This window comes from Streptomyces sp. NPDC088725 (assembly GCF_044751305.1).
GTDB lineage: Bacteria > Actinomycetota > Actinomycetes > Streptomycetales > Streptomycetaceae > Streptomyces.
Window position 1 is genome coordinate 572,072 of the sequence record NZ_JBIVLO010000002.1, and the last position, 115,343, is coordinate 687,414.

Annotated in this window: 92 protein-coding genes and 3 tRNA genes (1 of these 95 cut by a window edge); 40 read left to right on the top strand and 55 right to left on the bottom strand. The window is 71.4% G+C overall.

Annotated elements, in window-relative coordinates; translation table 11 throughout:
- Positions 1-211 precede the first annotated feature (211 nt).
- Positions 212-1,426, top strand: coding sequence for an alpha/beta hydrolase (locus ACIP6N_RS06425; protein WP_401813338.1), 1,215 nt, complete (start codon positions 212-214; stop codon positions 1,424-1,426).
- A 60-nt stretch (positions 1,427-1,486) separates the two neighbouring features.
- Positions 1,487-2,413, top strand: coding sequence for a DUF4429 domain-containing protein (locus ACIP6N_RS06430; protein ID WP_401813520.1), 927 nt, complete (start codon positions 1,487-1,489; stop codon positions 2,411-2,413).
- Between the two features lie 171 nt (positions 2,414-2,584).
- Here ACIP6N_RS06430 and ACIP6N_RS06435 read toward each other — a convergent pair whose 3' ends face one another.
- Both ACIP6N_RS06435 and ACIP6N_RS06440 read right to left on the bottom strand, forming a co-directional pair.
- Positions 2,585-3,601, bottom strand: coding sequence for an aldo/keto reductase (locus ACIP6N_RS06435; protein ID WP_401813340.1), 1,017 nt, complete (start codon positions 3,599-3,601; stop codon positions 2,585-2,587).
- 5 nt (positions 3,602-3,606) lie between these two features.
- Positions 3,607-4,071: a MerR family transcriptional regulator gene (locus ACIP6N_RS06440; protein ID WP_401813342.1), complete on the bottom strand. Its 465-nt coding sequence runs from the start codon at positions 4,069-4,071 to the stop codon at positions 3,607-3,609.
- Between the two features lie 120 nt (positions 4,072-4,191).
- Between ACIP6N_RS06440 and ACIP6N_RS06445 the strand changes: the two genes are divergently transcribed.
- Both ACIP6N_RS06445 and ACIP6N_RS06450 read left to right on the top strand, forming a co-directional pair.
- On the top strand, positions 4,192-4,662 hold the full coding sequence (locus ACIP6N_RS06445; protein WP_401813343.1) for a GNAT family N-acetyltransferase: 471 nt from the start codon (positions 4,192-4,194) through the stop codon (positions 4,660-4,662).
- Between the two features lie 36 nt (positions 4,663-4,698).
- On the top strand, positions 4,699-5,511 hold the full coding sequence (locus ACIP6N_RS06450; RefSeq protein ID WP_401813344.1) for a serine hydrolase domain-containing protein: 813 nt from the start codon (positions 4,699-4,701) through the stop codon (positions 5,509-5,511).
- Between the two features lie 117 nt (positions 5,512-5,628).
- Here ACIP6N_RS06450 and ACIP6N_RS06455 read toward each other — a convergent pair whose 3' ends face one another.
- Entirely contained in the window at positions 5,629-6,285 is a 657-nt protein-coding gene (locus ACIP6N_RS06455) for a pirin family protein (protein ID WP_401813522.1), read from the bottom strand.
- A 128-nt stretch (positions 6,286-6,413) separates the two neighbouring features.
- Between ACIP6N_RS06455 and ACIP6N_RS06460 the strand changes: the two genes are divergently transcribed.
- From ACIP6N_RS06460 to fabF, 5 genes are all read left to right on the top strand, one after another.
- Complete coding sequence (locus ACIP6N_RS06460; RefSeq protein WP_401813346.1) at positions 6,414-7,595, top strand: PucR family transcriptional regulator; 1,182 nt, start codon at positions 6,414-6,416, stop codon at positions 7,593-7,595.
- An 89-nt stretch (positions 7,596-7,684) separates the two neighbouring features.
- Entirely contained in the window at positions 7,685-8,626 is a 942-nt protein-coding gene (locus tag ACIP6N_RS06465) for an ACP S-malonyltransferase (RefSeq protein WP_401813347.1), read from the top strand.
- A gap of 12 nt (positions 8,627-8,638) precedes the next feature.
- Positions 8,639-9,640, top strand: a complete 1,002-nt coding sequence (locus ACIP6N_RS06470; RefSeq protein ID WP_401813348.1) for a ketoacyl-ACP synthase III — start codon at positions 8,639-8,641, stop codon at positions 9,638-9,640.
- A 79-nt stretch (positions 9,641-9,719) separates the two neighbouring features.
- A complete protein-coding gene (locus ACIP6N_RS06475) occupies positions 9,720-9,968 on the top strand; it encodes an acyl carrier protein (RefSeq protein WP_401813349.1) in 249 nt (82 codons plus the stop codon).
- 102 nt (positions 9,969-10,070) lie between these two features.
- The gene (fabF, locus tag ACIP6N_RS06480; RefSeq protein WP_401813351.1) at positions 10,071-11,333 is read left to right on the top strand and encodes a beta-ketoacyl-ACP synthase II; all 1,263 of its coding nucleotides are present in this window, start codon (positions 10,071-10,073) and stop codon (positions 11,331-11,333) included.
- Between the two features lie 195 nt (positions 11,334-11,528).
- On the opposite strand, the gene ACIP6N_RS06485 is transcribed toward fabF, so the two are convergent.
- Together ACIP6N_RS06485 and ACIP6N_RS06490 are read right to left on the bottom strand one after the other, a co-directional pair.
- A complete protein-coding gene (locus ACIP6N_RS06485) occupies positions 11,529-12,404 on the bottom strand; it encodes an NAD(P)-dependent oxidoreductase (protein ID WP_401813353.1) in 876 nt (291 codons plus the stop codon).
- A gap of 154 nt (positions 12,405-12,558) precedes the next feature.
- On the bottom strand, positions 12,559-13,053 hold the full coding sequence (locus tag ACIP6N_RS06490; protein ID WP_401813355.1) for a DUF3145 domain-containing protein: 495 nt from the start codon (positions 13,051-13,053) through the stop codon (positions 12,559-12,561).
- Between the two features lie 286 nt (positions 13,054-13,339).
- Between ACIP6N_RS06490 and ACIP6N_RS06495 the strand changes: the two genes are divergently transcribed.
- Both ACIP6N_RS06495 and ACIP6N_RS06500 read left to right on the top strand, forming a co-directional pair.
- Positions 13,340-14,401: an SGNH/GDSL hydrolase family protein gene (locus tag ACIP6N_RS06495; RefSeq protein ID WP_401813356.1), complete on the top strand. Its 1,062-nt coding sequence runs from the start codon at positions 13,340-13,342 to the stop codon at positions 14,399-14,401.
- Between the two features lie 41 nt (positions 14,402-14,442).
- The gene (locus ACIP6N_RS06500; protein WP_401813357.1) at positions 14,443-15,411 is read left to right on the top strand and encodes an aldose epimerase family protein; all 969 of its coding nucleotides are present in this window, start codon (positions 14,443-14,445) and stop codon (positions 15,409-15,411) included.
- Between the two features lie 124 nt (positions 15,412-15,535).
- Here the strand turns inward: ACIP6N_RS06500 and ACIP6N_RS06505 are convergent, their stop codons facing one another.
- Entirely contained in the window at positions 15,536-18,031 is a 2,496-nt protein-coding gene (locus tag ACIP6N_RS06505) for a beta-glucosidase (protein WP_401813523.1), read from the bottom strand.
- Between the two features lie 189 nt (positions 18,032-18,220).
- Between ACIP6N_RS06505 and ACIP6N_RS06510 the strand changes: the two genes are divergently transcribed.
- Both ACIP6N_RS06510 and ACIP6N_RS06515 read left to right on the top strand, forming a co-directional pair.
- Positions 18,221-18,805, top strand: coding sequence for a TetR/AcrR family transcriptional regulator (locus ACIP6N_RS06510; RefSeq protein WP_401813359.1), 585 nt, complete (start codon positions 18,221-18,223; stop codon positions 18,803-18,805).
- A 218-nt stretch (positions 18,806-19,023) separates the two neighbouring features.
- Positions 19,024-19,776, top strand: a complete 753-nt coding sequence (locus tag ACIP6N_RS06515) for an alpha/beta fold hydrolase (RefSeq protein WP_401813361.1) — start codon at positions 19,024-19,026, stop codon at positions 19,774-19,776.
- Position 19,777: 1 nt separating this feature from the next.
- Here ACIP6N_RS06515 and ACIP6N_RS06520 read toward each other — a convergent pair whose 3' ends face one another.
- Positions 19,778-20,596: an EI24 domain-containing protein gene (locus ACIP6N_RS06520; protein ID WP_401813362.1), complete on the bottom strand. Its 819-nt coding sequence runs from the start codon at positions 20,594-20,596 to the stop codon at positions 19,778-19,780.
- A 54-nt stretch (positions 20,597-20,650) separates the two neighbouring features.
- Between ACIP6N_RS06520 and ACIP6N_RS06525 the strand changes: the two genes are divergently transcribed.
- Positions 20,651-20,905 (top strand): DUF397 domain-containing protein, encoded by a 255-nt coding sequence (locus tag ACIP6N_RS06525; protein WP_401813363.1) that lies wholly within the window; start codon positions 20,651-20,653, stop codon positions 20,903-20,905.
- Between the two features lie 74 nt (positions 20,906-20,979).
- On the opposite strand, the gene ACIP6N_RS06530 is transcribed toward ACIP6N_RS06525, so the two are convergent.
- Both ACIP6N_RS06530 and ACIP6N_RS06535 read right to left on the bottom strand, forming a co-directional pair.
- A complete protein-coding gene (locus tag ACIP6N_RS06530) occupies positions 20,980-21,408 on the bottom strand; it encodes an organic hydroperoxide resistance protein (RefSeq protein ID WP_401813365.1) in 429 nt (142 codons plus the stop codon).
- A 49-nt stretch (positions 21,409-21,457) separates the two neighbouring features.
- Positions 21,458-22,480 (bottom strand): NADP-dependent oxidoreductase, encoded by a 1,023-nt coding sequence (locus ACIP6N_RS06535; protein ID WP_401813366.1) that lies wholly within the window; start codon positions 22,478-22,480, stop codon positions 21,458-21,460.
- 116 nt (positions 22,481-22,596) lie between these two features.
- Between ACIP6N_RS06535 and ACIP6N_RS06540 the strand changes: the two genes are divergently transcribed.
- Positions 22,597-23,061 (top strand): MarR family winged helix-turn-helix transcriptional regulator, encoded by a 465-nt coding sequence (locus tag ACIP6N_RS06540; RefSeq protein ID WP_401813367.1) that lies wholly within the window; start codon positions 22,597-22,599, stop codon positions 23,059-23,061.
- A 35-nt stretch (positions 23,062-23,096) separates the two neighbouring features.
- Here the strand turns inward: ACIP6N_RS06540 and ACIP6N_RS06545 are convergent, their stop codons facing one another.
- Positions 23,097-23,966 carry a hypothetical protein gene (locus ACIP6N_RS06545; RefSeq protein WP_401813369.1) on the bottom strand — a complete coding sequence of 290 codons (870 nt, stop codon included), beginning with the start codon at positions 23,964-23,966 and terminating at the stop codon, positions 23,097-23,099.
- 184 nt (positions 23,967-24,150) lie between these two features.
- Here ACIP6N_RS06545 and ACIP6N_RS06550 point away from each other — a divergent pair, with 184 nt between their 5' ends.
- The 3 genes from ACIP6N_RS06550 to ACIP6N_RS06560 all read left to right on the top strand — a co-directional run bounded on the left by ACIP6N_RS06550 (position 24,151) and on the right by ACIP6N_RS06560 (position 27,644).
- Complete coding sequence (locus ACIP6N_RS06550; protein ID WP_401813371.1) at positions 24,151-24,720, top strand: hypothetical protein; 570 nt, start codon at positions 24,151-24,153, stop codon at positions 24,718-24,720.
- A gap of 203 nt (positions 24,721-24,923) precedes the next feature.
- Complete coding sequence (locus ACIP6N_RS06555) at positions 24,924-25,970, top strand: rod shape-determining protein (protein WP_401813372.1); 1,047 nt, start codon at positions 24,924-24,926, stop codon at positions 25,968-25,970.
- Positions 25,971-26,114: 144 nt separating this feature from the next.
- Positions 26,115-27,644, top strand: a complete 1,530-nt coding sequence (locus tag ACIP6N_RS06560) for a GAF domain-containing protein (RefSeq protein ID WP_401813524.1) — start codon at positions 26,115-26,117, stop codon at positions 27,642-27,644.
- 106 nt (positions 27,645-27,750) lie between these two features.
- Here ACIP6N_RS06560 and ACIP6N_RS06565 read toward each other — a convergent pair whose 3' ends face one another.
- The 3 genes from ACIP6N_RS06565 to ACIP6N_RS06575 all read right to left on the bottom strand — a co-directional run bounded on the left by ACIP6N_RS06565 (position 27,751) and on the right by ACIP6N_RS06575 (position 33,276).
- Positions 27,751-28,923 (bottom strand): ThuA domain-containing protein, encoded by a 1,173-nt coding sequence (locus ACIP6N_RS06565; protein ID WP_401813374.1) that lies wholly within the window; start codon positions 28,921-28,923, stop codon positions 27,751-27,753.
- Positions 28,924-28,955: 32 nt separating this feature from the next.
- Entirely contained in the window at positions 28,956-31,406 is a 2,451-nt protein-coding gene (locus ACIP6N_RS06570; RefSeq protein WP_401813376.1) for a PQQ-dependent sugar dehydrogenase, read from the bottom strand.
- Positions 31,407-32,361: 955 nt separating this feature from the next.
- Positions 32,362-33,276 (bottom strand): helix-turn-helix transcriptional regulator, encoded by a 915-nt coding sequence (locus ACIP6N_RS06575; RefSeq protein ID WP_401813377.1) that lies wholly within the window; start codon positions 33,274-33,276, stop codon positions 32,362-32,364.
- A 175-nt stretch (positions 33,277-33,451) separates the two neighbouring features.
- Between ACIP6N_RS06575 and ACIP6N_RS06580 the strand changes: the two genes are divergently transcribed.
- The 3 genes from ACIP6N_RS06580 to ACIP6N_RS06590 all read left to right on the top strand — a co-directional run bounded on the left by ACIP6N_RS06580 (position 33,452) and on the right by ACIP6N_RS06590 (position 36,998).
- Positions 33,452-34,927, top strand: coding sequence for an amidohydrolase family protein (locus ACIP6N_RS06580; protein WP_401813379.1), 1,476 nt, complete (start codon positions 33,452-33,454; stop codon positions 34,925-34,927).
- Positions 34,928-35,064: 137 nt separating this feature from the next.
- Positions 35,065-36,039, top strand: coding sequence for a DMT family transporter (locus ACIP6N_RS06585; RefSeq protein ID WP_401813380.1), 975 nt, complete (start codon positions 35,065-35,067; stop codon positions 36,037-36,039).
- Positions 36,040-36,110: 71 nt separating this feature from the next.
- Positions 36,111-36,998 carry an NAD-dependent epimerase/dehydratase family protein gene (locus tag ACIP6N_RS06590; RefSeq protein ID WP_401813381.1) on the top strand — a complete coding sequence of 296 codons (888 nt, stop codon included), beginning with the start codon at positions 36,111-36,113 and terminating at the stop codon, positions 36,996-36,998.
- A 52-nt stretch (positions 36,999-37,050) separates the two neighbouring features.
- On the opposite strand, the gene ACIP6N_RS06595 is transcribed toward ACIP6N_RS06590, so the two are convergent.
- From ACIP6N_RS06595 to ACIP6N_RS06615, 5 genes are all read right to left on the bottom strand, one after another.
- Entirely contained in the window at positions 37,051-37,713 is a 663-nt protein-coding gene (locus ACIP6N_RS06595; RefSeq protein ID WP_401813382.1) for a DedA family protein, read from the bottom strand.
- 254 nt (positions 37,714-37,967) lie between these two features.
- Complete coding sequence (locus tag ACIP6N_RS06600; RefSeq protein WP_401813384.1) at positions 37,968-38,639, bottom strand: hypothetical protein; 672 nt, start codon at positions 38,637-38,639, stop codon at positions 37,968-37,970.
- A gap of 129 nt (positions 38,640-38,768) precedes the next feature.
- Positions 38,769-39,173 carry a (2Fe-2S) ferredoxin domain-containing protein gene (locus tag ACIP6N_RS06605; protein WP_401813385.1) on the bottom strand — a complete coding sequence of 135 codons (405 nt, stop codon included), beginning with the start codon at positions 39,171-39,173 and terminating at the stop codon, positions 38,769-38,771.
- 156 nt (positions 39,174-39,329) lie between these two features.
- Positions 39,330-40,250 (bottom strand): M56 family metallopeptidase, encoded by a 921-nt coding sequence (locus tag ACIP6N_RS06610; protein WP_401813387.1) that lies wholly within the window; start codon positions 40,248-40,250, stop codon positions 39,330-39,332.
- Positions 40,247-40,618 (bottom strand): BlaI/MecI/CopY family transcriptional regulator, encoded by a 372-nt coding sequence (locus ACIP6N_RS06615; RefSeq protein ID WP_401813389.1) that lies wholly within the window; start codon positions 40,616-40,618, stop codon positions 40,247-40,249. Before ACIP6N_RS06615 ends, ACIP6N_RS06610 begins: the two co-directional genes overlap by 4 nt.
- Positions 40,619-40,828: 210 nt before the next feature.
- On the opposite strand from ACIP6N_RS06615, the gene ACIP6N_RS06620 reads away from it, so the two are divergent.
- Both ACIP6N_RS06620 and ACIP6N_RS06625 read left to right on the top strand, forming a co-directional pair.
- The gene (locus tag ACIP6N_RS06620) at positions 40,829-41,434 is read left to right on the top strand and encodes a phosphatase PAP2 family protein (RefSeq protein ID WP_401813390.1); all 606 of its coding nucleotides are present in this window, start codon (positions 40,829-40,831) and stop codon (positions 41,432-41,434) included.
- A gap of 11 nt (positions 41,435-41,445) precedes the next feature.
- Positions 41,446-42,105, top strand: a complete 660-nt coding sequence (locus tag ACIP6N_RS06625; protein WP_401813392.1) for a phosphatase PAP2 family protein — start codon at positions 41,446-41,448, stop codon at positions 42,103-42,105.
- 133 nt (positions 42,106-42,238) lie between these two features.
- Here the strand turns inward: ACIP6N_RS06625 and ACIP6N_RS06630 are convergent, their stop codons facing one another.
- From ACIP6N_RS06630 to ACIP6N_RS06640, 3 genes are all read right to left on the bottom strand, one after another.
- A complete protein-coding gene (locus tag ACIP6N_RS06630; RefSeq protein ID WP_401813393.1) occupies positions 42,239-42,751 on the bottom strand; it encodes a hypothetical protein in 513 nt (170 codons plus the stop codon).
- A gap of 206 nt (positions 42,752-42,957) precedes the next feature.
- Complete coding sequence (locus ACIP6N_RS06635) at positions 42,958-44,319, bottom strand: MFS transporter (protein WP_401813395.1); 1,362 nt, start codon at positions 44,317-44,319, stop codon at positions 42,958-42,960.
- Positions 44,320-44,398: 79 nt separating this feature from the next.
- Positions 44,399-45,631 (bottom strand): alpha/beta hydrolase family protein, encoded by a 1,233-nt coding sequence (locus ACIP6N_RS06640; protein WP_401813397.1) that lies wholly within the window; start codon positions 45,629-45,631, stop codon positions 44,399-44,401.
- Positions 45,632-45,753: 122 nt separating this feature from the next.
- Between ACIP6N_RS06640 and ACIP6N_RS06645 the strand changes: the two genes are divergently transcribed.
- From ACIP6N_RS06645 to ACIP6N_RS06655, 3 genes are all read left to right on the top strand, one after another.
- Complete coding sequence (locus ACIP6N_RS06645) at positions 45,754-46,374, top strand: TetR/AcrR family transcriptional regulator (protein WP_401813399.1); 621 nt, start codon at positions 45,754-45,756, stop codon at positions 46,372-46,374.
- 290 nt (positions 46,375-46,664) lie between these two features.
- Positions 46,665-47,360, top strand: a complete 696-nt coding sequence (locus ACIP6N_RS06650; protein ID WP_401813400.1) for a hypothetical protein — start codon at positions 46,665-46,667, stop codon at positions 47,358-47,360.
- A complete protein-coding gene (locus ACIP6N_RS06655) occupies positions 47,357-47,839 on the top strand; it encodes a hypothetical protein (protein WP_401813402.1) in 483 nt (160 codons plus the stop codon). The genes ACIP6N_RS06650 and ACIP6N_RS06655 overlap by 4 nt, the downstream gene beginning before the upstream one ends.
- A gap of 145 nt (positions 47,840-47,984) precedes the next feature.
- Here ACIP6N_RS06655 and ACIP6N_RS06660 read toward each other — a convergent pair whose 3' ends face one another.
- From ACIP6N_RS06660 to ACIP6N_RS06680, 5 genes are all read right to left on the bottom strand, one after another.
- Positions 47,985-49,601, bottom strand: a complete 1,617-nt coding sequence (locus tag ACIP6N_RS06660; protein WP_401813404.1) for a PstS family phosphate ABC transporter substrate-binding protein — start codon at positions 49,599-49,601, stop codon at positions 47,985-47,987.
- Positions 49,602-49,879: 278 nt separating this feature from the next.
- Entirely contained in the window at positions 49,880-50,317 is a 438-nt protein-coding gene (locus tag ACIP6N_RS06665) for a Clp protease N-terminal domain-containing protein (RefSeq protein ID WP_401813406.1), read from the bottom strand.
- Between the two features lie 490 nt (positions 50,318-50,807).
- Positions 50,808-50,881, bottom strand: a tRNA-Ile gene (locus ACIP6N_RS06670).
- Between the two features lie 166 nt (positions 50,882-51,047).
- Positions 51,048-51,120, bottom strand: a tRNA-Asn gene (locus ACIP6N_RS06675).
- Between the two features lie 5 nt (positions 51,121-51,125).
- Positions 51,126-51,198 (bottom strand) — tRNA-Asn (locus ACIP6N_RS06680).
- A gap of 207 nt (positions 51,199-51,405) precedes the next feature.
- Between ACIP6N_RS06680 and ACIP6N_RS06685 the strand changes: the two genes are divergently transcribed.
- From ACIP6N_RS06685 to ACIP6N_RS06700, 4 genes are all read left to right on the top strand, one after another.
- Positions 51,406-51,717 (top strand): YtxH domain-containing protein, encoded by a 312-nt coding sequence (locus tag ACIP6N_RS06685; protein ID WP_401813407.1) that lies wholly within the window; start codon positions 51,406-51,408, stop codon positions 51,715-51,717.
- 60 nt (positions 51,718-51,777) lie between these two features.
- A complete protein-coding gene (locus ACIP6N_RS06690; protein ID WP_401813408.1) occupies positions 51,778-53,262 on the top strand; it encodes an FGGY family carbohydrate kinase in 1,485 nt (494 codons plus the stop codon).
- Positions 53,263-53,413: 151 nt separating this feature from the next.
- Positions 53,414-55,147, top strand: coding sequence for an ABC transporter ATP-binding protein (locus ACIP6N_RS06695; protein ID WP_401813410.1), 1,734 nt, complete (start codon positions 53,414-53,416; stop codon positions 55,145-55,147).
- Positions 55,148-55,188: 41 nt separating this feature from the next.
- Positions 55,189-57,114: an ABC transporter ATP-binding protein gene (locus ACIP6N_RS06700; RefSeq protein ID WP_401813526.1), complete on the top strand. Its 1,926-nt coding sequence runs from the start codon at positions 55,189-55,191 to the stop codon at positions 57,112-57,114.
- A gap of 106 nt (positions 57,115-57,220) precedes the next feature.
- Here the strand turns inward: ACIP6N_RS06700 and ACIP6N_RS06705 are convergent, their stop codons facing one another.
- The 3 genes from ACIP6N_RS06705 to ACIP6N_RS06715 all read right to left on the bottom strand — a co-directional run bounded on the left by ACIP6N_RS06705 (position 57,221) and on the right by ACIP6N_RS06715 (position 59,796).
- Positions 57,221-58,261 carry an RNA polymerase sigma factor gene (locus ACIP6N_RS06705; RefSeq protein WP_401813527.1) on the bottom strand — a complete coding sequence of 347 codons (1,041 nt, stop codon included), beginning with the start codon at positions 58,259-58,261 and terminating at the stop codon, positions 57,221-57,223.
- A gap of 306 nt (positions 58,262-58,567) precedes the next feature.
- Positions 58,568-59,170, bottom strand: a complete 603-nt coding sequence (locus ACIP6N_RS06710) for a response regulator transcription factor (RefSeq protein WP_401813411.1) — start codon at positions 59,168-59,170, stop codon at positions 58,568-58,570.
- A 5-nt stretch (positions 59,171-59,175) separates the two neighbouring features.
- Positions 59,176-59,796: a LuxR C-terminal-related transcriptional regulator gene (locus ACIP6N_RS06715; RefSeq protein ID WP_401813412.1), complete on the bottom strand. Its 621-nt coding sequence runs from the start codon at positions 59,794-59,796 to the stop codon at positions 59,176-59,178.
- A gap of 401 nt (positions 59,797-60,197) precedes the next feature.
- Between ACIP6N_RS06715 and ACIP6N_RS06720 the strand changes: the two genes are divergently transcribed.
- The 3 genes from ACIP6N_RS06720 (at position 60,198) to ACIP6N_RS06730 (ending at position 66,726) form a co-directional block, all read left to right on the top strand.
- Positions 60,198-63,377 carry a type 2 lanthipeptide synthetase LanM family protein gene (locus ACIP6N_RS06720; RefSeq protein ID WP_401813414.1) on the top strand — a complete coding sequence of 1,060 codons (3,180 nt, stop codon included), beginning with the start codon at positions 60,198-60,200 and terminating at the stop codon, positions 63,375-63,377.
- A 66-nt stretch (positions 63,378-63,443) separates the two neighbouring features.
- The gene (locus tag ACIP6N_RS06725; protein ID WP_401813415.1) at positions 63,444-63,695 is read left to right on the top strand and encodes a hypothetical protein; all 252 of its coding nucleotides are present in this window, start codon (positions 63,444-63,446) and stop codon (positions 63,693-63,695) included.
- Positions 63,696-63,822: 127 nt separating this feature from the next.
- Complete coding sequence (locus ACIP6N_RS06730) at positions 63,823-66,726, top strand: AAA family ATPase (RefSeq protein WP_401813417.1); 2,904 nt, start codon at positions 63,823-63,825, stop codon at positions 66,724-66,726.
- A 93-nt stretch (positions 66,727-66,819) separates the two neighbouring features.
- On the opposite strand, the gene ACIP6N_RS06735 is transcribed toward ACIP6N_RS06730, so the two are convergent.
- The 9 genes from ACIP6N_RS06735 to ACIP6N_RS06775 all read right to left on the bottom strand — a co-directional run bounded on the left by ACIP6N_RS06735 (position 66,820) and on the right by ACIP6N_RS06775 (position 91,218).
- Complete coding sequence (locus ACIP6N_RS06735) at positions 66,820-68,076, bottom strand: MFS transporter (protein WP_401813418.1); 1,257 nt, start codon at positions 68,074-68,076, stop codon at positions 66,820-66,822.
- Between the two features lie 35 nt (positions 68,077-68,111).
- Positions 68,112-69,509 (bottom strand): cytochrome P450, encoded by a 1,398-nt coding sequence (locus ACIP6N_RS06740; protein WP_401813420.1) that lies wholly within the window; start codon positions 69,507-69,509, stop codon positions 68,112-68,114.
- The gene (locus ACIP6N_RS06745) at positions 69,506-76,864 is read right to left on the bottom strand and encodes an amino acid adenylation domain-containing protein (protein WP_401813421.1); all 7,359 of its coding nucleotides are present in this window, start codon (positions 76,862-76,864) and stop codon (positions 69,506-69,508) included. Before ACIP6N_RS06745 ends, ACIP6N_RS06740 begins: the two co-directional genes overlap by 4 nt.
- 18 nt (positions 76,865-76,882) lie before the next feature.
- On the bottom strand, positions 76,883-83,230 hold the full coding sequence (locus ACIP6N_RS06750) for an amino acid adenylation domain-containing protein (RefSeq protein WP_401813422.1): 6,348 nt from the start codon (positions 83,228-83,230) through the stop codon (positions 76,883-76,885).
- 263 nt (positions 83,231-83,493) lie between these two features.
- On the bottom strand, positions 83,494-85,875 hold the full coding sequence (locus tag ACIP6N_RS06755; RefSeq protein WP_401813423.1) for a lantibiotic dehydratase: 2,382 nt from the start codon (positions 85,873-85,875) through the stop codon (positions 83,494-83,496).
- A 10-nt stretch (positions 85,876-85,885) separates the two neighbouring features.
- On the bottom strand, positions 85,886-86,143 hold the full coding sequence (locus tag ACIP6N_RS06760) for an acyl carrier protein (protein WP_401813424.1): 258 nt from the start codon (positions 86,141-86,143) through the stop codon (positions 85,886-85,888).
- Between the two features lie 10 nt (positions 86,144-86,153).
- Positions 86,154-87,263: a threonine/serine dehydratase gene (locus tag ACIP6N_RS06765; RefSeq protein WP_401813425.1), complete on the bottom strand. Its 1,110-nt coding sequence runs from the start codon at positions 87,261-87,263 to the stop codon at positions 86,154-86,156.
- Positions 87,260-88,894 (bottom strand): amino acid adenylation domain-containing protein, encoded by a 1,635-nt coding sequence (locus tag ACIP6N_RS06770; RefSeq protein ID WP_401813426.1) that lies wholly within the window; start codon positions 88,892-88,894, stop codon positions 87,260-87,262. Before ACIP6N_RS06770 ends, ACIP6N_RS06765 begins: the two co-directional genes overlap by 4 nt.
- Positions 88,894-91,218 carry a lantibiotic dehydratase gene (locus ACIP6N_RS06775; RefSeq protein ID WP_401813427.1) on the bottom strand — a complete coding sequence of 775 codons (2,325 nt, stop codon included), beginning with the start codon at positions 91,216-91,218 and terminating at the stop codon, positions 88,894-88,896. Before ACIP6N_RS06775 ends, ACIP6N_RS06770 begins: the two co-directional genes overlap by 1 nt.
- Positions 91,219-91,530: 312 nt before the next feature.
- Here ACIP6N_RS06775 and ACIP6N_RS06780 point away from each other — a divergent pair, with 312 nt between their 5' ends.
- Entirely contained in the window at positions 91,531-91,740 is a 210-nt protein-coding gene (locus ACIP6N_RS06780) for an MbtH family protein (protein WP_401813429.1), read from the top strand.
- 136 nt (positions 91,741-91,876) lie between these two features.
- Here ACIP6N_RS06780 and ACIP6N_RS06785 read toward each other — a convergent pair whose 3' ends face one another.
- The 4 genes from ACIP6N_RS06785 to ACIP6N_RS06800 form a co-directional block, all read right to left on the bottom strand.
- The gene (locus tag ACIP6N_RS06785) at positions 91,877-92,377 is read right to left on the bottom strand and encodes a hypothetical protein (RefSeq protein WP_401813430.1); all 501 of its coding nucleotides are present in this window, start codon (positions 92,375-92,377) and stop codon (positions 91,877-91,879) included.
- A gap of 123 nt (positions 92,378-92,500) precedes the next feature.
- The gene (gene dnaG, locus ACIP6N_RS06790) at positions 92,501-94,423 is read right to left on the bottom strand and encodes a DNA primase (protein WP_401813431.1); all 1,923 of its coding nucleotides are present in this window, start codon (positions 94,421-94,423) and stop codon (positions 92,501-92,503) included.
- Positions 94,424-94,490: 67 nt separating this feature from the next.
- The gene (locus ACIP6N_RS06795) at positions 94,491-95,831 is read right to left on the bottom strand and encodes an NAD(P)/FAD-dependent oxidoreductase (RefSeq protein ID WP_401813432.1); all 1,341 of its coding nucleotides are present in this window, start codon (positions 95,829-95,831) and stop codon (positions 94,491-94,493) included.
- Positions 95,832-96,106: 275 nt separating this feature from the next.
- The gene (locus ACIP6N_RS06800; RefSeq protein ID WP_401813433.1) at positions 96,107-97,432 is read right to left on the bottom strand and encodes a deoxyguanosinetriphosphate triphosphohydrolase; all 1,326 of its coding nucleotides are present in this window, start codon (positions 97,430-97,432) and stop codon (positions 96,107-96,109) included.
- A gap of 135 nt (positions 97,433-97,567) precedes the next feature.
- Between ACIP6N_RS06800 and ACIP6N_RS06805 the strand changes: the two genes are divergently transcribed.
- The gene (locus ACIP6N_RS06805) at positions 97,568-98,296 is read left to right on the top strand and encodes a vancomycin high temperature exclusion protein (protein ID WP_401813434.1); all 729 of its coding nucleotides are present in this window, start codon (positions 97,568-97,570) and stop codon (positions 98,294-98,296) included.
- A 34-nt stretch (positions 98,297-98,330) separates the two neighbouring features.
- Here ACIP6N_RS06805 and ACIP6N_RS06810 read toward each other — a convergent pair whose 3' ends face one another.
- From ACIP6N_RS06810 to ACIP6N_RS06820, 3 genes are all read right to left on the bottom strand, one after another.
- The gene (locus ACIP6N_RS06810; RefSeq protein WP_401813436.1) at positions 98,331-98,840 is read right to left on the bottom strand and encodes a gamma-glutamylcyclotransferase family protein; all 510 of its coding nucleotides are present in this window, start codon (positions 98,838-98,840) and stop codon (positions 98,331-98,333) included.
- Positions 98,837-99,178, bottom strand: a complete 342-nt coding sequence (cutA, locus tag ACIP6N_RS06815) for a divalent-cation tolerance protein CutA (RefSeq protein ID WP_401813438.1) — start codon at positions 99,176-99,178, stop codon at positions 98,837-98,839. The genes ACIP6N_RS06810 and cutA overlap by 4 nt, the downstream gene beginning before the upstream one ends.
- Before the next feature lie 112 nt (positions 99,179-99,290).
- Positions 99,291-99,899, bottom strand: a complete 609-nt coding sequence (locus ACIP6N_RS06820) for an NADPH-dependent FMN reductase (protein WP_401813440.1) — start codon at positions 99,897-99,899, stop codon at positions 99,291-99,293.
- A gap of 65 nt (positions 99,900-99,964) precedes the next feature.
- On the opposite strand from ACIP6N_RS06820, the gene soxR reads away from it, so the two are divergent.
- Complete coding sequence (gene soxR / locus ACIP6N_RS06825; protein ID WP_401813442.1) at positions 99,965-100,417, top strand: redox-sensitive transcriptional activator SoxR; 453 nt, start codon at positions 99,965-99,967, stop codon at positions 100,415-100,417.
- 260 nt (positions 100,418-100,677) lie between these two features.
- Positions 100,678-100,839 (top strand): hypothetical protein, encoded by a 162-nt coding sequence (locus tag ACIP6N_RS06830; protein ID WP_401813443.1) that lies wholly within the window; start codon positions 100,678-100,680, stop codon positions 100,837-100,839.
- Positions 100,840-101,025: 186 nt separating this feature from the next.
- Here the strand turns inward: ACIP6N_RS06830 and ACIP6N_RS06835 are convergent, their stop codons facing one another.
- Positions 101,026-102,270: a PP2C family protein-serine/threonine phosphatase gene (locus ACIP6N_RS06835; protein ID WP_401813445.1), complete on the bottom strand. Its 1,245-nt coding sequence runs from the start codon at positions 102,268-102,270 to the stop codon at positions 101,026-101,028.
- A gap of 313 nt (positions 102,271-102,583) precedes the next feature.
- Complete coding sequence (locus ACIP6N_RS06840; protein ID WP_401813446.1) at positions 102,584-103,366, bottom strand: sulfite exporter TauE/SafE family protein; 783 nt, start codon at positions 103,364-103,366, stop codon at positions 102,584-102,586.
- 279 nt (positions 103,367-103,645) lie between these two features.
- Here ACIP6N_RS06840 and ACIP6N_RS06845 point away from each other — a divergent pair, with 279 nt between their 5' ends.
- On the top strand, positions 103,646-104,578 hold the full coding sequence (locus tag ACIP6N_RS06845) for an oxidoreductase (protein ID WP_401813529.1): 933 nt from the start codon (positions 103,646-103,648) through the stop codon (positions 104,576-104,578).
- A 63-nt stretch (positions 104,579-104,641) separates the two neighbouring features.
- Here the strand turns inward: ACIP6N_RS06845 and ACIP6N_RS06850 are convergent, their stop codons facing one another.
- The 8 genes from ACIP6N_RS06850 to ACIP6N_RS06885 form a co-directional block, all read right to left on the bottom strand.
- On the bottom strand, positions 104,642-105,043 hold the full coding sequence (locus ACIP6N_RS06850; RefSeq protein ID WP_401813447.1) for a PIN domain-containing protein: 402 nt from the start codon (positions 105,041-105,043) through the stop codon (positions 104,642-104,644).
- A complete protein-coding gene (locus ACIP6N_RS06855) occupies positions 105,040-105,288 on the bottom strand; it encodes a hypothetical protein (protein WP_401813448.1) in 249 nt (82 codons plus the stop codon). Before ACIP6N_RS06855 ends, ACIP6N_RS06850 begins: the two co-directional genes overlap by 4 nt.
- A gap of 206 nt (positions 105,289-105,494) precedes the next feature.
- Positions 105,495-108,227 carry a pyruvate, phosphate dikinase gene (gene ppdK, locus ACIP6N_RS06860; protein WP_401813450.1) on the bottom strand — a complete coding sequence of 911 codons (2,733 nt, stop codon included), beginning with the start codon at positions 108,225-108,227 and terminating at the stop codon, positions 105,495-105,497.
- 340 nt (positions 108,228-108,567) lie between these two features.
- On the bottom strand, positions 108,568-109,248 hold the full coding sequence (locus tag ACIP6N_RS06865; RefSeq protein WP_401813452.1) for an HAD family hydrolase: 681 nt from the start codon (positions 109,246-109,248) through the stop codon (positions 108,568-108,570).
- Entirely contained in the window at positions 109,245-110,393 is a 1,149-nt protein-coding gene (locus ACIP6N_RS06870) for an ABC transporter ATP-binding protein (RefSeq protein ID WP_401813453.1), read from the bottom strand. Before ACIP6N_RS06870 ends, ACIP6N_RS06865 begins: the two co-directional genes overlap by 4 nt.
- 6 nt (positions 110,394-110,399) lie before the next feature.
- Positions 110,400-111,344: an ABC transporter permease gene (locus tag ACIP6N_RS06875; RefSeq protein WP_401813455.1), complete on the bottom strand. Its 945-nt coding sequence runs from the start codon at positions 111,342-111,344 to the stop codon at positions 110,400-110,402.
- Positions 111,332-112,246 (bottom strand): ABC transporter permease, encoded by a 915-nt coding sequence (locus tag ACIP6N_RS06880; protein ID WP_401813456.1) that lies wholly within the window; start codon positions 112,244-112,246, stop codon positions 111,332-111,334. Before ACIP6N_RS06880 ends, ACIP6N_RS06875 begins: the two co-directional genes overlap by 13 nt.
- Positions 112,246-113,415 carry an ABC transporter substrate-binding protein gene (locus ACIP6N_RS06885; RefSeq protein WP_401813457.1) on the bottom strand — a complete coding sequence of 390 codons (1,170 nt, stop codon included), beginning with the start codon at positions 113,413-113,415 and terminating at the stop codon, positions 112,246-112,248. The genes ACIP6N_RS06880 and ACIP6N_RS06885 overlap by 1 nt, the downstream gene beginning before the upstream one ends.
- A 332-nt stretch (positions 113,416-113,747) precedes the next feature.
- On the opposite strand from ACIP6N_RS06885, the gene ACIP6N_RS06890 reads away from it, so the two are divergent.
- Positions 113,748-114,515, top strand: coding sequence for a GntR family transcriptional regulator (locus ACIP6N_RS06890; RefSeq protein ID WP_401813458.1), 768 nt, complete (start codon positions 113,748-113,750; stop codon positions 114,513-114,515).
- A 182-nt stretch (positions 114,516-114,697) separates the two neighbouring features.
- Positions 114,698-115,343 carry the 5' portion of a type 1 glutamine amidotransferase domain-containing protein gene (locus tag ACIP6N_RS06895; RefSeq protein WP_401813459.1) on the top strand. 56 nt of this gene lie beyond the right edge of the window, so only the first 646 of its 702 coding nucleotides appear in the window; the start codon lies at positions 114,698-114,700; its stop codon lies beyond the right edge, outside the window.

The window sequence follows — 115,343 nt, forward strand, 5'->3', positions numbered from 1 at the left end:
GGGCCGGTGTTGTGGGTCACGGGTGTGCCGTTCACTCGTATGTCTGATTATCCGACGACAATCCCTGGCGCGCCTGACAAAGGGGCGCTTCGTCACTCTCGTACGCTGGTCACACACCGTCAGCGAGGCATTTGTCGTCAATCCTTCTTAGCTGGCGATCCACCTCACGCTCCTCGCGAGTTACTCCTTGCTTCTCCTAGGCTGGCCCGTAGTGACTTCCTCAGATCTCCCTCCCGCCTCCCCCACCGTCACCGTATGGCGCACCGTCCTCGCGCTGGCCGTGGTGTTCGTGATGCTGGCCACCACCGGATGGACCGCGGTACAGCCCAGGCGCGCCCCCGGTGAGCCCCTGAAGGTGGCTCTCGCCGCCTGGGAGCACGGCAGGGCAGGAGGAGACAGGCTTCCGGATACCCGCGAGTCGCCCAAGCTTCTCGCCGCCTTCTTCCGCTCGCTCGGCTCGGCCGAACGGATGAAGCTGGCGGACCGGTATCCGCTGGTCGTCGGCAATCTCAACGGCGCTCCCCTCGCGCTGCGTTACCGCGCCAACCGCACCGCGATCCGCCAGGCGCGCGCGGTCGAGCAGGACCGTATGCGTGACGCCAGGCTCTCGGCCGACGGCCGCCACCAGGCGAGCCGCAGGATGGACCGCTTCACGTCGCTGCTCGGCGAGGGACGGCAACTGCTCGCCTTCGACCCCTCGGGCAAGGGCCGTGTCGCCGAGGTCTTCGGCGACCTGGAACGCGCCCAGCGCGTGTCCGTGGTGGTTCCCGGCGTCGACACGAACGTCGTGACGTTCGAGAGGCCGGAGCGCCCGTACTCCGCGCCGGTGGGCATGGCCAGTGCGCTGTACGCGGCGGAGCGCGTGACCGCGCCCCGGGTGCGTACCGCCGTCATCGCCTGGGCCGACTACACCTCACCGGTCGGTCTCGGCATGGACGCGGTGATCGGCAAGCTCGCGGCGGACGGTGCCGTGCGGCTCTCCGCGCTGACCGCCGCGCTGCCGGGCAAGAGCCCGGTCTCGCTGTTCTGCCACAGCTACGGCTCCGTGCTGTGCGGAGTCGCCGCCCGCACGCTGCCGGGAAGGGTCGACGACGTGGCGGTCGCGGGCAGCCCCGGCATGCGCGTCGGCAGCGCGGCCGGGCTGCACACCCGCGCCCGGGTGTGGGCCATGCGGGACAGCGACGACTGGATCCAGGACGTCCCGTACATGGCGGTCGGCGGCCTCGGGCACGGCGCTGATCCGGTGTCCGCGGACTTCGGCGCGCGGGTCGTCTCCTCGGCCGGCGCGGTCGGGCACGCCGGTTACTTCACGCCCGGCACCGAAAGCCTCGACAATTTCGCGCACATCGGGGTCGGCGCGTACCGGGGCGTGAGTTGCGCGAACGGCCACAGCGTCTGCCGGAGCGGCATCCCCGACGGAGGATGAGGAAGACGCGCGTAGATTTCCGTGCCCGAGCAGGCGACGGGCGGGCGCGTGCCGCCTACGATGACCCGCATGGGTGATGTGCTGACGGGGATTCATGCCACCTGGGAGTTCGAAACCGACTCTGTGCTCATCCGCTTCGAACGGGGGATACGCACGCCGAAACTTTTCCAGGCGCTGGGCGAACGGCGCATTCCGCACGAGGCGCTGGCCTCGGTGTCGCTCACGCCCGGAAGGCGCGGGACGGTCGTGCTGCACGCCGTACCCAGACCCGGCGCCGACCCCCTGATGGAGGCCGCGGCCGGCCAGCTCAGGCGGAGCGGTGACCCGTACCGGCTGGTACTGCCCGCCGCGCGCGAGACGCTTGCCGAGTACTACGCCGACGAACTGCGCGCCGCCCTGACGCGGGACAGCGCCCGGCATCCGCGGGACGAGTCCGAGCCGGCCGAGCGCTATCTGGTCGCCGCGCCCCAGGCGCCTCTCCAGTTCAAGGCGTACGACGCGAAGGCCATCTTCGACGGGAAGCAGGTCAGCTTCCGCTGGTTCTGGACGGGCGCGTCCTCGGCCAAGTGGAAGGCGGGCGACCAGAACTTCCCGGTCGCTGAGCTGCACGGGGTCGAGTGGCGCTCCCCCGAGGCCTTCGACGGCTACCTGCGCCTGCTCCGGCGCGACGGCCACGGCCCGGCCCAGGACGCACCGGCCCAGGCCGACCACGATCCCGCGGCCGTCGTCTTCGGGCTCGGGTACGGGCCCGTGCACGAGTCTCTGCCGTTCGCCGCGGCCGTCCTGGCAGCGGTACGCGGCGCCGGTACGGGCCCGTCCGCCGCCCGGACCCCGGTGCCGGTGGCCGTCCCCGCGATCCTCCCCGAGCGTCGCGCCCCGGCCGAAGTGGCGGAGCGGATACGGCACCTGGGCGAGCTGCACCGGGCGGGGCTGGTCACGGACGACGAGTTCAGCGCGAAGAAGGCGGAACTGCTCGCGGAGCTGTGACGCCCCCGTCGACACGGGGCCCCAGCCCTCCGCGAGATCGCGGACCAACTCGTCATCGCTGAAGAGACGCTGAAGCCCGGCGATCCTGCGTCCTGATGAGATCTCCCGTGCCGCCGAGCTCCCCCGGCGCGCGTGGCGCCGGAGGAGCCGGAGGCGTACCGCCGGGTCTGGCTACTCGCGGCCCGCCGAGGTGAACGCCATGTCGGCGTAGCGGCCGCCCGCGACCTGGTCCGCGATCGGGTCGAGCAGTTCCATCTCGCTCTCGGTGAGGATGAGCCGCGTCGCCGCGGTGTTCTCCTCGACGCGGCTGCGCTTGCGGGTTCCCGGGATCGAGGCGGCCGCGAGGCCGTGCGCCGCCGCCTGCTGCTGTACCCAGGCGAGCGCGACCTGTCCGAGCGTGGCCTCGCGGCCCTCGGCGATCTTGCGGACCGGGGCGAGCAGCGCGGCGTTCGCCGTGGCGTTGTCGCCGGTGAAGCGCGGCTGCTGGCGGCGGAAGTCACTCGCGTCCAGGTCCTGCGCGGCGTCGACGAACGCGCCGGTCAGGAAGCCGCGGCCGAGCGGGGAGTACGGCACGAGACCGACGCCCAGCTGGGCGGCGGCCGGTACGACGCGCCGTTCGATGTCGCGGCTGAACAGCGACCACTCCGACTGCACCGCGGTGATCGGGTGCACGGCGTGCGCCGCGCGCAGTTCCTCGCTGGTGACCTCGCTCAGCCCGAGGTACCTCACCTTGCCCTCGGCGACCAGTTCGGCCATGGCCCCGGCCGTCTCCTCGATGGGGACGGACACATCGCGCCGGTGCATGTAGTAGAGGTCGATCGTGTCGACGCCCAGGCGCTTCAGGCTGCCTTCGACGCACTGGCGCATGTAGGCGCGGTCGTTGCGGATGGCCCGCTTGCTGGGGTCGGCCGGGTCGATGCCCAGCGAGAACTTCGTGGCCAGCACGATCTCGTCGCGGTGTGCCTGGACGAACGGGGCGATGAACTTCTCGTTCTCCCCGTTCCCGTACACGTCCGCCGTGTCGTACAGCGTCACGCCCAGTTCGAGGGCGCGCTCCAGCGTCGCCCTCGCCTCGTCGTTGTCGGTCGGGCCGTACGCGAAGCTCATGCCCATGCAGCCGAGCCCCTGTATGCCGACCTCGGGTCCGTCGGTCCCGAGCCGTACTGTCTCGATCCTGCTGTCGCTCATCAGGGTCAGACCTTTTCCGACGCCCGCCGGGCGTCTGCGTAGAAGCTGATTTTGTGGTCGAGCACGGCGACGGTGTCCCGGAGTTCCGCGACTCTGCTGAGGACATCGCGCCGTGTCTGTTCGAGCAGTTCCTGCCGCTCCTCGAAGGTGTCCTCGCCCGCCCGGATCAGCTCGGCGTAGCGGACCATGTCCGCGACGGGCATGCCCGTCAGCCGCAGCTTGGCGACGAAGGCCAGCCAGTCGAGGTCGCGGTTGCTGAACCGGCGCTGCCCGGTGTGCGACCGGTCGACGTGCGGCATCAGACCGATCCGCTCGTACCAGCGCAGCGTGTGCGCGGACAGCCCGGTGAACGCGGCGACCTCGCTGATCGTGTAGCGGTCCTCCCCGTCGGGGCTGGGATGCGCGCGTGGCGCCGACGCACAGACATCTACGGGTTCCGTCCGCACGGGGCTGCTCTGGATCAGCGTCATGGCGTCAAACCTAGAACGTTGGAGTGCACTCGAAGCAAGGGGAAACAGGGTCGGATTCTGGACGGTTTCGTATGAACGTGCCCTGCCAGGACGCACGCCTTCGTCATAACATGCCCTGCCATGAGTGACGCACGCCCGGCGACATCTGAGGACGCCGTCGAGCTGGTCCGCCTGCGGAAGGTCATGTTCGACTCGATGGACGGCGCCACGGCCGCAGCCGACTGGCAGCCGGCTGTTGTCGCGACGCCGCGCGAGCGGCTGGCGGACCCGGAGGGTGACCTCGCGGCGTTCGTCGTGGAGCGTCCTGGCGGTACGGGATCGCTCGCGGCCTGCGCGGTCGGCGCCGTCGAGCACCGGCTCGGCGGACCGCGCGATCCGTCGGGCGTCTGCGGCCATGTCTTCAGCGTCGCCACGGACCCGGACATGCGGCGCCTCGGCCACTCCCGGGCCTGTGTGGAGGCGCTGCTCGGCTGGTTCAGGGCGCGCGGCGTACGCAGGATCGACCTGAACGCCTCGGACGAGGGCGCGCCGCTGTACGCCTCGCTCGGCTTCGTCCGCACCCCGTCCCCCGCCATGCGGCTCACCCTTTAGTTCCCGCGCCGAAGCTCACCCTTTAGGCTCGTTGTCATGCAGAGCTTGACGCAGATCGACAACTGGCCGGTGGAGAACGCGGCAGCGGCCGTCGTACGCGCGGACGGGACGGTCGTGGGGTCGCACGGGCCCACGGCGCGGCGCTTTCCGCTCGCCTCCGTGACGAAGCCGCTCGCCGCGTACGCCGTGCTCGTGGCGTACGAGGAGGGCGCGCTCGAACTGGACGAACCGGCGGGGCCCGAGGGTTCGACCGTCCGCCACCTGCTCTCGCACTCCAGCGGCCTCGCCACCGACGAGGACCGCGTGATGAGCGCGCCCGGCACCAAGCGCATCTACTCCAACGCGGGGTTCGAGGCGCTCGGTGATCATGTCGCCAAGGCCACCGGCATCCCGTTCCCCGAATATCTGCGGCAGGCGGTGTTCGAGCCGCTGGGCATGACGTCCACGTCACTGGACGGTTCGCCCGCCAGGGACGGCGTCTCGACCGTCGACGACCTGGTGCGCTTCGCCGCGGAGGTGCAGGCGCCGCGGCTGCTCGATCCCCGTACGGTGCTCGACGCGATGACGGTGGTGTCTCCGGGGCTGTCCGGCATCCTGCCCGGCTACGGCCGCCAGAAGAACAACACCTGGGGGCTCGGCTTCGAGATCCGCGACACCAAGTCCCCGCACTGGACAGGGGCTTCGTCCTCGCCGCGTACGTTCGGGCACTTCGGTCAGGCCGGTACGTTCCTGTGGATCGACCCGGACGCGCGCGCCGCGTGTGTGGCGCTGTCCGACCGGGACTTCGGACCGTGGGCGATCGAGGCGTGGCCGCCGCTCACCGACGCGGTGCTCTCCGAGCTGCGGTGAGCCGAGCGCCGGAGCCGAGCCGCGTTGAACCGGAGCCTGGCGCGTTGAGCCGTGGCGCGTTGAGTTGAGCTGATTCGGGCCGAACCCGGTTGTCTCCGGGCCGGGTTCGGCCCGGTGTCAGCCCGCCATCTCCCAGATCAGCACCTCGGCGTCGGCCTTGCCGCCGGTCAGCTCGATCCCCGTGCCGTCGGTGATCCGCACCGAGTCACCCGCCCCCAACTCCTCGCCGTCCAGAATCACTTCACCGCGCGCCACATGCACGTACGCGTACCGCGCGTCCGGCACCGCCGCACGCTCTCCGTCCCGCAGCCGCCGTACGTGCAGCATCGCGCCGGCCTGCGGGAGGGCGTACGGCGTGGCATCGGAGATCCCGCGCACGATGTCGTACGCCGGTTCCCCGCCCGGCTCCAGCGGGGCGAGCCACATCTGCACGAAGACCAACTCCCCTGCGCCGTCGTTGCGTTCGACGTGCCGCAGGCCACCGGCCGCGCTGAGCCGCTGGACATCGCCCGGGTGCACGACCGTGACGCGGCCGGTCGAGTCGCGGTGTGTCAGCTCACCTTCCACCACCCAGGTGACGATCTCGGTGTGGCTGTGCGGATGTTCACCGAACCCGGCGCCCGGGGCGAGCCATTCCTCGTTGCAGGCGAGGACCGCGCCGAAGCGCAGATTGTCCGGATCGTAGAAACGTCCGAAGGAGAAGGCGTGCAGGGACTCGATGCCGGCCTCGGCGTCACCGCCCAGGTAACGGTCCTCTGCGTACCGTACGGAAATCACCGTTCCACGGTAGGCGAAGGACGGACGGACTTTGACGGGTATGCGCGCGATACCCGGCTCCGACGACCTTCCCCTCCCGCCCCCGGCAGGACAGCCGGCCGCCCGGATAAGGCACTCTTGTCCCCGTGCCTGAACCCGCGAAGCCAGTCCATCCGCACACCGCGACGCTGCGCCGCCTGGAGCAGTCCTCCGGCCGGCTCGCCGCCCACGCCATCGCCCGTATGGACGAGACGCTGCCGTGGTACCGCGCGATGCCACCGGAGAACCGTTCGTGGATCGGGCTGGTGGCGCAGGCCGGCATCGCCGCGTTCACCGAGTGGTTCCGTCACCCGGAGACACCGCAGGCCATCTCCACCGATGTCTTCGGCACGGCGCCGCGCGAACTGACCCGGGCGATCACCCTTCGCCAGACCGTCGAGATGGTGCGCACCACCATCGAGGTCATGGAGTCGGCGATCGACGAGGTCGCCGCGCCCGGCGACTCGTCCGTACTCCGCGAGGCCCTGCTCGTCTACGCGCGCGAGATCGCCTTCGCGACCGCCCAGGTGTACGCGCAGGCCGCGGAGGCCCGTGGCGCGTGGGACGCGCGGCTCGAATCCCTGGTCGTCAACGCCGTGCTCTCCGGAGAGGCCGACGAAGGGGCGGTCTCGCGCGCGGCCGCTCTCGGCTGGAACTCCCCCGAGTACGTCTGTGTCCTGCTGGGTACCGCGCCGGAGGGCGACAGCGAGCTGACGGTGGAGGCGATCCGCAGGGCCGCCCGCCATGCCAAGCTCCAGGTGCTCACCGGTGTGCTCGGCAGCCGGCTCGTGGTGATCGCGGGCGGCAGCGACAACCCGCTCCAGGTCGCCAAGGCACTGATCGGCCCGTACGCGGCGGGGCCCGTCGTCGCCGGGCCCGTCGTACCCGATCTGCTGGCCGCGACGAAGTCGGCGCAGGCCGCCGCCGCCGGGCTCAAGGCCTGCGGCGCCTGGCAGGACGCGCCGCGCCCGGTGCTCGCGGACGATCTGCTGCCCGAGCGCGCGATCGCCTCCGACCCCGCCGCGCGTGACCAGTTGGTGGAGGAGATCTACAGACCGCTGGAAGAAGCGGGCTCCGCCCTGCTGGAAACTCTGAGTGTCTATCTGGAACAGGCGAGCAGTCTCGAAGGCGCTGCCAGAATGCTGTTCGTACACCCCAACACCGTGCGATACCGGCTACGACGTGTGACTGACGTCACCGGATGGTCACCCTCCGATGTCCGCTCCGCGTTCACGCTCCGAATCGCCCTGATCCTGGGGCGCCTGGCCCGAGGTGAGTCACACCCCTAAGCTTTTGTCGTACCTCAACAATTACCCTGCCGGTTCTTCGTCCTTGTCACCACGGGCGGCGAGTACGGTTCACAAGAGAGAGTGTGAGAGTGCTCGTACTCGTCGCTCCCGGCCAAGGCGCTCAGTCGCCCGGCTTCCTGACTCCCTGGCTCGACCTGCCCGGCGCCGAAGAACGGCTGCGGTCGTGGTCGGCCGCCATCGATCTGGACCTGATCCGCTACGGCACGAAGGCCGACGCGGACGAGATCCGTGACACGGCCGTCGCCCAGCCCCTGCTGGTGGCCGCCGCGCTGCTCTCGGCGCGTCAGCTGTTCCCGTCCACCGAGGACGCGGCACGCGCCCTCGGCGCCGTGGCGGGTCACAGCGTGGGCGAGCTGGCCGCGAGCGCGCTCGCGGGTGTGCTCACGGACGACGCAGCCATGCGGCTCGTACGCGCTCGCGGCCTGGCCATGGCCGAGGCTGCCACCGCCACGGAGACCGGCATGTCGGCGCTGCTCGGCGGCGACCCCGAGGTCTCCGTCGCGCACCTGGAGAAGCTGGGGCTGACGCCGGCGAACGTGAACGGCGCGGGCCAGATCGTCGCGGCGGGCACGCTGGAGCAGCTGGCCGCGCTGGCGGACGACAAGCCCGAGGGCGTACGGCGTGTCGTACCCCTCAAGGTCGCGGGCGCGTTCCACACCAGCCACATGGCGCCCGCGGTCGAGAAGCTGACGGCCGCCGCGGAATCGGTCTCACCGGCCGACCCGGCCCTGCCGTACATCTCGAACCGGGACGGACAGACCGTCACGAGCGGCACCGACGTGCTGGAGCGGCTGATCGGCCAGGTCGCCAACCCCGTGCGCTGGGACCAGTGCATGGAGACGTTCCAGGCGCTGGGCGTGACGACGATCATCGAACTCTGCCCCGGTGGCACACTGACGGGCCTCGCCAAGCGCGCGCTGCCCGGTGTACGGACGCTCGCCCTCAAGACCCCGGACGAACTCGACGCGGCCCGCGCCCTGATCGCCGAGCACTCCTCCACGGCCGAATAGGAGCCAGAGAGCATGTCGAAGATCAAGCCCAGCAAGGGCGCCCCGTACGCGCGCATCATGGGCGTCGGCGGTTACCGGCCGACCCGGGTGGTGCCCAACGAGGTGATCCTCGAGACGATCGACTCGTCCGACGAGTGGATCCGCTCCCGCTCCGGAATCGCCAGCCGGCACTGGGCCTCCCCCGAGGAGACCGTCGCCGCCATGTCGATCGAGGCGGCGGGCAAGGCCATCGCGGACGCCGGGGTGAACCCGGATCAGATCGGCGGTGTGATCGTCGCCACGGTCTCGCACTTCAAGCAGACCCCCGCCATCGCCACCGAGATCGCGGACAGGATCGGCGCGGGCAAGCCCGCCGCGTTCGACATCTCCGCGGGCTGCGCCGGCTTCGGGTACGGTCTGACGCTGGCCAAGGGCATGGTCGTCGAGGGCTCTGCGGAGTACGTCCTGGTCATCGGCGTGGAGCGGCTTTCCGACCTGACCGACCTGGAGGACCGCGCGACGGCCTTCCTCTTCGGTGACGGCGCGGGCGCGGTGATCGTGGGCCCGTCGAAGGAGCCGATGATCGGCCCGACCGTCTGGGGCTCCGAGGGCGACAAGTCCGAGACGATCAAGCAGACCGTGTCGTGGGAGGAATACCGCAACGGCACCGTGGAGAAGTTCCCCGCGATCACGCAGGAAGGCCAGGCCGTCTTCCGCTGGGCCGTCTTCGAGATGGCCAAGGTCGCCCAGCAGGCGCTGGACGCGGCCGGGATCAGCCCCGCCGAACTGGACGTCTTCATCCCGCACCAGGCCAACATGCGCATCATCGACTCCATGGTGAAGACGCTTAAACTGCCGGAGAACGTCACGGTCGCCCGGGACGTGGAAACCACCGGCAACACCTCGGCCGCCTCGATTCCGCTCGCGATGGAGCGGCTTCTGGCGACCGGACAGGCGAAGAGCGGCGACACCGCCCTCGTCATCGGCTTCGGGGCGGGTCTGGTCTACGCCGCGACGGTCGTTACCCTCCCCTAGGCACGCCGGACTCGTCCGGACCGTGCGTCGTTCGTCACATCCCCATGCTCAATCTGCTTAATATCGAAGGAGTGCCAACATGGCCGCCACTCAGGAAGAAATCGTTGAGGGTCTCGCCGAGATCGTGAACGAAATCGCCGGAATCCCGGTCGAGGACGTCCAGCTGGACAAGTCCTTCACCGACGACCTGGACGTCGACTCGCTGTCCATGGTCGAGGTCGTCGTCGCCGCCGAAGAGCGCTTCGACGTCAAGATCCCCGACGACGACGTCAAGAACCTCAAGACCGTCGGTGACGCCGCCTCGTACATCGGCAGCCACCAGAGCTGATCCGGCTCTTCCGGCTCTTCCGGCCCGGATCGCACGGCTGATGCCACCCGGTGGTGGCGCCGTAAAAATTCAGCACCCTCTACACGTGGAGAAAGAATTCCAGTGAACTCGACCAATCGCACCGTGGTCGTCACCGGTATCGGCGCAACCACACCGCTGGGTGGCGACAGCACGTCGTCCTGGGACGGCATGCTCGCCGGCCGCTCCGGTGTTCGCACCATCGAGGACGAACTCTTCGCCGACCTGCCGGTCCGTATCGCCGCCACCGCGGCGGTGGACCCGGGCGACATACTGCCCCGTCCGCTCGCCCGCAAGCTGGACCGCTCGGCGCAGTTCGCGCTGATCGCGGCCAGGGAAGCCTGGGCCGACGCCGGTTACACCGGCAAGGCCGGCGAGGACGCCGCCGTCGACCCCGACCGGCTCGGGACCGTGATCGCCTCCGGCATCGGCGGCATCACCACCCTGCTCGCCCAGTACGACGTACTGAAGGAGAAGGGCCCCCGCCGCGTCTCCCCGCACACCGTCCCGATGCTCATGCCGAACAGCCCTTCGGCCAACATCAGCATCGAAGTGGGCGCCCGCGCGGGCGCGCACACCCCCGTCTCGGCCTGCGCCTCGGGCGCGGAGGCCATCGGCTACGCCGTGGAGATGATCCGTACCGGCCGCGCCGACGTGGTCGTCGCCGGCGGTACGGAAGCGGCGATCCACCCGCTGCCCGTCGCCGCGTTCGCCAGCATGATGGCGATGTCCAAGAACAACGACAACCCCACCGTCGCCTCCCGCCCGTACGACACGGCGCGCGACGGCTTCGTCCTCGGTGAGGGCGCGGGTGTCGTCATCCTCGAATCCGCGGAGCACGCGGCCGCGCGTGGCGCGAAGGTCTACTGCGAGGTGCTGGGCCAGGGCGTGTCCTCCGACGCCCACCACATCGCGCAGCCCGAGCCGACGGGACGGGGCATCGCCAAGGCCCTGGAGAACCTGCTGGCCTCGACGGACCTCAAGCCCGCCGAGCTCGTCCACCTCAACGCGCACGCCACCTCGACCCCGCAGGGCGACCTCGCGGAGATCAAGGCGCTGCGGCTGGTCCTCGGCACGGAACTCGACCACGTGGCGGTCTCCGCGACGAAGTCGATGACCGGTCACCTGCTGGGTGGCGCCGGCGGCGTCGAGACCGTCGCCACGGTCCTCGCCCTGCACCACCGCACGGCCCCGCCGACCATCAACGTCGACGACCTGGACGCGGACGTCGACGCGGACGTCGTACGCGACAAGCCGCGCGCGCTGCCGGAGGGCACGATCGCGGCGATCAACAACTCGTTCGGCTTCGGCGGCCACAACGTGGTCCTGGCGTTCCGCACGGTCTGACCGGACGCACCGGCGCTTACGGCCCGAGGCCCGCTTTCCCCTCTCATGAAGGGGAAAGCGGGCCTCGGCCGTATGTGCCCCGGGTGTCAGCGGGGCCGCGCCGGTGACCGCCCCGCAGAAACATCACTCTTTCGGGGTCGGGCGATTTTCAGCGGACCGGACGAGGCGTGCGGGGCCGGACGGGGCGCCAGGTGGTCAGTTGTCGAAACTGGCGAAGTAGGACGCTGACATGTCCTCGTCGCCGTGGCCCTGTTCCGCCGCCCTGCGGAAACGTTCCGCGCCGGCCGCCGCGAGGTCCATCCGTACGCCTTCCGCCGCACCCGCCGCCACGATCAGGCGGGCGTCCTTGGCCGCTGTGTCGACCGCGAAGCTCGGGGCGAAGTCGCCGTTCAGGATCGCGGCCGCCTTCGTCTGGAGGTAGCCGCAGTCCAGCGGGCCGCCGCTCATGGCGTCCAGGAAGGTCTGCGGGTCGAGGCCGAGGCCCTTGGACAGGGCCATCGCTTCCGCCGTGCCGTGGGTGAGCGCGAGGACCCAGCTGTTGCAGACGAGCTTGAGCCGGGTGGCGGCGGCCGACGCGCCGTTGTCGTCCAGCCAGAGTGTGCGACTGCCCACGGCGTCAAGGACGGAGGCGAGCCGGTCGCGCACCTCCTGCGGCCCGGCGGCCAGGACCAGCAGCTGGCCGCTCTCGGCCGGGGCGCGGGTGCCCAGCACCGGGGCGTCCACGAAGTGCAGGCCGTGACGGGCCGCCAGGTCCGCGAGCGGCGCGAGGGCTTCGACGCCCACCGTGGTCGACTGGAGCCAGACCGCGCCCTCGCGCAGGCCGGGCGCGGCGGCCGTGATGGTCTCCTCGGTGGCGGGGCCGTCGTACAGCATCGTGAGGACGACGTCGGCACCGGTCACGGCCTCGGCCGGGGTGGCGGCGACGTACGCGCCTTCCGCGGCGAGGGGTTCGGCCTTGGCGGCGGTGCGGTTCCAGACGCGGACGTCGTGGCCGGTGCGGCGGAGGTTGCGGGCCATCGCGGCACCCATGATGCCGGTGCCGAGGACAGCTACGGTCGTTTGATCAGCCATACGCCTACCGTACGACCGGTCGCCGGCGGCCTGTTCGCCGCCGTACCCGACAGGGCCGTCGTGTCTGTCCGCGGCCCGTCCTCGCGCCGGCCGTGACATCCGTCCGTGGACTGTCCTCGCGCCGGACACCACGGACCGTCCTCGTGCCGGCCGCTCAGACGACTTGGTGCAGCCAGCGGACCGGGGCGCCCTCACCCGCGTAGCGGAAGGGTTCCAGCTCGTCGTCCCAGGGCTTGCCGAGCAGCTTGGCGACCTCCGCCTCCAGCTCGCTCTCGCCCTGTTCCGCTCGCGCGAGCGCGGCGCGCAGCCGGTCCTCCGGGATCAGGATGTCTCCGTGCATTCCGGTGACGGCGCGGAAGATACCCAGTTCGGGCGTGGCGCTGTAGCGCTCGCCCTCGGCCGTCGGGCAGGGTTCAGCCGTCACCTCGAAGCGCAGCGTCTGCCAGCCGCGCAGCGCGGAGGCGATCTTGGAGGCGGTGCCGGGGCGGCCCCGCCAGGAGACCTCGGCTCTCCAGGTGCCCGGCGAGGCCGGCTGTCTGATCCAGTCGAGCTGGACCCGCACGCCGAGCACGCCCGCCACCGCCCACTCGACGTGGGAGCACATCGCGCGCGGGGCGGAGTGAACGTACAGAACTCCACGTGTCGTCACCGGGACCTCCAGTGTGGGACGAGGTTCGCCTTTCCCAGCGGCCTCAGTTAACAGCATCAGGAGTGAAACTCCACAAAAGGGACAGCATGTGACGAAAGGTAATTTACCGGAGTCGAGAGCCGGGGCACCTCTGGTTCGACGTGGGAAAAGCTACCGTGCGGCGGGACGGACGGGGTGTCGTACCGTCGGTCCGGGGACCGATATGCGCGAAGCTTTCACTCACCGGGGCTCCGCCGGATGCATGAAAGCGCGCGCGAGGAGTCAAGCGGATGTTGATGGGGTCGAGATGGTGACCGGGCAGACAGGACGGCGCCGCGAGTGCGTCGAGCGTGTCGAGGACGGCGGGACGCTGACGGGAGGACGGACCGGCCCGAAGGGACGGCGCGCCTCGCGCGGGAGGCGGCGCGAGGGCGCCATCGGTCTCGCGCTCGCCGTGGCGCTGCTCGCCGGCTGCGGATCCGCAGGGATCCCTTCCCCCGACGCCAAGCGCAGCACCCCCGCCCCGCGCCCCGCGCCCGTCTGGGACACCAGCCCTGATTCGGTGGCGGCGGTGGGCGATTCGATCACGCGCGGTTTCGACGCGTGCGGGGTGCTCGCCGACTGCCCGGCGGTGTCCTGGGCGACCGGCACGGACAGCGCGGTACGCAGCCTCGCCTCGCGGCTGCTCGACGAGCGGGACGGGTCGGGCGAGCGGGACGGGAGCGACGAGAGCGACGAGAGCGAAGACGACGAGCAGGACGGGAGCGACGGCCGGGGCGAGACGGAGCGCAGCTGGAACCTGGCGCGGTCCGGGGCGCGGGTGGCGGATCTGCCGGACCAGATGACGCGGGCCGCGAGCCACCAGCCCGCCCTGGTCGCCGTCATGGTGGGGGCCAACGACGCCTGCCGTGATTCGCCCGCCCAGATGACGCCGGTGGACGACTTCAGGACATCGTTCGAGACCGCGATGCGCCGGCTGCGCAAGGACGCGCCCAAGGCGCAGGTGTACGTGTCGAGCGTGCCGGATCTCAAGCGGCTCTGGTCCACCGGGCGCGGCAATCCGCTCGGCCGGCAGATCTGGAAGCTCGGCCTCTGCGCCTCGATGCTCGGGGACGCTCAGGACGACAGCGCGCGCGCCCGGGCCCGCCGCGAGACGGTGTACGAGCGGGTCGTGGCGTACAACGGCGTACTGAGGGACGTGTGCGCGAAGGATGCGCGGTGCCGGTACGACGGCGGCGCGGTCTTCGAATTCCGTTTCACCGGGACGCAGTTGAGCCGTTGGGACTGGTTCCATCCCAGCAAGAGCGGGCAGCGCAGCCTCGCGGAGATCGCGTACCGCAATGTCGTGGCGGCGAAGCCTCCCCAGTAGGGTGGTGCACCGTGACTGCCTTGATTCCGGAACGTGTTGGAGTGACGGCCGACGGTACGCCCGTCCACCGCTGGACGCTTGAGCGGGCCGGGACGCGTGTGCGTCTGCTGACGTACGGCGGGATCCTCCAGTCGGTCGAGGTGCCCGACCGGGACGGGACCACGGCCGATGTGGTGCTCGGCTTCGCCGATCCTCTCGAATATCTCGGCTCGCGCGGCCCGTATTTCGGCGCGCTGATCGGCCGTTACGCGAACCGGATCGCGGGCGGTGCCTTCGCCCTGGACGGCCGGACGTACCGTCTCGCGCGCAATGACGGGCCCAACTCGCTGCACGGCGGCGAGGAGGGGTTCGACCGGCGGGTCTGGGAGGCGGAGCCGGACGGCGACCACGCGGTGCGGCTTTCGCTGGTCAGTGCGGACGGGGAGGAGGGCTTCCCCGGCCGCCTGGCGGTCTCCGTGACGTACGCGCTGGACGCGGACGGCTCGTTGCGGCTCGGCTACCGCGCGGAGACGGACGCGCCGACGCCGGTCAATCTGACGAATCACACGTACTGGAATCTGGGCGGCGAGGGCAGCGGCACGGCCGCCGGGCATGCGCTGCGGCTGGCGGCGAGCCGGATCACCACGCTGGACGGTGTCGCGATACCGACCGGCGAGCTGGCGCCCGTCGGGGGCACACGCTTCGACTTCCGCGAGCCGCGCGCGGTGGACAGCGGCTACGACATCAACTACGTCCTGGACGCGCCGGGTTCGCTTGACTCCGGTCAGCCGGCCGCCGAGCTGCACGACCCGGTGTCCGGGCGGACGTTGACCGTCACGACGACGGAGCCGGGCGTCCAGCTGTACACCGGCACGCACTTCGACGGAAAGCCGTACGGCCCCGGCGAGGGGATCGCGCTGGAGACGCAGCACTTCCCCGACTCGCCGAACCGGCCGGATTTCCCGGACACGGTGCTGCGGCCGGGTGAGGTGTTCGCCTCGACGACGGTGTACGGATTCTCCGTACGGTAGAACCTCCTGCGCGAGTACGGGGCGCCGTCCCCACGCCCCGGCGTCGCGCATACGGCCCCGGGGCGGCGTCAGGTTCCGCCCCGGGGCCGTACGTTTCCCCATTCCTCCCCTTCCGCCGCCGCGCTTACTCTTCCGCGTCGACCGTGGCGCTCAGCCTGCGGTCGGCGAGTGAGTGCGCGGCCTGGACCTCGTACCTGCCGGGTACGTACGCCCAGGAGTTGGCTTCTTCGTCCCAGATCTCGAAGGCGCGGCGGCGCAGCGGGATCCGCACCTCGGCGCTCTCGCCGGGGCCCGCCGCCACCGAGGCGAAGCCGGCCAGCCAGCGGACCGGGCGTTCCGCCGTGCCGTCGAGCGGCGCCAGGTAGATCTGGACGACCTCGCGGCCCGTCCGTACACCCGTGTTGCGCAGGCGCACCCGGACCTCGGTCGTGGTGGCCGTCATCGTCTCGTACGTCCACTCGGTGTAGCCGAGTCCGTGGCCGAAGGGGTACGCGGGGGTCGTGCCCGCGCGCTCCCAGGCCCGGTAGCCGATGAACACGCCTTCCTCGTAGCGCAGTTCGCCGTCAGTCGGGGTGGTGTCCGTGACCGGGGCGTCCGCCAGGGCGACCGGCCAGGTGGTGGGCAGCCGGCCGCCGGGCTCCTCGGCGCCGAGGAGGACGTCGGCGAGGGCCGCGCCGCCCTCCTGCCCCGGGAACCAGGTGAGCAGCACGGCTGCCACGTCCTCGCGCCAGGGTAGTTCGACCGGGGAACCGGTGTTGACGACCACCACGGTGTTCGGGTTGACGGCGGCGACGGCCCGTACGAGATCGTCCTGACGTCCGGGCAGCTTCAGGTCCTTGCGGTCGAAGCCCTCGGACTCGACGCTCGCGGTGGTGGCCACCACGACCACCGCCGTGTCGGCACCGCGCGCGGCCTCGACGGCCTCGGCGATCAACTCGTCGGGATCGCGCCGCGGGCCGAGGTGGAGGAGGGAGAAGCCGATGGCCTTCATCGGCACGTCCTCCCCCTTGTAGACGGTGGTGCGGAGCGAGATCTCCACCGGCTCCCCCGCCACCAGATCGACGCGGGCGCGCTCGGCCTGCACCCCGAAGAAAGCCTCGAACGGGTCGGACGAAGCGCCGGGCAACTGCGCCCCCTGGTACCGCACTTCGCCACCGACCCTGAGCGAGAATTCGCCGAGCCCGGTTGTGCCGAAGATGTGTTCGCCGCTCTCGCGCGGGGTGAAGCGGCCGGTGATCTCGACGCTGTGCAGCTTCTCGTACGTCACGTCCTCGGGCAGGTCGCTGCCGACCCACTGCACCCGGGCGTTCGGCAGCCGGGTCGTGCAGAGGACCCGGCCGTCGGCCGCGCGGCAGACCGCCTTCAGCTCGAAACCCTGCTCGGCGAGGCCCAGTTCACCGCTGGGGTCGGCGCCGACCGCGTACGTCAGTGCGCCGTCGGGAAGGGCGGCGGAGAGTCCGTCGAGCGGGGCGACGATGTGGTCGGGGAAGACGGTGGCGGAGCCGCCGCCGAGCACCCTGGCGTCGCGGGCCGCCGCGCCGATGAGCGCGACCGTGCCGGCCGGGCGGAGCGGGAGGACCGGGCGGTCTCCCCGTACCTTGTTGCGCACGAGGACGAAGGAGCGGCGGGCGATCTCGCGGACCAGGGCCTCCCCGTCGACGGTCGCGGGGAGTTCGGTGACGACGGCGGGCGCGCCGTCGAGGAGGCCGAGCCGGGCGGCGAGCCGCAGTACGTTCCGTACGGCCGCGTCGACGGCCGGCTCATCGACCTCACCGGCCCGCACGGCCGCCGCGAGCTGGTCGCCGAACACGGTGTCGGGGCCCGGCATGGCGACGTCCAGGCCGCCGAGGATGGTGCGGGTGGTGGAGCGCGCGGCGAGCCAGTCGGAGACGACGAATCCGTCGAAGCCCCACTCGCCGCGCAGGACGTTGTCGATGAGGTAGCGGTGCTCGGTCATACGGGAGCCGTTGACCGTGTTGTAGGCGGCCATGATGCCCCAGGGATGGGCGTTGGCGACGATGGCCTCGAAGGGCGCGAGGTACAACTCCCTGAGCGGGCGCGGCGCGACGATGTTGTCGACGGTGAAGCGGTCGGTCTCCGCGTCGTTGGCGACGAAGTGCTTGACCGTCGTGCCGACCCCGCCGTCCTGCACACCGAGGACGTAGCCGGTGCCGATCTCGCCGGTGAGGTACGGGTCTTCGCTGTACGTCTCGAAGTGGCGCCCGCCGAGCGGCGAGCGGTGCAGATTGACGGTCGGCGCGAGCAGTACGTGCACACCCTTGCGGCGCGCCTCCTGCGCGAGCAGCCGGCCGGCCCTGCGGGCGAGGTCCTGGTCCCAGGCGGCGGCGAGCGCGGTGGGAGACGGCAGGAGGACGGAGGGATCGTCCGGGGTCCAGCGGACGCCACGGACACCGACGGGCCCGTCGGACATGACCAGCGACGCGAGCCCGATCTCGGGCAGTCCGGTCAGCGACCACTGGTCCTGCCCGCCCAGCAGCCGGGCCCTGGCGGCGAGATCGAGCTTGCCGAGGGCGGCTTCGACGGCTTGGTGGCGCGCCTGAGCCCCTTGATCCGCCTGAGCCGTCTCGCCTGACTGACCGGACTTCCCAGCCCGGGACATGGGTGCGCCTGCCACAGCCGTACCTCCTCGTCGACGTACCTGCGGTTGATTACATGGTGACTCGGATACCTGTAGGAAGGTAGGCGTCGTTATCATTTCGTAATGTGGGGTGATACGGTCCAGCCGGGAAGCGGCCCATCCGGCGGCAGGACCGGACGGCCGTCCGAGCGGGGAAGGAAGAAGTACGCAATGGTGCGAGCCAGGAGCGAGGAGCGGCGGGCGGAGATCCTGCGCGCCTCGCTCGAAGTCATCGCCGAGCGCGGCTACCGCGGCACGACCCTGAGCGCGGTGGCCGAACGCGTCGGCCTCACCCAGCAAGGGCTTCTCCACCACTTCCCCACCAAGGAAGCACTGCTGGTCGCCGTCCTCGAAGACCGTGACCAGTGGGACACGGGCGGCGGAAGCCGGGACAGAAAGGGCTGGCGGCTGGAGCTGCTGACCTCGCTGGTGGAGTACAACGCGATGCGCCCGGGGATCGTCCAGACCTTCTCCGCGCTGCTCGGCGAAAGCGTCACGGAGGACCACCCGGCGAGGGAGTTCTTCGCCCACCGCTACGACCAGGTGCGCGGCAACATGGCCGCGGTGCTGCGCGACGAGTTCGGCGACCGCCTCCCGAGCGGGCTCAGCCCCGAGCAGGTGGCGCCCCTGCTGACGGCGGTGATGGACGGCCTGCAGTACCAATGGCTGCTCGACCCGGAGTCGACGGACATGCCGACGGCGTTCCGCGCCTTCCTGACCCTGCTCAGGGCGGGCGGCGACCACGAGGACGCGTGAGCGGGGCCCTGTTGGGGCCGGGCGGCTCGGACGGCTCGCGCTCGGGCGGCGTTCAGGCGGCTCGGGCACAGGACGACATGCGGGCGGCATCACCGCACAACCGCATGACCGGGCCATAAGGTCACGAGGGGGATGACGAGGAGGACGGCGCGCCCGGCCCGGCGCAGAGCCGTGTCCGCCGGCCCCCGGCCGATGCCGCGACCACCGAAGGAGCAACCGTGACCGCCGTATTCCTCCATGGAGTACCGGAGACGAGCGCGATCTGGGACCAGGTGCGCGCCCATCTCGACGTGGACTCGGTGGCGTTGCCGCTGCCCGGCTTCGGCGTCCCCCGCCCTGCTGGGTTCACGGCCACGAAAGACGCCTACGCCGACTGGCTCGCCGGATCACTCGAAAGCGTGCGGGGACCGGTCGACCTGGTCGGCCACGACTGGGGTGCGTTGCTGACCCTGCGGGTGGCCACCGCCTACGACCTGCCGCTGCGCAGCTGGACGGCGGACCTCGCCAACTGCTTCGCCCCGCAGTACCGCTGGCACCCGAGGGGGCAGACGTGGCAGACGCCCGGCACCGGCGAGGAGGCGGTCCGCACGTGGCTGGACACACCTGCTGACTCGCCGGTCAGCATCGCGGGGGCGCTGCGCGGCCACGGCTCGTCCCCGCGGCTGGCCGCCGCCATGGCCGAACAGCTCACCGCGGACACCATGGACGCGATCCTGCGGCTCTACCGCTCCGCCGCCCCCAACGTCCACCGCGACTGGGGCTCGGCCCTCTCCCGGGGCACCCGTGCGCCCGGCCTCGTGGTGATCCCCACCGAGGACCCGTTCAACGACCTCACGGCCTCACGGCGCGTCGCCGAGCAGCTCCATGCCCAGGTGGTCGAACTTCCGGGACTCAGCCACGCCTGGATGGCGCAGGACCCGTCCGGTGCCGTGGCAGTACTGGAGAACTTCTGGCGCGGTCTGCCCGCTTGAGCTAAACGGTTTCCGAGCCCGACCCCACCGCGTCCGTCTCCGACTCCGCCGCGTCCGCCTCCACCGCGTCCTCGTCGGCCGTGTCCGGCGGCGTCAACTCGCGCGCCATCAGCGTCGCTCCCGCCACCGCACCGGGCATCAGGAAGATCGCGACCACCGGGATCAGGAAGGCGAGCGTCAGCGGCACGCCGAAGCCGAGAGACATCATCCGGTGGCCGTGCAGCAGGGCGAGGCGTTCCTTCAGCCGCATCTCGCGGCGCTGAAGCGCCACCGCGGTGAGTTCTTCGGTGAGGAAGAAGCCCGAGACGCAGAAGCCGATCACGGGGACGACGGTCTGTCCCACGACGGGAATGAACCCGAGGGCGAACAGCACCACGCTGTAGAACGTGACCCGGACGAGAATGCGCAGACTGTCCCGCGCGGAGACGAACAGGTCCCGCCAGAAGGGGACTCCGGACTCGGGAACCTCGCCGCCCTCCTCACGGTCGACCGCCTCGGACAGCGACTCGTAGAACGGCTGCCCGATCAGGAGGGTGACCGCGGTGAAGGTGATCACGGCGAGGAACAGGGCGAGGGCGAAGAGCAGTACGACGAGAGCGCCACGGAAGAGGCCGAGCCAGGGAGAGGCCCAGGTGTCGGCGAACGGCGTGGCCCAGTCGACCACGTCGTCGGCGCCGTACGCGAGACCGATGACGGCGGCCACGTACAGCACCAGCGTTATCAGTCCGGGCAACAGCCCGATCCTCAACCAGCGGCCGCGACCGGCGACCCAGCGCTGGCCCTTCATCAAGTACCCGAAGCCCACCACAAGATCACGCATGGACGTCAGCCTACCGGCGGGGGTCGCTGCCTTTCGAGGGCACCGGCACGGGTCGTGTGCTGCCAGGAGTGGCCGCCGGAGCACAAGACACGTCTCCCGCCCGGATGTACGCCTCCGTCCGCCGCCTTCCTGGATTCCCTGCGCTGGTCCAAGGCGACCGCCTCCAGCGAGAACAACGGGTGCGTCGAGGTCGCCGATGCCAGCCCGTGGGCCGGTGTCCGCGACTCCAAGAACCCCGGACCCCGACTCGTCGTCCCAGCAACCGCCTTCGCCGCACTCATCGACTCCGTCCGGGCCGGAACCGTCTGACCGGGACCGCCACGCACAGCACTGTGCCCCGCCGGATCAGCCGGCGGGGCACAGGAGTTCGTTCGTGCGTGCGGTCAGGCGACGGAGAGGTCCACCGTGATGTTGCCACGCGTCGCGTTGGAGTACGGGCACACCTCGTGCGCCTTCTCCAGGAGCTGCCTGGCCGTCGCCTCGTCCACGTTCGGGATGGACGCCTGAAGCTCGACCTCAAGGCCGAAGCCGCCGTTCTCCAGCTTGCCGATGCCGACCTTGGCGGTCACCGTCGAGCCCGTGACGTCGGCCTTCGCCTGGCGGGCCACCAGGGACAGCGCGCTCTGGAAGCAGGCGCTGTAACCGGCGGCGAACAGCTGCTCCGGGTTCGTGCCCGTACCGCTGCCGCCCATCGCCTTGGGCGGGTTGACCACCACGTCGAGGTTCCCGTCGTCGCTGGCGACGCGGCCGTCGCGGCCGTTCTCGGCGGTCGCTACGGCGGTGTACAGGACGTCGACCTTCTGGATGCTCACGAAATGCCTTCCTTCTGCGGGCCCTTGATGGGGCGTGCGGGTGTCGCTGTTACTTGCCGGCGAGGCCGACGAGCATCTTCCCGGTGTTCTCGCCGCGGAGCACGCCGAGGAACGCGTCGAAGCCGTTCTCGATGCCTTCGACCACAGTCTCCTGGTACTTCAGCTCACCGGAGGCGAGCCAGCCCGCGACGTCCTCGACGAACTGCGGCTGGAGCGCGGCGTGGTCGCCGACGAGCATGCCCTGGAGGCGCAGCCGCTTGCCGATGACCAGCGCGAGGTTGCGCGGCGCGGGTGTCGGCTCCGTCGCGTTGTACTGCGCGATCATGCCGCAGATGGTGGCGCGGCCGTGCACGTTGAGCGAGGAGATCGCCGCTTCGAGGTGTTCGCCGCCGACATTGTCGAAGTAGACGTCGATGCCGTCGGGCGCGGCCTCTTTGAGCTGGTCCCTGACCGGGCCGTTCTTGTAGTTGAAGGCCGCGTCGAAGCCGTACTCCTCGACCAGGAGCTTGACCTTCTCGTCGGATCCCGCCGAGCCGATGACCCGCGAGGCGCCCTTGATCCTGGCCATCTGGCCGACCTGGCTGCCGACGGCCCCGGCCGCGCCGGAGACGAAGACCGCGTCGCCCTCCTTGAAGGAGGCGACGTCGAAAAGACCGGCGTAGGCGGTGAGACCCGTCATGCCCAGCACACCGATGTACGAGGACAGCGGGGCCTTCGAGCCGTCGATCTTCGCGGCGTGCTGGGCGGGGAACTCCGCGTACTCGCGCCAGCCGAGCCCGTGCAGGACGTGGTCGCCGACGGCGAAGCCCTCGGCGCGGGAGGCGATGACCTCGCCGACCGCGGCGCCGTCCATCGGCTTGTCCAGCTGGAACGGGGGCGTGTACGACTTCACGTCGTTCATCCGGCCGCGCATGTACGGGTCGACGGAGAAGTACAGGTTACGGACCAGGATCCGGCCCTCGCCCGGCTCGTTCACGGGAACCTCGCGCAGTGCGACGTCTCCCGGCTCGGGCCAGCCGTTGGGGCGGGCGACGAGGTGCCATTCGCGGCCGGACGTGGGAAGTTCGGTCATGGTGCGGGGCCTCCTGAAGTGAGTTCACCGGTGGCGGGCCAAGAATGTTTCACCACCTGAAACAACCATGCTCTTGAATATTTCATGTTGTCAAGTACATGAGTATCCTGGTGTCCATGGCCACTTCACGCACAGATCCACTGACCCGAGAGGTCGTCGAACTCATCGGCACCGTCGTGGCCCGCTACTACGAGGAGTACGAGCAGGCCGCGGCCAAGCATTCACTGACCGGCGCCCAGGCGCGCGTGCTGGGGCTCCTCTCCCTGGAGCCCATGCCCATGCGCAGGATCGCGCAGAAGCTCAAGTGCGAGCCGTCCAACGTGACCGGCATCGTGGACCGGCTGGAAACGCGCGAACTGGTCGAACGGCGCCTCGACCCCTCCGACCGCCGGGTGAAGCTCGCGGCCCCGACCGAGAAGGGCCGCACGACCGCCGCACTGCTGCGTGACTCACTGGGCTTCGCGCGCGAGCCGCTGGCCGGGCTGTCCGACGAGGAACGCACGGTGCTGCGCGATCTGCTGAAGCGGATGCTGGGCGAAGGCGAAGGCACGGGCGGGGGTGCGGGCGGGGGCGCTGTGTAGCGGCGGGGCGAACGGGGGCAGAGGGGCGAACGGGGTCAGAGGCAGAAGACGATGAGGATCGGTATGCAGTGCTCTTCCTCGGAGGGCTCCGGTTCCGGCTGCGGCGTCGGCCCCTCCGGCGCCGGATCCGTGGCCGTGGGCTCCCCCGTCGGCCCTGGCGAGCCGGAAGGCCCTGTCTCGCCGGGCGTGGGACCGCCGGGGCCGGGCGAAGCGGGCTGAGGCTGCCCCGGGTCCCCGGGGCCGGGTGGTGCGACGGACGCCGACGGTACGGGCTCCCCGGGAACCGCCGGTACGCCCGCGTCGCCGCTGCCGTTGCCGCCGCCGCTGCCCTCGCCGCTGCCGCTGCCGCTGCCGTCACCGGGCCCGGTGCCGCTCGCGTTCGCATCCGGGCTCGGCGGTCCGCTCGTACCACCGGGGACCGGGTCGGCGGTCGGCGAGCCGGGGGCGCTGGGGTCCGCCGGGCCGTCGAGGGCGTCCGGGCCGCCCTGGTACTCGACGGCTCTGTCCTCCTGTACGGAGGTGGCGCCGTGCGGGCCCGAGCCCTCGATGGCCAGCTGGGCCAGGCTCAGCGCGGCCACGGCCAGGACGGCGCCGATCATGCCGATGACGATTCTGCGACCGCGCCTACGGCGGGCCCTGCGCGGTCCACCGCGCCGGCGGGAGGCAGTGCGCGCACGGCGATGCCCCAGGACCTCGGCTCCGGCGGCGGCCTCGTCCGCCCTCTCGCCGTGACCGGCCGGGGTGACCACGAACTCGCCATGGTCGATGCCGGGGCCGACGCCGTCGTCAAAGCCGTGGCCGTACCCGTCATTGGGCGTCGCGTCGCGCCCGTAGCGCGCCCCGGACGGGGTGACGTCCGGCTGCCACGGCTCCTGGGCGGTGGCGCCGCAGCCGCCGCACGTCAATGCGCCGTTGAGAGGGAGTCGGCATTGGTAGCAGTAATCCATGGCGCCCGCAGGCTATGCGGCGGCCGGACAAGGCCGATAGGCACCTCTGTAGAGATCCTGTGAGGGATCCGGCGCGATCCCGGCTTTCGCGCGGCCCCGCTCAGGACGGACCGATCCGCGGGCGGCGGGCAGGATGGTCGGCATGACGTCCGCGGGGCCGTTCGGGCCACTCCAATTCCAGCTGGTGCTGCTGCGCCGGATGGCCGACCATCACCCGGAGCTCGTCGATGACGCCCGCCGTGAGCTGGGCGCATCCCTCGCCGAGATGCGGGAGGCCAACCGCCGCTGGCAGGCGATGGCACGCTCACCCCGCGCCCGTTCCGCGCTCGCGCGCTACCGCTCCGTGCTCGGCGAGCCGGTCCTCACCTTCCGGCGGACCGTCGGCGATCTGGAATGCGACGCCCTTCTGTGGAACGTACCGCTCTGGCCCGATCTGCGGTTCGAGGTGATGACCGCGCCCGGCGGAGCCGTATGGAACGAATGGCTGGTCCGCGCGCCCGGCGCGGCGGGGCCCGGACTGCGCGCGGCGGAGGATCTGCGGCCCTGGTCGTGCACCGTCGACGAGGTCGCACGCGCGTTCCCGCCCGCCAGGCCGCTCCAGGGCAGCGCGCCGACGCGGACGGGGCTCGCGTTCACCCTTCCCGGCGGCACAGCGTGCGTCGCGGAGTTCACCTGGGGACTACTCCAGCGCTGGTCCGTGCAGACGGGGTGACGCAGGGGCCGGTGCGACGGGGAAACCGGCCGCCCCGGCGAGTGAGGGGCCACGGCCTCAACTCCTTTCACCTGACGGGGCATCAGTCCAGCATCCCCCCGACCGGCTCATCCCAGCGCGCGCATCGCCCCACGGCCGAGCACGATGCGAAGCAGGGCCGGCGGCCGCCGGTGACCAGAACAGTGCTCTCGGGAGAACTCGCGGTGACCGTCAGTCTTCAGCAGTTGCGCCGTTGCCACATCGCCGTCGACCTGGGGGCCGCGAGGACCCGGGTCTTTGTGAAGGGGGCCGGGCTCGTCGTGGACGAGCCGAGCTGCGCCGCCGTGAACACCCGCACCGGGGCGCTCATCGCCGTCGGCACCCTGGCCGAGCAGATGACCGGCCGTACGCCCGGCTACATCCGGGTCGCGCGGCCCGTCGCCGGAGGCACCGTCGTCGACATCGAGATGGCGCAGCGCATGCTCCGGCATCTCATCGGCGACAAACTCCGCCGTCAGCTGCGGCGCAAGCCCCGGCTGCGGGCGATCGCCTCCACGCCGCACGACAGTGACCCGCTCGCGCAGCGCGCGGCGGTGGAGACGCTGGTCGGGCTGAGCGCGCGGCGGGTGGAGCTGGTCGACACGCTGATCGCGGCCGCCGTCGGCTGCGGACTGCCCGTGGAACAGCCCACCGCCACCATGATCATGATGTGCGGAGCTGCCACCACGCAGGTCGCGGTGCTCTCTCTGGGTGCGATCGTCACCGCCGTGCGCATTCCGGTCGGCGGCAACGCCATCGATCATGCGGTCATCCAACTACTGCGTCAGCAACACGAATTGGTGTTGCCCAGCCAGGCCGTACGCCCGCTTCAGCTCGCGCTGCGCGGGAACGGCCTCAGCGATGAGGGGCCCACCTCCACCGAGATCCACGGCCGGGACGTGGCCACCGGATCCGCCCGCACCGTGCTGGTGGACACCTCCGACGTACGCGACGCGATCTACGCCCCGCTGACCGCCGTGGTCGACGGCATCGGCAAGGTGCTGCGCGACTGTCCGCCGGATCTGGTGGCCGACCTCGCCGACAGCGGGATCATGCTGGTCGGCGGCAGCTCACTGCTTCCCGGCCTGGATCAGATGCTGCACCGGGCGACCGGTATGCCGGTGACCATCGCCGACCGGCCCGACATCTGCACCATCCTCGGTCTCGGCGCGATGATGGAGGGCAAGGTCAAGCCGAAGGTCCTCGACACTCTGTCCTCGGCCGCCCAGTAGCGGAGCGCGCGGACGAGCGGGCGCGGGCGAGCGGAAGGCGCGATGAGCGGTACGGAGCACGAGCGGCCGGAAGGCGCGGACGGCGGGCGGCCGGAAGGCGCGGACAGCGGGCGGCCGGAAGGCGCGGACAGCGAGGACGCGCCCATGCCCCGGCTGCCGATGCTCCTCGAAGCCGTCCTCGGCATCGGCACCGACCTCGAACTCCACAGCACGCTCCAGCACATCGTCGACACCGCGGCCGAGCTGATGGGCGCGCGCTACGGCGCGCTTGAGGTGGCCGACCCGGAGCGGGGCCGGCTGACCGAGCTGTACACCTTCGGACTGAGCAACGCGGTGCACGAAAAGATCGCCGGACTCCCCCGTGAGACCGGACTGCTCGGTACCCTGGTAACAGACCCCCGGCCCATTCGACTTGACGATCTGGCGGCCGATCCGCGCGCGATGTCGATGGCGCGGGGGCTGCCCGAGATGCATTCCTTCCTCGGTGTCCCGATCTTCGTCGACACGGAGGTCTTCGGCAGTGTCTGTCTGACGGAGAAGAAGGGCGGCCCCTTCACCGAGGAGGACGAGTCCCTCCTGCGGGTGCTCGCCTCGCAGGCGGGCATCGCGATCGGCAACGCCAGGCTGTACGGGACCGCGCGGCAGCGCGAGCGGTGGATCGAGGGGGCGGCGGCCGTCACGACCGCGCTGCTGACGGGCGAGACCGCCGAGGACGCCCTGATGACCGTGGCCGAGTCGGCCCGTATCCTCGCGGACGCCTACGCCGGCGTGGTGCTGCTGCCCACCGAGGAGGGCGGTATGGAGATCGTCGCGGCGTCCACCGAACACGACCCCGACAGCATCGTCGGCACCACCATCCAGCCGGGCTCCCCCGTACTCAGCCAACTCCTCGGTGGAGAGCCGGTGTTCATCGACGACTCCTCGACCGACCCCCGGATGACGACGCACGTACGCAGCCTCTTCGGCCCGAGCATGATGCTGCCGCTCCAGAGCGGCGGAGAGCTGATCGGCACCCTCGCCCTGCCGCGCGAGCGCGGCGGGCGCCCGTACAGCGCGGTGGAACGGCGGCTGGCGATCCAGTTCGCCTCGCAGGCCGCGCTGGCGCTGGTGCTCGCCAACACCCAGCACAACCGGGAGCAGTTGGCGGTGTACGAGGACCGCGACCGCATCGCCCGCGATCTGCACGATCTGGTGGTCCAGCGGCTCTTCGCCACGGAGATGATGCTTGAATCCACCCGTCGGCGCGCCGAATCGCCTTACCTGGACGACCTGTTGGAGCGGGTCGTGGACGAACTCGACTCGACCGTCCAGGAGGTGCGGACCACGATCTTCACCCTCCAGCAGCCTCCCGCCGACGCACCGACCAGCCTGCGCGGCAAGGTCCTGCGCGAGACGAACGGAGCGGCGGCGCTGCTGGGCTTCCGGCCGTCCGTGCACTTCACCGGGGCGGTGGACACCCTGGTCGGAGAAGCGGCGGGGCAGCAGCTGATCGCGGCGCTGCGCGGGGCGCTGGCCGCCGCGCACCGGCGGGAGGGCGTGAGCGCCATCGAGGTCGAAGTCGACGCGACCGTACAGCTGGTGGACGGTCAGGACGGCGTACGGCTGGCCGTGACCGACGACGCGCCGCGCGGTGAGGAGCGGGGCACGACGGTGGAGTGGCGCGCGGAGCGGTGACGCGGCCAGGACGCGCCGGTACGCGGTCCCGGGGAGGCCGGCGTACGGGACAACGACGAGCGGCGGCGCCCCCGGGAGGGGACACCGCCGCCGCGATTCACCTCGGTCAGCGAGCTGCCGCCTCGCTGCCCAGGGTGAAGCTGTCGATGTCGAACAGTGAACCGGAGCCGCCGGTGAAGCTCAGGAACAGCGGCCCTGTGCCGGTGCCCGTCAGCGGTGTGGTGACCGTGGTGAAGGTCTCCCAGTCGCCGGTGGGCGCGACGTCCACGGACCCCAGCAGGGGGCCGGTGGCCGAGCCGGAACGGACCTCGATGGTGCCGCCCGCGCCGGCCGACGACACCTTGGCGGTGAAGGAGGTGGCGCCCGTGGTGTCCACCGACGCGTAACCGGCCCAGTCGCCGTTGTCGATGTAGCCGAGCGTCTGTCCGCCGCTGGCCGCGCCGTGACCGGCCGCCTCCACACCGGACGAGGAGGTGTACGACTCGGCCTCGATCGCGGCCGGTTCGTCACCGCCGCCACCGCCGGGAACACTGCAGTCGGCCTCGACGACCCCGGCCGCCCACTCGATCCCGCCGAGCAGCAGCTTCTGGAAGTCCGGGTCGTCGTACGACTCGGCGGTGTGGCCGAGACCGGTGTAGAACGACCGCCCTGTGCCCTGTTCATGGCACCAGGTGATGGGGTGGTCGCCGCTCATCTCCCCGCCGGTGTAGCTGCTTTCGTCCAGGCTCTGGAGCACGTGGACGTCGGCACGGGGGTTGGAGCGGTAGTTGTACAGCTCGTCGGTGTGCACCCAGGTGGGGCCGAAGTGCGACGTGGCCGGGTTGGTCACGTCCTCGTTGTTGACCGTGGCCTCCTGGATCGCCGGGTGGCTCTGGAACCAGGCGCCCACGAGCTGCTTGTACGCCGGTGAGTCGTACTCCGCGTCGGCAGCGGCATGGATGCCCATGAAGCCGCCTCCGCCGTTGACGTACCCCTCGAGGGCCGCCTCCTGGGCGTCGTCGAGGAAGTCACCGGTGGTGGAGACGAAGACCACGGCCTTGTAGGTGGCAAGGTTCTCCGGCGTGAGGACAGTCGCGTCCTCGGTGGCGGTGACCGTGAAGTTGTTCGCCGCACCAAGGGCCTGAACTTCCGCGATTCCGGCGGGAATCGAGTCGTGCCGGAAGCCTTCGGTCTTGGAGAAGACGAGCACCTGGTACGGGTCGTCCGCCTGCGTGTGCGCGTTCGCCGCGGCCGGCGCCAGGAAGGCGGCGCCGAGGGTGACGGCCAGCGCGATGGACATGTTCCGCACCCGACGGGTCATCTGACGCTGCGTCACTTCGCCGCACCCCCACCGGTGGTGAAGGTGAAGGAGTCCAGGTCGAACAGGTTGCCCTGTCCCGTCGGGCCCTTGAAGACGAGGAACAGGTCGGTCGTACCGGACGGCGCGTTGGACAGGTCGGCCGTCACGTCGACGAACTTCTCCCAGTCACCGGTCGGTGTCACGGTCGCCGTACCCAGCAGGGTGCCGGTGGCCGAGCCGGTGCGCACCTCAAGGGTGCCGCCGGCGCCCGCGGAGGCGACCCTGGCCGTGAACTGCGTGGCGTTGCCGAGCGCGTACGGCGTGAAGGAGATCCAGTCGCCGTCGTCGGTGAAGCCGACGGTCTTGCCGCCCTCGGCGCTGCCGTGGCTCGCGCCCTCGATACCGGACATGGCCGAGTAGTGCTCGGCCTGCCGGTGCTTGGGCTGGAGCTTGCTGACGCTGTGCGAGGTCAGGCCGCCCGCGTCGGTGTACTCGGCGTCGAACACACCGTAGAGGTTGGCCGCGGCGTCGTGTTCACCGTCGGTCGGGACCGTGAGGGAGCCGGTGCAGCCGTTCTGCGAGGTGATCTGGTGCTCGTGGCTGTCGTGGCCGAGGAAGTACGTGACCTTGACCTTCGAGCAGTCGAGGGCGCCGTCCTCGGGGTCGCTGCCCTCGACGGTGAACGGCACGGTGTCGCCGAAGCTGAACAGCTGTCCGTTCGCGGGGGTGTTGAGCTTGACGGTCGGAGCGGTGTTGCCCACCGTCACGACGAGGCTCGCGCTGCCGGTGAGACCTTCCGGGTCGCTCACCGTGAGCTTGGGAGTGAACGTGCCCGTAGCGGTGTACGTGTGGCTCGGGTTGGCGTCGGTGGAGGTGCCGCCGTCACCGAAGTCCCACGCGTAGGTGAGTGCTCCGTTCTCCGGGTCGGAGCTTCCCTTGGAGGAGAAGGTGACGTTGAGCGGTGCCTGACCCGAGGTCTTGTCGGCGGCGGCCACGGCGATCGGGTTGCGGTTGGTGCCCGCGACGTACTCGATGCGGTAGAGCGCCTGGTCGTCCGCGCCGGTGCCGTAGTCGAGGACGTACAGCGCGCCGTCGGGGCCGAAGGCCTCGTCCATGACCTGGGTGCCGGTCCACGGGAAGCTCTCGATCTCGCCGGGCGAGCCGTCCTCGTTGATCGTGATGGGCTTGATCCACTGGCGGCCGTACTCGGCCGCGAAGAACTTTCCGTCCAGCGACTCCGGGAACTTCACGTTGGAGTCGAGGTTGGGGTCGAAGTGGTAGACCGGGCCGCCCATGGGCGACTCGGAGCCGCCGCCGAACTCGGGCGGGCTGCCCTCGTCACCGCCGTACTTGATCCACGCGGACTGCGGGGCGGGCAGCTTCTGGAGACCGGTGTTGCGCGGCGAGGTGTTCTCAGGACCGTTGGCGCAGTCGGCCTTGGCGCCCGAGGGGCCGTCCGGGAAGGTGTACTTGTTGTACGACTCCGTCACGGTGTTCGTGCCGGTGCAGTACGGCCAGCCGAAGTTGCCGGGCTTCGTGATCCGGTCGAACTCGACCTGGCCACCGGGGCCGCGGTTCGGGTCCGTGGTACCGGAGTCGGGACCGTAGTCGCCCACGTAGACCACGCCGGTCGGCTTGTCGACGGCGATACGGAACGGATTGCGGAAGCCCATCGCGTAGATCTCGGGACGGGTGTTCGCCGTGCCGGGAGCAAAGAGGTTGCCGTCCGGGACGGTGTAGCCGCCTTCGGCGGTCGGGTGGATCCGGATGACCTTGCCGCGCAGGTCGTTCGTGTTGCCCGAGGAGCGCTGGGCGTCGAACTGCGGGTTGCGGTTTGTGCCTTCGTCGAGCGGCGCGAAGCCCTGCGACTCGAACGGGTTGGTGTCGTCACCGGTCGACAGGTACAGGTTGCCCTGCGCGTCGAAGTCGATGTCACCGCCGACGTGGCAGCACTGACCGCGGTCGTTCGCCACTTCGAGGACGACCTTCTCGCTGGCCAGGTCCAGGGTGCCGTCGGTCTTGAGCGTGAACCGCGAGAGGTTCAAGTGCCCCTTGAACGGCGCGAAGTCCGCCTCGGTGCCGTTCACCGGCGCGTCGCCGTCCGGTGTGTCAAGCCGGGGCGAGTAGTACAGGTACAGGTAGTGGTTGGTCGCGAAGTCGGGGTCGGCCGCGACTCCTTGCAGACCTTCCTCGTCATGCGTGTACGTGTTGAGCTTCGCCGCGACCTTGGTGTTGCCCTCGGCATCCGTCAGCCGGAGCGTGCCGTCGCGCGACGTGTGGACAACAGACTTGTCGGGCAGCACGGCGAGCGACATCGCCTCGCCCAACTCAGCCGCACCCGAGGCGAGTTGTACCTGCTGGTAGTCACCGGCAGGGATATCGCTCACTGCTCCGGACGCTGTCGCGCCGACGGCTATGCCGCCGGAGACGGCAAGGGTGAGCGCGACCAGAACTCTGGACCACGCGGGGGGACGTACTGACATGAAGCTTCCTTCCTGACCCTGTACTGGGGGGATTCGTCAGGCAAGGCGCGCGCCGTCGCGCTTTGCGGCTGCTGTGCGGCTGAGCTGCTGGTGCAGGTGTCCGTCGTGCAGTCGTGCGGTGGTGCGGTCAGTGCGGTGGTGCGGTCACGCGATGGAGCTGTTGTGCGGTGGTGCAGTCGTGCGGTGGGGCGCTCGCGTGATGATTCACGGAGGGGCTTCCCGGGCACCAGGATCTCTGGGTCTCGCGTTCAGCGTGTTGCATGCTGGCAACACGAAATTAATTTGTCAAGGTCGTGTCAAAATCCCCAACGGGCCAGCCCCCGGGGCCGATTGCGCACCCTGCGCAACACCGCAGGCAGGGAGGCGCAACCCGCCGACTCCGTTGCGCGGCATGGCCCACCGGCCAGGTCACCTCGGGAGCGGCGTCAACAGGACCGAGCACATTCGGACATGGTTGAGTGCGTGAACAAATCCCACGCGGGTACGTATACGAGCGCCCCGCACACCCCGCGGCCCCACCTGTCAGCGCCCGCCCCACCACACGCCTCTGCCCCGCCCGGCGGACGATCCCGCCGACAGCGAGGGAACCCAGAACGGCCCGGGCGATGACATGAGGCAGCCCGGGAACGAAAGCGAAGACGGCTAGCGTCCCGACGACACCGCCGACGAACCCGGCGACCCCAACCCGCCGACGTCACGCCCGCCATGCATGGTCCTGCTTCTGCCGTTGCGCGATCATGCGCAGCTCACTTCGCGACGCGGTGCCATCGAGCGACGCGGATGAACATGCCGGGCCCCTTGCGGCGAGAAGCCTCTGACGGTCAAGAGAGACCTCCGGCCCGCGCGACCGGTTGCGGCACAGCCGCCGATTCACCACTCCGAGTGACCGGCGGTCGCAGAGTGACCCGAGCGCCGCGCCATCTCAACGCCCGGCGGACCACCTCGTCGCGGGCGGTTATCGGGTGAGGGGCTGGAGCGTTCCGGGGTGCGCGGCGGGGGTCCACAGCGATGGGGCCGGCCGCGGCTTCAGGGGCTGGACCCGAGCGGGCCGCATGGCGTGCTCGTACAGGAGTATCCGCAGGCCCGGCGCCTGGGGCAGTTCCAGCAGTTGGTAGGTCAGGTTAAGCGGGCCCGCCAGTTCGTGGTTGACCTGTTTGGCGCCCGCGGACTTCCTGGTGACCGGGTACTCGGCCCAGATCCGGCGGAAATCGGAACTCCGCGCACTCAGCTCCTCGAATATCTCGGCGAACCGCTCACTTCCCGGGTTCTTTCCGTAGGCCATGCGGAGAACTCCGGCGGAACAGCGCGCCGCCGCCTCCCAGTCCTCGTAGAAAATCCGGGACCGGGGATCGAGGAATACCGAATGGGTCATATTTCCGTGAACCCATTCCTCACCGTACAGAGACACACCCGCCGCGTTGCTTTGCAGGATGTCGCCCCAGGGGCCGAGCACCAGCGCCGGTCCACGCAGCTGGTAATCGATCAGGCGTGAGATCTCCGGCGGGACCGAGGACGCGCCCCCGAATCCCGCATCGGCCGGCACCGCGCCCGGCGACGACACGCCCGAAAGAGCCGGCACACCCGAATCCCCCGAGACCAGACTCTCCGCGAGATCGAACAAATGTCCGCACGACGCATCGTCCAGCCGCAGCGCCTCACTGAGCGCGTGCAGCACCGGCACGGACGGGCGGCGCTCGCGGCCCTGCTCCAGCCGGGCGTAATAGTCCGCGCTCACTCCGGCACGCACAGCGATGTCCTCGCGTCGCGATCCCGGTGTCTTGCGCCGCTTCAGGGCATCGGCCGTGCCGTGCGGCTTCGCCGCTTCTCGCCTGGCCCGCAGGAATTCGCCCAGTGGCGTCGTCGAACTCACTGCTCTCCCCTCGGCATGCCGACAGACCTCATCGACACCCCACAACACCGCGACAGCCCGTGTTGTTCCCGCGTCGTTCCGGCGGAAATCCGGTTGCCAGGGTGTGGCGCTCCCACCCTGAACGTGGTCACGCTCAGGTGTTCCCCCGGGAGAATTCATTCGTAGGCTGGTGCACATGAATACTCCTGAATCTCAGCCGCCCTCCCCCGTACGCTCCGCGATGAGTTCCGCGTTCGCCCACAGTGGCGCGGCCATTGAATTCCGGAGCCGAGCCGCGAAGAACGTCGCCGTGCTCGACGCTCTCACCCGTACCCAGGGCGACAGCGACCGCCGCATTCTTTTCCGTGATGCCACGATCATCACCGGAAAAGCCGACCAGAGTGTCGTCCACGGAAACGTGCTCGTCATCGGCAGCCGTATCGCCGAGGTCGGTCCCGGCGCCGGTGCCGGTGTCGACGAGACCAACGCCGTCGTGATCGACGCCTCGGACTCGATCCTGATGCCCGGCTTCGTCGACTCGCACCTCCACGCGTGGGAGGGCCAGCTCCGCGGCCTGTCCCCGGACGCCGACTTCGACGAGTACCTGGACGTCGCGCACAAGTCCCTCGCGCTGCAGTACCGCCCGCACGACACCTACATCGGCAACCTCGTCAGCTCGCTGGTCAGCCTGTACTCCGGTGTCACCACCATCGTCGACAACTCGCACAACTCCCGTAGCGCCGATCACTCCTCGGCCGCCGTCGAGGCGCTGTTCGACTCCGGCATCCGTGGCGTGCACGCCGCCGCCGCTCCCCGCTTCGGCGAGTGGGAGCAGCAGTGGCCGGCCGACCTCGACCGGCTCCAGAGCGAGTACTTCTCCTCCCCCGACCAGCTGGTGACCCTCCGCATGATGGACACCACCGCCGACGCGGACGAGTGGCGCTTCGCGCACGAGCGCGGCCTGTGGGTCTCCTCCGAGATGGGCTCCGACTGGGTCGACAACCTCGTCGAGCTGCACAACCTCGGCCTCGTCAACGACACCCACACGTTCAACCACGTCCTCGGCCTCAGCGAGGAGGAGTGGCAGATCATCGCCGACACCGGCGTCAAGGTGAACGTCTCCCCCCGCTCGGACACCCTCTTCGGCCTCGGCCCGTCCTTCCCCGCCATCAACGACGCGCTCGCGCACGGCGTCCGCCCCGGCCTCAGCATGGACAACGAACTGAGCTACGGCGTCGACATGTTCACCGAGATGAGCGTGCTCACCCACCTCCAGCGCGGCGGCGTCTACCAGCGGCGCAACGCGTCGGAGACGGACGTCCCCGCCCCGATCACCGCGAAGGACGCCATCGAGTTCGCCACCCTGCGCGGTGCCGAGAACGCCGGTCTGATCGACCGCACGGGCTCGATCGAGCCCGGCAAGGAGGCGGACATCATCCTGATCGACGTCACCGCCCCCAACACCCTCCCCGCCACCGACCCGGTCGCCACGGTCGTCGCGTACGCCCACCCGGGCAACGTCTCCGGCGTCTTCGTCGCCGGTGAGGTCCGCAAGTGGGACGGCCATCTCGTCGGGGTCGACATGCACGTCATCCGGCACGTGGCCGAGCAGTCGCGTGACTGGCTGCTGGCCGAGGCAGAGAAGGCCGCGTCCGGAGAATCGGCCTCCTGAGACTCCGAAGAGCCGGTTCCTGAGACGTCGACGTCTCAGGAACCGTCCCCCGAACAGAACTGATCGGCGCCGGCGTTCCAGCCGGCCGGCCGCCGCGGTGCGGCTCACCCCCTGAAACAATTGAAAGAGAAAGATCCATGACCGCACTGGAAGTCGAGGCGAAGACGGGCGTCCGCTTTTCCTCGCGTTCGCTCACTGTCGCCCTCGCCGTCGCGATCGGCTTGCTGATCCCGATACAGGCGCGGATCAACGGTCAGCTGAGCAAGGGCCTGCACGACGGGATCGAGGCGGCCACCCTGAGCTTCACCGGCGGCCTGATCCTGATGACGCTGGTCGCCATGTTCTCGCCGAAGCTGCGCGGCGGGCTGCGGACGTACGCCACGTCGATCCGGGCCCGCGAGCTGCCCCGCCGGTACCTGGCCGCCGGTGTCTTCGGGTCGACCCTCGCGCTGGCCCAGTCGACCACGGCGCTGACCATCGGTGTCGCCGTGTTCACCGTGGCGGCCATCGCGGGCCAGACGCTCAGCGGTCTGCTCATCGACTCCATCGGCTTCGGCGGGAGCCCGAAGCGGCGCCCGGGACCGCAGCGGCTGACCGGCGCCGGGCTCATCCTCGTCGCCGCCGTCATCGCGGCCATCCCCCAGCTGACCAGCACGTCCAGCCTGCTGAGCATCCTGCTGCCCGCGCTGGCACCGCTGATCGCCGGTTTCCTGCTCGGCTTCCAGCAGGCGATGAACGGCGCCACCGGAGCGAAGACCGGCTCTCCGCTCGCCGCGACCTGGGCGAACTTCTTCGTCGGCGCGGTCTTTCTCGCGATCGTCTGGGGCGTGAAGAGCGCCTTCACCGGTGGCCCGCAGTCCATGCCCACCGACTGGTGGGTCTACCTCGGCGGCCTCTGCGGTGTGATCTTCATCGGCGCGTCCGTCGTACTCGTACGCAAGATCGGAGTACTACTCCTGGGCATGGGATCGATCGCCGGACAGCTGGTCGGCTCGATCCTGCTCGACCTGGCGCTTCCCTCGGCCGGCAGCTCCCTGAGCGTTCTGACCGCGGTCGGTGCCGGCCTGACCCTGATCGCGGTCGCCACGGCCGCCAGGGAACGTCAGAAGTGACGGCGGCGGCCGGTACTTCCTCACCAACCCCCGCAACGACAACGGCAACGACAGGAAACAGGAGAATCACCATGCAGATCTTTCTGACCGGCGCGACGGGCTTCGTCGGATCGGCGATCCTGCGCCAACTGACCGCCAAGGGACACCAGGTGACGGCGCTGGTGCGCAGCGAGGCCTCCGCCGCCAAGGTGACGGAGGCCGGGGCCACGGCCCTGATCGGTGACATCACCGACATCGCCTGGCTGACCGGGAAGATCGCCGCCACCGACGGCGCCATCCACGCCGCGAGCCCGGGCGACGCGACCAGCCAGGCCGTCGACACCGCCGTGGCGACCGCCGCCACGACCGCCTTCGCGGGCACCGGCAAGCCGTACGTCCACACAGGCGGTATCTGGGTCTACGGCAATGGCGCCGCCCTCACCGAGGACAGCCCGATCGACGCACCCGCCCTCACCGCCTGGCGCCCCGAGGTGGAGCGGATCGCGCTGGGCGGCCAGGACGTACGGGGCACCGTCGTGGTGCCGGCCGTCGTCTACGGCCACGGCGGCGGCATCCCGAACGTCATCTCGGGAGCCGAGCGCACGGAGACCGGAACCCTCACCCTGGTCGGCGACGGCTCCCAGCACTGGACGACCGTGCACGCGGACGACCTGGCGGACCTGTTCGTACGGGCGCTCGAAAACGGCCGGGCCGGCTCCCACTACATCGGCTCCGACGGCCGCAACCCCACCGTGCGCGAGCTGGGCGAGGCGGCCTCCCGCGCGTCCGGCGGCGCGGGCGCGGTGCGTCCCGCGACCGTCCAGGAGACCCGCGAACGCCTCGGCGAGCTGTTCGCCGACGCCCTGCTCCTCGACCAGCAGGCGTCCGCCTCGAAGGCCCGTACCGAACTGGGCTGGCAGCCGACGCGCCCGTCGCTCGTCGAAGAACTGGAGACCGGCAGCTACGCGCCGAAGCAGTGACCTCTGCCGCCTCCTGAGCCCCGGCCGCACCAGCGGCCGGGGCTCGCGTGCGTCAGCGGTGGGTCTCGGCCGAGGCGCGGCGGGAGCGCAGCACCTCGAGCACCAGCGGCATGAGCGAGACGACAACCACGAGCGCCACGATCGGCAGCAGATAGCGGTCGACGTTGGGCACCGAGGAGCCGAGCGCGTATCCGGCGAGCACGAGACCGACGGTCCAGACGGCGCCGCCGATCATCTGCCAGAGGGTGAAGAGGCGTACGGGCACGTTCAGCGCGCCGGCCAGCGGGTTGAGCACCGTACGGACGACGGGGACGAAGCGGGCCAGCACGATGGCCTTGGCATGGCCGTACCGGTCGAGGAGTTCCTCGGAGCGCACCGCGGCCTCGTGCAGCTTGCGGCTGCGGCTGCGCGCCAGCAGGGCCCGCCCGCCGCGCCTGCCGATCCAGTAGCCGGCCTGCGCGCCCAGCAGGGCTCCGGCGACCGACGCGACGAGCACCTGCGGCAGCGAGAGGTGCGCCGCGCCGTGCACGCCGGGGACGCACAGCAGCCCCGCGGTGAAGAGCAGGGAGTCGCCCGGCAGGAAGAACCCGACCAGGAGACCGGTTTCGGCGAAGAGGATCACCGCGATGCCGAGGGCGCCGAACGCGGAGAGCAAGGAGCCCGCGTCGAGGAGGTTCACGGCCTGCGGCATCGCCGTGAGCGCGGACAGAATCATGGGACTGCTCCCGGGATCGTGGGCAGGGCGGGGCCGCGTACCCAATGGATGGCAGCGAGACCGCGGCGGCTACGAGACTGTAGACGGTCTACGGCACTGTAGACGAATGCGCGGCGGCCGCGCCGTCCCGCCCGGCCTCGCCACCCCCGGCCGCGCCTCCGCGCCATCCCCCACCCCCGCCCGGCCTCGCCACCGAGCCACCCTCACCTCCGCCCGGCCCCGACCGCGCCCGGACGCGAGACCGGCCATGCGCCTCAGCCGTACGAGCGGAGGCCGCCGACCGCTGCGGGGCCTCTGAGGTCTGCGGGGCCTGCGGGGCTGTGGGTCGCGGCGATCCGGTGGTCGACCACACCCATGGTCCGGCCCTGCCAGGCGGCTTTGGCGCCGGAGTCGCCGATCCGGTAGACCTGCACGATCGCACCGGCGGCGACGACGGCGGTCAGCACCACGGCCGCCACGCGCACCGGCGTAGGGACGGCGGCCGCACCGGCACCTCCGCCACCGAGGCGCAGGAGCAGCGCGTTGGAACGTGGTGTGTCGAAACGTGCCCCCCTGAAGCGCGACGCGCCGACAGGAGACTCCACCGCAGACGTTCCCGAAGGCCGGCTGTAGATCCACCACAAAGGCACAGACAGGACGAACAGGCAGACCACCCAGGGAAGCAATTCGTCCCCCAGTCCGGTGTGCCTGTTGACCAGATCAGTGGGAGCCACCCGCTGCTCCAGCCATTCCCCGGCGCTCGTGGTGAAGGGCACGCTCACCAGCGTCACCGCCGTAAGAAGCGGCAGCACCACGCCGAATCTCCGCATCACGAAAGGAAAGAGGGCGCAGGCCACCAGGCAGACGGAGCTGAGCGGTACCAGCACCACTACGGCGTGAATGAAAAGAACATGGGCGGGGACGCCGTTGATGGTCGTGATTCCCACGCGGCAGCTCCTTCACGACGGCGTACCGGGGGGCGGCACTGACCGGAAATGCCCATAATGCGTGAAAGATGACGTTCCGGGCGGGATTTCGCGCCGCATGAGTGGAGTCGCCGAAAACAAGGCGAAAGCTCAGTGTTCGAGTTCCGCCCGCCCCCGGCGGGAAGGCCGGAAGGCGTAGAGGTCGAGAATGCCGGGCGGCTCGGCGATACCGGGGCCGCCCGCCTCGATCCAGGCGGTGATGTCGGCGGTCGCGTCACGGTCGTTGACCAGACCGAGCCAGACGGGCCGGCCGCCGGCCAGGCGCCCTTCGGCGGACGGCTGGATGACGATGACGTTGGCGTGCTCGCACGCGTCCAGACACACCACGCTGCGGACGGTGGCCACCTCGGTGAGCGACGAACGGAGATCGGCGAGCTGGGCGGCGTGGTCGATGCCGGGGACCTTGGGAGTGCCGCAGCAGCAGTCCCGGCAGACGGTGACGGTGGGCCGGACGGCGCCCGGAGCGGGGACGGCCTTCTTGTTACGGCGGCTCATATGGCTTTCCTGTCGCGGGCGCGCGGGCCGGGCGCACCGGGGCGAGGTGCGATGAGGTACGGAAGTGCCGTACGACCAGTACGGAACTGCGGTACGACCATACGATGTACCGCACGAGGCAAGGCACGCGACCACCGGGAGCGCGGAGACGCGGTCTCAGCCGCTCTCGCCCTGGGCGATCTCGACGCGGTGGTGCAGACTCGCCAAACCGCCCAGCGCTCCCGCCGCCGAAGCCGTGGTGCACAGCAGCAGCGCGACGACGGCCGGAGCGAGCCGGCGGCGGTTGGGCGGCTTCAGCAGCGCGGTGACCCGTCGCGGGACCGGTCCTGTGGTGGCCGAGGGGGCGAAGGACGGCCGGCTGCGGGGCGCACCCCGGCCCGCGAGCGCCGCGCGGGCGACGGCTCGTGCGGTGAGGAGCCGGTCACCGGTGGCCGAGGCCGCGGCTTCGTCGGCGGCGTGCTCGACGGTCAGGGTGATGGCCGTACGGAGCTTCCGCAGGCCGGGGTGGCAGTGGGCCGCGAGGTCGGCGGCGACGAGGAAGTAGTGGTGGCGGCCCGTCAGGTGCGCGCGTTCGTGGGCGAACAGCACTTCGCGTTCCGCCGGTGCGAGCGCGCGCAGCATTCCGGTGGTGACCACGATCCTGCCCGGCTTGCCCGGCAGCGCATAGGCGTCGGCGTGTGCTTCGTCGAGGACACAGAGATCGCCGCCGAGCGGCCGGGCGTCCGCCTGCGAACGCGCCGCGCGGAACTGGCGGGACTGGCGCAGAGCCGAATGGGACACCGTGGCCGCACAGGCCACGAGCATCCCCACGGAAAGGGCGGTCGCCGGATAGATGACGGCGGCGGGGCCGACGCTCAGCGGATGGATCAACTGACCCAGCTTCGCCGGCGCGGACGCCTTCAGAGCTCCGGCGATCAACAGCGTGCCCAGCGCGGCCAGGGAGCTGAGCGCGAGCACGAGCGTGGTCACGGTCAGCGTCCACAGAGCGGCGGCGGAGTCGAGCCGCCCGACGACACGCTGCGCGAGCGGCGTCGCGACGAAGGGGGCCAGTAAGGGCAGGACAAGCAGCGCGATCATTGTTCACTGCCTTCGAGCAGGTCCTTCAGGACACGTTCGTCCTCGGTGCTGAGCTGCGAGACGAAGCGGGCCAGGACCGTTTCGCGATCGGTGTCGCGGTCGAGCTCGTGGTGCATGCGCCGCGCGGTCAGGCCCGGCGCGTCCTGGGTGGGCGCGTAGGCGTAGCCGCGGCCGGAGCGCTCCCGGCCGACGGTGCCCTTCTCGTACAGGCGGGACAGGATCGTGGTCACGGTGGTCCGTGCCAGCGGGACGGCCAGGCCCCGCTGGACCTGGGCAGGGGTCTGTGGCGTCCCGGCAGCCCAGAGGACCGCCAGGACGCTTGCCTCCAGCTCGCCCGCAGGCCGACGTTCGGCACTGGTGTCCGCCATGGGAACGCTCCTCACCCTGTGATCGTCTACAGTGGAATAGACCGTCTACTTGATTGTAGTCATTCGGGGTGGTGGCCCCGGCTTCTCCTGCTTGCCCATTATGAGAGGGCCCACTGACATGCCCGCACCTGTGTTCGCCATTCCGCTGCCGCCGACGGCAGATTCGCGCTTCAGTCACCGCCGGCCCGGGCGGGAAAGCGGGGCGAATCGATGACGCTCGCCTACGACGGCTCGTCCGTCGACGGCTCTGTCTACCTCGACGTGGTGGACCTGGCCCGCCGCGCTCCGGGGTGGCTCGACGACCTGGTGTCGGCGTGGTCCACGTACGGGCTGCTCCTGTTCGCCCTGCTGATGATCGCGGCATGGTGGCAGGCCAGAAGCAGGGCCACCTCGGCAGCCGCGGTGGCCCTGACCGCGCCGCTGATCACCATGATCGCCTTCGGGGTCAACGATCTGGTGAAGCTCGCGGTCCGCGAGAACCGGCCGTGCCAGAGCCTGCGGGCGATCACTCTGGAGGCGTGCCCGGCGTCCGGCGACTGGTCCTTCCCCAGCAACCACTCCGCCCTCGCGGCCGCCGCGGCCGTCGCTCTCCTGTTCGCCTCGCGCCGCCTGGGCATCGTCGCCCTGGTGGCAGCGGTCCTGATGGCCGCGTCCCGCGTATGGGTGGGCGTCCACTATCCGCACGACGTGCTCGCGGGTCTCGCCGTCGGCACACTCGTCGCGCTCCCCCTGGCCTGGGCGGTCCGTACGCAGCTGGCTCCCGTCGCCGAACAGCTGGCGTCCACCCGCCTGCGCCCCTTGCTGGCCACTTCGTGACACGTCGCGGCGTGGCGCGGTGGGCCGCCTGGACCGGGCTGCTCAGCCTGCTGGCCTTCGGGGCGCTCACCGCGTTCGTCGTCCGGTCCGGGAGCGGCATCCTGCCGACGGACGCGCCGACGCTCGACTGGGCACTACGGAACCGCCCCGCCGCGGCCCTCACTGCGGCGCGAGCCCTCACCAGCACCGGCAACGGGACCGTGCCCTACGTACTGGCCGCCATCGCCGGCGCACTCTCGGCCCGCGGCCTCCGCGGGCGGCTGCTGTCCGCCGCCGCTTTCCTGGCCTTCCTCGGCGCCGGCCAAGCCTTGCGGTACGCGACGATGACACTGATCGCCCGCCCCCGCCCGCCGGTGCGCGACTGGGCCACGCACGCGTCGGGCTGGTCCTTCCCCTCCGGCCACACCGCCACGGCCGCGATCACCGCCGGGCTGCTCATCACGGCGGTACTCCTGCGAAGCCCCCGAGGGAAGCGCACGGCAGTGGCCCTGATCGCCTGCTGGGGCGCATCCGTCGGCCTGACCCGCCCCTACCTCGGCGTCCACTGGTTCACCGACGTCATCGGCGGCTGGCTCTTCGCCGTGTCCTGGCTGAGCCTCGGGGCCTGCCTGCTGCTCAGACTGCTGCCGCCCCGCACGCCGACGGTGCCCGCGCCTGCGCCTTCGCCGTAGCCCAATTCCCCTCGATCTCCCTGTGCGGCGGGAACGAGGTCACACGAAGCAGTTCTCGGCGTCTTCCATTCCACTGCTCATCAGGCTCATCAATGCTCCGTATTTTCGCAGCATCGTTCATGAACCGTGAGCCTCAGCGCAACACCTCGACCAACAGCACCCAGGCATTGATCGCCGCCACGGTGATGGCCAGGACGAAGGCCGCGGGCAGCCAGAACAGGCCGCCGCCGGCCTCGGTCGCGAGGGTCACTCCGGCGGTCAGCAGGGCCAGGGTCGTGGCGGTCGCGAGGACGACCCGGATCAGCATCGGCACGGCGAGCCGGTTTCGGCCCCCGCTGACGCGCAGCGCCGTGGCGGGTGAGATCGCGCTTGCCGCGGCGATGAGCAGGATGAAGGCCGCGAGCACGCCGCGTGAGATGGCCGGAGTGAGCGCGACGATGCTGATGGCCAGAACGTTGAGCAGCGCGACGAAGGCTTCCAGGGCCCGGCCGGTCAGGAAGTTGTGGCCTTCGCGTCTGTCGATGTCCAGCACTGTCTGGATGTTGATGCTGAGGCCCACGAAAATGAGCCCGCTGAGCGCGGCCGTGGCTCCGCCCGCGCAGATGAACAGCTCTTTCCATCCTTCGGTGCTGTAGGCGGCGCTCACGACCGGGACCGTTTCCGGGAGCGTGTCGGTCGTTGCGGCATGGTGGGCTGACTCCTCGGGTCGGTCCGGTCACATCTTCGGAACACACCGGGTCGGAGGACCGACGGCATCGGCCTTTCGCGAGCCGGCCCTCAGGGCGCCGCGTTGCGACGACACCTGCGGTACGCCGCCGCACCCGAACATGGCGGCACGTTATCTCAAACCACCTATTTACGGGTGATAGCGGCACGTACTCCCGGTTCCTCGACGGTCCGGAGGGGCCGGCCGCCTCGGCCTGGCCGCGGAACCGTCGCCGAGGTCGCCGCGCCGGACCCGGCCCGCGAACGCAGGGCCAGGGCCGCGAACGCGGCCGCCGTCGAGAGCGCGGCGGCGAAACCGATCATGGTGGGACCCATGCCGAACCGTTCGCTCAGGAGGCTGAAACCGACCGACGGCACGCCCATTCCCGCGTAGCAGACGGCGAAGTACGCCGCCAGTACGCCTGCCCGGGAGTCCGGCGCGGCGGCCGGACCGGCCGTGGCCACGCCCGCCTTGAAGAGGAGGCCGGCCCCGGCGCCCGCGGCGGCGATCGCCGCCAGGTAGAGCCAGAGCACGGGGTGGTACAGAGAGAAGGCGACCAGCGCCAGACCGGCCGGGAAGAGGACGCACCCGGACGTCGCCGCCCGCGCCGGGGTAAGCCGGCCCAGGGCCAGCTGGCCCGTGGCCGCCCCGGCCGACATCAGGAAACCGGCCAGCCCCACGACGAGAGGCGAGGCGACGCCCAGCTTGACGTGGAGCATCACAGCGCCGAGGGACGCCACCAGGCCGAAGAGCGCGAAGGCGCAGAAACCCAGCACGCACGCCGTCAGAAACGCCCGACGCCCCGCCACGCGGAGAGCGAAACGTCGCGGCCGGTCCACCGACCGGCGCTCCCGCCCGACGGTCTCGGGAACGGTGAGCGCCAGGACGAGGCAGAGCGCCGTCGCGACCGCGAAACCGCCCTGGACCAGGGCCAGAGGCGCGTCGGTCCATTCGGCCGCGGCCCCGGCGAGCAGCGGTCCGAGGGCCAGTCCGCCGAGGTTCGCGGTGGTCGCGACGATGCCCGGGAAGGCCGCTCCCGGCCGGTCCGGGTGCGCCCGGTGATGGAGGTCGTGGAGATATGTGGTGGCGGTCGAGGCCATCAGGCCTATCCCGGCGCCGTTGAGCAAACGCCCGGCCAGCAGCCCCGGCAGCGTCGGCCAGAACACGTAGACGAGCGCCGCGACGGTCACCACGGAGAGGGCGGGAACGACGATCCGGCGCCGCCCGAACCGGTCGGAGAGGTGCCCCAGAGCGAGAAAGCCCAGGCCGGCGCCGACGACCAGCGCGGCGAACACCACGGTGGTCGTGGTCGTCCCGAACCCGTCGCGTTCCGCGTAGAGCGGCCACAAGGGCGTGGGCGCGGTGCCGAAGGCCATGAGCACGGTGAAGGAGAGCGCCGTGAACCAGAAGCCCGTTCGGTACGAGACCCCGGACCGGGGCGGCCCGTCGTGACCGTCGCTCGCCACCGGACACGCGGCGGACGGACGCGGGAGGGACAGGGAAGGCATGCGGAGGCTCCTTGGCGGACGGAGGGAGGCGGAATCCCGGTGGCGGGGCGGGCGGGGTACGGGAGCGCCCCGCCAGGCATCAGGCCCCGGACCCCGCGCCCGCCAGGTGTTGCACGGCGGGCATCGTGCGGCCCAGCCAGCTGAAGAGACGCTGGTGGAAGTAGGAGAGCGCGCCCATGTGGCAGTGCTCGCCGGCGCCCTCCGCCGCGGTGAACCTGATCATTTCCTTCTCACAGGTCAGCGCGTCGAAGATGCGCTGCGGCTGCCCCCTGAAGAAGTAGTCCTCCTCCGCGTCGCAGACCAGGGTGGGGCACTCGATCTGATGGGCGACGCCCTCCAGGGTGTACGGCTTGGTCATCCGGACGTACTCCGCCGCGGAGGAGGCGCCGAAGGTCCACATACCGTTGCGCAGGCCCCAGCTCACCGACGTGGACGCGTTCCTGACCAGGGCGGCGACCGCGTTGGCCGCCTCGTCCTGCCCGTCCAGGATCCACTCGGCGACGAAGGGCGGTACGGCCTTGATGTTCGTGTCGTAGAAGCTGTACAGACCGTCGTTGAGGATCAGCGCGGCCAGCCGGTGCTCGAAGGCGGCGGCCCGCGCCACCAGGAGACCTCCCAGGCTGTAGCCGAACAGCCCCAGGCGGGCGCCGTCGATCTCCGGCTGGGTGAGCGCGAAGTCGACGACCGGCGTCACCACCGCTTCCCAGTCAGGCCGGAATCGCAGCCGCTGGTCGCGCACCGCGGCGCCCTGGCCCGGGCCGTCGAAGGCCAGCACGTTGTAACCACGCTGGTTGGACGCCGCGGCGAGGACGAAGTAGGACTCCTCGAGCGTGGAGTCGAAACCGCTGTTGTAAATGAGCGTCGGACGGGGCGTGCCGGAGTCGTCCACGAGGAAGAGGTAGCCGGGCAGGGTGGTGTCCTCGTACGGGATGGAGACCGAGCGCACCGGCCGCTCCATCAGCTCGACGGCCCGGGCGAACGCGTCACGCGAGAGCTGGGACAACAGCGTGACCTCGGGGTCGTTGTCCGCGTCGTCACGGAGGTAGAAGTCCGCGGTGCGGTAGTAGTTCGAGGCCCGCAGCAGCGCTCCCCGTGCGCCGACCCGGTCTCCTGCCGCCAGCGCGTCGTCCGCGAGACCCCGCGCCCGGTCGCCCGTGGCCTTCCAGGACCGGTGCCAGGCGGCCTCGTCCCGCTCGGGGATCGCGGCGGCGGTGACGAGCACCTCGCCCAGGTCGGCTCCTTCGAAGTTGGCGAAACCGGTGGTACGGAGTGTCTCGTACGAGAAGGACTCCTCGTCGAAGAGAAATTTCATGACATGTCCTTCCGGACGAGAGGGATGGGCGGTACGTCGTTACGTTCTTGCATCGACGTTTCCGAGTAATACATATCGGACGTCGATGCGCAAATGTAACGACGTGACGATAGGCTGGCGCGATGGCGGATGCGGCGAAGACGAAGCGCAAACCGGCCGGGGCGGCGGTACTCCGGGAGGACGTGACGAGGGCGATCCTGCGTGCGACCGCCGAGGTACTGGCCGAGCGGGGATACGGGCGGCTCACGCTGGACGAGGTCGCCCGCCGGGCCCAGGTCAGCAGACCGGCCCTGTACCGGCGCTGGCCGTCCAAGCACGCCCTGACGACCGCACTCGTCGCCGACGCCGAACGCGACGCCGTGGAGAACGACACGGGCTCCCTGCGGGGGGATGTGACCGCGTTCCTCGCCGCGGCCGACGCGGGACTGCGCAATCCACTCGTCGCGCGGATCGTGCCCGACCTCCTGATCGAGGCGAAGCGTGAGACGGAGCTCGGCGAAAGCCTCACCCTCGTACGCGACACACGGCGGGCCCGCGCCGGCCGGATATTCGACCGCGCGATCGCCCGCGGGGAACTCAGTCCCGACACCGACCGGGAGATGGCTCTCGATCTGCTCGCCGCCCCGATCTACTGGCGCCTCGCGATGGCGCGGATCCCCACCGATCCCGGCTATCTGGCCCGGCTCACCGACGTCACCCTCACGGCGATCGCTGCGGCCCGCATGGGAACCGGCTCCTCTTGACGCGTCCGGCCGGACGCCTGGCGCACCGACGGAACCGTCGGTCTCTTTGACGCGCCGCCGGAACAGGGGGCTCTCCCCGGCTTCACGAGGAGGACATCGCCGCCCTCACGCACGGGGCGCGGCGACATCCGGCATCCGATACCCGGCATCGGATCAGCGCAACCGCGCCCGGACAGCCCCGTTCCCGCTACAACCCGAACACACCTTTGGGTGACAAATGGCAAATAGTGTCTCGTTTTTGATGGAAGGTTCATCTCTGGCATATCCATCTGAATGAGAGGACCCGTGTCATGCACGTTTCGTGGAAGACGGCCGCGGTCAGCGCCTGCGCCGCCCTGGTGACCGCGACGGGCGTCACCACCGTGCAGGCGGCGCCTTCGAAGGAGACCTTCGTCGCGACGAAGTCGACGGAGGGAACGGAGACGACCCTGCGCGTCACCCTCGACGCGACACCCGGCGGAGGCCCGCAGAAGCTGTCCCGGGCCGACCGCCAGAAGATCGCCGGATTCCTCGACGTGTCCACGGGCGAGTTGGTGTCCGCCCGATCGGGGACCCCCGGCGCTCAAGCTGAGGCCGACGCGCGGAAGGTGACGCCCCCGCCGGCGGCTCTCGCGAAGAAGGGACCGGCGACGCTGCGATGCGACAAGAACCCGAGCTGGAGCGATGCGCGGGGGACTCTGAGCGCACGCTTCAACTGCCACCACTCCACGATCAACTGGGGCTACAAAATCTCCGCGAGACTGCGGGCCGCCATCACCGGGCGTGTGACCGAGAAGGGGGTCTCGTGGTGGAACAACAAGAAGCGGAAGCCCGACAACGCGGGCCATGTCGTCGGAAAGACCTACCACTTCCACGGAACGCTCAAGCCGGTCAAGCACGGTGACGACGTGCAATTCCAGGACCATATGACCTTCCGGGTGAACATCGGCGGGAAGACCGGCACCGCCGCGCTCACTTGGGCCTCCCATGTGAAGGCGAAGAAGTGAGTGCGTCCACGACGAACCCGAACACCGACTCGGCGCGCCGATGGGCCGAGGACATCCTCCGACAGCTCGGCGCGCCGTCCGGACACACGCTGACCGTCACACGGGCCGCGCACACGGAGAGCGCGGAGACCGCCGAGCCGCAGACCGGCCGGCCGGGGCTCACCTCCCGGCTGCGGACGTGTCCGGACGGCGACGGAACCACCGCCGCGGCCGACGAGCCCGGAGGCACGGCCGTACGCGTCACTCTCGAATACGAGGACGGCTCCTCGGTGAGCGTACGTCTCACTCCGGACCTGAGTGAGGCTCAGGCGGTGGTCCTGCTGGCCGAGCAGCTTCAGGACAGCGTGCTGGAAAGCACCCACGGAGCACCCGCACCCGCCTGTCCGGGCCACGGACACCCGGCGACGGCCCGGGTGATCGACGGCACCGCCTCATGGTCGTGCCCCCAGGACGGCAGGACATGGCCCATCCTCAGCTGAGCACGCGGCAGTCGGCCCGCGCCGGTTGGGCAGGCCGAGTCGGGCGCGCGCGGTTGGGCAGGCCGACCATCGCACTGCGGCGCGAAGCGCGGGCCGGCACCGAAGGACAGGCGCGGGGGTGCGCGGCCTTTGCGCCCGGGCCGACTCAGCGGCTGCCGTCGGAGACGGCCGGGAGTTCCCCGTCCGCCGCCGCGGCCCGGGGGACGGCGAGCGCGGCCGGCGACGGCCCGCACAGGACCGCGTTGGACAAGTCCTGGCAGGGGCGGTCGCCGTGGTGGCGGACGATGTCACGGCCGACCTCGTCGGTCACGTAGCGCAGGAAACCGGCGACCAGCGAGTCGGGGACGGGATCGCCGTAGGTGTACGCGTACTCCGTGGCCCAGAACGGGTAGGCGCCCGCGTCGGCCGCCGCCAGGGTGGCCTTCTGGCCGCTGATTCCGACCAGGTCCACATCGGTGCGCCGGGTCGCGGAGCCCAGCTCGCTGAAGCCGATCGCTCCTGGTGTGGACGCCACTTGGTCGAGCAGGTCGTCGGTACTGTCGCGGCGGCACCGTACGACCTGCGGCATGTCCGGGTTCGTCAGCGTCCGGCAGTCGTCGGAGTTCTCGCCCGGGTCCTGTGCGCCGCCCAGGACCCGCTGTTCGAAGGCGCGCCGGCTGCCGGAGCCGGAATCCCGGCTGACCAGCCGGACCTTCCCGGGCTTTCCACCCACCTGGCTCCAGTCGGTGATCTTCCCCGCGTACAGCTGCCTGATCTGGGCCTGCGTCAGGTCGGAGACACCCGCGTTCTTGTTGGCCACGACGGTGAACAGCAGCAGGGCGACCGGCCGCGGCACCGCGCGGGGATGGCCGTTGGCCTTCGGGCCGTCGGAGAAGGCGATCACCGGAGTCCGGCCGACGCCTTTCTTCGCCCCCTGCTTGTCCAGTTCGTTCACACCCACCGCGCTCGTGTCCGACCGCAGGACGAAGTGCGCGTCGGGACAGGTCTTCTGGTACGCGCGGTACGCGTCCCGCAGTACCGGCTCGAACGCCGTCGAGCCCAACAGGGTCACCGTGCCCCTCGCACAGTCCAGTGGCGCGGCGCTGTCGTCCTTGTTCAGCGACACCACGAGCTGCGAGATGATCACCGCCGTGAGGAAGAGGACCATCGCGACCGTCGCCCGGCCGGTGCCGGTACGGCTGCGGGTCTCCTGGATCGCGCCGCTGCCCACCCCGCCCTTTATGCCACCGTGGATCCGCGGCGCCTCGAACCCCTCCTGGCGGCCTCCCCCGGTCACCTCGGCGGCCTCCAGCGCGGCGAGCACCTTGTAGTGGGCGCCCCGGTTCATCGGCACCCGAGGCAGCGAGATGACTCCGTCGGTGTAGCCGAGCCCGGAGTCGGCGCCGAAGGAATCCATCAGGAAGTCGGCGCTGACCTCGGTGACAACGATCCCTGCGACGGTCCTGCCGGGAAACTCCGCGGTGATACCGACGCGGTCGTGATCGGGCCGCGCGTAGTCGCTGGTGTCTATGTCGGTCACACCGTTGTTCTCGACGCGCAGCAGCACGAAGGACGGGTTGACCAGGGGCCGGCTGCCGTCGCCGAGACGCAACTGCTGCAAAGCCCCGGTGTATTGGGAGTGGACCAGGTCAGTGGCGGTGGTGTCCATCTGCACCCGGTAGCCCAGCCGCTTGCGCCCGTTGAAGGCGAACTCGTACAGCGCCGCGATGACCGGGACGACCAGACCCAGCACGGCGAGAGTTATCTCCCAGGGGACGTCCACGACTGCCTGCACCTCACACCTGTCCGGGAACGCACGCGCCAACTGGAGGGGAAACTATGAGCTGAGCCACGGCGATGTGCGGGAAACCGGGAAGCGTTCCGTAGGTGTTCACCCCGCGTTACGCAGGCGGCGCCAACGCCCCCCGAGAACACCTCCGTTGGAGCGCTCGCCGCGCATCCCTGGACGTTCCCGCTCGCCTCCTGGATCTTGATCCGGACAGGCCCGAGGGCCTCCACGGCTTACATGAAGGCCCCAACGGCTTTGTGCGTGAACCGGGTTCAGCCGTCCGAGTGGCTGACGCGTTCACGGACCGCCGCCCGGTCGATGCCCAAGTGCTCCATCAACTCCGCTGCCGGGTCGGGCTGTTCGCAATCGAGGATCGCGAGCAGCATGTGCTCAGGAGTAATGCGCCGGCTCCCGGACCTTTTCACCTCGCCGAGAGCACGCGGGACGACCGAACGGGCCCCGGAGGTGAAGGGGGTGCGCTTGCGCGAGACGGGAATCGGCGGCCGTTCGATGCCCCGGACATCGATACCGACGGCCGCCAGCGCGGCCCGGTCGAGGCCTTCCATGGCCGCGCGCGCGGATTCCAGGTCGACGCCGATGGACCTGGCGGCGAGCGAGTCGGGGGCGTGGAGAACTCCCAGAAGCAGGTGTTCGGTGCCGATGCGGCGGTCACCGCGCAGCCGGGTCTCTTCCAGGGCGGAGGTGACCACTGTGCGGGCACCCGCTGTGAAATGTTCAAACACTGCCGTCTCGCTTCCCGTGTTTGGTGTGCGCCGACTGCCGCGAGACGCCCAGGGCGTCCCCGATCTGTTCCCAGGACCATCCCTGACGCCTGGCCCGCGCGACTGAGGCCGCTTCGATCTGCTCAGCCAGCCGATGCAGGGCACCCACCGCCCGCAGACCAACGGCTGGATCGTGAGATTTGAGGCGTTCTGAAATATCTCCCGCTTCCATGGTGTCAGTCTGGGCTGACAGACTCCAGCCGTCAATCCAGACTGACAGCAACCCCAGAACGGGACGCAACCCCACTGGGACCATCCCCGCGCGCGGGGGTGTTCCTGTCCCCCGAATCGTCCCCGCGTCCACTACGCGTCCACTGGATCTTGGTCCGGGACAGCAGTGAGGGCCTTCACGGGTTCCGTGAAGGCCCTCACTGGTGCGTTTGCGCAGGTCAGAACGTTTTTTCGAACGTCCGTAAGGTGGGGCGGGTGGGACTCGAACCCACGGCCGACGGATTATGAGTCCGCTGCTCTAACCGGCTGAGCTACCGCCCCTTACGGCGCGTCGCGCACATGTGTGCGCGCCGTCTGCCGCAGCATAGCCGGTCATACGATCTCCTGCCTCGAATGGTCGGCATCCGCTGATCATGAGGACTCCGCCGCGCGCTGCCCGGTTCCAGGGCATACGAAAAAGGACCCCGAAGGGTCCTCTTTCCGCTTGCTCCCCCGACTGGACTCGAACCAGTAACCCTCCGGTTAACAGCCGAATGCTCTGCCAATTGAGCTACAGGGGACCGCGCTCCCCCGACTGGACTCGAACCAGTAACCTGCCGGTTAACAGCCGGCTGCTCTGCCAATTGAGCTACAGGGGATTGCTGCGTTGCACCGAACGTACCTACCCGGAACCTCCCGGGCGGCGCGCGTCCGCTGCGACACATACATTAGCGCAAGCAGGGGGGTGCTCCGCCAATCGGTATCGCCCGGTTCACGTCGGGTGACGCAGAGCCCGAAGGGGTAGGCGGAGGGGGGACAGCCCTGCGGCCTCACTCAGGGATCCGACGCACAGAAGGGTGGCAGCCATGCGGTACCGCCTCACGTTCATCGCGGGACTGGCTTTCGGATACGTTCTCGGCACGCGCGCCGGACGCGAGCGCTACGAGAAGCTCAAGAAGTCCGCGCAGCAGATGTCCCAGAACCCGGCGGTGCGCAACGCCGCCGAGTCGGCCGCGCAGACCGGACGCGAGTTCGCGGAGAAGGCGTATCACTCGGTGAGCGTCAAGGTCGGCGAGCGGTACGGGGACAAGGTGCCCGCGTCCGTCGCCGAGCGGATGCGTTCGGTGCGGGAGCGCGGCCAGAACGGGCAGGACGACTGGGGCAGCAGCAACACCTGAGGGGGACGGTGACCTCCCGGCAGCCTCCCGGACCCCGCTCGTGCGGCAGAATCGTGTGCCATGGGAATAGTCGCCGGGTTGGACAGTGCGTCCGGGTTCACACGCATCGTCGTCTGTGACGCGGACACGGGTGCCGTGCTGCGGCAGGGATACGCGCCGCATCCGGTCGAGGCGAAGGCTGTCGAGGTCGATCCCCAGGCGTGGCTGCTCTCGCTCGGCGAGGCCGCGTCCGGTGGGTTGCTGGAGGGCGTGCAGGCCATCGGCGTCTCGGCGCAGCAACACGGCATGGTGGCGCTGGACCAGCAGGGCAATCCCGTACGTGCGGCCCTGCTCGGCAACGACAAGCGGGCCCAGGTGGCCGCCGCCGATCTGGTCGACGGTCTCGGCGGCCGGCAGGCGTGGGCCGAGGCCGTCGGGTCCGTACCGCAGTCCGGGCAAGTGGTGGCCAAGCTCCGCTGGATGGCTCGGAACGAGCCGGAGGCGGCTCGGCGGACCGCGCTGGTGATGCAGCCGCACGACTGGCTGGTCTGGCAGCTGCTGGGGCGCCCGGCGCGCAGGACGACCGACCGGGGCGCCGCGTCCGGGACCGGTTACTGGTCGGCGGCGACCGGTGCGTACCGCCCCGACCTGGTGGAACTGGCGCTGGGCCATCCTGTGGCGCTGCCCGATGTGCTCGGCCCCGCCGAGGCCGCGGGGACCACTCCGGAGGGGCTGCTGATCTCTGCGGGGACCGGCGAGACGATGGCCGCCGCGTTCGGGCTCGGCGTCGGGATCGGGGACGCCGTGGTGTCGCTCGGGGCGTCGGGTTCCGTGATGGCCGTGCACCACGAGGCGCTGGCCGACCCGTCCGGAATGATTACGTCGTTCGCGGACGCCACGGGGATGCATCTGCCCGTCGTTCACACCGTGAACGCCGTACGGGTACTGCGCGGGACCTCGGCGCTGCTCGGTACGGAGGATCTGAACGAGCTGTCCGCGCTGGCGCTCAAGTCCACGCCGGGCTCCTCCGGCCTGGTGTTCCTGCCGTATCTGGAGGGTGAGCGGACCCCGCACCTGCCGCACACGGCGGGCACACTGTCCGGTCTGCGCCGGGAGTCGATGAAGCCGGAGCACCTGGCGCGGGCCGCGTTCGAGGGGATGCTGTGCTCGCTCGCCGACGCGATGGACGTACTGCGCGGGCGCGGGGTCGAGGTGCGACGGGTGTTCCTGCTGGGGGCCGCGGCAGGACTGCCCGCCGTGCAGGCGGCGGCGCCGTCGATCTTCGGCGCGCAGGTCGTCGTACCGGAGCCGGCGGAGTACGCGGCGCTCGGCGCGGCCAGGCAGGCGGCCTGGGCGCTCGGCGCCGCGCGGGGGAACCTCTCCCCGCACCAGCCGCCGGCCTGGCAGGGCGCGGAGGCGCAGGCGTTCGAGGCCGGCGAGGACGGACCCGTCGGGGCCTCAGTACGGCAGCAGTACGCGGCAACGCGCGACCAGATCCATCCGGGCGCTTTCGGCGCCGGGAAGAGCGGTACGGGGGCGGGCCTCGCGTCCGGGGCTTCGGAATGAGCCGGAAGACCGGCCGGGGCAGGCCATCGGGTCGGCGGGTGCCGTGCCGCGGGTTCTTGACCTGTCCTTGGACTTAATACCTTGAAGTTCCCGGGGTGGGTTACCGCAAGATGGGTTCGAACCCCGATCTTGCCGACTCCGAGAGACACGCGTGCTCCTACGACTTCTGAGAACCCATCTCGCGCCGTACAAAAAACCCATAGCCCTGCTGGTGATCCTCCAGCTGCTCCAGACGGTCGCCACCCTCTATCTGCCCACCCTCAACGCGGACATCATCGACAGTGGTGTCGTGAAGGGGGACACGGGCTACATCCTGGAATTCGGCGGCGTCATGATCGCCGTCAGCGTGGTCCAGGTCGTCTGCAACATGGGCGCCATCTTCTACGGCGCGCGCACCGCCTCGTCCGTCGGCCGCGACGTACGGGCCGCCGTCTTCTCCCGGGTGCAGAGCTTCTCCGCCCGCGAGGTGGGGCAGTTCGGCGCCCCCTCCCTGATCACCCGCACCACCAATGACGTCCAGCAGATTCAGATGCTGACGCTGATGACGTTCACGCTGACGGTGTCCGCGCCGATCATGTGCGTCGGCGGCATCGTCATGGCGCTCGGCCAGGACGTACCGCTGTCGTCGGTGCTGCTCGCCGTGGTGCCGGTGCTCGGTGTCGCCGTGAGCCTGATCGTCAGGAAGATGCGGCCGCTGTTCCGGCAGATGCAGAAGAAGCTGGACAGCGTGAACCGGGTCCTGCGGGAGCAGATCACCGGCAACCGCGTGATCAGGGCCTTTGTCAGGGACGACTACGAGAAGGAACGGTTCGGGCAGGCCAACGGCGAACTCGCGGGGCTCCAGCTGTCCACGGGACGGCTGATGACGCTGATGTTCCCGACCGTGATGACGGTCGTGAACGTGTCGTCGATCGCCGTCGTCTGGTTCGGCGCGCACCGCATCGAGAGCGGCGGCATGCAGATCGGTGCGCTGACCGCGTTCCTCTCGTACCTCATGCAGATCGTGATGTCCGTGATGATGGCCACGTTCATGTTCATGCAGATGCCGCGCGCCGAGGTGTGCGCCGAGCGGATCGTGGAGGTGCTGGACACCAGGTCCAGCGTCGTACCGCCGGAGAACGCGGTGCGGGAGCTGGAGCGCCACGGCCATCTGGAGGTACGGGGGGTGGAGTTCGGCTTCCCCGGCGCCGAGGAGCCGGTGCTGCGGGAGATCTCGCTGACGGCGCGGCCGGGCGAGACGACCGCGGTGATCGGGTCGACGGGCAGCGGGAAGTCGACGCTGCTGAGCCTGATCCCCCGGCTGATGGACACGACCGGCGGCCAGGTGCTGGTCGACGGGCAGGACGTACGGGGGCTCGATCCGGCGCTGCTGGCCAAGACCGTGAGTCTGGTGCCGCAGAAGCCGTACCTCTTCTCCGGGACCGTCGCGACGAATCTGCGGTACGGCAACCCCGAGGCGACCGACGAGGAGTTGTGGCACGCGCTGGAGGTCGCGCAGGCGAAGGAGTTCGTTTCCGCGCTGGACGCGGGTCTCGACTCACCGATCGCACAGGGCGGTACGAATGTGTCCGGCGGGCAGCGGCAGCGGCTCGCGATCGCCAGGACGCTGGTGCAGCGGCCGGAGATCTACCTGTTCGACGACTCGTTCTCGGCGCTCGACTACGCGACGGACGCGGCGCTGCGGCGCGCGCTGGCGCGCGAGACCTCGGAGGCGACCGTCGTGATCGTCGCCCAGCGGGTGGCGACCATCCGGGACGCCGACCGGATCGTGGTGCTGGACGAGGGCCGGGTGGTCGGCACGGGCCGCCATCACGAGCTGATGGCCGGGAATGAGACATACCGGGAGATCGTGCTCTCCCAGCTGACCGAGGCGGAGGCTGCCTGATGAGTGGTGCAGGCGGACGCGCGAGCATTCCGGGCCCCCGCATGGGCGGCCCCGCGGGACGCATGATGGGCGCCGGCCCCGCGCAGCGGTCGATGGACTTCAAGGGCTCGGGCAAGCGGCTGCTGCGGCGGCTCACCGTGGAGAAGACCCTGCTCGTCTGGATGATCGCGGCCGGGATACTGAGTGTGGCCCTGTCCGTGACCGGTCCGAAGATCCTGGGGAAGGCCACCGACCTGGTCTTCGCGGGCGTCATCGGCAAGCAGATGCCGGACGGGACGACGAAGGCGCAGGCGATCGACGCGCTGCGCGCCAAGGGCGAGGGGTCGCTCGCCGACCTGCTCTCGGGGGTGACCTTCACCCCGGGCCACGGCATCGACTTCGGCCAGGTGGGGAACGTACTGCTGGCGGCCCTGGTCGTCTATCTGGCCTCCGGGCTGATGATGGTGCTGTCCACGCGCATGTCCATCCGGATCATCAACCGCACGGTGTACCGGATGCGCCAGGACGTACAGGCGAAGCTGTCGCGGCTGCCGCTGTCGTACTTCGACCAGCAGCCGCGCGGCGAGGTGCTGAGCCGGGCGACGAACGACGTCGACAACATCGCGCAGACCATGCAGCAGACGATGGGCCAGCTGGTCAACTCGGCCCTGACCATCGTCGGTGTGCTGGTGATGATGTTCTGGATCTCGCCGCTGCTCGCGGTGGTGGCGCTGGTGACGGTGCCGCTGTCGCTCGTCGTGGCGACCCGGGTCGGCAAGCGGGCGCAGCCGCAGTTCGTGCAGCAGTGGAAGGTCACCGGCAAGCTCAACGCCCATATCGAGGAGATGTACACCGGGCACGCGCTGGTGAAGGTGTTCGGCAGGCAGGACGAGTCGGCCGAGCTGTTCCGGGAGCAGAACGACCAGCTGTACGAGGCCACTTTCAAGGCGCAGTTCAACAGCGGGATGATGCAGCCGCTGATGATCTTCATCTCCAACCTCAACTATGTGCTGGTCGCGGTGGTGGGCGGGCTGCGGGTCGCCTCGGGGTCGCTGTCGATCGGTGATGTGCAGGCGTTCATCCAGTACTCGCGGCAGTTCTCGCAGCCGCTGGCGCAGGTCGCCTCGATGGCGAACCTGGTGCAGTCTGGGGTGGCCTCGGCCGAGCGGATCTTCGAACTGCTCGACGCCGACGAGCAGGATCCGGACGGTCCTGTGGTGGAGCGGCTGCGCGAGCCGCGGGGACGGGTGGCGCTGGAGGAGGTGGCGTTCCGCTACGACCCGGAGAAGCCGCTCATCGAGAACCTGTCGATCTCGGTGGAGCCCGGCCAGACGGTCGCGATCGTCGGGCCGACGGGCGCGGGCAAGACCACGCTGGTCAATCTGCTGATGCGGTTCTACGAGGTGACGGCGGGCCGGATCACGCTCGACGGTATGGACATCGCGAAAATACCGCGCGAGGAACTGCGGTCCGGGATCGGCATGGTCCTCCAGGACACCTGGCTGTTCGGTGGCACGATCGCGGAGAACATCGCGTACGGCGCTTCGCGTGAGGTCGGCCGGGAGGAGATCGAGGAGGCGGCGCGGGCCGCGCACGCCGACCGGTTCATCCGTACGCTGCCCGACGGTTACGACACGGTGATCGACGACGACGGCACCGGGGTCAGCGCCGGCGAGAAGCAACTGATCACCATCGCGCGGGCGTTCCTGTCCGACCCGGTGATCCTGGTGCTCGACGAGGCGACCAGCTCGGTCGACACCCGTACCGAGGTGCTGATCCAGCAGGCGATGGCGCGGCTGGCGCACGGCCGTACGAGCTTCGTCATCGCGCACCGGCTCTCCACGATCAGGGACGCGGACGTGATCCTGGTGATGGAGAACGGTTCCATCGTGGAACAGGGCACGCACGGCGAGCTGTTGGCGGCGCAGGGCGCGTACGCGCGGCTGTACGCGGCGCAGTTCGCGCAGGCGATAGCCGAAGTGGACTGATTGCCGGGAAGTTGACTGCTTTCACAGCCCGTTGCGCGTCCGGAGCCGCGCCCCTGCCGACTCGGCGGGGGCGCGGCTCCGTTCGGTCGAGGCACCGGTCGAGCCATCAGTCGAGGTAGCCGCGTAATTGTTCGGCCGAGGAGTGGACGCGCAGCTTGTTGAGGGTCTTGGACTCGATCTGGCGGATGCGTTCGCGGGTCACCCCGAAGATCCTGCCGATCTCCTCCAGCGTGCGTGGCCGGCCGTCCATGAGGCCGTACCGCAGCTGGACGACCTCGCGTTCGCGCTCACCGAGGGTGGAGAGCACCGCTTCCAGATGCTCGCGCAGCAGGAGGAAGGCGGCGGACTCGGCGGGGGACGCGGCGTCGCCGTCCTCGATCAGGTCGCCGAGCGCGACGTCGTCCTCCTCCCCCACCGGCAGGTGCAGGGACACCGGTTCCTGGGCGAGGCGCAGTACGTCCGCGACCCGTTCGGGGGTCAGCTCCAGCTGGGCGCCGATCTCCTCGTGGGTCGGCGCGATGCCGCGCTCCTGGAGCAGGCCGCGCTGGACCTTGATGACGCGGTTGATCAACTCGACGACGTGGACCGGCACTCGGATGGTACGCGCCTGGTCGGCGAGCGCGCGGGACACCGCCTGGCGGATCCACCAGGTCGCGTACGTCGAGAACTTGTAACCGCGTGTGTAGTCGAATTTCTCAACGGCCCTGATCAGACCGAGATTTCCCTCCTGGACCAGGTCGAGCATGGTCAGTCCGCGACCGGCGTAGCGCTTGGCGATGGAGACGACGAGCCGCAGATTGGCCTCGATGAGGCGGCGCTTGGCCACCCGGCCGAGAACGACCAGCCGGTCGAGGTCCAGGGCGAGCCGGGTGTCCGGACCGGGCGCGGAGCCCAGCTTCTCCTCGGCGAACAGCCCGGCCTCGACACGGCGGGCCAGCTCCACCTCGTCGGCGGCGGTGAGCAGTTGAACGCGGCCGATCTCGCGCAGGTACTGCCGGAACAGATCGGAGGAGGGGCCGCCGGTGTCCGTACGGGTGCTCCGCCACGCGGGCGGTTCCGGCACACCGGGCATGTCGGTTTCGATCAGGGTCAGGGTCTGGCTCTGCACCGGGCGACCTCCTGGGTGATCGCTGCACGACGAGCGGATCCACGGGGTGAGAAGGCCCGCCTCGGCTGATCGGCCGCGCTCCGAGGACACAGGCACCGCAACCAGTGTGGGGGACGGGCATCGCCGCCACGAGAGGCGTGCGCGCACTTTCTGAGTCCCTTACGTGATCGGGCGGTTACCCGGGGGAGACCTTCGGCGTGCGTGAAGGTCCCGGGGGCCGCGACCGGAGCCGCGTGAGGCGGCGGATCCCGGCTCCGGTCGCCGGACCGCGAAAGGGCTTGTCCGGCAGACGCGTTCACCGTGGCCGGTGCGGTTCGGCTGCCGCGCGCGGGCGGTTCGCGGCTCTCAGATGAGACCGCTCCGTACCGCGCGGGCCACCGCGTGCGCGCGGTTGCGTGCCTGGAGACGCGCCATCAGTTCGTAGATGGTGTTCTTGACGGTGTGTTCGGAGCAGTCCAGGGTCCGGGCGATCACGGCGTTGCCGTGCCCCTCCGCCATCAGCGCGAGCACCGTGCTCTGCCGCGCCGTCAGCGGGTTCGGGGCAGCGGCCCGGGCGGTCGGTGTCCCGGGGCCGCCGAGCAGCCGTACCAGCGCCCCGTACGGCATGCGGCCCTCGCCGTGGCGTGCGCCGTGTACGGCGGCGGCCAGGGCGGCCGGTGTGAGGTCGGCCGGCCGCAGGACCGCCAGGACGCCCGAGCGGATCGCCAGCCGCAGCCCGGCGATCGACACGGTGTCACAGACGACCAGCCGCCGGTGGCCCGCCGCCGGACAGGCCGCGACGGCCTCCTCGACGGTGCCGGCGACGGCCACCACGACGGTGTCCTGGGACGGCGCGGCTTCGGGAACCAGGTCGATCCCGGCCTGCCGCAGCATCCGTGTCACCCGGCCCGCCCGCGTGCCGCCGGGGCCTCCTGCCACCTGGAGGTGAACGCGGGTGCGCTCCGCCACGGCGGTCACAGCAGGCCCGTCCGCAGCGCGTAGGCCACCGCGTGGGCGCGGTTTCGCAGCCGGAACCGCTGGGTGATGTCGTGCACGACCGTCGTCACGGTGCGCTGCGAGTAACTCAGCCGCTCGGCTATCTCGCTCGTCTCATGGCCGTCGGCGACCATTCGCAGCACGGAACGCTCCCGGTCCGACAGGCCGGCGGCGGCCCAGGACGGGGTGTCCGCCGCGCTGCCACGGCTCTCGGAGTGTTCCAGCAGCCGGTCCAGCAGGTCCGGCGGCAGCGTGCAGTCGCTCCTGGCGGCGGCCAGGACGGCGCGCGCGAGCCGGGCCGCGTCGGCCTCCCGGCGGCGCAGCAGCCCGCGCGCACCGGCGGCGAGCGCGTGCATCGCCTCACCGGCCCCCAACTCACCGGCGACGAGGACCACGTCGGGTCTGGCGGGGGTGGAGCGGGTGGCGCGCAACGCGTCCAGTTCCTGGCCTGTGACCCGGTCGACGATCATGACCACGACGCGTGGCTCGCCGCCCGGCGGCGTCAGGGACACGTCCGGGCAGGCGTACAGGGTGCTCTTGATACCCGCTTCCAGCACGGGATCGAGCGCGACGACGCTGACAGGTACGGGTTCTCCCACCGAGTCCTCCGAAGATCGTCCGCCGGCCGGGTGCGCCGCCCGGCGGAAAGGCCGCTGCACCACAGACTCGGTCCGCGCCGGCGGTCCTGGCATCGGGCGGCGGCCCCCAGATTCGCCGCGGCCGTACCCAGCCCGACCGCGCCGGAGCCGCGGCCGGGCCCCTGACCTTGCCGGTGCGGACCCGTACGGAGAGGGCGCCGGGCCTCCGGGCCGGTGCGGCCCGAGCGGTCGCCGGGCACCTGCCCGCCGGGGTCGAGGGGCGGGATGCCTCAAGGTGTGGTGGGTTTCCGCGGGTTCATGGGGGTGCCCGCGGGTTCCTGGGGGCACCTGGGGGGTGGTTACCGAGAATATGGGGGAACTCCCCTCATGTGCTGGGCGCGCGGCGCTGCGACCTTGGTGAGGTGACTGACGCCGCCATCGCACCAGAGTCCCGGATCCGCGCCCTCCCCCGCTCGTGGTGGGCACGGGGTCTGACCCTGCGGGAGCGGCTCGCCGCGCCGGCGACCCCGGCGCCCGTGCGGGCCGCCGCCCCGCACGGCGGGACCGCGCCCTGGTCCGCCGGGGACGAGGCGGGCTTCGCCGCCCGGCTCGCGAGCCTGGGCATCGACGGCGACACGGCTCACGCCCTCGTGGACGAGACCGCCGAGCGGCTGAGCGGCCGGGCCGCCAAGCCGGACTGGGCCGACTACATCGAGCGGGCGGTGGCACTGGCACCCGAACGGCCCGGTGAACCGGCCGGAGCCGCCTCCGGAGCCGGCGGCCCCGCCGTCTTCCTGCCTGCCTTTTACCCGCTGATCGCGCCCGCCTGGGCCGAGGTCTGTTCCCGTACCTCCCTTCCGGCCGGCGAACAGGCCGTGGTACGGGCCGCGTTCGAGGGAAGGCTCGGTGACCTGCTGACCCGGCAGGCCGCCCGGACCCTGGTCCGGGAGCTGAACCTGGCCCGCACCGCCGGACGGCTGCCCGGTGACACCTCGCGCGACCGCTTCCTCGCGTACACCGGGCGACTGGGCACCCGGGAGGGGCTGGCCGAACTGTTCACCGGCTATCCGGTGCTGGCGCGGATGCTCGGCCAGTCGTGCGTGCAGGCCGCCGGGACCATGGTGGAACTGCTGACCCGGTTCACCGCCGACCGCGCGGCCGTCGTCGCGGACCTGCTGCCCGGCGCCGCCGCGGGGACGCTGACGGGGCTGGACCTCGACCGCGGCGACGCGCACCGGGGAGGCCGGTCCGTGGCCCTGCTCCGCTTCGCCGGCGGCGGCACCGTCGTCTACAAGCCACGGCCGCTGGACCAGCACGCGCTGCTGGACGAGGCGGCGCGGTGGCTGAACGGCAAGGTGCCCGGTCTGCTGCTGCGCACTCCCCGGTCGGTCCGGCGCCCGGGTTACGGCTGGCTGGAGTTCATCGAGCACCGGGGCTGCGGGTCGGTCGCCGAGGTGGACCTGTTCTACCGCCGCCAGGGCGCCCTGCTCGCCCTGCTGTACGCGATGGACGGCGCGGACATGCACTACGAGAACGTCATCGCCTGCGGTGACCAGCCGGTGCTGGTGGACGCGGAGACCCTGCTCCACTCCGGCCTGCCCTCGGCGACGACCGCGGGGTCCGACCCCGCCGAGGAGGCCCTGGGAGCCTCGGTGCACCGCACGTGCCTGCTGCCGCATCTGCTGATCGGGGAGAACGGCGCGCTGGACATCTCGGCGCTCGGCGGTTCCGCCGGCGGGCTGTTCCCCAGCGACGGGGTCCGCTGGCAGGCCGCCGGAACGGACGAGATGCGCCTGGTCCGCGCACCCGTCGAGAGCCGCCCGGCGCAGAACCGCCCGCTGCTGCACGGCAGCGCGGCCGGCCACGCCGACCACCGGGCGGCACTGCTGGAGGGTTTCCGGGCCGGTTACGACGCGATCACCGGCAACCGCCGGGAACTCCTCGGCGACGACGGCCTCCTGGCCCGCTGGGCCACCAGTCCGGGGCGTCTGCTGGCGCGTGCGACCCGGCTCTACACGGCTCTGCTGGAGGAGTCCACCCATCCGGCCGTACTGCGTGACGCGCTGGCCCGGGAGTCGGTGTTCGCCGTGCTCTGGACGGAGTCCGCGCACGACGCCGCCCGGCAGCGCCTGATCGAGGACGAGACGGCCGACCTGTGGTCCGGGGACGTGCCGCTGTTCTTCCACCACCCCGCGAGCACGGCGGTGTGGGGCTCCCGCGACACCCGCCTGGAGGGGGTACTGCCCGCGCCCAGCCTGCGGATCGCGCACGACAAGATCCTCGCCATGGGCGAGGTGGACCGCCACGACCAGGAATGGATCATCTCCGCGACACTCGCCGTCACCCAGGCCAACCAGGGCGCGGGCGGGCCCCGTTCGGCGCTGGTGCCGCCGCCCGCGCCGACCGCCGTGCCGGACCCCGCCCGGCTGCTGGCCGCAGCCTGCGGCATCGCCGACGAGATCTCCGCCCGCGCGGTGCACGGCGGCGGACGCGTCAACTGGCTCGGTCTGGAGCAGGTGGCCGGAACCCACTGGGCCGTACTGCCCATGGGCGGCGGGCTCGCGCAGGGTTACTGCGGGGTCGCGCTCTTCCTGGCCCAGATCGGAGCCCTGACCGGCGCGGACCGGTACACGGCGCTGGCCCGGGAAGCGGTACGGCCGCTCCCCGCGCTGCTCTCCGCGATGGTCGAGGAGCCCGAGCTGAGCGCCGCCGCGGGCCCTGGCGTCCTGCACGGCGCCGGCGGCATCGTCTACGCCCTGGCCCGGCTGTCCGCGCTGCTCGGCGACGGTGTCGGCGACTGCCTGCCGGAAGCCCTCGCCGCGCTGGAACTCGCCGCGGCGCCGGACGCCGGCGCGTCCGGCCCCACCGATCTGGCCGAGGGTCTCGCCGGGGCGCTGGCCGCCACGCTCGCGGTGCGGCGTCCGACCGGGACGGCGGGCGCGGCGGACCTTGCCGCCGCGCTGGCCTCGGAGTTCGCCGACCGGCTGCTGGTCAGGACCGCGCACCGCACCACGGAGCCCGGCTTCGCGACCGGCGGCGCGGGTATCGGCTGGGCCCTGCTGCGCTACGCCGCCACCCGGCCGGACGCCGCCCGGCCGCATGCCGCCGCCGGTGCGGCGCTGCTGCGGTCGGCGCTCACCACGGCTCTGGAGCGGCCCGGCGACCTCGGCTGGGAATCGGGACTGTCCGGCACGGCGCTGGCCGCCGCCGACGCGCTCGGGGGGCCCGGCGGGCTCGGCGACCCCGTACCGGACGCGTCGCTCGACCGCTGTGTGCGGTTACTGGACACCGCCGCCCCGCCCGCCGATCTGAGTCTGCGGCACGGCGCACTCGGCACCGCGGAGGCGCTGGCCGCGCTCTCCGCCCGTGGCCACGAAGGCGCCAGGACCGCACTCGCCCACCGCACCGGAGAAGTGCTCGGCCGCATGGAGCAGTACGGACATCTCTGCGGCACTCCCGACCACGTGCCGTCCCCGGGACTGCTCACCGGGCTCTCCGGCATCGGGTACGCCCTGCTCCGGCTCGGCTTCCCGGACGCGGTCCCCTCGGTCCTGCTGCTCGGTCACGCCTCCGGTGCGTCGAGCAGCCGGCGTACCGCCTGATCCCCCGTCTCTTCCGTCTCTTCCGTCTCGTTCATCACTCCTGACCGCCCGAAAGGCAGGCACACCATGAACAAGTCCTCCGCCACCACGTCCTCCGCCGCGGCCACGTCCTCCGCCGGCCTGTCCGTCCCCGGGCCGGACGCCGAGGCCACCACCGTCACGCAGGCGGACCCGGCCGGTGAGATGGCCCTGTCCGGACGCAACAGAGCCTGCGCCCGCGCCCGTGTCCTGGCGGGCATGGTCCTGACCAGCGGCATCGTGGTCGCGCTCAGCGCGATGGACAACACCTCCGTGTCGGCCCCCAACATCGTCTCGTGACGCGGTCCGTGGCGTGCGCCCGCACGGACCGGGGACGATCCGAGCGGGCCCGCGCCGCCACGGACCCGCATGCGGGTGACCCCTGGGACTGACGTGAACGAGCCATTGTCAATTAGCATCTGGCCTCATGCGTTCCCGTGCGCCATACCTTGTCGGACGTGATCACCAACTGGACCTCCTCCAGGGGTCTTTGAAAGACGCCCGGGAACAGCGCGGCGGCGTCGTCTTCCTGGTGGGCGAGGCGGGGATCGGCAAGTCCCGGCTCGCGGCGGAAGCGGTGGACATGGCCCTCCGTTCCGGGATGCGCGTACTGCGGGGCCGCAGCAGCACCACCGGTCCCACGGTGCCGTTCCGGCCGCTGACCGAGGCGCTGATGTCCCTGTTCCGCGGCGGCGAACCGCTGGACGATCTCGCGCTCGGGCCGTACCGGCCGGTGCTCGGACGGCTCATCCCGGACTGGAACACCGGTGCCCACGAACCGAGTTCCCTGGTCATCCTCGGCGAGGCGGTGCTCCGGCTGCTCATGGCCGCCGGGAAGGACCGCGGCCAACTGCTGCTGCTGGAGGACCTGCACGACGCCGATGCCGAGACGCTCGCCGTGGTCGAGTACCTGGTGGACAACCTGGACCTCACCCCGGTGGTGCTCCTCGTGACCATCCGTACCGAGAACTGCGAGGCCCTGGAACTGGCCGGCTCGGCCAGGCGGCGCGGCACCGGCACGGTGCTCGAACTGCCTCCGCTCAGCCGCTCCGAGGTCAACGCCTTGATCGCGGCACAGTTGGGCACCGATCCCGAGGGGGTACCGGCCGCGGTACTTGACCGGCTCTGGGACGACAGCGCCGGGAGCCCGTTCCTCGTCGACGAACTGCTCCAGGGCATGATCGGCGCGGGTTCCCTGGTCCAGGCGGACGACGGCTGGCAGACCGTCGGTAACCTGCGCAGCGACGTGTCGACGGCCCTCGCCCGGGGCATCCTGCGGCGTATCGACCGGCTGGGCCCGCAGGGGCTGACGCTGCTGTCGGCCGCGGCCGTGATCGGCAAGCGGTTCCCGCTGAGCGTGCTCCAGCGGATGACCGGTATCGACGACCGGGGCCTGCTCAGCCACCTGCACGCGGGGGTCGCGGCGCAGCTCGTCGTCTCCGACGAACCCGCCCCCGACTGGTACGCGTTCCGGCACCCGCTCACCGTCGAGGCGCTGTTCACGCAGCTGACGCCCGGCAACCGGGCCGCGCTGTCCGCGCGGGCCGCGGACGCGGTCCAGGCGCTCCATCCGGAGCTGGAGGGCGAGTGGTGCCCCCTGGTCGCGGAACTGCGTTCCGAGGCCGGTGACGCGGCCGAGGCCGGCCGCCTCTTCGCGGACGCGGGCCGGCGGGCGCTGGCGGACGGGGCGATCAGCTCGGCGGTCACTCTGCTGGACCGGGCCGAACATCTGCTGTCGGGCAGCGAGGACGCCTCCCGCCGGGCCGGGATACTGGAGTCGCTGCTGCCGGCCCTGGCCGAGGCCGGGAACTTCACGCGGGCCTTCGCGCTGGCCGAGCAACTGCACGCGCTGGGCGGCGCCGGCCTGAGTGCCCCGCGACTGGCCACGCTGCACACCCGGCTCGCCGAGGTCGCGTACACGGCGGGCCGCTCGGCCGACGGCCACCGGCAGATAGCGCGGGCGAGAGCCGTCCTGGAGACCGATCCTGATGAGCCCGCGGCCGCTTCCGTCGACGTGGCCGCCGCCTATCTGGCCCTCGACAGCCCCGGACAGGACCGTACCCAGCAGGCCGAGAGACTCGCCCGCTCCGCGCTGCACGCCGCACAGCGGCACGGGCTGCCCGCCGTCGCCTGCCAGGCGTGGGAACTGCTGGCCACACTGGCCCGCGAACGGGACCTCGGCGAGGCCACCTCGCTGCTGGAGTGGGCGCTGCTGACCGCCGAGCGGCACCAGCTCCCGTTGCAGCGCATGTACGCGCTGACCCGGATCGGCGGCAACAACTGGCTCGTCGACGGGGACACCGCGCCGTTGCTGAAGGCCCGCCGGGAGGCGCTGCGGCTCGGCTCCGCCACCATCGTCCACACGATCGACGGCATCCTCCTCCTGGACACCGTCCTGCGCGCGGACTTCGACGCCGCGCGGCGTTCCGGCGACGAGTGCCTGGCCGTCGTGGAGCGGCTCCGGCTGGCTCCGGCCGCCCGCTACGTCCTGATGGCACGGGCGACGGCCGCCGCGCACCAGGGCGACCGGCCGGCGATGGAACGGGCGCTGTCGTCGTTCGCCTCCTGGGACGGAGCCGGGTCCCAGGAGGAACCGCTGACGATCGGCCTCGCCCGGACGTTCTGCGCGCTCCTCGAGGAGGACCGGGAGCTGGCGGTGCGTGAGGTCCGCGCCGTCTCGGCCCTGGAGGACGCCAATCCGAGCACCTACTACCTGAGCGGGCGCTACGGCATAGGGCTGCTGCTGGACGTGCTGTCGGGGGATGCCGACCGCGTCCGGCACGGTGAGGTCGCCGCCACGCCTCCGGGCGGCATGCGCTGGAACCGGCACTTCGTCCTGCTGGCGGACGCCGTGCTGCTGGGCCGGGAAGGACGGCCAGAGCAGGCGGCGGCCTCGGTCGCGGAGGCTCTGCGCCTCGCCGACGCCTACCCCACGGCGCTCCACCTCGGCCTCCGGCTGATCGCCGAAGCGGCTCACGAGGACGGCTGGGGTGAGCCGGTCGCCTGGCTGCGCCGGGCCGAGCACCACTTCCACCAGGGCGCGGCGGCGCACGTCGCCAACGCCTGCCGGGCCGCGCTGCGCCGGATGGGCGCGCCGGTGCACCAGCACCGCACCGGGACCAGTGGCATCCCCGACGTGCTGCGCGCGCAGGGCGTGACGGTCCGGGAGTACGACGTGTTCCAGCTGCTCGCGGAACGGCTGAGCAACAAGGACATCGCCGAACGCCTGTACATCTCTCCTCGCACGGTGGAGAAGCACATAGCGAGCCTCGGCACCAAGACCGGCCGGCACAGCCGGGCGGCTCTGTCGTCGCTGTCCGCGTCCCTGTGATCCCGGGTCCGTGCTCGGGTTCACGGAGCCGGAGCCGTCCGGCCGCGGTGCCCCCGGGAACGGGACACCGCCGTCTGTGAGGCGGGCATGCCGTCACCGCATCGCGCGTACGGTCCCCGAACTCAGCACGCCCAGCGCCGTCACCGTCAGGACCAGGGCCACGCCGGCGAACATGACGCCGGTGCTCACCTGGGCCAGGGCCCCGCACACGATCAGGGAGACCGGCGCGACCGCGTATCCGAGGACCATGTCGAGGGAGATCACCCGGCTGAGCACCGAGCCGTGGATGGTGCGCTGTATCCAGCTCAGGCCGAAGACTCCCTGGAAGCCGATGGCGAATCCCATCAGCAGGACGGTCCCCACGGCCGCCGCGGTGGTGGTGAAGAGGCCGAGCAGTCCCATTCCCAGCGCGAGCCAGCCCGCCAGGGCCGCGATCAGCAGGCCGACCCGCGGACGGCCGCCGACCGTGCCGCCGGCCAGGGTCCCGAGCATGGCCCCGCCCGCGAGCGCGCCGTTGAGCAGCCCGAGGGCCACCGAGCCTCCGTGCAGACCGCTCCTGGCCAGCGTGGCGAAGCCGACCGTGAAGGGACCCGCGTAACAGAAGGTCACCGCCGTGTCGACGGCCAGCATGGTGCGGATCCGGGGGTCCTCCCAGGCGTACCGCAGCCCGGCGCGGATGCGGGAGACCAGCGAGTCCCCGGCCGCCGGCTCCGGTCCGCCGCCGTCCGCGTCCCTCTCCTCGGGCGGCAGGGTCCTGACCCGGGCGACGCACAGGCCGCAGAGCGCGAAGCACAGGCCGTCCACGAAGAAGGCGGCGTCCGCTTCGAAGACGGCCACCACCACGCCCCCGACCGCCGGCCCGAGCACGGCCGCCACCCGGGTGCCGGCGCCGAGCAGGGCGTTGGCCTGGGTCAGCAGCTCCTTGCGCACCACCGACGGCAGGATCGACACCCTGGCGGGCTGGAAGAAGGCGTCGACGGTGCCGAAGGCCGCGGCGGCGGCGCACAGTGCCCAGAGGTTCAGCGTGCCCGACGCGCCGGCCGCGCCCACCGCCACCATGAGCGCGGCCCGCGCCCAACTGGACGCGGTCATCAGGGTGCGGGTGGACCATTTGTCGCCGAGTGAGCCACCGACCAGCGTGAGCAGGGCCCGCGGCACCGCCTGGAGGGTCAGTACGTAGCCGAGGGTCAGGGTGGACTGGGTGAGGCTCAGTGTCATCCAGGAGAAGGCGATGTAGCTGAATCCGTCACCGAGCAGGGACAGGGACTGGCCCATCCACAGCAGGCGGAACGACGGCAGCCGGGCGGGGGCCCAGAGCCGCGTGCCCGCGCCGGCCAGAGTGGTCGCCATGAGTCGAACCTTTCTTCGCGTGCCGGTGCGAACGGTCAGTAGCGGACGGGCAGGGCGGTCAGACTCCGGTTGAGCAGCGAGAGTTGCCAGGTGTGCCGCTCCTCGTCCAGTGCGAGGTCCGGGTAGTCGCGGACCAGCACCGAGACCACCGTGCTCGCGACCAGGCGGGCCAGCGCCGCGCCGATGCAGAAGTGCGCGCCGAAGCCGAAGCCGAGGTGTGTGGCGTCCGTGCGCCGCACGTCGAACTCGTCCGGGTCCGGGAAACGCGCCGGGTCCCGGTTCGCCGCGGCGGTGACCAGGAACATCCGGTCACCGGCCCGGATGTCCCGGCCGTCGAGGACGAAGTCCCGGGCGGCGGTGCGGATCGACATCTTCGAGGGGCCGTCGAAGCGCAGCGCCTCCTCCACGGCCGCCGGTACGAGTTCCGGATCGGCGCGTACTGCGGCCAGTTGCTCCGGCCGCCGCAGCAGTGCCAGCACGGTGTTGACGATGAGGTTGCTGGTGGTCTCCCCGCCGGCGAACGCCATCTGGGTCAGCATCCCGACGAATTCCTCCTCGCTGACCGAGTCACCGATCTGACCGCCCGCCAGCACCGCGCTGACCAGGTCGTCCTGCGGATCGGCCCGGCGCTGTCGCACCAGGTCGGCGAGGTAGTCCTCCAGGTTGACCAGGGACTGGAGCGAGGTGCGGTACTCGCGTTCCTCCTGGGCCGCGCCCAGCACCAGGTCTCCCACGCGGGCGTTCCAGTACCAGAAGGACGGTCCGTGCGCCGGGGGAACGCCGAGCCAGCGGGCGAAGACCAGAGCGGGCAGCGGCCGGGCGATGTCGGCGGCCACATCGCCGGTGGCGCCGGGGACGGCGCGGCGGGTGAGCATGGCGCGGGTGGCGCGTTCGACGAACGTCCGGTAGCGGCCGACCGCACGGGCGGCGAACTGTTCCTGGAACACCTGGCGGAGCCGGCGGTGCTGCGGCGGATCGTTGAACACCATCCAGCGCGACAGGATCGCGAACGCCCGCTCCGCGTCGTCGCGTGCGCCCTCGGGGACCGCGTCCATCAGCGGCCGCACGCGTTCGGCGGAGACGGCCGGGTCGCGCAGGCAGCGCATGAGCGGTTCGTGTCCCGTGACCAGCCAGGCCCGGTGCATGGCGCTCCAGTACACCGGCCGGTGGTCGCGCAGGGCGTTGAGGTAGCCGTACGGGTCGGCGTTGATCTCCGGGTCGAGCAGGTACCGCTCGGCGAAAGCGTTCACCCCGGCGGGACCGGTCGCCCCGACCGGACAGGTCGCCCCTGCTGCGGAGGTCATCCCGGCCGGGGAGGTCGCCCCTGCCGGGGAGGTCATCCCGACCGGGCACGTCGTCCGGGCCGGGGTGGTCACCGCGGTCGGGTTGTTCGTGGTCGTCCGGGCCATCGGGGTCGTCGGGGTCGTCGTCATCGCCGGACCTCCGCCCGGATCGTGCCCAGCAGCTCCGCGGTCCGGTGGACCAGCGGCTCGGCGAGCATGGACATGTGGTCTCCCTCGGTCACATGGACGGTCAGCCCGCCGAGGGCCAGCGCGCGCCAGTGATCGACGTAGGTGCGGAAATCGGCGTCCAGACCCGGCATCGGCTCCCCCTCGGGCAGCCCAGCGGCCTGTGTGCCGACCACCAGATGCACATGACCGGGATACGGGCGGGGCTGATAATCCGCCAGCGCGGTGAGCAGCGAGTGCCACACCTCGACCGGGGCCTTGTCGACCAGGGACGCCTCGTTCGGGCTCATGCCCGCGCCCAGCAGCAGGGCGGTGAGTTCCGCCACGGCCTCGTCGCGCTCCGCCGACGGCGGCAGGTCCCGTACGCGGTCGCGCATCCGCAGCGCGCTCCGCATGTCCCGCCCGACGCCCGTGAGCCGCCGTCGCGACTCCGGGTTGGGCAGGTGGGGCTCGATCAGTACGAGAGGTTCGACGGTGCGCCCGGCCTCGTGGAGCTGGGTGGCCATCTCCAGGGCGATGTTGGCGCCCATCGACCAGCCCAGCAGGGCGTGCGGGCCCTTTACGCCGTGGTCGGTCATCTCGGCCGCGTAGTTGGCGGCGATACCCGCGATCGTGCTCGGGTCGACGCCCCCGAGCAGGCCGCGCGCCTGGAACGCGAGCACGGGAGGGCCGGCCGGCAGCGCCCTGGCGAGCGGCACGTACCAGGCACCGCTGCCGCCGCTGGGGTGCACGCACCACAGTGGTGTGCCGTCGCCGTCGCGCAGCCGTACCTCGGAGCGGATCGGCCCGGCCGCGGCTCCGGCCGGGGAGTCCCCCGTACGGGACCGCGCCGTCTCCTCGACACGGGCGGCCAGCTGGGCGACGGTGGGCAGTTCGAGCAGATCCCGTACCGACACGGACAGGCCGCGGTCGGCCGCCAGGGCGACCACCCGGACCGTCGACAGCGAACTCCCGCCGATGCGGAAGAAGTCGTCGTGCACACCGATCCTGGCGATGCCGAGCACGTCGCCCCACACCCCGGCGAGCACCGTCTCGGCCGGTGTGCGGGGTGCGACGTAGGCGGTGGCGCTCGGCGCGCGCTCCGCCGAGGGCAGCGGCAGCGCCTTCTTGTCGGTCTTCCCGCTGCGGTTGACCGGCAGCGCGTCGAGGAAAACGAACCGGGCGGGCACCATGTAGGCGGGAACCGTGGCGCGCAGTGCCGTGCGGAATCCCTCGACCGTGGGCTCGGTGCCGTCCTCGGTGACCACGTACGCGACGAGCGCGGCGTCGCCCGGCAGGTCGCGGCGGAGCAGGACCACCGCCTGGCGCACCTCGGGCAGGCCCCGCAGGGCGTGCTCGATCTCGCCCAGTTCGATCCGGTAGCCGCGCAGCTTGACCTGGGAGTCGCGGCGGCCGAGCCACTCGACGGAGCCGTCGGGCTGGAGCATGCCGATGTCGCCGGTGCGGCACAGCCGGTCGCCGGGGGCGCCGTACGGGTCGGGTATGTAGGTCGCGGCGGTCTGCTCGGGCCGGTTCAGGTAGCACCGGGCGGTGGCATGTCCGCCGAGGTGGATCTCGCCGGGCACACCGACCGGGAGGGGCTGAAGGTCCTCGTCGAGCACGTAGACCGACGTGTTGCGCATCGGCCGGCCGATCGGGGTGCGTCCCTGGCCCGGCCGGATGTCGGCGGCGACGGACCAGACGGTGGTCTCGGTCAGTCCGTAGACGTTGTGGAAACGGCGTCCGCGCGACCAGGTGTCCGCCAGCTCCGTCGGGCACGCCTCACCGGCCACCTGGAGGATCTCCAGGTCGGGGAAGGTCTCACCGGCCAGGATCGCCAGCGCGCTCGGGGTCATCATGGCCCTGTTGATCTTGTGTTCGCGCAGCGTGCGCGCCAGGTCGGGACCGGGACGCAGCGCCTCCCTGGACGCGGTGCAGAGCCGTCCTCCGTTGGCCAGAGCCCAGGTCAGGTCCATGACGGAGATGTCGAAGCCGAGGGAGGCGAACTGGAGTACGCGGTCGGTGGGCGCCGGGTTCACCAGGTCGCGCTGTCCCTCCAGCATGTTGGTGACGCTGCCGTGCGGCACCGCGACGCCCTTGGGCGTGCCGGTGGAGCCGGAGGTGTAGATGATGTACGCGGTGTTCCCGGCGGTCACCCGGGGAAGCGCGGGCGAGGGCTCGTCCCCGGCGCGGGCGGTCCACGTCGCGGGGTCGTCGAGCAGCAGCGCCGGACCGTCGAAGGGGACGGTGTCCGCCAGCGGGGACTGGGTGAGCAGCAGCCGCATCCCGCTGTCCCGCGCCATGAACGCCAGCCGGTCGGCGGGGTGTTGCGGGTCCAGCGGCAGGTAGGCGCCGCCCGCGTGGAGGACACCGAGCACGGCCCGGATCATGTCCGGGCCCCGGTCGGCGCAGATGCCGACGACGCTCTCGGGGCCGACTCCGAGCGCGCGCAGCCGGCCGGCCAGCCGCCGTGCTCCGCGCTCCAGTTCGGCGTAGGTCACCTCCTCGGCGCCGTGCTGGACGGCCACAGCGTGCGGGGTGCGGACGGCGTGTCCGGTGACGCATTCCTGGAACATCAGCGAGGTGTTCGTCAGGTCCGGCCCGCGCCCCCAGTCATCGAGCGTCCGGCTGCGCGCGGCGCCGGTCAGCGCGGGCCGGCCGACCGGGGCGTGCGGCTCGCCGGCCATCGTCGCGAGCAGGGCGCACATCATGTCGGCGAGCTGTTCGGCGGTGGCCGGGGCGATGTACTCGGGGTCCACATCGATGGTGAAGCCGTCCACGCCCGCGTTGAAGAACAGCGGGAACATGGTCCGGGCGATCTCCAGGGTCTCGTCCCAGGTGTCGTGCGAGAGCCGGTGGAAGTTGACGTAGTTGAACACGGCCTCCACCAGGCCCGGTTCGCCCGCCCTGAGCTGAGCCATCCGGGCCATCGGCACCCTGCGGTGCGGCAGCATCTCCTGCTCGGCGGTGAACACCGCGCGCAGATGCTCCAGCCAGCTCCCCCCGGTGCGCCGCACGCCGAACGGGACGGTGTTGAGGAACAGCCCGCGCATCCGGTCGGCGCCCGGCACCTCGGGCCTGCCGTTGGTGATCAGGCCGATCGAGTACCCGGACCCGGAGTCGTCCTGCCCGGCGAACAGCCCCATGAGGTGGTGGAAGGCCGCGACGAGCACGGTACGGCGCGGCACGCCGGCCAGCCGGGCCAACCGCCCGATGGGTTCGGCGAGTTCGCGGTGGGAGCGGCGTACCTCGTGCACGGGCGGGCCGCTGTCCGCGGGCTGCGCGCCGCGCCGGACGAAGCGGACCGGGCGCAGTTCGTCCAGCGTGGAGCGCCAGTGGCGCAGGCTCTCCTCGTCGGTGACCGCGGCCCGTTCCAGGGCGACGTACTCGGCGAAGGCCGGCGCGGGCGGCAGCTGCGGCGTACGGCCGTGCACCACCGCCTGGCGGTGCAGGTCGAGCAGGTCCGCGATCAGCGAGGTCAGGCTCCAGCCGTCGAGGACGACGTGGCAGTCGGTGATGGTGATCCGCAGCTCCTGGTCGGTGATCCGGTGCAGGTGGAGACGGACCAGCGGCGCGGCGGCGAGATCGAATCGGCGGACGAACTCGCCGTCGGCGAAGCGCCGCGTCGCCGCGCGCTGCTCGTCGCGCGGCAGGCCGCGCAGATCGGTGTATCCGACGGGCAGTTCGGCGGCGGAGTGGACCAGTTGGAGCGGTTCGCTGAAGGAGACCAGGTCGATGGAGGAGCGCAGGATGCCGTGGGTGCGGACGACGGCGTCCGCCGCTGCCCGGAAGGCGGCGAGGTCAAAGCCCTCCGGAACGGTGATCTTGAGGTTGGTGACGTTGTGGTAGGCGCCGCGCGCGGGGTCCGCCAGCATCTCGTGCAGCATCCCGGCCTGCAGCATGGTGAGCGGGTAGGCGTCGTCGAGGCCCTGCGGCAGCCTGGCCGCGTCGGCCGGGTCGAGCTGGGAGAACGGCGCGACGGGTGCGGCGCCTTCCACCGCGCCGGTCGCGAGCCGGGCGAGGTCGCCGAGGGTCCGGGCCCGGAACAGGTCCGCCACGCTCAGCCCGAGCCCGGCCGCGCGGGCCAGACCGATGACCCGCAGGGCCAGAATCGAGTCGCCGCCGAGGTCGAAGAAGTTCGCCGTGCGGCTGATCCGCTCGGCGCCGAGGACCTCGCTCCAGACACGGGCCAGCGTCACCTCGTCCTCGGTGGCCGGCGGGACGTATGCGGCCGGCGCGGCGGCGCTGTCGCCCTCCACGGCCCTGAGCGCGGCGCGGTCGACCTTGCCGTTGGCGGTGACGGGCAGCCGGGGATGCGCGACGAACAGCGCGGGGACCATGTACTCGGGCAGGGTGAGGCGCAGCCGCTCGCGGAGCGCCGCCGCGTCCAGCGGACGGCCCTCGGACGGGACCACGTGGGCGACGAGCCGGGCGGAGCCCTCCGTGTCCACGCGCGCCACGACCGCGGCGTCGGCGACCGCCGCCTGGCCGCGCAGCGCGGTCTCGATCTCGCCGGGCTCGATCCGGAAGCCGCGGATCTTGACCTGGTGGTCGGCGCGGCCCACGTAGGCGAGCTGACCGTCGGGCAGCACCCGTACGAGGTCACCGGTGCGGTACATCCGGCCTTCCGCCGGATCGAAGGGGTTGGCCGGGAAACGCTCGGCGGTCAGCTCGGGCCGGTTGCGGTAGCCGCGCGCGACTCCGCCGCCCGCGACGTACAGCTCGCCCACCGTGCCCCGGGGCACCAGCCGCCGCGCGGAGTCGAGGACGTAGCCGTGCTGGCCGGCCAGCGGACGGCCGATCGGTGAGGAGACCGCCGCCTCGGTGTCCTCCGCGGTGATCAGCCGGAAGGTCACGTGCACGGTGGTCTCGGTGATGCCGTACATGTTCACCAGTGCGGGCCGCTCACCGCCGGGCGCGCCGAACCAGTCGCGGTAGTCCCGGGCGTCGAAGGCGTCACCGCCGAAGATCACGGTACGCAGCGCGAGATCGGCGAAGTCCGCTCCCTGCTGGGCCAGTTGTGCACGCAGACCCTTGAAGGCGGCGGGTGTCTGGTTGAGGACCGTGACGCGCTCCTCGCGCAGGACGGCGTGCACCGCGGCGGGGTCGCGGACCTCGTCCTCGGTCAGCACCACCACCCGGCCGCCGCTGGTGAGCGGGGCCCACAGCTCCCAGACGGAGAAGTCGAACGCCGGGGAGTGCAGGAGCGTCCAGACGTCCGCGGGGCCGAAGTCGAAGTGCCGGTCGGCGGCGCCGAGGAGCCAGGCGAGGTTGCCGTGCGTGACCTCGACGCCCTTGGGCCGGCCGGTGGAACCGGAGGTGTAGATGACGTAGGCGAGGTCCGCCGGTGCGGGCAGCGCTCCCACGGGCCTGTTGGCGGAGGTCTCGGTGCCCGGGAGACCGGCCGGGGCGGGCGCTGTCGCGGTGTCAGGAGCGTCCGGGGTGTCCGGGGCCTCCGGGGCGTCGAGCGGGATCACGCCCACCGGGAGCCCGTCCACGGCCGCCCGTCCCGTGGCGTCGGTGACGACCCACGACACGCCGGCGTCGGCGATCGTGTACGCGCGGCGCGCACGCGGGTGGGCGGGGTCCAGCGGCAGGTAGGCCGCGCCGGCCCGCCACACCCCGAGCAGCGCGACGGCCAGATCGGCCGAGCGGCCGAGGCAGACGCCGACGAGCGAGCCGGGACCGATTCCCGCCGCGCGCAGCCGCCGGGCCAGGGCTGTCGAAGCGGCGTCGAGTCCGGCGTAGGTCAGCGTACGGCCGCCGCCGCGCACGGCGACCGCGCCGGGTGCCCGCCCGATGTGGACGTCGAGGCGTTCCGGTGCCGTACGCGGCACGGGTCCGGTGACCACGGCCGTGTTGGCCGGGCCCTCGGGCCCGAGCAGCGCGGCACGCTCGCCGTCGGTGAGCGGGTCCGTCCGGCTGAGCGGCATGTCCGGGGCCTGCGTGAAGGCCCGCAGCATCGCGACGGTGTGGTCGGCGAGCAGCGCGACGGACTCTTCCGTGAACAGATCGGGACGGTGGACGAAGGTGAGCCGGAGGCGGCCCGCGTCGTCCGAGAACTCCAGCGACAGGTCGAACTTCGCGGTGGTGAGGTCGACGGGGAACGCCGCGCCGGTGGCCTCGCCGAGGGCGAACCCGCCGCGCGCCTGTGGAGCGTGCGAGAACAGCACCTGGAACAGCGGGTTGCGGGAGAGGTCCCGCTCCGGGCTCAGCTCGTCGACGACGCGTTCGAACGGAAGGCTCTGGTGGGACAGCGCGCCCAGGACACTCTCGCGGGCACGGGCGAGCAGGTCCACAGGGGTCGGGTCGCCCGACAGATCGGTGCGCAGGACCAGCGTGTTGACGAAGAAACCGACCAGCGGTTCCGTCTCCGGCCGCTCGCGGTTGGCCACGACGGTGCCGACGGCGATGTCGCTCTGGCCGCTGTGGAAGGCCAGGGCCGCCTGGAACGCGGCCAGCAGGGTCATGTACGGAGTGGTGTCGGCCCGCTTGCCCAGTTCCGCCAGCGCGGCCGGAAGCGGCTCGGGCACCTCGACGGTGTGGACGGCGGCGGCGTAGGAACGGGTGGCGGGACGCCGGTGGTCGGTGGGCAGTTCGAGCGGGGTCAGCCCGGCGAGTGCCGTGCGCCAGTGGGCGAGACCGGCCGTCTCGTCGGCGCCGCGCTGCCAGACGGCGTAGTCGGTGTAGTCGATCGGCAGCGCCGCCAGCCGCGCGGCCCGGCCCTCGGTCCTGGCGAGGTACAGCTCGCGCAGGTCACGCACCAGCACGTCCAGCGACCAGCCGTCCGCGACGATGTGGTGCATGGCCAGCACCAGGACGTGGTCGTCGGCGGCGACGCGCAGCAGCGTGGCGCGGAAGGCCGTCTCGTGGGCGAGGTCGAAGGGCCGTACCGCCGCCGCCTGTACGGCCGCGGCGACTGCCTCGGGCCCGCCGTCGCGCACGCTCGCGGTCAGGTCCACCCGTTCCAGGCCGGCCCCGCCGGCGGGGAGCACCCGCTGGCCGGGCACGCCGTCCTCGTCGGGGAAGACCACTCTCAGCTGCTCGTGACGGGACACCAGGTCACCGACGGCCGCGTCGAGGGCGTCCGCGTCCAGTGGTCCGGTGAACCGCCAGGCCGCGGGCATCAGGTACTCGACTCCTCCGGGGTCGAGCTGGTGGAGGAAGTAGAGCCGCTGCTGCGCGGCCGACAAAGGAGCGTGGTCCTGGCGCGGTTCGCGCCGGGGAATGCCCGCCGGGGCGGTCGTGGCGAGGCCGCGCAGCCGCTGCTCCAGCAGACGCCGCGCCGCCGGGGAGAGGGTGTCGCTCGCGGTCACGGGCCGGATGTCGAACGTGGTCATGGCGTATGCCGTCCAATCTCAGTCTCGGTGGTCGACCGTCAGGGACAGGTCGATCTCGTCGTCGCTCATCGCGGATATCAGTGCGACGAGCTGCCGCTCCACCTCGGCGGCGAGCAGCTCGACGGTGGGGTGCTCGAACAGATCGCGCACCTGGATCGGGCAGTCGAACGCGGCCCGCAGACGGGACGCGGCGGCCACGGCGCGCAGCGAGTGCCCGCCGAGGGAGAAGAAGTCGTCGTGCACACCGACGCCGGGCAGGCCGAGCACCTCGGCCCAGATCTGGGCCGTCACCACCTCGGTGGGGGTGCGCGGGGGTACGGACGCGACCGGGACGGCCGGTTCGGGGTCCGGCAGGGCGGCGGTGTCGAGCTTGCCCTGGACGGTCAGCGGCAGGCTGTCGACCAGGACGAACGCGGCCGGGACGAGGTAGGCCGGCAGCAGGCTCCGGCACCAGGCGGTCAGCGCGCCGGTGTCGAGTCCGTTCCCGGCCACGTAGCCGACCAGGGCACGTTCTCCGCGCGGTTCGCGGACCAGGACGGCCGCGGCGCGTACGTCCGGGTGCCGCTGGAGCACCGCCGCCACTTCGCCGGGTTCGACGCGGAAGCCGCGGATCTTGACCTGGTCGTCGGTCCGCCCCAGGAACTCCAGCTCACCCGAGGGCAACCACCGCACCAGATCACCGGTCCGGTACAACCGCCCACCGCCACCACCGAACCCGTCCGGCACGAACCGCTCCGCCGTCAGCGCCGCCCGCCCCAGATACCCCCGCGCCAGCTCAGGCCCACCGATCAGCAGCTCACCCGGCACACCCACCGGAACCAACTCACCCCGCCCATCCACCACATACACCCGCCGCGAACCCAGCGGACGCCCGATCGGCACCCGGCCCCCGACCGGACCGGTGACCCGGCGGGCGGTGGCCGAGATGACCGACTCGGTCGGGCCGTAGGTGTTGACGACGGGCACGCCGGGCAGATGGGCGAACCAGCGGGCCAGCGGCGCGGCGGGCAGGGCCTCGCCGCCGGTGACGAGCAGCCGCAGGGTCGCGAGGTCAGCGGCGACCGTGTCGATCCCGGCGACGATCTCCTCCCAGTAGGAGGGCGTCACCTCCATGACCGTCACGCCTTCGGCGCGGACACGCGCGGCCAGTTCCTCCACGGTCCACACCTCGTCCGGGCGGATCACGACCGCCGCCCCGGCGCTGAGGGCGGGCAGGATCTGTTCCAGTGAGGCGTCGAAGGACAGCGAGGCGAAGGTGAGGACACGGTCGCGGGCGGTGATCGCGAACTGCTCACGGGCGGCGGCGACATGAGCGGCCAGGGCGTGGTGTTCGACGCCGACGGCCTTGGGGGTTCCGGTGGAGCCGGAGGTGAAGATGGTGTAGGCGAGATCGTGCGGGGCCGGGGTCAGCCGGGGTCCGTCCGGGTCGGGAAGCACGGTCTCGACGGGGACGACGGGCAGGCCCAGCGGGGCGAGGGCGGAGGCGGTCGCGGCATCGCCGAGCAGACAGGCGACACCGGCTTCGGCGGCCATGAACTTCAGCCTCTCCAGCGGGAGTTGCCGGTCCATCGGGACGTACACACCACCGGCCCGCCAGACCGCGAGCATGGCGGCCACCGACCGGACACCGCGCCGCACACAGACCCCCACCGGGCTTCCGCGCCGTACCCCGGCGGCGGTGAGGGCCGCCGCCAGGCCACCGGTCAGGCCGTCCAGCTCGCCGTAGCGGACCGTCTCGTCCTCGCAGACCAGCGCCACGGCGTCCAATTCGCCCGCCGCCATCGACGACGGCAGCGCTACGGGGACCCGGCCCGAACCGGCCAGCCCGGCCAGCTCCTCGCGTTCGGCCCGGGAGAGCAGGTCCAGCCGGCCGGCGGTGGTGCCCGGGTCGGCCACCACCGCCTCCAGCGCCCGGCCGACGTGTCCGGCGAACCGGGTGACCGTGGCGGCGTCGAAGAGATCGCTGCTGTACTCGACGTTCAGCGCGAAGCGGCCGGGGCTGACCAGGAACGTCGCGGTCAGGTCGAACTTGGCCGAGGCCCACGGCAGCGCGAAGGTCTCCGCGTCGAGCCCGTCGGCCCGGGGTCCTCCCGTGACACCCTCCTGGACGTCGACCATCACCTGGAACAACGGGTTGCGGGACAGGTCCCGCTCCGGTCGCAGCCGTTCCACCAGGCGTTCGAACGGCACGTCCTGGTGGTCGAACGCCTCCAGGACCGTCGTCCGCGTCCGGCCCAGGAACTCCGTGAAGGCGGGATCGCCCGACAGGTCGCCGCGCAGCACCACCGTGTTCACGAAGAACCCGACCAGCCGCTCCAGTTCCACCCGGTTGCGGCCCGCGACCGGGGAGCCCACCGGTACGTCGTCCTGACCGGTCCAGCGGGCCAGCACGAGCTGTGCCACGGCGAGCAGCACCATGAACCGTGTCGCGCCGTGCCGGCGGGCCAGTTCATCGATCCCGGCGGCCAGTTCCGGCGCGAACGGCACCTCGATCGCACCGCCCCGGCCGGACCGGGCGGCGGGCCGGGGACGGTCGGCCGGCAGCTCCAGCACCGGCACGCCGGCCAGCGCCGCCTCCCAGTACCGGATCTGCTCCTCCAGGGCGCCGCTCTCGGCCCGGTCGCGCTGCCACACCGCGAAATCGCCGTACTGGACGGGGAGGGGCGGCAGCACCGGCCGCTCTCCGGCCAGCCGTGCGGCGTAGCACGCGGACAGTTCGCCGATGACGATGTCCTTGGACCAGCCGTCGGTCGCCACGTGGTGGAAGGCGATGACCGCGACATGGTCGCCCGGGCCCAGCTCCCAGACCCCGGCGCGCAGCATCGGCGGCCGGGCCAGGTCGAACCGGCGGGTGCCGAGCGCGGCGGCCAGCTCCCTGACCGTGTCGAGCCGGGCCGCCTCGTCGTCCCCCGGTGGAGCCTGGTGCCACTCCAGCGGCACGCGCACCGCGTCGCGGATCCGCTGCGCGGGACGGCCGTCCGTCTCGACCAGGGCGGTACGCAGCACCTCGTGCCTGGCCACCACGTCGTCGAGAGCGCTCTGCCAGGCGGTACGGTCCAGCCCGCCGCGCAGCCGCCAGGAGAACCAGAGGACGTACTCGTCACCGAGTGCGGACGTGCGGTCGAGGAACCACAGCCGCTCCTGCGCGAAGGAGAGCGGCAGCGGCCCGGACCGGTCGACCGGGACGATGTGGGCGGCGCCGGCCTGCCGTGCCGCGGCCGCCAGCGGTCCGAACTCGCGGATACGGGGGTTCTCGAACAGGGTGCGCAGCTCGATGTCGCGGCCGAGCCGTTCCGCGACGCGCGACACGGCCATCGTGGCGAGCAGGGAGTGTCCGCCCAGGTCGAAGAAGCTGTCGTCGATGCCCACCCGGTCGACGCCCAGAACGTCGGCCCAGACGGCGGCGATCACCCGCTCGTTGTCGTCGCGCGGCGCGGCGTACGCGGCGTCGCTCGCCGTCCGGTCCGGGCGCGCGGCGGGCAGGGCGGCCCGGTCCAGCTTGCCCGAGGCGTTGACCGGCAGCGCGTCGAGCGTCACGAAGTCCGACGGCACGGCGTAGTGCGGCAGTCGCCCGGCGCACCAGGCGCGCAGCTCGGCCGGTGCGACGGTGGCGCCGGGGGCCGCCACCACGTAGCCGGCCAGGCTCCGGCCGCCCCGGGTCTCGGGCCCGGCTGCCGCGGCGGCGGCCATCACACCGGGGCACTCCCGCAGTACCGCCTCGACCTCGCCCAGTTCGACGCGGAAGCCGCGGATCTTGACCTGGTCGTCGGTCCGCCCCAGGAACTCCAGCTCACCCGAGGGCAACCACCGCACCAGATCACCGGTCCGGTACAACCGCCCACCGCCACCACCGAACCCGTCCGGCACGAACCGCTCCGCCGTCAGCGCCGCCCGCCCCAGATACCCCCGCGCCAGCTCAGGCCCACCGATCAGCAGCTCCCCCGGCACACCCACCGGAACCAACTCACCCCGCCCATCCACCACATACACCCGCCGCGAACCCAGCGGACGCCCGATCGGCACCCGGCCGGTGTCGGTCCCGGACGGTTCGCCGTGGCCGGCCGGGATGTCGTACGTGGTCGAGGTGACGGCGGCCTCGGTCGGGCCGTAGGCGTTGCACACCCGTACCCACGGGATCCTGTCCCGCCAGGCGGCCAGTGCCCCGGCCGGGACGGCCTCCCCGCCGAGGATCAGCAGGCGCAGCGACGCGAGCGCTTCGGCCGACCGCTCCGTGACCGCGAAGGCCAGTTCGGCCCAGTAGGTGGGCGGGAAGTTGGCGACGGTGATCCCGTACCGCTCCACGACGCCGGGGACACGGTCGGGCAGCCACTGCTCGTCGGGACGGACGACCACGGTCGCGCCGCTGGTGAGGGCGGGCAGCACCTGGTCGAGCGAGGCGTCGAAGGAGAAGGAGGAGAAGGCGAGGACCCGGTCGCCGGGGGTGATCGCGAAGTGGTCGCGGGCGGCGGCGACATGAGCGGCCAGGGCGCGGTGTTCGACACCGACGGCCTTGGGCGTTCCCGTGGAGCCCGAGGTGAAGATGGTGTAGGCGAGGTCACCGGGACGCGGCACATGGCGCGGCGCGTGCGCCGCGGTCCTCACATCCTCGACGGTGACGACCGGCGCCCCCACTCCGGCGACGAGGTCTTGTGTCCCCGCGTCCGCCACGACACAGCGCACACCCGCCTCGGCGGCCATGAACTTCAGTCTCTCCAGCGGCAGTTGCCGGTCCATCGGGACATACACACCACCGGCCCGCCAGACCGCGAGCATGGCGGCCACCGACCAGACGCCGCGCCGCACACAGACCCCCACGGGCGTTCCCGCGGACACGCCGGCGGCGGCCAGCCCGGCCGCCAGGCCCTGGGTGAGGCCGTCCAGTTCGCGGTACGGGACGGCCAGGTCGCCGCAGAGCAGCGCGATGGCGTCCGGGGCGCCGGAGGCCACGACGGCCGGGGCGGCGGCGCCGGACTCACCGGCCGCCGGACGGCGGGAGGCACCGCTCCACTCCTCGGCCAGGCGCCTGCGCTCGCCGCCGGGCAGCGGCTCCAGGTTCCGGGCGAGCCGCGTCACCGGGGTCCCGGGATCGTCCAGGACGGCCCGCAGCAGTTCGACGTATCCCTCGCTGAAGCGGCGCATCGTGCGCTCGTCGAACAGGGCTGTGGAGTACTGGAGTCGCGCCGCGATGCTGCCGTCGTGCCACAGACCGAGGTCGAGGAAGACGTCCATCGTGGTGCCGCTGAGCGGGGTCGGCACCAGTTCCACGTCCAGACCCGGCAGACGCGCCGGCTGCTGGACGGTGTTGAGCAGCGTGAAGGACGCCTGGGCCAGTGGATGGCGGGAGAGGTCACGCTCGGTGACGACCTCACCGACCACACGGTCGAACGGCGCGTCGGCGTGGGAGAGATCCTTGAGCGCGCCCGCCCGGACCCGGCCGAGCAGGCCCGCGAAGTCCGGATCGCCGGACAGATCGGTACGCAGGACGACCGTGTTGACGAACGGGCCGATCAGGCGCGCCGCGTCGGCGTGGGCCCGGCCGGTGGCCAGGGTGGTGCAGACGGCGATGTCGCTCTGGCCGGAGTAGCGGGCCAGCAGGGCCTGGTACACCGCGAGCAGCAGCATGTAGCGGGTCGCCCGGTGCTCACGGGCGACGCGGTCGACCCCGGCCAGCAGGTCGGCCGGGACGGTGAACCGGATGACGTCGCCGGACCCGTCCCAGAACCGGGGCCGCGGGCGGTCCGCTGGCAGCGCGAGCGGAACCAGTCCGTCCAGCCGGTCACGCCAGTAGCCGAGCAGGCTCTCCAGGCGCGGGCCGCTCAGCCGTTCGGTCTCGGCGCGGGCGAAGTCGGCGTACTGCCGCGCGGGCTGCGCCACCGCCTCTCCCGCGTACCCGTCGGCCAGCTCCCGCAGCAGCACGTCCCACGACCATCCGTCGACGGCGATGTGGTGGACGACGAGAAGCAGCAGGTGCTCGTCGGGGGCGAGGCGGGCGAGGGTCGCGCGCAGCGGTGCTTCCACCGCGAGATCGAGGGGACGGGTGAGTTCCCGTGCGAAGAGTTCGTTGGCGCTGTCCGCCTCGACGTGCTCCAGGACGAGTCCGCCCGGCCCGTCCACGTGCGGTACGGGTTCCCCGCCGACCGGCACGAACCGGGTGCGCAGCACCTCGTGGCGGTCGGCGATGCCCGTGAGCGCCCGTTCGAGCGCGGCGATGTCGAGGGCGCCGCGGATGCGCAGCGCCAGCGGAAGCAGGGAATCGGACGAACCCCGCGTGAGCTGATCGAGGAACCACAGCCGCCGCTGCGCGAACGACGCCGTACGGACGTCGTTCCCGGTCCTCTCCCTGTGGTGCGCTGCGCCGACTGTCACTGTGGGCCTCCCTGGCGTGTTTCCCTGAACCCTGCCGTTCGCGGAAGGCCGTCACCAGGGAAGAAGACGCAGCCGCGCGCGCAGTGCGATGCGCGCGTCCGTCTCTCCCGCGCGCGGACGCCGGGGTCCTGCCGGGGCCCGGGAAGCAGGGCCCGGTGCAGGGAAAACGCCAGGCCCGGCCGGGTGTCCGGGCGGGCCTGGCGCTCTCCGTACGCGGGCGGGCGGCATTACTTTCGCGACACGCCCTGGTGCCGGGAGGGGCACTACTCCTGATCCACCGCCACGAAGCGCAGTTCGGAGGTGTAGGAGCTGCCCTGGTCGTCGGTCAGCCAGGTCTGTTCGGGACTGGGCAGCATCTCGGTGACGGTGACCCGCCCCGCCGGCTCCCTGCGGGCCAGCCTGCGCATCGCCTTGGCGAAGATGCCGACGTACACCGGACTGTCGAAGTCCACGTAGAACGGCCGCGATTCGGTGGGCGAGACCACGAACACGAAGCGCGGCATGCCGTGTTCCTCGCGCCACCGCCGCGCCCGTACGAACCGGCGGCCCTCGTCCTTCTCCGCCGCGAAGCCGAGGTCCGCCGCCGGAATCCGCCAGGTCTCCCGGGCCACCACGAGCCGGTCGACGGTCACCCGGGGCGCGTGGCCGGTCTCGGGCAGGATCTGGAACAGGTCCATCGCGAGCGTGGTCAGCACGTGCGAGAACACGTCCACGGCGGGGAAGACGGCGCCGTCGGGCAGGACGACGGTCAGCTCGCCGTCCCGCTCGGTCACGGCCACGTCCGCGCTCAGCACGGTGCGCGGGCGCCGGGGGTCGGCGGTGAAGTCGACCAGGGCGACGTGGTAGTCCTCCGGGCGGACCAGGGAGTGCCGGGTACGGGCCGACAGCCGGGAGCGGTGCTCCTTGGGCAGCAGCGGCATCAGCCGGGGGCCGGGGTGGTCGCGGTCGGTGAGCCGGACCAGTTCCCCGGAAGCCGGATGCTGGTGGACGAAGAGCGAGGAGCCCAGGGTGTTGGCCGCCAAGTGCAGCTCGCCGAGGACCAGTTCGAAGTCACCGCGCCGTACGGCCTCCTCACCGGTGGCGGCGATCATGATGTCCGGGCTCTGGTAGCGGGCCGCCGTCCAGCCGGCCCGCGCACCGCCGAACCGGTCGGCGGCCGGTCCCGCGATGCCGTCCAGGGTGAGCCGTACCCGGCGCGCGTCCGGCGGCGCCGCCAGGATCTCCTGCCACCGCCGCTGGAACTCCCGCTGGAGTGCGGCGGCCTCCGTCCGCGCGTCGCCGTGCAGGATCGGCATGCAGGCGAACCAGAACGACGCCAGGTCGACCGGCCCCTGCTCCGCCAGTCCCGCGTACACCTCCCGCGCCCTGGTCATCACCGCCTCGGCGAGCCGTGCGGTGAGCCAGCGGGCGCTGGTGAGCAGCGGGTCCAGCGGGGCGAGTGCGTCCAGCACCGCCGGGCCGAGACGGGCCCCTGCCGCACGCCGGCAGTCGGAGTACACGAGGGCGCGGCACGGCGCGGTGCCGGCCGCCTTCTCCCGTACGGCCGCGGTCTCGGTCAGTGCGACGAAATCCTGTTCCAGGCCGGTCAGCGCGGCCACCAGCCCGTCGGCCCCCTTTGCGGCCGCCACCGCCGCGCGGCCCCGTTCCAGGGTGTGCAGGGCGTCGAGGCCGCGCTGCCGCGGGCCGGGCTCCGCGACCCGCTGGAGCCAGTCCCGCAGGGACCGCTCCGGGCGGGCACCGGCCGGCACCTCCAGCCGCCACACCACCCATCTGCGGGTGACCAGGGCGGCCAGCACGGCCGGCACGTCCACCCCCGGCAGCGCGGCGCTGATCTCGCGCGCCGGGCGCACGCCGTCGCACCGGGACAGCACCGCCGCCTCCTCGGCGGTGACCGGCTGCGGCGGGCGTCCGGGCACCGTCACCCGGTCGCCGGTCAGGCGCACGAACGGCACACGGCGGGGCGCCGTCCAGTCCCGCAGCGCCGGGTCGGCGGCGACCATGTCGGCGAGCGCGTCGATCGCCCAGCTCGCGTAGTACACCTCCGAGCCGGCGATCAGGCCGGTGCCCGGGTCGACGGCCAGTGCGTCGACGCCGTGGTCCCAGCGGCCCCAGCCGACGGGACCGAAGAAACCGATGGTGTCGTTCTTGACGCAGAAGCGCTGCCAGTAGTGCGCCACCAACTCCTCGCGCTGGCGGGGCATGCTGGTGCGCCCGGCCGCGCTGGGCGTCCAGTTCAGGAACGGCGCGATGCCCGAGTTGAGCACCGGCCGGTTCTGCCAGGCCACGGCCTCCCGGAAGGCGGGGGTCCGGGCGATCTCCTGGAGCCTGTCGGCGGTCTGGACCGCCGTCTGCGCGAACAGTCCGGAGAAATCAGCCCACTTCCGGCCGTCGAGGGGGTCCTCGGGTCCGAACGTGTCGGCGGCCTCGGCCAGCCCACGCGGGGCGAGCCGCAGCACGCCGTCGGCCGGAAAGCCCGGCCCGCGCAGGGCGAACTGCTCCCAGAGCCGCCAGCGTCCGCCCGGGACCGAGATGTCGGTCACCGGGGTGCCGGTGGTGGCGTGCTCCGTCGAGGAGGTAACGGCCGTGGCGGACACGGTCGTTGCGGTCATGGTCGTGGAAGTCCCGATCGTCAGGGTATCGGTCATGGGTTCCTCCTCAGACCCGGCCGAAGTCGGACTCGACGACGGCCGCGAGGTCCGCCGGTGACGGGTAGGCGAAGACCAGCGCGACCGGTATCTCCACGCCCAGGGCCTCGTGCAGCCGGGCGGTGATCTGGAACGCGGTGAGCGAGTCGCCGCCCGCCTCGTAGAAGTCGCTGTGCTCGTCGAGGCCGGGTGTTCCCAGGCTCTCCTGGTAGACGGCGACCAGCAGTGCGGTGGTGTCGGCGGCGGTGGCGTTCTCGGCGATGGTCATGGCATCTCCTTCAGGTGTGTACGGGCAGGTGTGTACGGGCGGTCGCGGCGGTCAGCGCCGCGGCGGTGTTGCCGCCGGAGACGATGGCGACGGCGCGGTCGTGGCTACGGCCCGCGCGCAGTGCCCCGGCCAGCGCGACGGCTCCGCTGGGCTCGGCCTCGATCCCCCGGCGCCCCAGCAGGGCGGCGGCGGCGAGGATCTCGGTGTCGGACACCGCGATCAGGTCGTCGACCCGGTCGCGGATGATCGGGTAGGGCACGGTTCCCGGCTGCTGGCCGCGCAGCCCGTCCGCGACGGTGTCGCTGGGCGGCAGCCGTACGGGACGGCCGGCGGCGAGGGAGCGGGCATAGCGGGGCGTGGTCGCGGGTTCGACGCCCACCACCCGTACCGGATGGCCCCCGGCGGCCAGGCACACGCCGGCCAGCAGACCGCCTCCGCCGGTGGGGACGTAGACGGTGCGGGTGCCGGGCGCGTCGGCGAGGATCTCCCGGCCGACCGTGCCCTGACCGGCGACGACGAGTTCGTGGTCGGAGGAGGGGATGAGGACCGCGCCGGACTCCTCGGCCAGGGCCCGGGCCCGGACCTCGCGCTCGGCGACGCCGCCCGCCACGCCGACGGTGTGCCCGCCGAGGGCCTCGATCAGGGCGACCTTGGCCGGATTGGCCCCGGCCGCCAGCACGACGGTCACCCGGACACCGAGTCCGGCGGCCAGCCGGGCCAGCGCGATCCCGTGGTTGCCCGAGGAGCCGGTGACGACACGGCGGGCTCCCAGCGCCAGGACGGCGTTGACGGCCCCGCGCAGTTTGAACGACCCGCCGTGCTGGCGGTGTTCGGCCTTGATCAGCACCCCGGGCAGGACCGGCAACAGCGGTGTGCGCCGTATGTGCCCGGCGATGCGCCGGGCGGCGGCGCGCACGTCCTCGGGGCCGGGACCGCCGGCACCTGCCTGCGCGCGCCCGCCGGGGCGGGGAACGGCCGGGCCCGGTGCCGCGTGGCCCGGTACGGCTGGGCTGGGAGCAGCGGGGCCCGGTGCGGCGGGGCTGAGAGCGGCGGGGCCCGGTGCGGCGGGGTCCGTCCAGGACGGCGTGTCCGGCATCACCTCCGTACGGCCGGCGTTCACCGGCGGGCTCCGGAAGGCGCCGCCGGCGCGGCCGCGGAGCCGACCGGCGCAGACGCGACCGACGCAGAGCCGACCGGCGCGGACGCCACCGTCGCGGACACGGCCGGCGCGGACGGAACCGGCGCCGCTCCCGGGCCGTCTCCGGCGTGGGTCAGCGCCCGCCGGTCGGCCTTGCCGCCCCGGGTGGTGGGCATCTCGGCGATCCGGACGAACCGGCGCGGCATCAGATGCGGGGGCAGGGTGGCCGCCAGGTGAGCACGGAGCGCGGCGTCGGGCGTGTCCGCCAGGTCGCCCGCGACATGCGCGACCAGGAACACCCGTCCCCGGTCGTCGGTGTCCGAGGTGACGACCGCTCCGGTGACCCCGGGCCTCGCCAGCAGCGCGCCCTCGACCTCGGCGGGGTCGACGCGGTAGCCCCGGATCTTGACCTGCCGGTCGCTTCTGCCGAGGTAGCGGAGACCGCCGGGGCCCGTGCGGGCGAGGTCGCCGGTGCGGTAGAGCCGTGCGCCCGGCGGTCCGAGCGGATCGGGCACGAAGCGTTCGGCCGTGCGGGCGGGCAGCCCCTGGTAACCGCGCGCCACGCCCGCCCCGCCGATGCAGATCTCGCCGACGGTCCCGTCCGGCACCGGCGCCAGGCCGGAGTCGAGCAGCCGTACGACGACTCCGTCGATCGGAGTGCCGATCAGGTCGGCGGCGGTGTCCGGGTCGCGGGGAACGGCGTAGCGGGTGGAGGTCATCGTGCACTCGGTCGGACCGTACTGGTTGATCAGCTCGCCGTGGACGACCGTCCGGCCGCCGGCGGTCAGGAACGGCCGGAGTGATTCGCCGCTGGATACCACCACTTGGACCCCGGCCAGCAGCTCGGACGCGTCCGGCTGCCCGGCCAGGAAGGACAGGAAGGACGGTGTCACGCTCAGCAGCGCGGTCACTCCGTGGGTGCGCACGGTGGCGCCGAACTCGGCCGGCCGCAGCAGCGCGGAACGGGGCACCACGACCAGGCGGCCCCCCGCCAGCAGCGGCGCGAAGGTGTCCCGGACGGACGCGTCGTAGCCCAGTGGCGCGACCTGGAGCGCCACCGTGTCCGGTCCCAGGCAGTAGTCGCGGGCGACGAAGCGCAGGTACGAGTCCAGTCCCCCGTGCTCGACCAGCACGGCGCCGGGTTCGCCGGTCGTCCCCGACGTGTGGCTGACGTACGCGAGCGTCCGCCGGCCCGGCGGCTCCGGCGGTGCGACGGCGTCCGCGCCGGCCTCCGCCCTGTCGAGGAGCACCGGGCGGCCGGGAACGGGCAGCTCCAGGCGGGCCGCGAGGTCCGAGGCGGTGAGCAGCAGGTCCGCCCGGCCGCTGCGTACCAGCGCGGCCAGCCGCAGCGGCGGCTGCTCGACGTCGAGCACCAGGAACGCGGCGCCGGAGCGCACCACGGCGGCCATCGCGACCACCGCGTCCGCGCCCCGTTCGACCGCCACCGCGCACACGGTCTCCGCCCGGGCGCCCCGGGCGCACAGCTCGGCCGCCAGGGTGTCGACCCGTGCGGACAGCTCCGCGTAGGTGAGGTCGCCGTCCGGGGCGGTGACCGCGATCCGGCCGGGCTCCCGGGCGGCATGGGCGGCGATGTCGTCGACGAAGGTACGCATCACGCCTCCCCGGCGGTGTCGGTGACACTCCGGTCGACGGCGACGAAGCGCAGTTCGGAGGTGTACGAACGGCCCTCGTCGTCGGTCAGCCACGCCTGTTCCGGACTGGGCAGCATCTCGCTGACCGTCAGCCGGGCGCCGGGGTCCTTACGGGCCAGACGGCGCGCCGCCTTGGCGAAGATGGTCACGTACACCGGGCTGTCGAAGTCGAGGTAGAACGGCCTCGGTTCGGTCGGCGAGACCACGAACACGAAGCGGGGCAGGTCGCGCCGGCGGCGCCAGTTCCGCGCCCGTACGTACCGCTTGGCTTCGGATTTCTCATCGATGAAGTCGAGTTCGGAGACCGCCAGCGACCACGTCTCGCGGGCCACGACCACCTTGTCGATGGTGATCCGGGGCGTGTGATCGCCCTCGGGGCGCAGGGTGAAGCGGTCCATCACACGCTGGGTGAGGGTGTTGGCGTAGACGTCGAGCAGGTCGAACTCCGCGCCGCCGGGCAGCACCGCGACCAGCTGGCCGGCCCGGTCCTCGACCGTGACGTCGCCGCTCAGCGCGGTGCGCGGCCGGTGCGGGTCACCGGTCTGGTCGACCAGGGCGACGTAGTGGTCCTCGGGCCGGTCCAGCGACGGCCGGCTGCGCGCCGACCACTTCAGCGGCAGTTCCTTGGGCAGCATCGGGAGCAGCCGGGGCTCCGGGAAGTCGCGTGTGGTCTCGGCCACCAGGGCGTCGCGGTCGGGATGCTGGTGGACGAAGAGCGAGGCGCCCGTCGTGTTGAGCGCGCAGTGCATCTCACCGAGCACCAGCTCGAAGTCGCCGCGGCTCACCGCCGCCCGGTCCTCGGCCAGCACGAGCAGGTCCGGGCTGAAGTAGCGGGCCAGCGACCAGCCCGCGCCGAGCTCCTCGAACTCCTCCCGCACCCGGTCGGCGATGTCGGCCGAGGACAGCCGCACCTCGCGCGCCGCTTCGGGAACCGCGAGGACACGGGCCCACTTCGCGCGCAGTTCGGCCTGGATGGCCGCGATGTCGGCGGACGCCTCCGGGTACGGGGAGGGGAGGGACGCCAGCCACATCGATCCCAGGTCGACCGGTTCCCCGGCCGCGCGGAGCCGGTCGTACACCTCGCGGAGGCGCAGACGGACGGTCTCGGCGAACCGGTTGGTCATCCAGCGCGCGGCCGTCAGGCACATCGCGAGCGGCGTGAGTTCGTCGAGGACGGCGCTGCCGACCGTGGCGGTCGCCGCGCGCCGGGCGTCGGAGTAGACCAGCCCCCGGCAGGGCGCGGTGCGCTCGCCCTTGGCGCGCTGCGCCTCGGTGGCGGTGAGCGCGGCGAAGTCGGCCTCCAGCGCGCTCAGCGCGACGGTCAGCGCGTCGGCGTCCATACCGGCGGCCCGCACCGCGTCGCGGCCCCGCTCCAGCACGGCCAGCTTCTCCAGCGCGGTCTCCCGTACCTCCTGGTCGCCGACGCGTTCGAGGATGTCCCGCAGCGCGCGTTCCGGGTAGGTGCTCGACGGCACCTCCAGCCGCCACTGCACCCACCGCCTGGCCACGAGCGACTGGACGGTCTCGGTCGCCTCCGCCACCGGGATCCCGGCGGCCTCGGCGATGACCGCCACCGTCCTTGTTCCGTCGCACAGTTCCAGGACGGCGCGTGCGGCCTTGCCGATGTCCTGCGCCGGGCGGCCCGGCATCCGGACGGTGCTGTCCTCGATCCGGACGAACGACACCCGGCGCGGCGGTATCCAGGTCCGCAGCGCGGGATCGGCGTCGAGGGACTTGGCCAGCGCGTCGATGGCCCAACTGGCGAAGTAGACACGGGAGTCGGCAAGGAAGCCACTGCCCGGATCGACGGCGATCCCGCGCGTCGACAGGTCCCAGCGGCCCCAGCCGACGGGACCGAAGAACCCGATGGTGTCGTTCTTGACGCAGAAGCGCTGCCAGTAGTGCGCCACCAACTCCTCGCGCTGGCGGGGCATGCTGGTGCGCCCGGCCGCGCTGGGCGTCCAGTTCAGGAACGGCGCGATGCCGGTGCGCAGCACGGTCGGGTTCTGCCAGGCGACCGCGGCGCGGAAACGCGGCGAGGCGGCGATCTCCTGGAGCAGTTCGGCGGTACGTACGGCACCGGCGTCGAACGCCTCGGCGAAGGCGTCCCAGTCCTGGCCCGCGAGGACGTCGTCCGGCCCGAACTTGTCCGCGGCCGGGGCCAGCCCCGGCGGGGCCATGCGCAGCACACCCTCGGCCGGGAAACCGGGGCCGCGCAGGGCGAAGTGCTCCCACAACCGCCACCCCCCGGTGGGCAGGTGCACGTTCTCCGAGTTGTCCGACATGGCGGAACTCCTTCCAGGGAGGGACAGCGGGGCACGGTCCGCACGGCGGCCGGCCGGGATGCCGGAGTGAACGGGCGCCCAGCGCACGGCCGCTCGCCGGGCCGGCCGGATCGGCGGCCGGGCCGGAGTTCGCTGCCGGACTCCGGTGTCACCTTGACGACCAGGAGCCTGCCGTGGCGTGCGGTGGGGCCGCCAGAGAAGGAGCGGCAGCGGTGTACGCCGCTACTGCTGCGCGTTTGGCCCTGGGACCGGCCCGCCGGCCGGGGCAGCCTGGTGCCCCGTCGACCGATCGAGTACGGAAGGAGCGAGGCGATGAGCGACAGTGACGAGAGCGTCCACCGGGTCGTACGCAACGACGAGGAGCAGTACTCCATCTGGCGGGCCGACCGCGAGCTGCCCGAGGGGTGGTACGCCGAGGGAACGAGCGGAACCCGGGAGGAATGCCTGGAGCACATCGGCCGGGTGTGGACGGACATGCGGCCGCTGAGCGTACGGCAGCACATGGCAGCGACGAGCGTCTGAACGGCGGGCCGGCGGGGACCGGCAGGACCCGGCCCCCGCCGCCGCGCGCACCGGCCGCCGGTGCGTCACCCGGACCGGCACGAGCCGGGCCCTCACCGCCCGCCGGGACCGAGCCGCTCGCGGGGCCGGGCCCGTCCTACTCCGCGTAGACCCGCATGCTCCACAGCGCGTCGGACGCGGCGGTGACGGTCACGGTCAGCTCATGGTCACCGTCGAAGCGCATCTCGTTCCTCACCGGGGTCGCCGCGTCGCACGGGACCGTCATCTCCCCCAGCGGCTCGAACGAGATCGCGAGGTCGTCCTGACCGGACTGGACGCAGTTCACATCGATCCGGACGGTGCCACGGTGAACCGCCGCCCGCCCCGCGGTCGCCGATCCCGTCCGGTCCTTGACGACGAGCAGATCCTTCTGCCCCGCCGATTCCCTCGGCGGGACCGGCACGGTTGTCGGCACGGCGGCGGGCTCGCCCGACGGGGTGGCGGCACTGGACGTGCCGCGCGGGGTGACCGCGCCGCCGGCCGGACGACCGTCCTCCGGGGACCCGGACGTGGAGCAGCCCATCGGCACGGTCAGGGATATCGCCGCGATGGCGATCGATTTCCTGAACCGGGAAGCGGGAAAAGGGCGGTGGCGCATATCAATTCCTTCTGGGCCGTGCGGGTGGAGCGGCCGGCTGTCCGGTCCCGCCGCCGGAAGGCACCGCGTACGGTCAGGAAACGGTGTCCCCGGGGAGTTTTTCCGGGATGTGCCGGACACGCCCTACAGCGCGGCCGCGCCGTGGTTGCGCAGGGACTGGCTGTACTGCTGGAGCACCCACAACTCGTTCTGCACGGCGGCGAACTGCTCGGCGTCGGCCTGTCCGCTGAGCCGGGTCAGCGTGCCGGTCACGTCGAGGATGCGGCGCTCGACGGCCCGCAGCCGGACCTGGACGAGCTGCTGGCCCGCGTACACCTCGTCGATGGCCTTGCCCCGGAAGACTTCCACGGCCAGTTCGGTGACGAGGTTGCGCACGGTGTCGTTGGGCACGGACTCCAGGACCAGGGTCAGATACCCGCGGCCGTCGCTCACGCCCTGTTCCGCGCCGCCCGCGTCCTCGATGCACTGGCGGACCGTGGCGTACGGCGGGGCGGTGAACTCGTCGGCTCCGTAGGCGTCGAAGGCCGGGGAGACCAACTCCGGCCGCTGGAGGGCCAGTTTGAGCAGTTCGCGCTCGGTGCGGTGGGCGGGGCTGCGGAGGTGGAGCGCGGGACCGGCCGGACGGCCGCCCTGCGGGGCGAGGCTCTCGTACGCGCCCGACGCGTCGCGCGCGGGCGCGGCCTGTCCCTGCCCCGCGGGGCCGCGGCCACCCCGGTCACGTGCCCAACGCGCCACCTGGGAGACCCGTTTGACGACGAACTGCGTGTCCAGGATGCCGAGGATGCCTGCGAGCTGCACGGCGACCTCGTGCTGCGAGGCGCCGTTCTTGATCCGGGCGACGATCGGCGCGGCCTCGTCCAGTGCGGCCGCGCGGCCCGCCGGGGTCTCCAGGTCGTAGTGGGAGACGATCTGCCGGATCGCGAACTCGAAGAGGGGTGTGCGCGGTTGGACCAGGTCCTGCACGGCGTCGTCGCCCTTGGCCAGCCGCAGGTCGCACGGGTCCATGTTGTCGGGGGCGATGGCGATGTACGTCTCGGCCGCGAATTTCTGATCGTCCTCGAAGGCGCGCAGCGCGGCCTTCTGGCCCGCCGCGTCACCGTCGAAGGTGAAGATCACCCGCGCGCTGCCGTTGTCCATCAGCAGCCGCCGCAGGATCTTGATGTGATCGCCGCCGAAGGCCGTGCCGCAGGTGGCGATGGCGGTGGTGACGCCGGCCAGATGGCAGGCCATGACGTCCGTGTAGCCCTCGACCACCACGGCTCTGCTGGACTTCGCGATGTCCTTCTTGGCCAGGTCGACGCCGTACAGCACCTGGGACTTCTTGTAGATCGGGGTCTCGGGGGTGTTCAGGTACTTCGGCCCGTTGTCGTCCTCGCGCAGTTTGCGCGCGCCGAAGCCGACGACCTCACCCGAGATGTCGCGGATCGGCCACATCAGCCGGCCGCGGAAACGGTCGATCGGACCGCGCCTGCCGTCCTGGGAGAGCCCGGAGACGATCAGCTCCCGGTCGGAGAAGCCCTTGCCGCGCAGAAAGCCGGTGAGGTGGTCCCAGCCGGCCGGGCTGTAGCCGATGCCGAAATGCTCGGCGGCCTGCTGGTCGAACCCGCGCTCGGCGAGGAACTTCCGGCCGATCTCCGCCTCGGCGCCGGACAGCTGCTCCGCGTAGAACTGGGCGGCGAGCTTGTGGGCCTCGACCAGCCGGGTGCGCTCGCCGCGCTGACCGGCCGGGTTGTAACCGCCCTCTTCGTACCGCAGCGTGATGCCCGACTGGGCGGCGAGGCGCTCGACCGTCTCGGAGAACGAGAGATGGTCGATCTTCATCACGAAGGCGATGGTGTCCCCGCCCTCCTGGCAGCCGAAGCAGTGGAAGAGACCCTTGCTGGGACTGACCTGGAAGGAGGGGGACTTCTCGTCGTGGAAGGGGCAGAGCCCCTTCAGATTGCCGCCGCCGGCGCTGCGCAGCTGGAGGTACTCGGACACAACGGCATCGATCGGGACCGCGTCCCGAACCGCCTTCACGTCGTCATCGTTGATCCTGCCCGCCACGCCGTGAATTCTACGGGGACGGACCGGCACTCCAGCCCGGTGCCGGGTCTCCGGAGTCCCGCGGGCCTCAGGTGGCGAGGGTGGAGAGCGGTACGGACGGGTCGGCGAGGGCGTCCAGATCCAGCTGGGCACCGGAACGGATGAGGCGCTGGATGTCTTCCGTGACGTCCCACACGTTCACGTTCATCCCGGCCAGCACCCGGCGGTCCTTCAGCCAGAAAGCGACGAACTCCCTCTTTCCGGTGTCGCCGCGTACGACCACCTGGTCGTAGGAACCGGGCGGCGCCCAGCCGGAGTACTCCAGGCCCAGGTCGTACTGGTCGGAGAAGAAGTACGGGACGCGGTCGTACGTGAGGTCCTGGCCGAGCATCGCGCGGGCGGCGGCGGGACCACCGTTGAGTGCGTTGGCCCAGTGCTCGACGCGCAGCCGCTCGCGGGGGTGCGCGGCGGGCTGCTCGTCGGGCTGCTCGCTGGACCGTGCGGAGTCGGACCGGGGGTCCTGCCGGGCGGTGCCCCAGCCCGTGAGCGGCAGGGACGCCACGTCTCCGGCCGCGAAGACGTCCGGGTCGGAGGTACGCAGGCCGCCGTCCACGACGATGCCGCCGCCGAACGCGCGGGGAGCCAGTTCGAGACCCGCCGCCTCGGCGAGCGAGACGCGCGGGGCCGCGCCGATCGCGGCGAGCACGTCGTGCGCCGGATGCTCCTCGCCGTCGTCCGTACGGGCCGCGAGGACGACACCGTCCTGTCCCGCGATCTCGGTGAGCCGGGCACCGAAGTGGAACCGTACGCCGTGTTCGCTGTGCAGGTCGGTGAAGAGCTGGCCCAGCTCGGGGCCGATGACGCCGTGCAGCGGGGTCTCCTCGGCCTCGACCACGGTCACCTCGGCGCCGTACCCGCGCGCGGCCGCCGCGACCTCCAGGCCGATCCAGCCCGCTCCCGCGATGACCAGATGGCCGTTGTCCCGGCCGAGGGACGTCAGCACACGGCGCAGCCGCTCGGCGTGGGCAAGCCTGCGCAGGTGGTGGACGCCTGCCAGGTCCGTCCCCGGGATGTCGAGGCGGCGCGGCTCCGCGCCGGTGGCCAGCAGTAGCTTGTCGTACCGCAGGGAGGTGCCGTCACCCAGATACACGTACTTGCCCGCGCGGTCGATCGAGGTGACGGTCTGGCCGAGGTGCAGCTCGACCTGGGCCTGGGCGTACCAGGCCGGCTCATGGACGTAGACGCTGTCGCGCTCCTCCTTGCCGGTCAGATAGCCCTTGGACAGCGGGGGACGTTCATACGGATGGTCGCGCTCGTCACCGATGAGGATCACCCGGCCCGTGAAACCTTCCGCCCGGAGTGTTTCCGCGGCCTTGGCCCCGGCCAGTCCACCCCCGACGATGACAAATGTCCGATGTGCGTCGACCACTGGTTGTCTCCTCTTCGCTCAGCCGCCACCTGCGAGCGTCCCGCACGGAGCGTGATGGCGAAAGAGGGAAAGGCGCATGAGCGTGTCCCGGAGCCGTGATCTGGCCGCTTTCGTAACGCTGCCTTCACAAAGTGCGGTGGGGGCAGGTGGGATCCGTGGGACAAGGGGCCGCTTCAGGGGTCGCCAAGCGGCCGCCCGCGGTCTGGACCAATTCGCCAGGCGGTGGGTGGGTCGGGATGGAGCCGGTCGCTGGAGGAGCTGCCGCCCGTGCGAGATCAGCGCGTCAGGGCGCTGTGCAGCGCGCGGGCCGCCGCGTCCGTCAGGGAAGCGATCTGGTCGACGATGACGCGTTTGCGCGCGCGGTCGTCAGAAGCGACGTCGAACAGCGCGCGGAACTGCGGGTCCAGCCCCAGGGGGGCGCGGGCCGTCAGCGCCTCGGCCAGCTCGGCCAGCACGATGCGCTGGTCGGCGCGCAGCACCTCCTGTTCGGCGCGCTGCATGACGTAAAGGTCCGCGACGGCCTTGAGGACCGCGCACTCGTACCGGGCGGCGCGCGGAACGACCAGCTCGGCCGCGTACCGGGTCAGCGGGCCCGTGCCGTACGCCTCCCGGGTGGCGGTCTCCGCCGCCAGGCAGAACCGGCCGATGAGCTGGCTGGTGGCGTCCTTGAGGCGGGCCTGCGCCACGGCGGAGCCGTCGTAGCCGTGCGGCCACCATTCCTGCTCCATGAGGCGGTCGAGCGCGGCGGCCAGCTCCTGCGGATCGGTGTCCTCGGGCACGTACCGGCCTGTCGCCACCGCCCAGATTCCGCGCCGCTCGGTCTCCGAGGAGAGCGCGCCGGGTGCGACATGGCCGGCGTGCAGGCCGTCCTCGAAGTCGTGCACCGAATAGGCGACGTCGTCGGACCAGTCCATGACCTGGGCCTCGAAGCAGGTGCGCCCGGCCGGCGCGTCCAGCCTGGCCCAGGAGAAGACCGGCAGGTCGTCCTCGTACACGCCGAACTTCACCGAATCCGGCCGGGTGGGGTGTGCGCCGCGCGACCAGGGGTATTTGGTGGCGGCGTCGAGAGCGGCGCGGGTGAGGTTGAGGCCGACGCTGACGTACTCGCCCGTCTCCTCGGAGCGTACGAACCGCTTGGGCTCGATACGGGTCAGCAGCCGGAGCGACTGCGCGTTGCCCTCGAAGCCGCCGCAGTCCTTCGCGAAGGCGTTGAGCGCCTGCTCGCCGTTGTGGCCGAACGGAGGATGCCCCATGTCGTGCGAGAGGCACGCGGCCTCGACGAGATCGGGATCACAGCCGAGGGCCGCGCCCAGCTCGCGCCCGACCTGCGCGCACTCCAGGGAGTGCGTCAGCCTGGTCCGCGGGCTGGCGTCCCACTCGCGGCTGTGCGAGCCGGGGGTCACCACCTGGGTCTTGCCCGCGAGCCTGCGCAGCGCGGAGGAGTGCAGGATCCGGGCACGGTCGCGCTGGAACGCGGTACGGCCGGGACGTTTGTACGGCTCGGTGGCCCACCGCTCGGTGGCCGCCTCGTCGTACGCGCCGGGCGCCTGGGCCCGCGCCGGTTCCTGCGGGAGGTGGGACGGGGTGATGCCTGCTGCCATACACAGAAGGTAACCGGAACCGGGAGGTACCTGGCGACCCGGTACCGCGATGACGCCTGAGGCGTGAACCGTTCGGCATCGCAGGACGTCGTTCACCGCGACAAGGGAAGACACCGGAAAGCCGGCGGGAGAGCCATGCCACTACCGAAAATACGGCGGCCACAGCCGGGGCTTCCGTGGACGCGACCGCCGTGGGCCCACCGGCCCCGGACCCGGCGCGGGCAGCGGCGCGCGGTGCGGGCCGTCGTGCTGGCGTGCGTGGTCGCACTCGCGCCCGCGACCTGGATGTACGTGGTCGCCGGGGACCGCGTCCGTACCGTCGCGGACGTACCGGCCCGGGACGTCGCGGTCGTCTTCGGCGCGGGCCTGCGCGCGGGCCGGCCGACGCCGTATCTGGCGCACCGGCTCGACGCGGCGGCGGAGCTGTACCGGACCGGCAAGGTGAGGGTCGTCCTGGTCACCGGCGACAACAGCCGGAAGGACTATGACGAGCCCGACGCGATGCGCGCGTACCTCACCGAACACGGCGTGCCCGACGGGCTCATCGTCAGCGATTACGCGGGGTTCGACACCTGGGACTCGTGCGTGCGGGCGCGCAGGATCTTCGGCGTGGAGCACGCGGTGCTGGTCACGCAGGGCTTCCACGTACGGCGGGCCCTCGCGCTCTGCCGGTCGGCGGGGATCGACTCGTACGGCGTCGGGGTCGATGAGCCCCACGATGTGACCTGGTACTACGGCGGGGCGCGGGAGGTGTTCGCGGCGGGCAAGGCAGCACTGGACGCGGCGCTGCGACCGGATCCCCAGTTCCTCGGCCGTACGGAACCGGGGGTGGCGGACGCGCTGATCGCGAGCGAACGCGAGTGACCTGGTGCGTGGTGGCGTGGTGACGTGGTGCGCTTCAGTGCGGGCCGGTGCGGGCGGTCCAGTCCCCGCCGGGGATCAGCCGCCCGCGCGCCCGGAGATCGCGCGCCACGCGGGGAGCGGCGAAGTACACCCACGCTCTGACCGGGGCGCCGGTGCTCGTGCCGCTGCCGGTGCCGTCCAGCGGCCGGACGTCGCGGGCAGCCCGTTCGTACAGGTTGGAAGAGTCACCGGGCAGGGCGGTGAACCCTTCCAACTCGTCCAGTAAGCGCAGGAGTTCGCCGTAATGACCGGGCGTGGGAGTCACCAGTTCACCGACGACGGCGCCTCGCGGGTCGCCCGCGCCGACGGCCTCGACCGCGTACGGGTAGCCGGGACCGTCGTAGAGGAGCGCGCCGTCCAGCCGGGCCGGTTCCTCACGGGCCGTACGGCCGCGCAGGAACCGGTCGTGGTTGTGCTCGCCCGGCCGGAGCGTCCCGTACACGAAGAAGGGAAGAGACTCCGCCCGGCCGGTCTCGTCCCCGCTCACGGCACGCGCGCTACTCACGGCGCGGGGGTCTCCGACGTGGTCTCCTCCACGATCCACGCCAGATACCCCGCGCTCCCCCGTACCACCGGGGTGGCGATGATCTCCGGCGTGTCGTAGGTGTGCGCGGCCAGCAGATGGGCCTCCAGCGCCGCATAAGCGGTAACGGTCGTCTTGAAGAGAACCTGCCATTCCTCGCTGGTCTCCACGGCGTTCTGCCAGCGGTACACCGAGGTGACCGGCGCGGAGATCTGGGCGCAGGCGGCGAGGCGTGCCTCGATCACGCCCCGGGCCAGTTCGTCGGCCCTGTCGGCGCTGTCGGTCGTGGTCAGCACGGTCAGGTACTCGGCAGTCGGCACGGGCCGGCCTCTCCTTCGGGGTCCTGCGACGGTCGGGCGGGTCCTGCGACGGTCGGGCGGGACACGTTCGTACAGCACCGTAACTCCCGTGCCCCGCCGGCGGCGTGCGGACTCAAACGGCGTACGGGCGAACGGCCTTGGCCTCCCGCAGTGCGCGCCCCCACCAGCCGAGCCGGTCGAGCATGGCCGTCGCGGCCGCGTCGGACGACGTCGGGTCCTTGTGCGCGCCCTGGTCGTCGAAGAGCGCGCCCGCGTTGTGGAACGAGACGGTGTCGCGCACGGTGACCGCGTGCAACTCGGCGAAGACCTGGCGCAGTTGCTCGACCGCACGCAGTCCGCCCGAGATCCCGCCGTACGAGACGAAGCCGACCGGCTTGGCGTGCCACTCGCCGAAGTGCCAGTCGATCAGGGCCTTGATGGAGGCAGGAAAGGAGTGGTTGTACTCGGGAGTCAGTACGACGAAGGCGTCGGCGCCCGCCAACATCGGCGTGACTTTGGCCAGTTCGGCCTGAACGACGGGATCGGGGTCGAAGGACAGGGAGGTCGGCAGGGCGACGCCGGCCAGATCGATCAGCTCGGCGGTGAAGTCGGCGCGCTCGGCGACGCGGGAGAGGAACCAGTCGGAGACGACGGGCCCGAAACGGCCCGCACGGTTGCTTCCGAGGATGACGGCCAGCTTCAGAGGCGCGGATACGGCGGATTCCCGCGTGGTGAGGTCCATGGAGAGAGCGTGTTACTTAAACCTTGGTTCAAGTCAAGCCGCCCCCGCGCGCTACCTTCCCGGGTATGACTCAACTCGCCTGGGATGCCAAGGAAGCCACCATCGGTGAACTGGCGGAGCGCAGCGGCGTGTCCACGTCCGCGCTGCGCTTCTACGAACGCGAGGGGCTGATCCGGAGCCGCCGCACGGCCGGCAATCAGCGCCGCTACAGCAGGGACACACTGCGCCGCGTCGCCTTCATCCGGACCTCGCAGCGGCTGGGCATCCCGCTGGCGACCATCCGCGACGTGCTGGGGCTGCTGCCGGAGGACCGTACGCCGACGAAGGAGGACTGGGCGCGCATCTCCGAGTGCTGGCGCGACGACCTCGAAGAGCGCATCCGCACGTTGCGACGGCTGCGGGACAACCTCTCGGACTGCATCGGCTGCGGCTGCCTCTCGCTGGACCGCTGCGTTCTGTCCAACCCCGGCGATGAGCTGGCCAGGCGCGGCCCGGGGCCCCGCCGCCTGATCGAATGACCGAAGACCGAACCCCGAAGACCGAAGCTTCCGGGGGCGCACGCACTGCGGCCTCCCGCCGCCGTCACCCGTTCGGCACGCGCGCGGGAAACGGTCACGGCGACCCGCTGTAAAAGCCCGTGACCTGCGGTGACACTTCCTGGCAAGCGTGACACGCCGTACAGGAGCGACGGATCTGATCACCCATCAGCAGGCACGTACGCCGGGGTGCGCCTTACCTCTGAGAAGAGGACGAATCGCGCCGCAGCCCGGAGGAATCCATGCGCACTGCTGAATCCCTGACCGGTTCCGGGCCGGTCACCGCCGACGGAGCCGCATCCGGCTCCTCCCAGATCGCGGCGGGGGCGGCCACACGGGCCGCTGCCGCCGTCGGCGGGCTCAGGCCCCTGCGACGCCGGGCGAGCGGCGCGCAGGACAGCTGACGGGGCCGGTCTCCACCGCCCCCGTACCCGCCCCGTGTCCCCGCCCCCGTCACGCTTATCGCTGCCGGGGGCGGGGAACCCCCACCCTCCGGGACCTCGGAGACACGGCAACGAGGCGCACGGCTGTCGGCCTCAGCGTGGCTGTCGGCCTCAACACGGCGTACGGCCTCAGCGCGGTGTTCGGCCTCAGCGCAGCGTGGCGAGGTGGTCTGCCGCGCCGCCGCGCCATTCGATCAGGAAGAGGGACGAGTCATCGGTGGTGATCCCACCTCTTTCGCCCTTCAGGGTGTGGGAGAGCGATCGGGCGATCGCCCGCACTCCTTCCTTGGCCCGCACCGTGCGATTGATGGCGTCGATGAAGTGTTTCTCGCCGAACCGCTCCCCGCCCGAACGGCGTTCTTCGACCAGTCCGTCGGTGAAACACAGCACCTGATCGCCTTGCATCAGCATCTGTTCACTGACCTGCGGCTGCTCTCCGCCGAAGCCCAGCGGCAGCGTCGTCGGGCTTTCCAGCCGGCCCAGGACGGCACGGTCGCGGATCAGCACAGGCGCGGGATGGCCCGCGTTGACCCACTTCAGGTGGCCGGTGGTGATGTTGAGGGACAGCATCTGCGCGGTGACGAAGTGGTCGAGTCCGAACTGCTTCTCGATGGCGCGGTCCATGAACGCGTACATCTGTGACAGGTCGGTGTTGGCACGTCTGCTGTGGCGGTAGGCGCCGATGGCGACGGTGGCCATGGTGGCGGCGTCCAGGCCGTGGCCCATCGCGTCGATCATCGCCGCGTGCAGGACGTCGTCGTTCAGCGCGTAGTCGAAGCTGTCGCCCGCGACGTGATAGGCGGGTTCCAGGATCCCCGCGACCTCGACCTGCGGGACGGTCATCGACAGCGGCGGCAGCAGCGACCACTGGATCTCGGCAGCCACACTCATCGGGGCGCGCCGGCGGGCCTGGAAGAACTGGTCGGTGTACGAGTCCTTCGTGACGATCATGTCGGCGACCAGGGCGGCGAGTCTGCGCAGCAGCCGCCGGTCGTCGTCATCGACCCGGTCGAGGGTGACCACCATCACCCCGATCTGGTCGCTGCCGTCCAGCAGCGGCAGGTACATCCGTACCGTGCCGTTCTGCTCGACCTCCACCGTTTTCCGGTGCAGGAAGGAATCACCTGCCGGGGAGTCCTCGACCGGCTCCGGATCGGCGATGGTCAGCCGCCGCCCCGGCAGGGGAACCAGCAGCAGCTGCTCGTAGTCCTGGAGAAGGATGGAGATGTCCCGGCCGCCGATCCGGGCCACCTCTTCGGCGACCAGCGGAGCGATGAGCTGCGGTGGCATCTCGTGGGCCCGGTCCAGCAGCACGCCGAGCAGCCGCTCGCCGAACCCTTCGGAACGGTCCGGCATGACGTTCCTGTCCCGCTTCCGATCACCAGCGGTCATACCGGTCCTCTCGCTCCACGGGCTGTCGTCGCCCGGTTCACCGGACGGTCGCTCGGGGAGACGTACACCGGACGGCCCGGTGACCGGCTTCGGGAGACCGCCGCATCGTGCTCGCGCATCTGTCCGCAGCATGACACTGGTGTCGCTCTCCACCGGTTTCCCGCACCGGGACGCGTCTCTCGGCGAACGCATGCCCGAGGGGCGGTCCGCCGACGTCGAGGATCCGGGTGGTCGTGAGAGACCCGCTGATCGCGGGAGACCTGCTGATCGCGGGAGCCCTGCTGATCCGCGGGAGCCCTGGCGGTCGAAGCGGCTACGCCGTCCACTGGTCGAACGCGAGCTTCGCGACCAGCGAGAACACCACCACCAGCAGCACCGCACGCACGAACTCGCTGCCCTTCCTGAGCGCCATCCGCGCGCCGAACATCCCGCCCGCCAGGTTGAACACCGCCATCAGCGCGGCCAGTCGCCACATCACCGTGCCCTGGTACGCGAACATCGCGAGCGCCCCGGCATTCGTGCAGACGTTCACGATCTTCGCGGTGGCGGAGGCCGTCACCAGGTCGAGGTGGAGTACGGCGGTGAGCGCCAGCACCAGGAAGGTGCCCGTGCCGGGGCCGAAGAGCCCGTCGTAGAAGCCGATGCCGCCGCCGACCAGCACGATCGCGGTGACCATGCGGCCTCGGGTGACGGGGGCGCCGCCCGCCTGCGCCTTGCCGAAGGCCGGCCGGAGCATGACGAAGGCCGCCACCGCGAGCAGCACGACCATGATCACGGGCCGCAGAACCTCGCTGCTGATCCCGGCGGCGAAGAAGGCACCGGTCATCGAGCCCGCGAGCGCCATCAGCCCGATCCGCACGGCCGTCTTCACGTCGACCGGCGCCTTGCGGAGATACGTCACCGCCGCGCCCGAGGTGCCGACGATCGCCACGGCCTTGTTGGTGCCGAGGATGTTCGCGGCGGCGACCTGCGGCAGGCCGAGCAGCATCGCGGGCAGAAGCAGCAGTCCGCCACCACCCACCACCGCGTCGATCCAGCCGGCCGCGGCGGCGGCCAGGCAGAGCAGAAGGAGGGTGGTCAGCGATATGTCGGGCATGCTCGCGACCCTATACATGCCGGTGCACAGCCCCCATGGCCGCGTCCCGGGGCCCGTCTGCACAGAGTGTCGGCACGCCGCCCATACATCCTTGCGGGTGAACCGGTCGGCCCCGCTCGTCCCCGTACACACCGACCAGCGCCGACACGTCGGGGCGGTGTGATTTCACACGCCGAGGAGAGAGGCGTGACCGGTCGTACGCTGAGGCCGTGCGGGTAGCCGACGGGTAACGGTTCCGCCGAGCCGTACACCGAACCGTACGAGGAGTACCGCATGCCCATGACCGGCTGGACCGCGCACGACATCCCCGACCAGAGCGGACGCACCGCCGTGGTCACCGGGGCCAACAGCGGGATCGGGCTGGTTACCGCGCGCGAGCTGGCCCATCGTGGCGCGCGGGTGATCCTCGCCTGTCGCAGCGAGGAGCGCGGCAGGCAGGCCGAAGCCCGGATCACCGCCGAAGTACCCAGCGCCGAGGTGGAGTTCATGCCGCTGGACCTGGCGGACCTGTCCTCCGTACGGGAGTTCGCCACCAGGTTCCCGTACGAACGGCTGGATCTGCTCATCAACAACGCGGGCGTCATGGCGCTGCCGTACGGCACCACGGCCGACGGCTTCGAGACCCAGTTCGGCGTGAACCACCTCGGGCACTTCGCCCTCACCGGCCTCCTGCTGCCCCGGCTGCTGGAGACGCCCGGTGCCCGGGTGGTGAGTGTGTCGAGCGGCATGCATGCGCTGGCCAACATCGACATCAACGACCTCAACAGCGAGCACCAATACCGTCGTTGGATCGCGTACGGCCGCTCCAAGACGGCGAACCTGCTCTTCGTGCACGAGCTGACACGGCGGTTCGCCGCGGTCGGCTCCGATGTCGTGGTGGCCGCCGCGCACCCCGGTTACGCGTCCACCAACCTGCAGACGGCGGGCGCCAAAATGGAGGGCCGCAAGATCGCGGAACGGATGGCCCGGGCCGCCAACCGGATCATCGCCCAGCCCGCCGAGTCCGGCGCCCTGCCGACGCTCTACGCGGCGACAGAACCCGGCGTACAGGCCGACTCCTTCACCGGCCCCCGCCTCCAGAGCTGGCGAGGCGCCCCGGCCCGCTCCTGGCGTGCCCCCTGGACGCTGAACGACACCGCGAGCGAACGTCTCTGGGACGCCTCGGAACAGCTCACCGGCGTCCGGTACGAGGGCCTGCCCCGCGCCGCCTGAGAGCCTGGCGGACCCCGGCGCCTCTTCCCGTGTCGTGCCGGACAAGGGCGCCGGGGATCTGCGTCAGAGGGCGATGACCCGGACATGGCCACCGCAGAGTCTGCCCATGTCATCGGTGTCTGACGTCAGCAGCGCGGTCGGCCTCGGCAGCCGCAGCGCCACTTCGGCAACGGTGGCGTCGATAGCGTACTTGTGCCCGTGCAGTCCCGAACGCTTGAGGAGTTCGGCAGCTGCCTTGGCGGCCTGCTCGGTGACCGGCTCCACCTTGACTCGTGACAGCACCCAGTTCAGGCGAGGAAGGTCTGTACGCGCGTGACTCACCTCCACGATGGTGTTCGCTCCGACGACGAGATCAGCCCCGGTGTCATGGAAGAGCTTCAGCATCGCGAGGAATGTGCGGTCCTGCGAAATCCAGGCCGAAAGCCCTTGTGAGTCCAGGACGACGCTCTCGAAGTGCTCGTTCACGCGGCATCCGTGCGCCTGCCGATGCTCGGGGGGCCGAAGATCTTCTCTCGGGCTTCGGCCAGTTCCTCGTCGGTGAAGTTCCCGTGCTCCTCTTCATGGCGTCGCAGGTCGTCGCCCAGGAGCTGGTGCCTTATCTGGCGGGCTACCGCCTCCGCAACGTAGCCGGAAACGTTGTCCGTCAGCTTGCGAAGCTCCGCGACCTGATCGCTGGGAAGCGTGACGGTGATACGAGTCGTGGACGTCATATGGCCAGCATACCGGAGTATGCGAGCCCGGGGGGTGCGATTCCCTCGCCCTCATACCGAAGGGGCGAGCGCCCCCGCACGGGTCGCTCGCCCCTTCTCGTGCCCGGAGCCGACCGCCCGCCGGTGAGGGTCGGGGTTGGCCGGCGGGCGGCTCCGGTGTTCTGGGGCGGGGCGCGCGCATCGGCCGCGCGCGCCCCGCCGGGGTCCTACCGCGAGTCGCAGTCGCTCGGCTGCGCCGCCGCTCGGCCCGCTTCCAGGCGCGCCACCGGGATTCGGAACGGCGAGCAGGAGACGTAATCGAGGCCCACCTCGTGGAAGAAGTGCACCGACTCGGGATCGCCGCCGTGTTCGCCGCAGATACCCAGCTTCAGATCGGGCCGCACCGCCCGCCCGGCCTCGCAGGCGCTTCGTACGAGCGCGCCCACGCCGTCCCTGTCGATCGTCTCGAACGGGGAGACGCCGAAGATGCCCTTCTCCAGGTACGCGGTGAAGAAGCTCGCCTCCACGTCGTCGCGGGAGAAGCCCCACACCGTCTGCGTGAGGTCGTTGGTGCCGAACGAGAAGAACTCCGCGGCCTCGGCGATCTGTCCCGCTGTCAGCGCGGCGCGCGGGAGTTCGATCATCGTGCCGAGCGCCAGGTCGAGTTCGAGGCCCCGGGCCCTCTCGACCTCCGCGATGACCAACTCGGCCTCGTCGCGGACGATTTCCAGCTCCTGGACGGTGCCCACGAGCGGGATCATGATTTCGGCACGCGGGTCGCCCTTGGCGTTCTTGCGCTCGGCGACGGCCTCCGCGATCGCCCGTACCTGCATCGCGAACAGGCCCGGGATGACCAGCCCGAGCCTGACCCCGCGCAGGCCGAGCATCGGGTTCTGTTCGTGGAGCTTGTGCACGGCCTGGAGGAGGCGCAGGTCGTTCTCGTTGTGGTCCTCCCGCGCCTCGGCGAGCGCGACGCGTACCGACAACTCCGTGATGTCGGGCAGGAATTCGTGGAGGGGCGGATCCAGGAGCCGGACCGTCACGGGGAGTCCGTCCATTGCCTCGAACAGCTCGATGAAGTCCGCCTTCTGGAGCGGCAGCAGCGCGTCCAGCGCCTGGACGCGTTCGTCCTCCGTGTGCGCGAGGACCAACTGCTCGACCATCGCGCGGCGTTCGCCGAGGAACATGTGCTCGGTGCGGCAGAGTCCGATGCCCTGGGCGCCGAAGCGGCGGGCGCGCAGGGCGTCTTCGGCGTTGTCCGCGTTGGCGCGCACGCGCAGCCGCCGGCGGCGGTCGGCGTACGACATGATCCGGTGGACGGCCTTGACCAGTTCGTCGGCGTCGTCGGCGCCCGCGTGCATCCGGCCCTCGAAGTACTCGACCACCGGCGAGGGGACGACGGGGACCTCACCGAGGTAGACCTTGCCGGTGGAGCCGTCGATGGAGACGATGTCGCCTTCCTCCACCACGATTCCGCCGGGCGCGGTCATCCTGCGGGACTTGGTGTCGACTTCCAGCTCCTCCGCGCCGCAGACGCAGGTCTTGCCCATGCCGCGGGCGACCACGGCGGCATGCGAGGTCTTGCCGCCGCGTGAGGTGAGGATGCCGTTGGAGGCGATCATGCCGTTCAGGTCGTCGGGGTTGGTCTCGCGGCGGATCAGGATGACCCGCTCACCCGAGCGCGACCATTTGACGGCGGTGTACGAGTCGAAGACCGCCTTGCCCACCGCCGCGCCCGGCGAGGCCGCGATCCCGCTCCCGAGCAACTGCCGTTTCGCGCCGCGCGCCGGCTGGTCGGCGAAACGCGGGAACATCAGTTGCGCGAGCTGCGCGCCGTTGACCCGCTGAAGCGCCTCGGCCTCGTCGATCAGCCCCTGGTCGACGAGTTGGGTGGCGATCCGGAAGGCCGCGCCCGCCGTGCGCTTGCCGACGCGGGTCTGGAGCATCCACAGCCTGCCGCGCTCGATGGTGAACTCGATGTCGCACAGGTCCCGGTAGTGGGTCTCCAACGTCTTCATGATCTGGAGGAGTTGGTCGTACGACGTCTTGTCGATGGTCTCCAGGTCGGCGAGCGCGACGGTGTTGCGGATGCCCGCGACGACGTCCTCGCCCTGCGCGTTCTGGAGGTAGTCGCCGTACACGCCCTGCTGGCCGCTGGCCGGGTCGCGCGTGAAGGCCACGCCCGTACCGGAGTCGGGGCCGAGGTTGCCGAAGACCATGGAGCAGATGTTGACGGCTGTCCCGAGGTCGCCGGGGATGCGTTCCTGGCGGCGGTAGAGCTTGGCGCGTTCGGTGTTCCACGAGTCGAAGACCGAACAGATCGCGAGGTCCATCTGCTCGCGCGGGTCCTGCGGGAAGTCGCGGCCCGTCTCCCTGGAGACGATCTCCTTGAAGCGTGTGACCAGCTTCTTGAGGTCGCCCGCCGCCAGATCGACGTCGGTGGCGGCCTGCTTGTCCCGCTTGGCTTCCTCCAGCGCCTCCTCGAAGAGGTCGCCGTCGACTCCGAGCACGGTGGCGCCGAACATCTGGATGAGCCTGCGGTACGAATCCCACGCGAAGCGCTCGTCGCCCGCCTGGGCGGCGAGTCCGGCGACGGATCCGTCGGAGAGGCCGACGTTGAGGACGGTGTCCATCATGCCGGGCATGGAGAACTTCGCGCCGGAGCGCACGGAGACGAGCAGCGGGTCGTCGGCCTGGCCGAGCTTCTTGCCCATCTGCCGTTCGAGGGCGTCGAGATGCGCGCTCACCTCGTCGCGCAGCGCCGCCGGCTCCTTGCCGCTGTCCAGATAGACCTTGCAGGCGTCGGTGGTGATGGTGAAGCCCGGAGGGACGGGCAGACCGAGGTTGGTCATCTCGGCGAGATTGGCGCCCTTGCCGCCGAGGAGGTCGCGGAGATCCTTGTTGCCTTCGGTGAAGTCGTAGACGTACTTCTTCTCGTGGGACTCGCTGTGTTCCGACACGGGCCTCGGCTCCTCGACGACGCGGTGGCTGCCCTGATGGCGTGAACATACCCAGATCGAAGGCGTCCGGGGACGTGCACTTGTCCGTCATACGGCTTGAACCACCCATCCGCCACTGGATCGAAAGCGTGGAGCGGATCATCGTGCGCCCCGGGCTCCTTCAGACCTCGAAGCACGCATGACTTCCCCATGACATATAGCGCTCATCTGAGCATCCACAGACACGTCTGAGTTTACAACGTGAACGCGAAAGGGGTGGCGCACTGCGCCACCCCTTCAGAACGCGACCGATTTCAGCGATCGCTCGTCTGAGCAAAGCTTTCATCAAACGTGACGAGGATCACGCGTCCACGCAGTCCCGCAGCACCGCCAGGTTGACTTCTTCGAGGCTTCCGGCGAAGAACCGCTTCTCCGCGGGTTCCACCGGCAGCAACGACGGCACCACCAGCACCGCGCACCCCGCCGCCTGGGCCGACGCCGTGCCGTCCGGTGAGTCCTCCACCGCGACGCACCGCTCCGGCCCGAAGCCGAGGCGTTCGGCCGCCGCGCGGTAGGGATCCGGGTGCGGCTTGGTCCGTACGGTGTCGTCCGCCGAGAGGGTGAAGGCGAACGGGACGTCGGCCAGCGAGCCCGCGACGACGGAGTCGACCACGGTCCGCGGCGACGCGCTCACCAGCGCGAACGGCACGCCCGCGCGCTCCAGTTCGGCAAGCAGGCGGCGAGCGCCGGGACGCAGGGGCGCGCCCTCCTCGACCCGCCGGAAGAACAGTCCCGCCAGGTCGGCCGCGATCGTGTCACCCGCGTCGGCGCGGCCCGTCACCCGGACCAGATGAGCGGCCGTGTCGGCGACCGCCCGGCCCACGACCTCGGGCGCGTCCGCGTCCGTGAGCCGGTGGCCGAGGCCCGCCGCGACCTCGTCGGCCGTCTCCCACCACAGCACCTCGGTGTCCACGAGGGTGCCGTCCATGTCGAAGAGGACAGCCGCAGGGGAAACCGCGGGGACGGCCGCGGGAGTGCTCACGCCTCGGCCCCGGAGTCACCCGTGGCACCGGTCCCGGCCGACGTACCCGAGGCCGCCGGAACCACCAGCACGGGACGCGCCGCAGGACGGACCGTCGCCCGTACGCCGGGCACCAGTTCCCCGGCGTCCCGCGACGGCAGGTCCGCCTTGACGGAGCCGCCACCCGGCAGGTCGAGCAGCACACGCGTGACCGAGCCGAAGAACGAGGCGGAGACGACCGTGGCCGTGCCCGCGGGGTCGGCGGTCGCGGTGATGTTCTCGGGGCGGATCAGCACCTCCACCTGACCGCTCGCCGGGATCTCGCCGTCCACGGGCAGCGTCGCGCCCGCGACCTCGACCCGGCCGCCGCCGCTGAGCTGTCCGGGCAGCCGGTTCATCGTGCCGACGAACTCGGCGACGAAAGGCGTGGCGGGCCGCTCGTACAGCTCGGAAGGCGGCGCGCACTGCTCCAGGCGCCCGGCGTTGAGCACGGCGACCCGGTCGGCCATGGACAGCGCCTCCTCCTGGTCGTGCGTCACGAAGATCGTGGTGATGCCCAGCGACAGCTGAAGCCGCCTGATCTCCTCGCGCAGCGTCAGCCGCACCTTGGCGTCGAGCGCCGACAGCGGCTCGTCGAGCAGCAGGACGCGCGGGCGCAGCGCCAGCGCGCGGGCCAGCGCGACCCGCTGCTGCTGACCGCCGGACATCTGGTGCGGGAAGCGGTCGCCGTGGTCGGGAAGGCCGACCAGGTCCAGCAGTTCGGCGGCGCGGGTGCGCCGTTCGGCCGCCGAGACCTTCCGTACGCGCAGTCCGAAGGCGACGTTGTCGCGGGCGTTGAGGTGCGGGAAGAGGCTGTACGACTGGAACACCATGCCCGCGTCACGGCGGTTGGCCGGGACCCGGGTGATGTCCTGCCCGTCCACCAACACGTCACCGGAGTCCGGGTGTTCGAAGCCGGCGAGGACCCGGAGCGCCGTGGTCTTGCCGCAGCCGGAGGGGCCGAGCAGGGCGAGCAGTTCGCCGGGGCGCGCTGTCAGGTCGAGTCCGTCGAGGGCGACGGTGGGGCCGAACGCGCGGCGCAGGCCGCGGAATTCGACCAGCGCACCCGACCCCGCACCGGGACCGGAGCCGTGCTCGGCCGCGGTGGCTGTGGACGTGGATGACATGAGTGGCTACTCCTTGCCGGGGACGGGCGTGGGGGCGGGGGCGGCGGTCGCGGCGTCGGATCCGGCGCGCGCTCCGGCGCGGGAGAGGACCATCAGCAGCGCCCAGGCGATCAGCAGGCTGAGCAGGGACACGGCGACGGACGTCTGCGCCTCGGCGCCCGAGATGGTCACGATCCACACGGCGAACGGCTGGAAGCCGAGGAGCGCCGCGATGGTGTATTCGCCCAGGACCAGCGCCAGGGTGAGGAAGGACGCGCCCGCGAGCGAGGAGCGCAGGTTGGGCAGGATGACCCGCAGCACCACGTACGGCATGCTCGCCCCGCAGTTGCGGGCGGCTTCCACGAGGGTCGGGATGTCGACGGCGCGCAGCCCGGCGTCCAGCGAGCGGTAGACGAACGGCAGCGCCAGGACGGTGTACGCGAGCACCAGCACGAGCGGGAAGGACTCGTTCTGCACGAAGATGAACGTCGAGTAGAGCGGCGTCGTGGAGAGATTCTCCGGACCCCAGCGCAGGACCGTCGAGATGCCGCTGACCAGCGCGATCGGCGGCACCACCAGCGGCAGCATGCAGACGATCTCGATGACCGGCCGCAGCTTCGGCGCACCGAGGCGCACCGCGACCAGCGCGGGCACGGCGAGCAGCAGCGAGAGCACGATGGTGGCCACGGCGAGCCCGAGCGAGAGCAGCAGGCTCTTGGTGAAGCCCTCTGCGGACAGGATGCCGGTGTACGCGTGGAAGTCGACGCCCTGACCCGGCGTGTGCACCGTGAAGATGAACGAGGCGATCAGCGGTACGACGAAGTAGAGCGCGGCCAGGATCAGCACGGCGCCGCGCCAGACGCGCGGGCGGCCCCGCCTCGCGGACGTACGCCGGCCCTTCGGCGCGACGGGCGCGGGCTGAACGCCCGGTTCGGTGGGGCCGGTTGAGGCGGTGGGGGTCAGTGCAGCCATCGGGTGCTCCGTCGCTGGAGGGGCAGATAGACCGCCATGACCAGTCCGGCGATCACGATCATGTCGAGGCTCAGCGCGAGCGCCACGTTCTCCTGACCCACCTGGACGTTGCCGGACAGCGCGTCCGCGATCTTCAGGGTGACGAGGGGTACGGAACCGCCGACCAGCGCGGCGGCGGTGGCGTACGCGGCGAAGGCGCTGCCGAAGAGCAGCACGAACCCGCCGAGCAGGGTGGGCGCGAGGACGGGGATGCCGACGTGGCGCCAGTACTGCCAGGAGGAGGCCCCGGCGTTCTGCGCGGCCTCGCGCCACTGCGGGCGCAGACCGTCCAGCGCGGGGACGCTGACGAGGACCATCAGGGGAACCAAGAAATACAGATAGATCACAGTGAGGCCGGTGAACGAGTACAGGTTCCAGCCGGCCGCGTCGAGGTGCGCGTACTGGGTGACCACTCCGGAGATTCCGAGGGTGGCGACAAAGGCGAAGGCGAGCGGCACACCGCCGAAGTTGGCGAGGACACCGGACGCGGTCAGTACGGATTCACGCAGCGCGCCGCGCCGCGAGGTGACGACGGCCTGGGCGATCAGCATGCCGAGGACGGTACCGATCAGGGCGGTGAGAGCGGACAGTTCGACACTGCCCGTCAGCGAGTTGAGGTACGGGCCCTGGAGCGAGGTCCGCAGGTTCCCACCGGTCGCGGTGGTGGTGCCGGTGACCGCGTCGGTGCTGGTGAAGGCTCCGTACAGGACGGCGCCGACCGGCAGGCCGAAGCTGATCGCGGCGAAGACGAGCAGCGGGAGGGCGCCGAGCCAGGCTCGCGGCGCCCGCCGCCGACGGCGTGTTCCGTCGGCGGCGCCCGGTGCGGGCGCGGTGCCCGCAGCGGGCTGGGTGGGGGCGGTCATCAGGAGACGGCCTTGTCCCAGTTCGAGGCGAGGGTGGCCTTGACCTTTTCGAGGTCGGCGGCCTGCGGGAAGGTCGGGTCGCCCTCGACCGCGGGGAGCTTGGTGACGAACGTCTTGTCGACGGAGCCGTCCTCGGTCATCGAGGGCAGCAGGACGGGCCTGGCGTATCCCTTGAGGTAGAGGTTCTGGCCCTCGGCGCTGTACAGGTACTCCATCCACAGGCGCGCGGCGGCAGGGTGCGGCGCGTCCTTGTTGATGCCCTGCGAGTAGTACTGGGCGTAGACGCCGTCGCTCGGGATGGAGACCTTCCAGTCGACACCCTTGCCCTTGAACTGGTCGGCGAGGTTGGCGTTCAGGTAGTCCCAGTCGATGGAGATGGGCGTTTCGCCCTTCTGCACCGTGGCGGTGGTGGACTCGACGGGGATGAAGTTCCCCTTCTTCTTCAGCTGGCCGAAGAAGTCGATGCCGGGCTGGATGTCCGTGAAGCTGCCCTTGTTGGCGAGGGCGGCCGCGTAGACGCCACCGAAGGCGGAGCCGGACTTGTTCGGGTTGCCGTTGAGCGCGACCTTGCCCTTGTACTCGGGCTTGAGGAGATCGGCGAACGTCTCGGGGCAGACCTTGATGCGCGCGGCGTCGCAGCCGATGGAGATGTAGCCGCCGTAGTCGTTGTACCAGCGGGCCTGCTCGTCCTTCTGCGAGTCCGGGATCTTGTCGTAGCTCTCGACCTTGTACGGGGCGAGAAGGCCCTCGGCGGCGGCGCTGCGGTCGAACGGGATGCCCAGGTCGACGACGTCGGGGGCACGGCCCTGGCCCTTGCGGGTCTTCATCGCGTTGACCTCGTCGGCGCTGGCGGCGTCCGGGGTCTCGACCTTCACCTTGACCTTGTACTTGGCCTCGAAGGACTTGATGATCTCGCCGTAGTTCGCCCAGTCCGGCGGGAGTGCGATCGCGTTGAGCGTGCCTTCCTTCTCGGCGGCGGCGACGAGGTCCTTCATGGTGCCGAAGTCCGCGACGGAGGCCGCGGTGCTCGCCTTCACGCCCTTGGCGTCGGCGGCGTCGGCGGGTCCCTCCGCCTTGGCGCCACAGGCGCTGAGTGCGGTGAGCGCGACGGTACTGAGCGCCAGGGCGGCTACCAGCCGGCCGTTGGCGCGGACGTGGAGTCGGGGCACGCTGTATCTCCCGGGGGAAGCAAAGAAGGGGTTCACTTGTTCATACAAGCTGGCATCAGTTCGCCCGGTCAAGGTGTCTGGCGCGTTAACGTCCGATGGCCTTCACGGCACGGCAGGCGGAAGACCTAAAAACCCCCAAAACACCAGATCATCGCTACCCTTCACGGGAAGAAGCGGACCTGTCGACCGCCCGGGAGGGTGCGCGGGGCCTGTTTCCTGTGCAGTTAGAGTGAAGAACGGGTCCGTACTGGGTAGCCATATCTGTGCACAGTTCAGGAATTCTTCTTTCCGGACCGATGTGACCGACCGGACCGAGGGACGAGGGGGCAGGCGTGAGCAGTTCGCGCTATCTGGAGATCGCGGAGGCGCTGCGGCAGTCGATCCTCGGCGGCGAGTACCCGGTCGGCGCCCGGCTGCCTTCGGAGAGCGATCTGGCGACCCGCTGGTCCGCGTCGCGCGGCACGGTCCGCCAGGCGGTCGGCGTGCTCGCCGCCGAGGGGCTGATCGGCTCCCGGCAGGGCGCCAGGCGCGTCGTCATCCGCCAGGAGCGCCGCCACAGCTTCCAGCAGCTCACCAGCTTCGCGCAGTGGGCGCAGGCGATGGGCAGCGAGGTCTCCAGCCGCATCCTCAGCCGTACGACCCGGCCCGCGACCGCCGAGGAGGCGTCCAGGCTCGGCGTCGCACCGGGCAGCGAGGTGCTGTACGTCCTGCGGCTGCGCCGCCTCGACGGCGACCCGGTCCTGGTCGAGCGCACCGCGTACACCGACTGGGTCGCCCCCGCCGTAAGGGAGTTGCCGGAGGACTGCGTGTCGATCATGAACAGCATCGCGGAGAACGCGGGCATCATCGCGCACTACGGCGAGCACCTGATCGACGCGACGGCGGCGGGCAGCGAGGACGCGCGCCTGCTCGCGGTACGCCGGGGCAGCCCGCTGCTCCGGCAGCGCTACCTCACGTACACGGCGACGGGCCGCCCCATCGAGTGGACGGACGACCGCTACCGCGCGGGCAGCGTGGCCTTCAGCGTCTCCAACTCGGCTGCGGCGGCGCCGCTGGAGCGGCACGCGGGGCCTGATGTGAGCCATAACGGGCGGTGTTGAGCGGTCGGCCGGTACGATCCGCGTCACGCAGACGCCGGACAAGCCGCCCTGGCCCCTGCTGCGTGTGGACCGGTCAAGGACCGGTAGCTGTCGTTGTTCCGACTGTGACGGGTAGGCGCCCGTGTACAGGCGGATGTCATCGAGGCTGCCCGCAATCGACAAGGAAACCGAGGTAACGCGCCATGGCAAAGATCCTGATGATCGTCTCCGCAGCGGACTCGCTGACCCTCGCCAACGGCACGGCGCACCCCACCGGCTACTGGGCCGAGGAGGTCGCCGCCTCGCACGAGGTACTGCGTGACGCCGGCGTCGAGGTGGACATCGCCACGCCGGGCGGCGCACGACCCACCGTCGACCCCATCAGCCTCAACGAGAGCGGCGGAGTCGCGGCGGCCGACGCGAAGCGCTTCGGCGCGTACCTGGACTCCCTTACGGACGAGTTGGCCAAGCCGCTCGTACTCGCCGACGTCTCGGCGGCCGACTACGACGCCGTCTACATCCCCGGCGGCCACGGCCCGATGGCCGACCTCGCGCACGACGCCGACCTCGGCCGCCTCCTGGACGAGGCCAACGGCGCCGGCCGGATCGTCGCCGCCCTCTGCCACGGCCCGGCGGCCCTGCTCAGCGCGGTCCGCGAGAACGGCGAATTCGTCTTCGCAGATCGCAAGCTCACCACCTTTACCGACGAAGAGGAACACCAAGGCGGACTGGGCGACGCGTCCCCGTACTTCGTCGAGGCGAAGCTGCGCGAGCTGGGCGCGGTCGTCGAGGCGGGCCCGGCCTGGACGAGCAAGGTCGTCGTCGACGGCAACCTCATCACCGGCCAGA

What these genes read in the sequence shown, in the direction of transcription:
- ACIP6N_RS06700 (WP_401813526.1), top strand. Translation starts at nt 55,189, where the DNA reads ATGGGCGGCCCCGCGGGACGCATGATGGGCGCCGGCCCCGCGCAGCGG.
- ACIP6N_RS06735 (WP_401813418.1), bottom strand. Translation starts at nt 68,076, where the DNA reads ATGGCGACCACTCTGGCCGGCGCGGGCACGCGGCTCTGGGCCCCCGCC.
- ACIP6N_RS06580 (WP_401813379.1), top strand. Translation starts at nt 33,452, where the DNA reads ATGAATACTCCTGAATCTCAGCCGCCCTCCCCCGTACGCTCCGCGATG.
- ACIP6N_RS06485 (WP_401813353.1), bottom strand. Translation starts at nt 12,404, where the DNA reads ATGGCTGATCAAACGACCGTAGCTGTCCTCGGCACCGGCATCATGGGT.
- ACIP6N_RS06755 (WP_401813423.1), bottom strand. Translation starts at nt 85,875, where the DNA reads ATGACCGATACCCTGACGATCGGGACTTCCACGACCATGACCGCAACG.
- ACIP6N_RS06430 (WP_401813520.1), top strand. Translation starts at nt 1,487, where the DNA reads ATGACCCGCATGGGTGATGTGCTGACGGGGATTCATGCCACCTGGGAG.
- ACIP6N_RS06760 (WP_401813424.1), bottom strand. Translation starts at nt 86,143, where the DNA reads ATGACCATCGCCGAGAACGCCACCGCCGCCGACACCACCGCACTGCTG.
- ACIP6N_RS06550 (WP_401813371.1), top strand. Translation starts at nt 24,151, where the DNA reads ATGACGTCCGCGGGGCCGTTCGGGCCACTCCAATTCCAGCTGGTGCTG.
- ACIP6N_RS06650 (WP_401813400.1), top strand. Translation starts at nt 46,665, where the DNA reads ATGCACGTTTCGTGGAAGACGGCCGCGGTCAGCGCCTGCGCCGCCCTG.
- ACIP6N_RS06605 (WP_401813385.1), bottom strand. Translation starts at nt 39,173, where the DNA reads ATGAGCCGCCGTAACAAGAAGGCCGTCCCCGCTCCGGGCGCCGTCCGG.
- ACIP6N_RS06820 (WP_401813440.1), bottom strand. Translation starts at nt 99,899, where the DNA reads ATGGACCTCACCACGCGGGAATCCGCCGTATCCGCGCCTCTGAAGCTG.
- ACIP6N_RS06475 (WP_401813349.1), top strand. Translation starts at nt 9,720, where the DNA reads ATGGCCGCCACTCAGGAAGAAATCGTTGAGGGTCTCGCCGAGATCGTG.
- ACIP6N_RS06510 (WP_401813359.1), top strand. Translation starts at nt 18,221, where the DNA reads ATGGTGCGAGCCAGGAGCGAGGAGCGGCGGGCGGAGATCCTGCGCGCC.
- ACIP6N_RS06560 (WP_401813524.1), top strand. Translation starts at nt 26,115, where the DNA reads ATGCCCCGGCTGCCGATGCTCCTCGAAGCCGTCCTCGGCATCGGCACC.
- ACIP6N_RS06610 (WP_401813387.1), bottom strand. Translation starts at nt 40,250, where the DNA reads ATGATCGCGCTGCTTGTCCTGCCCTTACTGGCCCCCTTCGTCGCGACG.
- ACIP6N_RS06875 (WP_401813455.1), bottom strand. Translation starts at nt 111,344, where the DNA reads ATGGCTGCACTGACCCCCACCGCCTCAACCGGCCCCACCGAACCGGGC.
- ACIP6N_RS06620 (WP_401813390.1), top strand. Translation starts at nt 40,829, where the DNA reads ATGACGCTCGCCTACGACGGCTCGTCCGTCGACGGCTCTGTCTACCTC.
- ACIP6N_RS06640 (WP_401813397.1), bottom strand. Translation starts at nt 45,631, where the DNA reads ATGAAATTTCTCTTCGACGAGGAGTCCTTCTCGTACGAGACACTCCGT.
- ACIP6N_RS06805 (WP_401813434.1), top strand. Translation starts at nt 97,568, where the DNA reads ATGCCACTACCGAAAATACGGCGGCCACAGCCGGGGCTTCCGTGGACG.
- soxR (WP_401813442.1), top strand. Translation starts at nt 99,965, where the DNA reads ATGACTCAACTCGCCTGGGATGCCAAGGAAGCCACCATCGGTGAACTG.
- ACIP6N_RS06870 (WP_401813453.1), bottom strand. Translation starts at nt 110,393, where the DNA reads ATGTCATCCACGTCCACAGCCACCGCGGCCGAGCACGGCTCCGGTCCC.
- ACIP6N_RS06540 (WP_401813367.1), top strand. Translation starts at nt 22,597, where the DNA reads ATGGCCACTTCACGCACAGATCCACTGACCCGAGAGGTCGTCGAACTC.
- ACIP6N_RS06595 (WP_401813382.1), bottom strand. Translation starts at nt 37,713, where the DNA reads ATGATTCTGTCCGCGCTCACGGCGATGCCGCAGGCCGTGAACCTCCTC.
- ACIP6N_RS06690 (WP_401813408.1), top strand. Translation starts at nt 51,778, where the DNA reads ATGGGAATAGTCGCCGGGTTGGACAGTGCGTCCGGGTTCACACGCATC.
- ACIP6N_RS06880 (WP_401813456.1), bottom strand. Translation starts at nt 112,246, where the DNA reads ATGACCGCCCCCACCCAGCCCGCTGCGGGCACCGCGCCCGCACCGGGC.
- ACIP6N_RS06450 (WP_401813344.1), top strand. Translation starts at nt 4,699, where the DNA reads ATGCAGAGCTTGACGCAGATCGACAACTGGCCGGTGGAGAACGCGGCA.
- ACIP6N_RS06435 (WP_401813340.1), bottom strand. Translation starts at nt 3,601, where the DNA reads ATGAGCGACAGCAGGATCGAGACAGTACGGCTCGGGACCGACGGACCC.
- ACIP6N_RS06585 (WP_401813380.1), top strand. Translation starts at nt 35,065, where the DNA reads ATGACCGCACTGGAAGTCGAGGCGAAGACGGGCGTCCGCTTTTCCTCG.
- ACIP6N_RS06565 (WP_401813374.1), bottom strand. Translation starts at nt 28,923, where the DNA reads ATGTCCATCGCGCTGGCCGTCACCCTCGGCGCCGCCTTCCTGGCGCCG.
- ACIP6N_RS06745 (WP_401813421.1), bottom strand. Translation starts at nt 76,864, where the DNA reads ATGACCACGTTCGACATCCGGCCCGTGACCGCGAGCGACACCCTCTCC.
- ACIP6N_RS06505 (WP_401813523.1), bottom strand. Translation starts at nt 18,031, where the DNA reads ATGTCCCGGGCTGGGAAGTCCGGTCAGTCAGGCGAGACGGCTCAGGCG.
- ACIP6N_RS06590 (WP_401813381.1), top strand. Translation starts at nt 36,111, where the DNA reads ATGCAGATCTTTCTGACCGGCGCGACGGGCTTCGTCGGATCGGCGATC.
- ACIP6N_RS06770 (WP_401813426.1), bottom strand. Translation starts at nt 88,894, where the DNA reads ATGCGTACCTTCGTCGACGACATCGCCGCCCATGCCGCCCGGGAGCCC.
- ACIP6N_RS06740 (WP_401813420.1), bottom strand. Translation starts at nt 69,509, where the DNA reads ATGACGACGACCCCGACGACCCCGATGGCCCGGACGACCACGAACAAC.
- ACIP6N_RS06725 (WP_401813415.1), top strand. Translation starts at nt 63,444, where the DNA reads ATGAACAAGTCCTCCGCCACCACGTCCTCCGCCGCGGCCACGTCCTCC.
- ACIP6N_RS06840 (WP_401813446.1), bottom strand. Translation starts at nt 103,366, where the DNA reads ATGCCCGACATATCGCTGACCACCCTCCTTCTGCTCTGCCTGGCCGCC.
- ACIP6N_RS06775 (WP_401813427.1), bottom strand. Translation starts at nt 91,218, where the DNA reads ATGTCGGACAACTCGGAGAACGTGCACCTGCCCACCGGGGGGTGGCGG.
- ACIP6N_RS06780 (WP_401813429.1), top strand. Translation starts at nt 91,531, where the DNA reads ATGAGCGACAGTGACGAGAGCGTCCACCGGGTCGTACGCAACGACGAG.
- ACIP6N_RS06800 (WP_401813433.1), bottom strand. Translation starts at nt 97,432, where the DNA reads ATGGCAGCAGGCATCACCCCGTCCCACCTCCCGCAGGAACCGGCGCGG.
- ACIP6N_RS06635 (WP_401813395.1), bottom strand. Translation starts at nt 44,319, where the DNA reads ATGCCTTCCCTGTCCCTCCCGCGTCCGTCCGCCGCGTGTCCGGTGGCG.
- ACIP6N_RS06615 (WP_401813389.1), bottom strand. Translation starts at nt 40,618, where the DNA reads ATGGCGGACACCAGTGCCGAACGTCGGCCTGCGGGCGAGCTGGAGGCA.
- ACIP6N_RS06830 (WP_401813443.1), top strand. Translation starts at nt 100,678, where the DNA reads ATGCGCACTGCTGAATCCCTGACCGGTTCCGGGCCGGTCACCGCCGAC.
- ACIP6N_RS06645 (WP_401813399.1), top strand. Translation starts at nt 45,754, where the DNA reads ATGGCGGATGCGGCGAAGACGAAGCGCAAACCGGCCGGGGCGGCGGTA.
- ACIP6N_RS06785 (WP_401813430.1), bottom strand. Translation starts at nt 92,377, where the DNA reads ATGCGCCACCGCCCTTTTCCCGCTTCCCGGTTCAGGAAATCGATCGCC.
- ACIP6N_RS06730 (WP_401813417.1), top strand. Translation starts at nt 63,823, where the DNA reads ATGCGTTCCCGTGCGCCATACCTTGTCGGACGTGATCACCAACTGGAC.
- ACIP6N_RS06535 (WP_401813366.1), bottom strand. Translation starts at nt 22,480, where the DNA reads ATGACCGAACTTCCCACGTCCGGCCGCGAATGGCACCTCGTCGCCCGC.
- ACIP6N_RS06835 (WP_401813445.1), bottom strand. Translation starts at nt 102,270, where the DNA reads ATGACCGCTGGTGATCGGAAGCGGGACAGGAACGTCATGCCGGACCGT.
- ACIP6N_RS06845 (WP_401813529.1), top strand. Translation starts at nt 103,646, where the DNA reads ATGACCGGCTGGACCGCGCACGACATCCCCGACCAGAGCGGACGCACC.
- ACIP6N_RS06495 (WP_401813356.1), top strand. Translation starts at nt 13,340, where the DNA reads ATGGTGACCGGGCAGACAGGACGGCGCCGCGAGTGCGTCGAGCGTGTC.
- ACIP6N_RS06685 (WP_401813407.1), top strand. Translation starts at nt 51,406, where the DNA reads ATGCGGTACCGCCTCACGTTCATCGCGGGACTGGCTTTCGGATACGTT.
- ACIP6N_RS06470 (WP_401813348.1), top strand. Translation starts at nt 8,639, where the DNA reads ATGTCGAAGATCAAGCCCAGCAAGGGCGCCCCGTACGCGCGCATCATG.
- ACIP6N_RS06855 (WP_401813448.1), bottom strand. Translation starts at nt 105,288, where the DNA reads ATGACGTCCACGACTCGTATCACCGTCACGCTTCCCAGCGATCAGGTC.
- ACIP6N_RS06520 (WP_401813362.1), bottom strand. Translation starts at nt 20,596, where the DNA reads ATGCGTGATCTTGTGGTGGGCTTCGGGTACTTGATGAAGGGCCAGCGC.
- ACIP6N_RS06570 (WP_401813376.1), bottom strand. Translation starts at nt 31,406, where the DNA reads ATGTCAGTACGTCCCCCCGCGTGGTCCAGAGTTCTGGTCGCGCTCACC.
- ACIP6N_RS06445 (WP_401813343.1), top strand. Translation starts at nt 4,192, where the DNA reads ATGAGTGACGCACGCCCGGCGACATCTGAGGACGCCGTCGAGCTGGTC.
- ACIP6N_RS06440 (WP_401813342.1), bottom strand. Translation starts at nt 4,071, where the DNA reads ATGACGCTGATCCAGAGCAGCCCCGTGCGGACGGAACCCGTAGATGTC.